We start from the raw sequence: 114,545 nt of genomic DNA, 5'->3' as shown, positions 1-114,545 counted from the left end.
GCCTCGAGCGGGAGCGCCGCGCCGTCGCCGCCGGCCTGGATCGCGACGCGCTCGAGCCATTCGGTGATCGCGTCGGCGGCCAGGTCGGCATCCAGCGTGAATCCGGCGCCCAGCGCGATGGCCGCGTCGGCCCGATGCACCGCCACCTCGTGCAGGCGGCGGCGGACCCACCAGTTCGCCGGCCGGGAGCCGAGAAAGGTCCACACCGGGGTTTCCACCCCCGTCAGCTCGACGGCGTCGACCAGCCGCTGCGCGCCGCCGTGTAGCCAGGAAATCGCGTCGGCGGGATCGGGTGGCGGCTTGCCGCCCTCGACGGATCGGGGGTCGAGGAACTCCTCGAGCCGGTCGCGCACGATCTGCGCCGCCCAGCGGTCGCCCCGGCCCACGTGGCGCAGGAGCTGGCCCAGGTTCCATCCCGGGCAGGTCGGCACGGGCCCGGACTGGTCGGCATCGCGGAAAAGCTCCGAAAATGCGCGGTTCTCTTCCAGGAATGCACCGGCATAGTCCACGCGGGTCAGGCTACTCGCCGGCGTTTCGCGCCGAGCGTCACGCTGGCGTGGCGTTCGCCGGTCACTGTCACGCTGGCGTGACAGTCGGGGCAATTGGCCTCAGGGCCGTGGCGCGCCCAGCCTGAACAACCGCCAGCCCGCCTGCTTCCAGCGGGCGGCATCGAGGCAATTGCGGCCGTCGACGATGACCCGGGAGCGCACGCGGTCGGCCAGGTCGTCGGGGTCGAGGTCGATGAATTGGCGCCACTCGGTGAGGACGAGCACCGCGTCGGCGCGATCACACGCCTCCTCAACCGAGACCGCGTAATTCAGCGTCGGGAACAGCCGCTGCGCGTTGTCCAGCGCCTTGGGGTCGTACACGTTGACCGCGGCGCCGTTGAGCTGCAGCTGGCCCGCGACGTTGAGCGCGGGCGAGTCGCGCACGTCGTCGGATTCGGGCTTGAACGCCGCGCCGAGCACGGCGATGTTCGCGCCCAGCAGCGAACCACCGCAGGCCGCGCTGGCGAGTTCCACCATCCGGGTGCGCCGCCGCATGTTGATGCTGTCGACCTCGCGCAGGAAGGTCAGCGCCTGGTCGGCTCCCAGTTCGCCGGCGCGGGCCATGAAGGCGCGGATGTCTTTGGGCAGGCAGCCGCCGCCGAAACCCAAACCGGCGTTGAGGAATTGGCGGCCGATGCGGGGATCGTAACCGAGCGCGTCGGCCAGCACGCTGACGTCGGCGCCGGCGGCCTCGCATACCTCGGAGATGGCGTTGATGAACGAAATCTTCGTCGCCAGAAAGGCGTTGGCGGAAACCTTGACCAGCTCCGCGGTCTGCAGGTCCGTCAGCAGGAAAGGCACGCCCTCGGCGAGCAGGGGGCCGTAGAGTTCGCGGACCGCCGTCTCGGCCCGTGTCGAATCCTGTTGTACCCCAAGGACGATGCGGTCCGGATGCAGGGTGTCGTGCACCGCGTAGCCCTCGCGCAGAAACTCGGGGTTCCAGGCGATCTCGACGTCGACCCCGCGTGGCGCCAACGCGGCGGCCCGGTTGTCCAGCTCGGCCGCGGTTCCCACCGGAACGGTCGATTTCCCAACGAGCACCGACGATTTCGTCAGCCGCGGCACCAGCGCGTCGATGACGGCGTAGACGTGGCGCAGGTCGGCCCCGTACTCGCCCTTCTTCTGTGGCGTGCCCACCCCGAGGAAATGCACGTCGGCGAACTCGGCCGCCATGTCGTAGTCGGTGGTGAACCGCAGTCGCCCCGTTGCCAGGTTCTTCGTCAGCAGCTTGCGCAGGCCGGGCTCGTAGAAGGGAATGTCACCGCCGGCGAGCTTGGCGACCTTGCCCGGGTCGATGTCGACCCCGACGACCTCGTGTCCCAGTTCCGCCATTCCGACCGCGTGGGTGGCACCCAGGTAACCGGTGCCGAAGACGGTGCATCGCATATAACCGGTGTAGGTCGTCGCCATGAGCTAATTGCATCGCCCCGCTGAGCGGGAGGCAAACGACAGATGACAGGTGGCCCCGAACAGACTAGTGACGGCCGAACCCGCCGTGACCGCCGCCGAAACCGCCGTGGCCGCCGCCGAAGCCCGGAATGCCGGGGATCCCGCCGCCACCGCCACCGCGCGGCCCTTCCTCACCGCCGCCATGACCGCCGCCGAAGCCGCCGCCGGGCGGCCCGCCGATGATTGGTCCACCGATGCCCGGGATCGGCAGCGGGATCGGCACCGGAACCACCGCGGGTGGCGGTGCGGGGGCCGGAGCCGCCGGAATCGGGGCAGGCGCCGGGGCCTCGGGAACCGGAACGGGCGCGGGCGCCGCCGGGGCAGGGGCCGGGGCGGGCACCTGGGCCTCGGGAGCGGGCACCTGGGCCTCGGGAGCGGGCGCCGGGGCCGCCGGAGCTGGGGCCGGAGCCGCCGGCGCCGGGGCCTCGGCAGGCGCGGGGGCCGCGGGGGCCGGCGCCGGCCGGGTGGGCGCAACGACGACGTTCTGGTTCGGACTGGGCCGCACGTTGGCCGTGGGCCGGATGGCGATCGCCAGCGAGACGACCAGCGCCACCACACCGATGACGAAGACGCCCGCCACGATGCTTCCCACCAGCCGGAACGAGCGGCGCTCGGGATAGCCCGCGTCGACGAGCGCGGTGGCGCCGGTATGCGCGCCGGTGTAGAGGTCGTCGACGTCATCAGGAACGGCGCTGTAGGCGAGCGCATCCCTGCCCAAGGTTCCCGGGGTGTCGAAGTAGCCCGGCGCGATCGCGAAGGGGTTGATGGCGCCGGTGCCCGGGTCTTGGGCGTAGGCCAGCGCCGCGGTGGAAGACGAGAACAGCGGGGCGTGCGCCGAGGCCAGTGCCGCGCCTCGGGCCAGCGCCGTCTCGGGCTCCTCGGGAGCCGACAGCGGCAGCGAGGTCGCCGCCTCGAGCGCGGGCTTGATCAGGGGGATGTCGATGCCGGAGCCGACGACGAACACGCCGTCCGGGCGGGTCTCCATCGTCTCGGCATGCGAAACCATCGTGGCCAGCTGGGCCACCGCGGCCTCGTCGTCGGCCGGCAGCGGCTCCCGGCGGACGTCGGCGATCGACCCGTCGGCGCTGTTGACGACCGCGAGGGTCGCGGTTTCGGGCTCGATGTAGAGCAGCGCCGTTTGCGCATAGTTGGTCTGGCTGCCGACCGCTTGCGCCAGGGCGGCCGCGGCCAGGAAGGACGAGACCAACATCACGTTCTCGACCTTGTGGGCGGCCAGCGCATCGCGGAGCGCGGCGGCCTCGATCGGGTCGGTGAAGGTGACCCCTGTCGAGGCAAGTTGGTAGCCGCCCTCGGCCGCGCCCTGACGCGTACCCAGGATCGCGGAGACTACCTGGTTGGCCGCGCTGAGCGTTGCGGCGTCATCTTCGGGCGGAACGTCAAAGTTGTCTTCGTCGACGGTGGCGCCTTCGCCATTCTGGCCTTCGACCAGCACCATTCGGACGGCCGTCGGCGCCATTGACACCCCAAGTACGGTGTCCAAAGCTCCTCCAAGGTTCGATTGCTAGTCCTGATGTGAGGACGTGGCCGCCGCACCCCGCGAAAACGCCAGAGGTCACTGAGTCCCCACCCTATGTTCCCCTAGTCCCACGATTTTACGCGCTCGCGGCACATTCCGGTTGGGGCCGGGACGCGGCTACGGGATCGGTAGACCGTGTCCCAGGTGTCGATGGAGCCAGTCGTCCCACTGTTCGCCATGGGAGGGGCCGGGCCCCGGTTGCGGAGAGACCGGCGCGGCGGGCGGCGCAGGCGGGGCGGACGCCGGAGGCGGCGAAATTGCGGCCGGCGGCGGGGGCGCCTGGTTGGCCGGGCCGACGACGTTTTGGGTGATGTCGGGGCGCTGCGGCGCGTGCGGCCGGATGTCGACGGCCAGCGCCACCGCGAGGGCCACGACGCCGCCCACGAATATCAGCGTCACCGCGGCGACGGCCAGCACCGGTTTGCGGCTGCGGCGCTCGCCTGAGTGGGCGGCCGACTCGCGGTCGGCGGCGGTCGCCCGCGACTTCCCGGTAGTCGACTCGGCGCTGTAGGCCAGCTCGCGCCCGTCGGCCGTGGGGTCCCCCGCGTAGGGCATCGCGATCGTCGACGGCGCGCCCAACTGCGCGTTGGCCGCCGCCAGTGATGCGCCGCGCGCCAGCGCCATCTCGGGCTCCTCGGGCGTGGTCACCGACAGCGACGTCACCGCTTCCAGCGCGGGCTTGATGTACGGGATGTCGACGTCCGAGCCCACCAGGAACAACCCGTCCGGGCGAGCCCTCATCGATTCGGCGCCCGAGACCATCGCGGCCAGCTTCGCCAGCGCGGCCTCGTCGCTGCTCGGCAGCGGATGCCGGCGCACATCGGCCACCGATCCGTCAGCGGTGTCGACGACGGCCAGCGTCGCGGTGCTGGGCTCGACCAGCAACAGCGCGGTACGCGCGCAATTGGTCGCGCTGCCCGCCGCCTGAGCCAGTGCTGCCGCGGCCATGACCGTCGACACCAGCATGACGTTCTCGATTTCGCGTGCCGCCAACGCATTTCGCAGCGCGGCCGCCTCGGCCGCGTCGGTCCAGGTCACTCCGCTCGATTTCAGCTGATAACCGCCCTGGGCGGCGCTCTCTCGCGTGCCGAGAATCGCGGCGACCACGCGGTCCGCCGCCGCGGCCGCTGTCGTCTGATCGGTGAGGCGGAAGTCGTCCTGGTCGACGGTCACCCCACCGGCAGCCTCGCCTTCGACGAGCACCATGCGGACCGTCTCAGGCGCCATGGACACGCCAAGTACGACGTCCACCGCTCCTCCAAATCAATTGCCGTGCCCGTGCGACGACACCTGCGTTGCCGGGGCTTCGTCACTTCGAGAATCGGCCGGATGACTTTCGCAGCTCGGCCGCGCCACCCCCAAGTCGCCACCCTAGCGCGCGAAGATGGGTGCGCTCGGGCCTCGCGAGGGGGCTACTTGTGTCCCCCGCCGCCACCGCCGCTGTGGCCACCGCCCCCGCCACCGCCGCCGAATCCGCCACTGCTGTGGCCGCCGCCGCCACCCAGGCCGCCGCCTCCACCGAGGCCGCCGCCACCACCCAGGCCGCCGCCACCACCCAGGCCGCCGCCGCTGTGGCCACCGCCGAAGCCGCCAGCGCCGGGAGCACCGATACCACCGCCCGGTCCGCCGACCACGGGCCCACCGCCATGGCCGCCGCCGCCGAACAGGCCACCAGGTCCGGAGGGTGCACCGCCGCCAGAACCCGGGGTCGGAACGTGTCCGCCACCCAATCCGCCCGGCCCACCGGCCGGGGGCGAAACGTGTCCGCCACCCAATCCACCCGGCCCACCGGCCGGGGGTGGGACGTGTCCGCCACCCAGGCCACTGTCACCTGGGGGTGGGACGTGTCCGCCACCGAGGCCACCGGGGCCCGAACCGGGGGGTGGCACGTGCCCGCCGGTGGAACCGCCCGGGCCCGAACCGGGCGGCGGTACATGCCCACCAGTCGAACCGCCCGGGCCCGAGCCGGGCGGCGGAACATGCCCACCAGTCGAACCGCCCGGGCCCGAGCCGGGCGGCGGAACATGCCCACCGGTGGTACCACCGGAGCCCTCGGGGACCGGAGACGTGCCTTGCCCCGGAGGCGTCTGGTGAGGCGGCGACTGCGGTGGCGGAACATGCACCGGCGGCTGGGGCAATACCGGTTGTGGGGGCGACACGCGCGGCGGAACCTGGATGACCGGCGGGCTTATTACGACCGGGTTGGGCACGCGCAGCGGCGGCACGATAACCGGCACCAGCGGCGGAATCACGACGGGGACCGGCGCCGGAGCGGGGGCCGCGGGCATGGGAGGCGCCGCGGGCGGCGGTGGCGCGGCGGGCGGCGGCGCCGCCGGCAGCGGCGCGGCAAACTGCGGAGTCATCGGCTTGGGCGCCGCCACGGGCTCCGGCAGGCTGAGCTTCTGCGCCGGGGCCGACGCCTCAACGGGGGCGGGCGGCTCCTGCGTCGGGACGATGAGGTGTTGGCCGGGCGTGGGCTGCAAAGCGACGGTCCCCGTCGCGCGGATGCCGATCGCCAACGCGATCTCGAGCGCCAGCACCGCGCTGATGCCGGCAACCGCCAACCCGCTACCGACCAGCAGGGCCGGCCTGCGCCGCGGTTGGCTCTCTGCCGGCATGAACAGCTTTTCGATGACGACGGTCGGCGAGTCAGCGTCCTCGTCCGGCACCGCGCTGTAGGCGAGCTCGTCGTCGCCGGAGTCCGGCCCAAATGGCGCGTAGAGGTATTCCGGCAGCGAGTGCTGGTCGACGGCACCTGTGCCGGGGTCCTGCGCGTAGGCCAGCGCGGCGGTCGACGAGGCGAACAGCGGCGCGTTGGCCGACGCCAGGGCGGCGCCGCGGGCCAGCGCCGTCTCCGGCTCCTCCGGCACGCTGACCGCCAGGGAGGTCGCCGTCTGTAGCGCCGGCTTCAGCGGGCCGATGTCCACGCCGGAGCCCACCACCAGCACGCCGTCCGGCGCCGCTTCCAGCTTCTCCAGCCCGGCGATCATGCCGCCGAGTTGCGCGGCCGCCTGGTCATACGACTCGGCGTAGAGCGGTTGCTTGTAGACGTCGGGGATGGACCCGTCGGAGGTCTCGACGACCGCCAGCGTAGCGGTGTCGGGCTCCACGAACATCACCGCGGTTCGCTCGTAACCCATTGCCCCGCCGACATTTTGGGCGAGCGCAGTCGCGGCCAGGAAGGCCGACACCAGCATGACGTGCTCGACGCGGTGGGCGGCCAGGGCGTCGTGCAGTGTCGCCGCTTCGAGCTGGTCGGTCCATGTCACGCCGATGGACGACACCTCGAGGCCGGCTTCGGCCGCGCCCTCGCGGGTGCCCAGGATGGCGGCGAGCACTTGATCCGGCGCGCTGGCGGTGGCCGCTTCGTCGGCGGCGGCGACGTCGAAAACGTCCTCTTCCACCGTGGCACCGTCGGCGTATTCGCCTTCGAGGACAACCATTTGGATTGATGCCGGTGCCATCGACACCCCGAGCACGATATCCAAGACAACCCCTCCAAAGGTATTGCGAGACGAACCATGGTCAGGCGGAGGAAAAAACCACGGCTATCTAAGTATCGCGCAGAAAGCAGGCGCGGGAGCGCCTCAGAACCTATGTAGTCCTTATGAAGTTCTGATAGGAGCGCGACGGCGTGGGTCCTCGCTGGCCCTGGTACTTCGAACCTACTTGGGAACTGCCGTAAGGGTGTTCGGCCGGACTGGTCAACCGCAGGATGCACAGCTGGCCGATCTTCATCCCCGGCCACAGCGTGATCGGCAGGTTGGCGACGTTGGACAGCTCCAGCGTGATGTGACCGCTGAAGCCGGGATCGATGAAACCCGCGGTCGAGTGCGTCAGCAGGCCCAGCCGGCCCAGCGACGACTTGCCTTCCAGCCGGCCCGCGAGGTCCTCGGGCAGGGTGAACAACTCCAGCGTGGACCCGAGCACGAACTCCCCGGGGTGCAGCACGAACGGCTCCCCCTCCACGGGTTCGACCAACGTCGTCAGCTCGTCCTGCTGCTTGGCGGGGTCGATGTGGGTGTACCGGGTGTTGTTGAACACCCGGAACATGCAGTCCAGGCGGACGTCGATGCTGGACGGCTGCACCAAGGCGTCGTCGTAGGGGTCGATGCCCAACCGGCCGGCGGTGATTTCGGCCCTGAGATCACGATCGGAGAGCAGCACGCGACGAGCCTATCCGCTGCTTGCCGTCGGCCGTTCAGTCGGCGAGGTACATCTCCCCGCCCTTGGGATATCCGCCGCCCGTGGTCGTGACGTGGACGTGGTCATAGTGACCGAGCCTGCTGGCTTGCGCCCCGCCGGGCGTGTAGTAGACGCCGCGCCAGATCGCGTCCTGGATCCCGAAGCGGCGCGCGTTCTTCATCACGTACGCGACGATCTCGTCGCCCAGCGCGATGCCCTCGGCGCTCTGCGGGTTGGGGATCATCACGTCGAGGGCCAGACCGAGCGGATGCCAGGGCAGCGGATCGGGCCGCACACCGCCGATCTCGTGGATCTCGGGGAACGTCGCGCTGATGCTGCGGGAGACCTGGATCGTTCTCACTTGCAGGCCCTGTTCCGGGGCGAGCCCGGCGGGCAGGAAGCGCGATCTCGTGTGGTATCTCGACGCCGCGACGGGCTCGGCCATGCCGTCACCGCGCGACACATCCGACGCGAGCACAATCGCGGTCGGCTTCGCCGCGACGATTTCTAAGCAGCACGGACCGGTGTCACCAATAACGGGGATGGGGTCGTGCCGAGGGACAAATGGGCCGCCATCTCCCGCCGCCGCGAAGAACGCCGCAGCGGGGGCCAGCAGCCCTGCCAGCAGCAGCGGTGATTTACGCCGCTTCTTGGCTAATCGGTGCCGACCCACCCAAGGCACATTACGACAAGATCACGAAAGAATAAACATCGGTTCTGGAATTCGCGGGTCGGCGGCCATTCCCCGCCGGGCACATTTCCCCACCGGGATGGGCGGCGACGCCTTGGCCGCATCCCGACGGACTACTCGCCCAACGGATCTGCCGCCGGGTGCTAGCCTTCGTTGTCGACAGCGCCGATGTAGTTCAATGGCAGAACATCAGCTTCCCAAGCTGAATACGCGGGTTCGATTCCCGTCATCGGCTCCATACCTGAGCTGGGGCATACTGCCGGCAGTTCATAGTCCAGGGGGTGAGCAGCTGGGCCGCAGTGCGTAGTTGCGGCGCCCCTCTAGGAGTCCTGCCGCGAACCCCTTATCCGCTAGTCCCAGATGCAGTGGACGCCGTCGAAAGTCGACCCGCCCGCGGCGGCCCGTGCTTTTGCATTCGCGATAGCGTCATCGGCGTTGCCAGCGATTCCCCAGTGATAGTCTTCGGCGTCCTCTACCAGCGCCAAGCATGGCGTACCGGAGGCGATGACATGACAGTTTGGCCCGTACGTGTCTCTGCAGGCGGCTAAGGCCTGAGCTTCCGCTGCGCCTCGGCTTCCTGGACCCCAGCTCCAGTGGGTGTGGTTCTCAGAATCGGAGGCCGCAACGGCCACCCATCCCGGGTCGGAATGAGCCGCCGGGGCGGCAACGACGGCCACGCCCGCTAGTAGTGCACCGACACCTGCGATCAACCTGTTCATCGGCATCGCCCCTTCACGTTGAGCGGATACCGTGAGCCTGAAGACACGGCGGCCTATCGACTAGGGACCTTGGCCACCGAAACGAGGAGTCCGTGGTCACTGAGCCGATAGGCGTCGAGCACTGCTGCGACGAGGCTCCGCTTGCCGCGGCGATGCGCGACTCCTCTTCGGCCGGTCGCCACACGACTTCCAGGTCGTCGGCGAACAGCATGACCACGGCCTGGGTGATGCCGTCGGCATCTGAGAACTCCACTTCGTAAGCGGCGCAGCCGTTTTGGTCCGAGAGCTTCGCGTAGTCCATGACGACGGTCCCGCACGAATTCTTGAGGCCTCGACCCTGCTCCGCTCGTCAGGCCAGCGCCTTGCGCCCGCGACGCTGAACCCCCAGCGCACGGCCACATTCTCGAACTAAACCGCCGTGGCCGAAACGTGACCGAGGCTTGACCAAATGCAAACGCGCCCTTGCGCTTCCGCTGGTCATCACCCGTTTACGATCCCTATTACAACTCTGTCAGTTAAAAGGAATCGGAGCCATGCGGGCGGACGTTCGGTGTGTTCTTGCGGTGGTTGGGGTCGCTGCGGGTGTGGTTGCGGGGCCGACTGGCACCAGCATGGCGGCGGCGAACCAGCCGCACGACTTCACCGTCGCGTCGGTCCTGCCGGCGCGGGACGCGACGGTGGGCGTGGCGCACCCCGTGGTGGTGTCGTTCGACGCACCGGTCGCCAACCGGCACGCCGCCGAACGCGCCATCGCAGTCAAGTCGACGCCCGCGATGACCGGCAAATTCGAATGGCTCGACAACAAGGTCGTGCAGTGGACTCCGGACCACTACTGGCCGGCGCACAGCACGGTGGCGCTGGCGGTCGACGGCCGGTCCACGGAATTCAAAACCGGACCGAAGGTCGTCGGCGTCGCCAACATCACCGACCACACTTTCAAGGTGAGCGTCGACGGAGTCGACGCGACCCCACCGCCCACTCCGCACCACCGACCCCACTTCGGCGAAGAGGGCATGCTGCCCGCGTCGATGGGCAGGCCCGAGTTTCCGACACCGGTCGGCAACTACACCGTCTTGTCGAAAGACCGCTCGGTGCTTATGGATTCGAGCAGTGTCGGCATTCCCGTCGACGACCCCAACGGTTACATGCTCAATGTCGATTACGCCGTCCGGATCACCAACCGCGGCCTGTTCGTGCACTCCGCTCCATGGGCTGTCCAGTCACTGGGGCTGGAGAATGTCAGCCACGGCTGCATCAGCCTCAGCCCCGAAGACGCCGAGTGGTACTACAACACGGTCAATGTCGGCGACCCGGTGATCGTCAAGCAGGACCTCTGGGAGCGGCCTCCTTCCTGAGGAGGGCCCCACTCAATCACCCTGAGCGCAAGGCCTTTTCGCTGGGCTCGGCCCCTCTGCGCTCGGCCCCTCTGCGCTCGGCCCCTCGCCCGAGTGTGAAGTTAGTTTCACGCTCACGGTCGACCGTAAAACTAGCTTCACGCTCGACGACTGAAGCACCCATACGAAAGGACCCGCTGGCGGCGGCCAGCGGGTCCTTGTCGGTCGAGAGGGTGATCAGTGCGCGCCCGAAGGACCGGGGGCGACGGGCTGACCGGGTTGGGGTCCGCCGCTCGGCGCCGGCCCCGTGGGAGCGTCCTTGACCCCGGACATGTCGATGAGTGGGGCACCGGCGGCCGCGTCGAGGGGGGCACCGGCCGCCAGCCCACCGAGGGCCACCAGCGGAGCGCCGGCGGGAACCACCGGAGCGATCGGCAACGGCGCACCGAGCGGCAGGGGCGCACCCAGCGGCAACGGCAACGGTCCGCCCAACGGCACCGGCAGCGGAGCACCCACCGGCAGCGGCCCCGGCACGGCCAGGGGGACGCCCGCCATGTCGGTCAGTGGCGCGCTGGCCGTGCAGACCTCCGCGGTCGGCGCGCCGCCCGCGGCCGCGGCCCCACCGGCACCGACGGCACCGGGTCCGCCGGCCAACGGCGCGCCGGCCTCGCCGGCCTGCCCCTGGATGCAGGCGTAGCCCCCGGTCTTCAGGGGAGCGGCCGCCGCATCCGGGCTCAGTGCAAGTGCGGCTCCGCACAACCCAAGGCTGGCAACTACTTTGATGTTGAACCGATCGACGATCGCCATCAGCGTCGACTCTCCTTTATTCGCGCTCACATAACCATCTGGTGCAGCAGAACCGCATAGCCGTCTTTCGACGACGAGCCAATTGTCGTCACGCGTCATGAAACGCCGGACGCGCCGCACCGCGCCGTTTCCAAATGGTGACGTCACAAGGGCGTCACGAGTGAGGGGCCGTTGCCGAGACGAGCGGCGGTAGCGCTGAGCCAAATTTTGCGCAGCTCATTCACAGGGAATTTTCGGTGACACGAGATGTACTGGAGGTTCTATAAAGGTGAACAATAGGCAACTAAGGGGTTAACACACACAGGGAGAAGGAGCCATGACTGCACAGCGGCTCTGCGGCCGATTCATGAGCACAGCGCTGGTGGGGGGCTCACTCTTGGTCGCCGGGGTGATGTCGGCCGGCCCGGCACGGGCTGACACCACCACTTTCGTCAACGACCTGCACAAAGCCGGCATCCACGCGGTCAGCGGCGGTGACCCGGCACTGGTCCAGATGGGCCTGAGCGTCTGCCAGCAACTGTCGTGGGGCGCTCCACCGTCGCAGATCGAGGGCCTGGCGGTGCAACGCTCCGACAGCAGGCAGGGCGCCAACGGGATCACCCCGCAGCAGGCCGACGCCGTCATCGAGGCCGCCTTGCGGGATCTGTGCCCGGACGCCTAAGCGAAGTCCTGCCGGCCGGCCATCGGTCTTTGCCGACAATTCATCATCGGGATCCATCTTCCGCACCGTGTTTGGCGGTGTTTTCGTGTAAAAGTGCATCATCGGCGATCGGGCACGGCACGAAGGAGAAACACGGATGGCAGCACAGCGGCCCTATGGCCGGTTCATGGGCGCAGCCCTCGCAGGTGGCCCCCTTCTGGCCGCGGGGATCGGCTGGGCCAGCCCGGCGCGGGCCGACGGGGCTGCCTTCATCAATGACCTGCACAACGCCGGCATTCACGCCGTCAACGGCGGCGATGAAGCGCTGCTGCAGATGGGCGCGGACCTGTGCCAGCAGCTGTCCTGGGGCGCCTCCCCGCAACAGCTGGAGGGCCTGGCGATCCAACGTTCGGACGCCGATCAGGGCACCGGCGGGATCAACGGTCGCCAGGCCGCGGACGTCGTGATTTTTGCCTTGCGCGATCTGTGCCCTAACGCTTAGCGGTGAGCTAAGTTCCGGGAATGGAGCTGAGCGCGCGCAACCTGAGCGCCCTCAACATCCCCGTCCCGGCCTACGATCGCAGCCAAATCGGCGTCGGCATCGTGCATTTCGGCGTCGGCGGCTTCCACCGCTCCCACCAGGCCATGTACGTCGACAGGTTGCTCAGCGCTGGGCTGGCCCGGGACTGGGGAATCTGCGGCGTCGGCGTGCTGCCGGGCGACCGGCGCATGCGCGACGTGCTACGCGCCCAGGACTACCTATACACGTTGGTCCTCGAACATCCCGACGGCACCCGGCAGCCGCAGGTCATCGGCTCGATCGTCGACTTCCGTTACGCGCCAGAGGATCCCGAAGCCGTAATCGAACTGCTCGCCACCCCCGCGACCCGAATCGTCTCTCTCACCATCACCGAAGGCGGCTACCGCCCGCCGCTGAGCGACGTGTTCCCCCTGGTGGCCCAGGGACTGAACCGGCGGCGGAAACAGGGCCTGCCCTCCCCCACGATCGTCTCGTGCGACAACATCGTCGAGAACGGGAGCGTGGCCCGGCACGCGTTCATGTCAAGCGCCGAGCGGCTCGATCCCGCACTCGCGCAGTGGATGTGCGAGCACACCACGTTTCCCAACTCGATGGTGGACCGCATCACGCCGGTCACCACTCCCGACGTGATCGCCCGGCTGGACTCCGAATTCGGCGTGCAGGACGCGTGGCCGGTGGTCGCCGAGCCGTTCGCCATGTGGGTCCTCGAGGACCGTTTCGCCGACGGCCGGCCCCCGCTGGACCAGGCTGGCGTCCAACTGGTCGACGACGTGTCGCCGTACGAGGCGATGAAGCTGCGGCTGCTCAACGCCAGCCATCAGGGCCTGTGTTACTTCGCCTACCTGGCCGGCTATCGGCTGGTGCACGAGGCCGCCCAGGACCCACTGATCGCCGAATTCCTGGACCGCTACCTGGAATCCGAGGCGATGCCGACCTTGGTGCGCGTCCCGGGGCTGACCGACTTCAAAGCCGGGCTCATCCCCCGCTTCGCCAACGCCTACGTGCGCGACACCGTCGCCAGGTTGTGCGCCGACTCGTCCGACCGCATCCCGAAGTGGCTGCTGCCGGTGGTCGCCGACAATCTGCGGCGCGGCGGCCCGGTGCGGCTGGCCGCGGCGATCGTCGCCAGCTGGGCGCGCTACGCCGAGGGCGTCGACGAGGGCGGCCAGCCGATCAAGGTGGTGGACCGGCTCGCCGACACGCTCGTCCCGATCGCCCGCTCCCAGCGCGAGGATCCGGCCGCGTTTCTCGCCAACCGTGCGGTGTTCGGTGACCTCGTCGACCAACCCCGCTTCCTCGAGCCCTACCTGTGGGCGCTGGATTCGCTGCACCGGCACGGTGCGCGCGCCACGTTGCGGGCGCTCGTCGGGGCCGGCGAATGACGCTGGTCGCCGGCATCGACTCGTCGACGCAGTCCTGCAAGGTGCTGATCTGCGACGCCGGCACGGGCAGGGTGGTCCGCGAGGGCACCGCCGCGCATCCCGACGGCACCGAAATCGACCCGGCCGCATGGGAAGCCGCGGCCCGGGAGGCGATCGCCGCCGCGGGGGGACTGGACGGCGTCGAGGCCGTCGCCGTCGGCGCGCAGCAGCACGGCATGGTGTGCCTCGACGAGACGGGCGCGGTGGTGCGGCCCGCGCTGCTGTGGAACGACGTGCGTTCGGCCGACGCGGCGCGCGCGCTCGTCGACGAACTCGGCGGCCCACACGCATGGGCGCAAGCCGTCGGCGTCGTGCCGCTGGCCGCGATCACGGTGGCCAAGCTGCGCTGGCTCGCCGACCACGAGCCGCGGCACGCGGACCGCACGGCGGCCGTCTGCCTGCCGCACGACTGGTTGACGTGGCGATTGCGCGGTGACACCGACATCGCGGCGCTGACCACCGATCGCAGCGACGCCAGCGGCACCGGTTACTACGACGCCGCGAGCGGAGACTACCGCGTCGACCTGCTGGAGCTGGGCCTGCGCGGCCGCCGCCCGCGGCTCCCCACCGTGCTGGGCCCCTCTGGCGCAACCGTCAGTGGCACAACGACATTCGGTGCGGGCCTCGGGGACAACGCGGCCGCGGCGCTGGGCCTCGGCGCCGAAGAGGGGGACGTCATCGTCTCCGTCGGGACGTCGGGGGTGGTGGCCGCGGTCACCGCCGACCCGGTCCGCGACGACGCCGGCTTCGTCGCGGGATTCGCCGACGGCACCGGGCGCTACCTCCCGCTGGTGTGCACCCTCAACGGCGCGCGGGTGCTGGACGCGGCCGCCGCGATGCTGGGGGTCGATCACGACCAGCTGTCGGAGCTCGCGCTGGCGGCACCGCCCGGCAGCGCGGGGCTGGTCCTGGTGCCCTACCTGGCGGGTGAGCGAACGCCCAACCGCCCCAATGCCTCCGGCGCGATCCACGGCCTGCGGGTCGCGAACGCGACGCCGGCCAACCTGGCCAGGGCCGCCGTGGAGGGGCTGCTGTGCGCGCTGGCCGACGGCCTGGCCCACCTCGCCGCACACGGCGTCATCACGCGCCGCATCCTGCTGATCGGCGGCGGCGCCCGATCGCGGGCGCTGCGCGAGATCGCCCCCGCGGTGTTCGGCGTGCCCGTGCTGGCGCCGGCGCCCGCCGAGTACGTCGCGTTGGGCGCCGCGCGGCAGGCGGCGTGGGCGCTGAGCGGATCGCCACGACCGCCCGGGTGGAACCCGCCGCGGACCGACGAATACACCGCCGACCCCGCGCCCGAGGTGCTGGAGCGTTACGCGCAGGTGCGGGACTTGACCGAGGGGGCCTAGGCGCAGGGGCGAAACACCGGAAGCACCCGGTATTTGGCGGTGAAGCTGGCCTTGTCGTATTCGTCGCCGACCTCGCCGTCACACGCGATGACCGTCGGGCCGTCGACCGCGACGAAGCTGAATTCGGGCACCTGCAGCTCGTGATAGAGCGGGCTGCGCTCCAGCCGCCCCAGCGCGAGCGCGGTCAGGATCCTGGTCCGCGACCACCGCCGGCCCGCGTCGAGCATGCGGACATCGATCAGGCCGTCGTCCATCCGGGTCCGCCGCGACGGGGCGAACCCGGTCGGCAGGTACAGCGAGTTGCCGAGGAAGAACAGCGACGTCAGCAGCGTCTTGTTGTCGTACGAGATCCGGACGGGCTGGTCGTTACGCAGCGTGTGCACCATCGCGTACAGACCAGCCAGCGGCTTGCCGATGCGCTTCTCCAGCTTCTCGCGCTGCTGCACGAAAGTCGGATAGGCCCCAATGCTCGCCGTGTTGAGGACCATCTGGCTTTCGTTGAGGCACACCAGGTCCACGCACGACACGCTGCCGCGGCGGATCGCGTCGACCGTCTTGGCCACCGTGTCGCAGCCGATGTCCTTCGCGAAGTGGTTGAACGTGCCGGCGGGAAACACCGCCAGCGGCAGCCCGGCCTCGATGGCCACCCCCGCCGCGGCCGCCACCGTGCCGTCGCCGCCGCCGACCGCAAGCACCTCGGCGCTCGCGGCCGCGTCGCGCAAGACCTCTGCAGGGTCGTCGTCGGGGCCCAGTTCACGAATGTCCGCCTTCGGCAGCGCCTCGCGTACCTCGTCGACGACGCGGGCGCCGGTGCCGCTGCCCGATTCGGGATTGATCACCAGCACCACCCCGGAACCGTCGGGCCGTTCGGGCGTCTCGACCCGCAGCGGTTCGGTCTTGGGCAGGGCGGTCTCGACGATCGGCGGGACGAGCCGACCGCCCAGCACCGCCAGGCCCGCCCCGATGCCGAAGCCGGCGACGACGTCGCCCGGGTAGTGCGCGCCGGTCGCCACCCGCGACAGCCCGACCAGCCCCGCCAGCAGCGCCAGCCCGAAGCCCAGCATCGGATTCTCCAAACCGACCCCCACGGCGAACGCGGCCGCGCTGGCCGAGTGGCCCGACGGGAAGGAGTTCGACGTCGGCCGGCGGCGGACCTGCCTGACCAGCGGCACCAATTCGTACCCGGGACGCGGGCGGCGGCGGATGCGTTTGGCCACCTGGTTGGTGACCAGGCTGGTGGCCGCGAGGGTCACGACACCGCGCGTCGCTCCGCGCTGGACGCTCGGCTTGCCCGAGGCCATCATGGCGGCGGCGATGGCGAACCACAGCTTCGAGTTGTCGGCCGCCCGGGTCAGCGGCGGCATGACCATGTCCAGCAGCGGGGTGTCGGTCTCGGCGATCGCGTCGAAGATCTCCCGGTCAAGGGTGCCGAGCCCCTGGGTGATCTGTTCGATGCCGCGCGCGCGTCGCCTGGGCCGCCAGTTCATTCGCTACACCCTAAATTGGTTGGCGGACATGGACGCACCGGGCTACTTCGAGGCATGGCGGCACAACGCCGCGCGGCAGGGCGTGGCCCCGGACGTCGTCGCGGAGATCGCCCGGCGGCACGCCATCACCCCGGACACCTTTCGATCGCTCGGGCGGCTGGCCGAGATCAAGGATCCGGCCGGCAAAACCTTCTTCCTGCTGCCCCGGGGCACCAGCGGTGACGACGCCCGCGCGGCGGTGCTGAACACCTACATCCTCAACGCGGGCACCGGCTACGGCAGCAACCGGGCGTGGCGCACCGATTTCCGCCCGACACCCTACAGCGCGGCGGAAATCACCCGGATCATGTTGCGGCAGAAGGCAAATAGCTGGACCTACGCCCGCGACGTCGGGTTCGTCGACCGCAACGGCGGGCGCCTGGTGACGACGCCCAACGGCATCCTCATGGGCCTGGGTGGCAACTGGATCCAACGGCAGTTCTGCCGGCGGGCCGGCACCACGTGGGGCGACATCTTCATGGTCAACATGGGCGCCGTCACCGACCCCGCCGGGTGGCTTCGCCGCATCATCGAGTCCGGGCGCGCCTGGTACGTGCACGCCGACGGCGGGCCGGTGCAGAGCCGGCTCGACCTGGACCGGGTGCTGCACCACGAGGAGCGTCACTGCCGGCAGTGGGCGGCGAAGGGCTACGTGGGCATGCTGCGGGACTACGGCCGGGAGCTGGTCCGCGAATACGCCTTCGGCGCGATCAACCGGCTCGAGGAGGAGGCCGGCCTGACCGACGGCGGCTATAGGGCGTCGATTCCGTGGTAGAGCACCATCGCACCGATCAGGACCAGGACCGCCGCGAGCAGAGCGGCGTTGTTGCGGTCCATCCAGTCTTTGAGCTTTGCGAGCGTGTCGTCGAGACGGCTACCGGCCGCCGCGTAGGCCAGTATCGGGATCGCGACGCTTGACGCCGCGATGGCGACGAAGAACGCGGCGGCCACCCAGTCACCGACGAGGCCGAGCCCGGCGGTGCCGATGCCCAGGCCGGCCGGGATGCAGATGAGCACCACGTCCGGCCGCACCACGGCCAGCACCGCCCCCATGAGCCCGGCCCGGGCCGGGGTGATGGTCGCGAACGAGCGCATCCAGGCCGGCGATTCGGCGTGGCCGTGCCGCTTGAGCCATTTGTAGATGCCGTACACGATCAGCGCCGAACCCAGCACCACGCGCAGCCACGACGACCACCGCGGCGGCGACTTGTCCAGGCCGCCCAGCAGGTGGGAGGCGGCGACGGAAAGCGCCGTCAGCGCGGCGAGGGTCAGCGCCCAGCCGCTCAGAAACGCCAGGCCGCTGGGCCGCGGCCGCGGCGCCTGCAGCACCAGCACCGCCGGGATGACGGTGAGCGGCGACAGCGAGATGACCAGCCCAAGCGGAACGAGCCCCGTGAGCACGGTGCCCCAGCTACCTGCCATGGGCAGCAATCTACAGGGCGCGAATCCCGTTGTAGAGCACCATCAAACCGATCAGGACCAGGATGACGGCGAGCAGGGTGGCGTGGTTTTCCTCCATCCACCCTTTGAGGCGTTCCAGCGCATCGTCGAGCCGGTCGCCGGCGCCGACATAGGCCAGGATCGGGATGGCGACCGTGGACGCGGCGATGACGAGAAACAACGCCCCGGCGGCCAGCTCGCCGGGCGCGCTGAGGCTGCTGCTGCCGATGGCCAAGCCGGCCGCCGCGCACATGATCAGCACCTCGGGTCGCAGCACCACCAGCACCGCGCCGGTCAGCCCGGCGCGTGGCGGGCTGAGCGTGGAGAACGACCGCATCCAGCGCGGCATGCTGCCATGACGATGCCGGGTCAGCCACTGGTAGGCGCCCAACCCGATCAGCGCCGACCCCAGCGCCACCCGCACCCACGACGCCCACGTCGGTGGGGCCCTGTGCAGGCCGCCGAGCAGCGCCGAGCCGCTGACGAACACCGCGGTGAGGGCGGCCAGGCCCAGCACCCATCCGGCGAGGAAGGCCAGACTGGTCGGCCGCGGCCGGGGGGCGTGTAAGACCAGCACCGCCGGAACGACCGTGATCGGTGAGAGCGCGATGACGGCCGCCAGCGCGATGAGCTTGGTCAGTACCGAACCCCAACTTGCGTCCACGGGCAGCCATCATCGCATTGGCCCGACCCGGCCGCAGGGGTCCGGCGTAAGCGCCGCCCTCAGAACGCCTTTCGGCGCAACGTCCAGGCGGGCACCCAGTGCGTCACGGTTTTGCGCTGAGAGCCGTAGGCGACCGGGTAGGTCACCAGCCCCCACCAGTCGCCCTGCTCGCAGAGGCCCCAGCAGCTGAGCAGCCCCTCGACGACCTTGTGCAGCTGCAGCCCGTTGGGCTGATACCGGCCGGAGCGGTGTGGCTCGCGCGGGAAGAGCACCGTCAGGTCCACCAGGACCGTGATCGGGGGACGCACCACGCGGAACGGGCTCCGGACCGGTTGGCCGTTGTACCCGATGGACGCGAACTGCCCCATCGATCGATCATACGTTCGAATGGCGGACGTTTGCCGGATTCCCCATTTTCGATCCCTCACCCGGGCCGATCGATAGTCGGCTCAGCTACGAAGGGGAGGTCCAGATGAAGATGGCTTGCGCCGCCGGCCTATTGGCGTTTGCCGGGCTGCTCAACACCGGGGTGGGTGTGGCCAGTGCCGACGAAGTAGAGGTCGAAGGCAACTACTCGAGCCAGTCCGGTTGCGAGGCCGATGCCCCGCACGTGGAGATCACGCACAACGACCACCTCTACACCCATTGGGACTGCCGCCTGGGCTCCGACGGGTTCTGGCACGTCTGGTTGCTCAACTAGACCCGGAGGTAGTCGACCAGCGACGGTCCGGGGATCTGCTTCTGGCACCATAGCGACGTGCGGAACCCGCTTCGCCGCCCGCCGGCCGGGCTGGACCCGCTGCTGGTCGGGGTGCTCGCCGTCGCGCTGAGCATGGGCGGCGCGGGCCGCCCGTCTTTCTGGTACGACGAGGCCGCCACGATTTCGGCCGCATACAGTCGTTCCCTCGCCCAGTTGTGGCGGATGCTGGGCAACGTCGACGCCGTGCACGGCCTGTACTACCTGCTCATGCACGCCTGGTTTCAGGTTTTCCCGCCCACCGAGTTCTGGTCGCGCGCGCCGAGTGCGCTGGCCGTCGGGGGCGCCGCCGCGGGAATCGTGGTGCTCGGCAAGCAGCTCTCGTCGCGCACGGTCGCGGTGGCCTCGGGCGTCTTCTGTGCCGTCTTGCCGCGAACAACGTGGGCGGGCATCGAGGCGCGCCCCTACGCACTGTCGATGATGGTCGCCGTGTGGCTGACGGTGTTGCTCGTGCGCGCCGCACGCCGCGACTCCGGTTGGCTGTGGGCGGCCTACGGCGTCGCCCTGGTCTCGTCGATTGCGCTCGACGTGTACCTGGCACTGCTGGTCGGGGCGCACTTCACGCTGCTCCTCGTGTCCCGTTGTGCGCCAAGGGTTTTGCTGCGATTCACGATTGCGGCGACCACCGGGGTCTGCGCCATGGTGCCGTTCTTGGTGACGGTCGCCGGGCAGGCGCATCAAATCAGCTGGATCGCGCCGATCGGTCGCCGGACGCTGGAAGACGTCGTGGTGCAACAGTACTTCGAGCGCAGCCCCCCGTTCGCCGTGCTGGCGGCGCTGGTGATCGCGGGGGCTATTGCGTTGTGGCTCAGCAAGTCCGCGCGGCTGACGCGCGGCGATGGGCAGCTGCTGGCCCTCGCGGTGGCGTGGCTTGCCCTACCGACCGCGGCCATCCTGATCTACTCGGCGCTGATGCACTCGATCTACACCCCGCGCTACCTGACGTTCACGGCACCGGGGTTGGCGCTGATCCTGGGCGTCTGCGCCGCCGCGGTGGCCACCCGGCCCTGGCTGACGGCGGCCGTCGTCACCCTTTTCGCTGTCGCCGCCACCCCGAATTACCTTCTGGTGCAGCGAAACCCGTACGCCAAATACGGGATGGACTACAGCCAGGTGGCGGATCTGATCACCGCCCAGGCGGCACCGGGCGATTGCCTGCTGGTGAACGACACCGTGACATTCATGCCCGCCCCGATGCGCCCCCTGATGGCGGCGCGCCCCGATGCCTACCGCAAGCTGATCGACCTCACGCTGTGGCAGCGGGCGACCGACCGCAACGACGTCTTCGACACCAACCTGATCCCCGAGGTGGTCGCCGCGCCGCTCAGCCATTGCCGCGTGGTCTGGATCATCACGCAGGCCGACGAGTCGATGCCCGCCCACGATCGGGGGCCGGCGCTGCCGCCCGGCCCGCGCTACGGGGCGACCCCCGCCTTCGCGGTGCCGCACGATCTGGGCTTCCGGCTCGTCGAGCGCTGGCAGTTCAACCTGGTGCAGGTGTTCAAAGCGACGCGGTGATCACCAGATGCGGATGTAGTCGACGAGCATGGACGCCGGGAAGGTTCCCGCCGCCGGATCGCCGGCGCCCACCCCGCCGACCGCGAGGGTGAACATGGGCGTCATCCAGTAGCCGGGGATGTTGAACGGCCACCGGAAGTCGTCGGGGGCCCCGCCGGCCACGTGGATGGGCTTGTTGGGGACCTTGAAGTACTCTGCGCCGTCTCGCGAGAACTCGAAACCCTCTTCGCCCCAATGCATGCGCCAGGTGTGCCAGCCGCCGTCGACCAGACCGGGAATGGACTTACCCTCCCAGGTCTTGCCGTTGGACGCGGCGTGGACGGTGGTGCCCGGGGCCCACTGCCCGTTGCCGTACCACTCGAAGATGTCCACCTCGCCGTCGGGCAGCGGGTCCTCGTTGACGCCCCAGAACGAGGGCCACAGGCCGGGATACAGGCAGTCGAGCTTGATCCGCGCTTCCCACGTCTGATTGATCATGCTCCGGAAGTTGCCGCGCAGCTTGCCGCTGTAATAGGTGTTGCTCAGCAGGTCGTGGGTGGCGCACAGGACGAGGTTGGAGTGCCCGTCCTGGAACACGTTTTGGCGGTCGTCGCGATAGATGCCCTCGACCGGCGGGAAGACGTCGTCCTGCCAGGTCTGGATCGTCCACTTGCCGGGATCGGGAGCCGAGCCCGCCGGCCCGTCGAACTCATCGGCGAAGATGTAAGGGCCGCCGGGCCCGGCCGACGGGGGCGCCTCCGGCGCCGGCGGGGTGGCCCAGGCGCCCGGCAAGCGCATCGCAGCGCCCAGCATGCCGAGCCCCGAGATCAACATCATGCTGCGACGATCCATCTACAACCCACCAATCGTGAAAGCCGTGTTTCGACCCAAGCCCGCCACCCCAGGCAACTTTTGCAAACGGTGTTATGAAACCACGCGGCGGGGTGCCGCGCAGCCCACACCCGGCCCGTGGCGGCGAGTTTTTCCGTGCGGAGAAGGGTGCCGGCTCAGCGGGACGCCGGTTCGCTGAGCTTGACCAGCGTCTTGCCGATGTTGACTCCGGTGAACAGGCCGTTGAGGGCGTCGACGCACGATTCGATGCCGTCGAAGATGGTTTCCCGGTGCTTGAGCCGGCCCTCGGCCTCCCACTGCCGGAGCGCGGCGAACGCCTCGTCGAAGCGGCCCCACTGGTCCAGCGCGTTGAACCCCTGCATCAAGGCGGTCTTGGACAGCAGGTTCACGTAGTTGGCCGGCCCCGGGTGCTCGCCGGTGAGGTAGCTGGAGATGACGCCGCACAGGACGACGCGGGCTCGCGGGGCCAAGCGGCCCAGCACCGCGTCGAGGATCGGCCCGCCGACGTTGTCGAAGTACACATCGACGCGCCGCGGGCAGTGCTGCTTGAGCGCCGCCGCGAGGTCGTCGTTCTTGTAATCGATGCACGCGTCGAACCCGAAGTCCTCCACCACCGCCCGGCACTTCTCCGGCCCGCCCGCGATGCCCACCACCCGGGCGCCGGCGATCTTGGCGATCTGGCCCGCCACCGATCCGGTGGCGCCCGCCGCCGCCGAGACCACGACCGTTTCCCCGGCCTTGGGCCGGCCGATGTCGGTCATCCCGAAATAGGCGGTGGCGCCGGTCGGCCCGTACACCGACATGATCGCCAGCTGGTCGTCCTCGCCCGGGATGGGCGTGCTGAACACGTCGTCGCGGATGATCGCGTACTCCGAGAAGCCGGTCAGCGTGGTGACGACGTCGCCGACGGCGTAGGCATCGCAGCGCGACGTGACCACCTCGCCGATCCCGGCCGCGCGGATGACCTCGCCCAGCTGCACCGGCGGAAGGTAGCTCGGCTGGTCGTCGAGCCACGTGCGGGCGGCGGCGTCGATCCCTACGTAGGTGGTGCGCAGCAGCGCCTCCCCCTCCGCCGGTTCGGGCGCCGCGGTGGTGACCAGCTCGGTGTCGCCGGGCTGAACAAGCCCCGTGGGGCGGCGACGCAACAACACCTGACGGTTCGGCAACTCGGGCACGATGCAGAAACTACCGAACCGCCCGAAATCACCCGGGCGAATGGCATATTCAACCAATGGCCGCAGACGACGACCCGGAGGAGCGGATCCGGGAACTCGAGCGCCCGCTCGCCGACGCGGCGCGGGCATCCGAAGCGGGTAGCGCGCAGCCCGCCGCCCAGGCTTATTCGCCCGGGCCGGCGGGCCCTCCGCCGACGCCCCCGTGGAGCTATGGCGGCCCGTTCCCGGGCCCGCCGCAACGCCCCTCGGGCAACCGCATGTGGTGGATCCTGGGCACGGTCATCGTCATCGGCATGCTGGCCCTCGCCGGCGGCATCGCCGCCTTCGCGGCACACCAGCTTTCCGGGGTCCGCTCGATCATCAGCTCCCCGCCGACCATCACCGACATCCCCCCGGGCGGCACCGCCCCGCCGACCACGCGGACCAAGACGCCCAGGCCGTCGACGTCACCGGCCCCGGCGCCCGGCGACACCATCAGCGTCTCCGGGGCCGGCGAGAACCGGACGATCGCCTGCAACGACAACGTCGTCATCGTCCTCGGGGTGTCGAACACGGTGGTGATCACCGGCCACTGCACGAGGCTCGCCGTGTCGGGCATGCAGAATCAGGTCACAGTCGACGCCGTCGACAGCATCGAAGCCTCCGGCCTCAACAACAAGGTCACCTACCACTCGGGCACGCCGAAGGTCAGCAACGCCGGAAATTCGAACGTCGTCCAGCAGGGCTGAGACTCAGGAAGGCTCGCCGGGTTCCTCGCCGGGTTCCTCGTCGGGGGAATCGTCGTCGAGAACGCTGACCGCGATGCCGTACGGCAGGAACCGCACCTTGCGCTTGGGGTCGACGTTGTTCTTGTTGGCCCGCAGCGCGTCCAGCTCGGTCGCATAAACCTGTTCGACGTGAGCGCCGCCGTTGGCGTCCACCGTGTAGATGGCCCAGACACCGTCGCCGGCCTCGCCAGTGGTTTCGGGCTGCTGGCGGGGGCGCCGCGATAGGTCTTCGAAGAACGACGACCACCCGGTCCGGGCTCCTGGCGCCGCGACAAACTTGCTGACCCGCTCGAACATGTCGCGCAGCCCCTCGCTGCCCTCGCGGATCACTCGATCGAACTCGTCGGGATCAAATCCGAACGCACCGTATTCGCCCACACGACCTCCTCGCCGCTCATGCCGTCTCCGACCAGTGTGCGCGCACTCGCGGTCGTGCGCCACGCCCTCATGGCGCGGGCGGAGGCGGTGCCGGCGGGGTGATGGGAATCGGCACCGTGACGAACGGGAAATGCAAGTACATCGTGACCGGGGGCTGCGCGGGCGGGGCGGGCGCGGCGGGCGGCGGAGGCGGCGGGGCCGCCGGGGCCGGCGCGGGAGCCGGCCGCTGGACCGGCGGGGGCGTGTACTGCGGGGCGGGCCGGCTCGGGGCGCGGTAGACCGGTGCCGCCGGCGGCGGCTTCTGCGGTTGGGGCGCCGGCTGCTCGGCCACCGGCGGGGCCGGCTGCGGGGCGGCCACCGCGGTCGGGCCAGGGGGCGGCGGCGCGGGGGCGGGCGGTTGCGCCGCCGGCGGCGCGCTCGGCGGTGCGGCCGGCACCTGCTTGGCCGGGGTGGCGGCGCTGACCCGCGGGTTCTGCGGCGCGGTGGCTCCCGGCCGATCGGAGCCCAGCGAAAACAGCACCACGCCGGCCACCACGGCGGCGATCCCGGCCAGCGCGCTGCCGGCGAGGAACATGGGTCTGCGCCTGCGCGGGGTCACGTCGTCCTCGTCGGCGACGGCGCTGTAGGCCAGCGCGTCGGCGGTCGTGTTGCCCCAGACGTCCAGGTAGGTCGGGCCGATCGGTCGGGGACTCACTTCCCCGGTGCCCGGGTCGAGCGCGTATGCCAGGGCCGCCGTGGACGAGGCGAACAGCGGCGCGTTCGCCGACGCCAGCGCCGCTCCGCGGGCCAGCGCCATCTCCGGCTCCTCCGGGGCCGTCACCTCGAGCGGGGTCGCCGCCTCGAGCGCGGGCTTGACCGCCACGATGTCCGCACCGCAGCCCACCAGGAAGACGCCGTCCGCCCGGGCCCCCCGCGCACCCAGACCGGCGACCATCGTCGCCAACTCGGCGGCGAGCGGCTCTTGCCGGCCATGCGCCAGCTGCTGGCGGTGCAGGTCGACGATCGAACCGTCGGTGACGTCGACGACCGCCAGGGTCGCGGTCCCGGGCTCGACGAACAGCATCGCGATGTGCGCGTAGTCCAGGGCGGACCCGACCGTCTGGGCCAGTGCGGCCGCGGCCAGCAATGGGGACACCAGCATGACGTTGCCCATGCCGTGGCGGCCCATCGCATCCCGCAGCGCGCCGACGCCGGCGGGGTCCGTCCATGTCACTCCGGTCGACATCAATTGATAGCCGCCCGCGAGCGCGCCTTCCCGGGTGCCGTCGATCGCGGCAAGCACTTGGTCGACCGCCCCGGCAGCCACCGAATTCCCGCCGCCGGCGACCTCGAACTCGTCCTGTTCGACGGTGACACCGTCGGCGTTCTGGCCCTCGATGACCACCAGGCGGACCGTCTCGGGAGCCATCGAGACCCCCAGCACGATGTCCACGTACGCCTCCACAGTCCGCTGATTTGCTCCGGGATCCTCCATGAGGACACCACCGGATAGACCCCGCCCGACCGGGTGACACCAAACTACCCGCGCGGGCGCGGGCGCGCTCCTGGAGCGCGCTCAGCAGGGACGCTTCTGGCGGCTGGGCGGCTAGTAGCCCGGGCTCAGGAAGGGATTCTGGGAGTTCCCGGGGTACTGCGGGTACTGCTGCGGATATTGCGGATATGGCGTGTACTGCGGCGCCTGCGTCTGCGGGGCCTGCGTCTGCGGAACCTGGATCGGAATCGGCACCGGCAGCAGCGGAACGTGGATCCACTCGGTGGTCATCGGCACCGTCGTCGTGGGGGTCGTGGTGGTCGACGGCGGGGGCGGCTCTTCGCTCGTGGTCGACGGTGGCGGCGGGGGCGTCGTCATGGCCGTCGTGGTCGGCGCCTGAGTCGACGGCGGGGCGGTGTGCCGCGGGGTCCAGACCGGTGGCGCCTGAGTGGTGACCACCACCGGCGGGGGCGGCGGCGGTGAGGGTGGCGGTTCGGGCGGTGGCGGCGCGGGACTGGGCACCGGCGCGGCGCTGGGCGGAGGCGGGACGGCCGTGGGAGGTGGCGGCGCGACGGGGCGCGGGACCAGGGGGCTGGCCGGGGGCGCCGGCAGCGGCGCGACGCTGGGCGCGGGCGGGGCCTGGCGGTTTTCGAGGCCGGTCAGCGTGTAGGCCACGCCGCCGATGGCCGTCATGGCCACCAGGGCGGACATGCCGATGATCAACTGCGACAACCGAAGGCGGCGCCAAGGCCGGTCCGGGGGCGGGTCGATCACGTTCAGGCGCATCGACCAACCGGACGGGCCGTCTTCGTCGTAGGTTTCGCCGCCGAACCGCAACCGCACGTCGCCGGGGTATTCGGTCTGCGACCACGCCAATTCGCGATCCGTCAACGCCTCGTCGTCGATCACCAACACGTCGCCGGCACCGAGGTCGACGACCTCATTGGTGGCGTTGGCGGACGCGAGCAGGCCAATCGACGTCCGCGTGCGCAGGCTCAGCTCGTCACCGCGGGACGCCAGCAGCAGCGCGCCGCACGCCGCGGCGAGTGCGGGCTGCGACGGCGTCAGCACCGGGATGCGTCCGTGCACCGAAAGCCGTTCAGCGACAAGCGGAATGTGTGCGCCCCCGCCGACGGTCACCACCGCAGCCAGGTCCGCCCAGTTCTTGCGGTAGCGCACCAGCATGTCGTCGAAGGCGTAGATGAAGCCGGTCAGCCGATCGGCCATCAGGTCTTCGAGATCGTCGCGCTTGAGCGTGAAGCTGCAGCTGCGTTCACCGAGCTGGGCCGCGATTTCGGTGACCACGTCGATGGACAGCCGCTCCTTGGCCAGCCGGCACTGTTCCCTGAGGTCACCGAGTTGCCCCACGGCGGCCGTGCTGCCCGGGTCGATACCGCTGCCGCGACCCAGTTCCTCGAAGACCCGCAGCAGCAGCTCCTGGTCGATTTCGTTGCCGGACAGGGCCGCGTAACGCATTGTCGCGGTGACGAGTTCGAAATCCCCCGCGACATTAACCAGCGTGGCCGACGTACCGCCGCCACCGAAGTCCAGCAGCCCCACCACACCTTCGTCGGGGAGGCCGAGCTCGGACTTCACCGCGGTCAACGACGCGATCGCGTCCGAGACGAGCCGGGGCGCCATGCCACTGCGAACGAATCCCAGATGCGTCCGCAGACCGTCGCGCAACGCCTGCACCGTAACGGGTTTCCAGTACGCGGGCACGGCAATGGAGATCTCCGAGCACGACGCGTCCGCGCCGGCGGCGCGCACCATCGCGTCCAGGGCCTCCACCGTCAGCAGTTCCGGGTCGTGCGCGGACCCGTCAGCGGACACCAGCGCCACCGATTCACCGATGCGCTCGACGAAGCCCTTCATCATCACGCCGGGCTCGGCGAGATACGAATTCTCCTCGGACACACCGATTTCCGGCGCGCAGTGCGGGTAAAGCGTCAGCACCGAACGCCGGGTGACCGGTGGACTTTCGTTGCGCGCAGCGACCAGGTTCGTGGTCCCGATCGACAACCCAAGTGGGTCGTACATAGAGCGAAAACTTTCGTCTATAGGGGTCGGTGGCCAGCGTTAACCATATCCGCGGACACGCCCAAAACCGATGGCTTGCAACATCATCGGTATCCGTTCGATGCCACCTCGTCACCGAAGTGGTACCGCTGACCCCTTGACAAATTGACGCGGTTGCTTACACCACGGTCAGCGGCAGCGATCGTCTCGGCTCAAACTGGAATGTCGCTCCGCCGCTCACCTTTGTTACCGACACCTCGGGCAGTTCGGCGGCCGCGGCGTCGGTTTCGACCAGTTCCGCAGTCCAGTCGGTGTTCGTGCCGCTGACCCGGACCTCGATGTGCGGGTCGACGGCGGTGGCGATCGCCTGCAGCGGTTGCACCGATTCGGGTGAGCACAGCGCGATCCACGCGGCGTCGTCGTGGGCCGGCGAGCGGTGCACCACGAGCCGGTTGGCCGTCTCCGCGCAGACATAGCCGGCGGGGTTCAGCAGGGGGTGCAGTTCGAGCACCTGCAACACGCCCTCGGTGCCGCCCGGCAGCCCCAGCGCGCGGTGAATGCGCTCGGCGGCCACGCCCGCTATGCCGGTCAGGCCTTGCGTGCATACCGACACGGCCTGGGCGTCGTCGGCGGCGCGGGCGGTCACCGCGATGGCGAACGACAGGTAGAGCAGGTGCATCTGTAGACAGACCTCGTCGGCCATTCGGACCAGGGCCGAATGCGAGAAGCCGGCGAAGTCGAAGTCGGACAGCAACGGGCCGGAGTAATCCGCTTTGCCCTCGCCGGAGCGGTCGATCGGATCGAGTTCCCATGTGGCGGCTCGGGTTTGGCGCACGATGTCCAACGCGGGAATGCTCTGGGCCTCGGGGTAGGACTCGTCGATGATGACGGTCCACGCGCAGTGCGGCTGGCGGTCCTTCGGTGTCCGCGGTGGCCGGTGGATGGGGCGCACCTGGGCGCGGGCGTTGGTCGCCACCGCGGTGGCGTCGAAGGTCGGGTCCTCGATGGTGTGACACATCCCGAACACGTACTTCTCACCCATCGGCTCCACGTCGAGCAGCGCGCCGCAGTGGTCGAGCTGGAATTCGCCGTGCCAGCGGTCGTGCAAGGTGTAGCGGAAGTCCATGAATTGCGGTGGCGCGCCGATGTCGAGCTGCAACCCCTTGAAGATGGTCGGCACGTCGTTTCCCTCGAAGTTGAGGGCCCGCTGCATGCGCCGGGTGTAGATGGGGCTGGCGCCCGCCCACTCCTCGATGGCGATCTGCACCATCTCGTCGCGACCGAACGCGCTGATGCACCAGGCCATGCCCGAGCGGTCGATCAGTTGCCCGATCAAGAGCAGTTCGGGAACCAGGGCGGCCAGCTGCTCGCGGGTCAACCGCGCGTAACGGGATCGGCTCACGGCCCAAAAATAGACTTGGCTATGTTATAAAGTCAACAATGTCGATTGCTGCAGGTCAGGCCGGGGGTTCGGTTGGCCCCACCCGGCGCACCACGGCGCCGCGCAAGCGCGGCGACGACACGCGCGCGAAGATCATCGACGAGACGGTCCGCTGCATCACGGAGGAGGGCTTCGCCGCCGCGACCGCCAAGCACGTCGCCGAACGCGCGGGTGTGACGTGGGGCGTCATCCAGTATCACTTCGGGGATCGCAATGGCCTGTTGATGGCCGTCGTGGACGACGGGGTGGACCGGCTGATCGAGAGCCTGTCGGCGGCCGATGTCAGCGAGTTGCCGCTGCGCAAGCGCATCGAGGTGGTCGTCGACACCGCGTGGAGCTGCTACAGCAGCGCGACGTCGATGGCGGCGTTCGAGATCCTGCGGGCGACCCGCGGCGGGCCGGGCGAGTCCCCCCGGCGCCATCTGCTGGAGATGAACGCGGCCATCGGGCAGCTCGGCCGGCTGATCACCGACGATCCGGCGAATGCCGGTGTGGCCGAAGTCATCTGGGCCACGCTGCGGGGCGTGGTGCTGGCGCAGATGGTCACCGGGACCGCCATCGACTGGAGCCTGGAACGGCGCGCCCTGATCGACATGGTCACCCACTACCTGTCCGACGGTCGGGGCCACCGGGACACTTGAACCACGCACGAGACACGCCGCACGAGGTGACCGTGGCTCAGGTCTCGGCGACGGCTCTTCGATGCGAGCGCAGGCGGCTCATCGCCGTGTGCTGCAATGACCGGATGAGCACCCTCACCCTCGACGAACTGGCCGATATCGAGGCCATCAAGCACGTCAAGTACCGGTATCTGCGCGCGCTGGACACCAAGCACTGGGACGACTTCGCCGACACGCTGGCCGAGGACATCAAGGCCGACTACGGGCCGTCGATCGGCAACGAGTTGCACTTCACCAACCGCGACGACCTGGTCGAGTACATGCGTACGTCGCTGCCCGCCAACGTCATCACCGAGCACCGGGTGACCCATCCGGACATCGTCGTCGACGGCGATACGGCAACGGGCAGTTGGTATCTGCAGGACCGGGTGATCGTCGCCGACTTGAACTTCATGCTGATCGGTGCGGCCTTCTACCGCGACACCTACCGGCGCACCGACGCCGGCTGGAAGATCAGCGGCACCGGCTACGACCGAACCTACGACGCCACAATGTCGTTGGAGGGCATGAACTTCACGCTCAAGCCCGGTCGCGCGCTGGCCACCGACGCCTGACCCCCGCTACTTGGTGATGGCGATCACCGCGCCGGGCCGCAGCCATTTCATGATCGACACCAGCTGAGCGTCGTCGACGGCCACGCACCCCTCGGTGGGTTTCCCGTCGGTGGTGTGGAAGAAGAACGCCGAGCCGCCGCCCGGGGTCTTGTTCTTGTTGACTCCCATCACGACCGCGTGCTTGTACTGCGGGATTTGCAGATTCTCGCTTTCGGCGGTGTTGAACGGGCACTGCGCCTTCTGGCACACCTGCATGGAGTTGAAGGTGGGGCTGTGGTCGTCGCCGCTCCACCAGTGATTGGCGCCCACCTGGGTATACGGCAGTCCGGTACCGGGGTTCGGCGCGGTGCCGAAGGCGGAATCCAGGGTGTACACGCCCATCGGAGTGGCCGGCACCCCGCTCTTGGCCTGGGGTGCCATCCCCTCCGAACCGACATGGGTGGGAATCCCGGTGCGCAGCGCCTGCCACCCGGCGGCGGAGCGCTGATAGATGTCCATGGTCGCGTTCGACCCGCCGGTGCTCATCACCGAAACCACCTGTGTGGCATTGCCGACGGCGTCCGCGAACCAGGGGGCACCCGCCGCGGCACTCATCGGCGCCAGCGCCAGCGACGCGAAAATTGCGCACGCCGAAGCGGACAGCGAAGCGAGCAGTCGGCGCATGACCTCTATCGTCAAGCCCCCGCAGCGCGGGGTCAAGTAAAGCTTTAGACCCGGTTAGGTCACCGCGCCGTGACCAAATCCCCCGCGCCGCATGGTTTTCGGGAGGAGGCCGGGCTCGGTGGCCGAATCACCGTGAAACACAGCAGGAAATACAGGTAGCCCAGCGACCAGCCCGCCAACACATCGGACGGGTAGTGCACGTTCAGCGCCACCCGCGAGACCCCCACCGCCAGCGCACTCAGCGCGACCAACGCGACCGCACCGCGGCGCACCGCCCGGTTCATCGCCGGCAACACCAGGGACAGCGCCGCGAGGAGCGCGGCCGTCGCCTCCAGCGCGTGCCCGGACGGAAACGACGTCTCGGCCGCGGCCACCAGCATGGTCGGCGGACGCGGCCGGTCCACCAGCGTCTTGGCTCCCAGTGTGACCAGCCCGCTCAGCGGCGCACACGCCAACAGCAGCAGCCCCGCCCGCACCTTGCGCATGACCAGGGCGGAGACCGCCGCCACCGTGCCCAGCACCCGCAGCGGGACCGGGCCCAGCGCAAAGGAAACGTCCGCCCAGAACCGCACCCAGAACGGGTGTTTGACCGCGGTGTCGCGCGCGGCGTCCAACAGTGACCAGTCCATGCGCTGCTGCCAGTGCCAGTCCTGCGAGTAACCCACCCACATAAGCGCGTACACCGCCGCGGCGGCCAGGGCGACGGACAAGGCCGGCATGGTCCGCGCTCGAGTCATACCCCCACGGATACCAGCTGCGCTCCGCGCAGCGTCCGGCGGCCTGACCACGGCCCCGCCCGACCCGGGCCATACTGGCGTCATGGCCGTATTTGTCCGTAGGTTGTTCGGAATCGGCAAGCTGCCCGACGACGTGTACGCGCAGGTCGAGGCGGAAGGCCTTATTTACCTTGCCGACTACGTCCCGGTGACCCGGCGATTCCGCGGCGCCATCCCCGGCGTGCGATTGCCGCACAGCGTCGCCGGCTACACGGGTTCGCTGGTGTTCAGCTCCGAGCGGGTGCTCGCCACGTTGTCCATGTTGCCCAGGCTGGCCGGCCCGACCGTCGACGTCCGCTGGGACGCGGACCACAACGGTTCGGCGCAGGTCGAAATATCGTCGACCGGTCTGCAGGTCGACGTCGACGTCAATCGGGTCGACCCGAAGTTCAGCGGCGAACTGTCGCTGCACTACAAGGTCGCGATTCCGGCCGACGTGCTCAGCGCCCTTCCGCGGCGGTCGCTGGCCTTCGACATGCCGCCCGACTACGTCTTTCGCGCGGTCGGCGTTACTTATAGTCCGTGACGGTCATCCGCGGCCAGGGCGGCTGCCGCAGCACCGCGAGGCTGCCGATCACCGCCGCCAGTAGGCCGGTCATCACTCCGATCAGCGCGATTCGATTCCCGTCCACGGCGGGCGTCCAGGACGCCTCGCCGTTGCGGACGACGAAGACGCCGCGGGGTTTGACGACGGGGATCACGGTGGTGCCGTCCGGTGTCTGATAGGGCTCGCCGTACACGCGGCCGGCGGCGCGGTCGCTGGGCAGCTGGTCAAGTGCGTCCAAGGGCTTCACGGCACACTCCTTTCTCGGGTGTTCGCCGGGTCCGCGCTGCGGACAGGGTTCACGCTAACTCGGATTTCCTACGATGACTCCCGTGAGCGAGCAGGGCTTCAGCCCGCAGGAGCGACGGGCCGTCTATCGGGTGATCTCCGAACGACGGGACATGCGCCGGTTCTCACCCGGCGTGGTGGCCGAGGACGTGCTGTCCCGCCTGCTGCAGGCGGCCCACGCGGCGCCCAGCGTCGGCCTGATGCAGCCGTGGCGTTTCATCCGGATCACCGATGACGGGCTGCGGCGGCGCATCCACGCGCTCGTCGACGAAGAGCGCCCGCTCACCGCCGCGGCCCTGGGCGAGCGGGGCGAGGAGTTTTTGGCGCTGAAAGTCGAAGGCATCCTGGAATGCGCCGAGCTTCTGGTGGTGGCGCTGGGCGACGACCGGGAGCGGCACGTGTTCGGCCGGCGGACGCTACCGCAGATGGACCTCGCCTCGGTGTCGTGCGCGATCCAGAATCTGTGGCTGGCTGCGCGCTCCGAAGGCCTTGGCATGGGCTGGGTTTCGCTGTTCGACCCGCACCGGTTGGGGGCCCTGCTCGAGATGCCCGCCGGGGCGGAGCCGGTGGCCATTCTGTGCCTGGGACCGGTGCCCGAATTCCCCGACCGCCCCGCGTTGGAACTGGACGGCTGGGCCGTCGCCCGCCCGCTCTCGGAGTTCGTCTGCGAGAACCGCTGGAGTCGGCGCGCCGAGGGTCCTCCCAAGTAGCTGCGGTATCGTCGCCGGTCGCGGGCAAATTGGAGAGGGTGACGCAATTGGCGCCGGGCGAAGCAGCCGACCGACAGGACAACGTGCTGATCGTGCACTGGCACGACCTGGGGCGTTATCTGGGCGTCTACGGCCACCCGGACGTCTCCAGCCCCCGGCTGGACCGCCTTGCCGCCGAGGGCATCCTGTTCACCAGGGCGCACGCCACCGCGCCGCTGTGCTCGCCGTCGCGCGGATCGCTGTTCACCGGCCGCTACCCGCAGACCAACGGCCTCATCGGGCTGGCGCACCACGGCTGGGAATACCGCAGCGGCGTGCGCACCCTCCCCCAGATATTGACCGACGCGGGTTGGTACTCGGCGCTTTTCGGCATGCAGCACGAGACGTCCTACCCGCAGCGGCTGGGCTTCGACGAGTTCGACGTGTCGAACTCGTACTGCGAGTACGTGGTGGACAAGGCGGGCGATTGGTTGCGTGACGGCACCGAGGATCTCGGGGCCCAGCCGTTCCTGTTGACCGCCGGCTTCTTCGAGACACACCGGCCCTATCCGCGGGACCGCTACCAGCCGGCGGACACCGCGGAGGTCGACCCGCCCGACTACCTACCCGACACCCCCGAGGTGCGCGGCGACCTCGCCAGCTTCTACGGGGCGATCGAGACGGCCGACGCCGCGGTCGGCCGGCTGCTGGACACGCTGGCCGAAACCGGGCTGGACGCCACCACCTGGGTGGTGTTCTTCACCGATCACGGTCCGGCGTTCCCCCGGGCGAAATCCACGCTGTACGACGCGGGAACCGGCATCGGCATGATCATCCGGCCGCCCACCGGCCGGGCCGTGACCCCGCACGTGTACGACGAACTGTTCAGCGGCGTGGACCTGCTGCCGACGCTGCTGGGCCTGCTGGGCCTCGACGTTCCCGACGATGTCGACGGGGTGTCGCACGCGCGCGCCCTGGTCGCCCCGGACCCGCACACCGTCCCGGTCCGGGACCACGTGTACACGACGAAGACCTATCACGACTCCTTCGATCCCATCCGCGCGATTCGCACCAAGGAATACAGCTACATCGAGAACTACGTGCCCCGGCCGCTGCTCGACCTACCGTTGGATATCGAGGAGAGCCCGTCCGGCGTGGCGGTGGCACCGTTCGTCACCGGCCCTCGCCCGGAGCGCGAACTCTACGATCTGCGCACCGATCCCACCGAGACCACCAACCTGCTGGCCGGTGACGTCGCGGGTGCGGACGAGATCGCGGCGGATTTGGCTGTCCAGCTTCATGATTGGCGCCAGCGCACCGGTGACGTCATCCCGTCGGAGTTCGCCGGCACCCGCATCTCGGCGCGTTATACCGAGACGTATCTGCAGATTCATCGGATGAAGCCGACCTCCCGTTCGGCGATAGCTGCCGAACGGGGCATCGAGAAGGAAGCGAGCCGTTAGCCGGCGGAGCGCCGCGAGCCGCCGACCTCGGCGACGATGAACACCCGCCGGAACGGGAAGATCGTCGTGCCGTCGGCGCGGGGCGGGTAGGCGTCGTCGAGCAGCGGGATGAGTTCCTCGCGGAATCGCTCCCAGTCTTCGGCGCTCAGCCGCTCTCGCACCGGAACCAGCGCCGTCCCGGTGATCCATTCCAGCACCGGATTGTCACCGGACAACTGGTGCAGGTAGGTGGTCTCCCAGACGTCGACCCTGCATCCGGCGTCCAGCAGCAGGTTGGCGTACTGAATCGGCGGTTGCACCACGGCACCGACACGAAATGGTATGTCACGCATCACTTTTGCGTAGGGCTCACGCCGGGCCAATGTCCGCACCGTGGCGTGTGACGGCGTCTCGAAGTTGCCGGGAATCTGGACGGCGATCCACGAGCCGGCGGGCAGCTCGTCCACCCAGCGGACCAGCAGATCGGCGTGCTCGGGCACCCAATGCAGGGCGGCGTTGCTGACCACGACGTCGGTATCGGGCTTGGGTTTCCAGTCCCGCAAGTCGCCGACGACGGCGTCGATGCCGCGTTCCTTTGCCGCGGCGACCATCTCCGGCGAGGTATCCATCGCCTCGATCACCGCTTCCGGCCAGCGCCGCGACAGGTACTTGGTCAGGTGGCCGGGCCCGCAACCGAGATCGACGACCCGCCGGGCCCGCTCGGCCCCCACCCGTGACAGCAGGTCGTAGAAGGGCCGGCTGCGATGATCCGCAAAGGCCAGGTAGACATCTGGATCCCACATGTCGGTCCTCCTGATCAACGCGCCGTCACTAGTCGGCAGATAGACCAACCGTATTACCGCATGGCGCCCCGGCGCCGCCCAAGTGGCCCGGGAGCGGCGCCGGCCGGTTAGCATCGGCGTTCGTGGCGCCCGACACTTCGATTGATCCGCCCATTCCCGTTCCGGACATTCCCGGTGCATTCAAGGGCGCTGACGTACCACTCGACGTCGGCGGATTGCCCCCGAATTCCGCGTTGTCCCCCCGCCAGCGAATGGTAGTCGAGGGCTCCGCCGTCGGCGACCTCGCCCTGCGCACCTGGGTGTCGTCGCTGCTTACCGCGACGGTGGCGCCGGCCGTACTCGCCGCTTCCCTGCGCCACACCGATGCCGGCGCCGAGCGCGCGAACCTGAACTTCTACGCCGAGCTGGGCGCGCAGCGCGACCCGGTGAAGTCGTTTCCCGCACCGACCGAACCGCCGCGGGTCACGTCACGACCGGCCAGCCCGCTGACCGAGTGGGTCGCCGGCGGCACGGTGGAAAACATCGCGTTCGACAGCAGCTTCACGGCCATCAACCCCGCGATGCGCGAGCAATGGGGCGCTTGGAAGTCCAACAACACCGTGCGCGCGCAGCACTGGCGCCACGCCGACGGGCCGCGTCCCACACTGTGTGTCATCCACGGCTTCATGGGGTCGTCGTATCTGGCCAACGGGCGGTTCTTCGCGCTGCCGTGGTACTACCGGTCCGGTTACGACGTCCTGATGTACACCCTGCCGTTTCACGGCAAGCGCGCCGAAAGGCTTTCGCCGTTCAGCGGTTTCGGCTATTTCGCCGGCGGCCTCAGCGGTTTCGCGGAGGCGATGGCCCAGGCCGTGCACGACTTCCGGTCCATCGTCGATTACCTGCGCGGCACCGGCGTCGACCGTATCGCGCTGACCGGGATATCGCTGGGTGGTTACACCTCGGCGCTGGTGGCCTCGGTCGACGACCGGCTCGAGGCCGTCATCCCGAACTGTCCCGTCGTCACCCCGGCGACTCTGTTCGACGAATGGTTTCCGGCCAACAAACTCGTGCGGCTGGGGCTGCGGTTGTCGCACATCAGCCGCGCGGAGTTATGGGACGGCCTGTCCTACCATTGCCCGCTGACCTATCGGCCGCTGCTCGACAAGGACAGGCGGATGATCATCACCGGGCTCGGCGATCGGATGGCGCCGCCCGATCATGCCGTCAAGCTGTGGGAGCATTGGGATCATTGTGCGCTGCACTGGTTTCCGGGGAGCCACGTGTTGCATGTCAGCCAGCTGGACTATCTGCGCCGGATGACCGCGTTCCTGCAGACCGTTATGTTCTGACGGTTTCGGTCGACGGCGCCTCGCCCGCCAGCGTCGGCCAGTCCAGCCCCGCCAGCAGGGCCGCCGGGGCATCGGTGTGCCCGTCGAGCCGCCGCGTGGACAACAGATCCAGCGCCTCGAGCGCCGGCCGGTGATTGCCGCGCTGCGGGATCAGCCCGGCAACCGGCACGGTCCGCTCCGGTGGCGTGTCAGTGAGGAAGGCGCACGCGGCCGCAACGGTGTTGTGGATCCCGTCGCCGGCGATCTCCAGCGCCATGCAAGTCTCCCGCGCCGGATTCGCCCGAATCGACTCCAGCGTCTCGGCCAACTCACCGTTGACCTGAACCTGGTATGCCGCAAGGTAATCCGATGCACCGCGCTGCACCGCGGACCACGTCTCCCGGGCGTTGGAGGTGAGCAACCGCGGGACGTCGTCGGGCGCGACGCTGCTGACTTCCCAGCCGAGCTCCCGCAGGTGGTCAGCCAGTCGGCGCGCCGCCACCTGTGCGGTCTCATCCAACGGGATGCGCGCGGAGCGGGCGCGCAGCGCGGCCAGGTTGTCGGTGGCCGATATCGTGAGCCCGATCCACGTCTCACGCCTGGACGCATCGGATGCGTTGTCGCGACTGGTGATCCGGATCTTGTCCGCACGGATGCCGTAACGGTCCAGGTAGCGGGCGACCAAGGGCAGCGGCAGCGCATCGGCCGCGTCGCCACCCGGCGCCCCGACCCGCAGCAGCGCGGTTCTCGTTGTGGCAGAAGCGGATTCGGGTGCGGTCACCTCGCCGCGCCCCATGATCGCCAGCCGGCGGCGCAGCAGCGTGGTGAAATACAAACCGCGCCAGCAGCCGAACAGCACGAGCACGACGACCGCGGCGATGCCGAGCAGCCAGTAATCGCGCGGCGACCGCCAAGGATAGGCCATCACCGCCGGGACGACGGCCAGCAACGCCAGCGTGATTCGGCCGGGTCCGGGGATGGGTGTCCAGCGCTGCAGGCTCACGGGGTGGGGTCCTTTCTTCGGCGGGTGGCGGTGGCGGCGACCGCGCCCGCGACTGCGACAAGCACAGCGAGCGCGGCGGTTCCGGCCAGCGCGACGGTCCGCGGGGTGGTGTCCTTGGGCGCGGGTGCCGGCGGGACGGCGACCGGCTTGACTGGCGCCGCTGGAGCCGGATTGCCTACGGGCAGTTGCCAGGTCAAGGCCGCCACCGGGTCGACGCTGCCGGTACCGACAACGTTGGACGGCGCCCGCGCGCCGTTGTGCGCGGTCGCGGTGATGCGATGCACGATCTGTGTGGCGTTGAGGTCGGGGTACTTGCTGCGGACCAGCGCCGCGACGCCGGCCACATACCCGGCCGCATAGCTGGTGCCGCTCAGGGCCACCTGTTGCTGATGCTCATCGGGCAGCCCGTTGGCCAGGCCGCCGCCGTCGGCGTTGCTGATCGACACGATCCGTTCGCCCGGCGCCGCGATGCCCACCCACGGCCCGGCCATGGTGAACTTCGACGGCTGCCCGTCCGGTGTCAGGGAGGCCACCGACAGCACATACGGCTGCCACACGGACGGGATGGAGATCGAGGTGACACCGGCCCAGTTGCGCGGATCGTCCGGGTGGCTCAGGTCGGTGAGCGGGTTGGACTCGCAGGACGTGCCGCCGGCGACCGATCCGGTCGGACCGGTGTTGCCGGCGGCGGCCACGATCACCGCGTCCTTCTCCACCGCGGCGTAGCGAATCGCCGCGCCGAGGGCGGCCTGGTCGACGGGCCGGTCGGCGGGCAGGCAAGTGAGCGTGGAGATGTCGATCACCCGGGCGCCGAGGTCGGCCGCGTGCACGATCGCGCGGCTCAGCGTGGCGATGTCCGACGACGCCCGCGCCATCAGCGGGTCGCCACCGGGGGTGCGGGGGGAATACTTGGCCGACGTCGTCCTGATCGACACCACGCGCGCCGCGGGCGCCACACCGGCAAAACCGTCGTCGCCGGGCTGGCCGGCGATGAGGCCGGCCACCAGGGTGCCGTGGCCGTCACAGTCGGTCAGGCCGTCGGTCGTCTCGACGAAGTCACCACCCGGATCGACGTTGGGCAGCCGCGGACCCGGCCGCACCCCCGTGTCGAGCACCGCCACCACCTGGCCGTCACCACGCGAGAATTGCCATGCCCCAGACAGATTCAGCGTCACCTGGCTGGGCGTGACGGCCGCGGGATCGCTGCCGGGGATGACCCCGGAGACGCTGCACGGGCCGCGCTGCTCCATCGGCTGCACGGGGCCGGGGGCCCCGCTCGGCGGCGGGACGCCCGGATCGACCTTCGGCTGATCGATGGCCAACGCCGACGGACACGTCCACAGCACGGCCGCCAAAGCCGCTGCGAAGCAGGCCGATCCGGACCGGATCATCGATTGAGTATCCAGGTGAAGATGCCGACCAGGTAGGCCATGACGGGGATGAGTGACGCATCGAGCCCGGCCGCGACGAAGCCCACCAGCCGGCGCACCGGAAGCGAATAGCTCTCCGGCTCGGCGATGCGGGGGTTGAGGGCCACCACTATCCACAGCGCGGCCAGCACGACGAGCACCAGCGCCGCACCAAGGGCGGCGCCGAAGCGCCCGCTCGCGGTGTAGAGCACCAGCAGGACGCCCCCGACCAGGTAGGGCTGCGCGAGCAGCCACGCCTTGCACGCGGCCGAATCCCATACCCGGGCGCGCAGGACGGACGTCGCCGCCGTGGCGCCCACGATGTACCAGCCCGCACCGCTCAGCGCCTCGGGGCGCAACGCGATCGCCACCGAGCCCAGGACACTGAGCAGCACTGCGGCAGCGATGAACCCGTTCTGATGGGCATCGCTGATCCGCACCCGCCGCGGCAGATCCTCGAGCACCCGCAACGAGGGGGCCGAGGGGGTGGGGTCGCCGGGCGCCGGGATGACCGGCAACGGGAAGCGCGCCCACAGCGCCGAGAGCTGAGCCGCCTCGACGGTGACCAGCAGCGCCGCGACGATCAGCCCGCAGCCGATGGCGAGCGGCCGCAGGTGCCAGAGCACCCCGGCGCCCGCGGCCAGCAGCACCCCCGCGCCCAGCACCGCGGTCGCGGTGAAGAATCCGACGATCCGCTCCCGCTCCGCGCTGGGCACCATCAATGCGATCAGCGACCATGCGGTGACGCCGGCCGCGGCGAGCATGACGTGCGCCGGGCCGAACCGTCCGGGCACCGCCAATGCCAGCGCGGCACCGATCGGCACCAGCGCGGCGATCGCGCACGCCGTCCCCGTGCGCGGCGACCGCGCCGCGACCAGCAAGCCGACGATCGCGGTCACCGCCGCGACCGCGCTGACCGCGACCAGCCCGGCCAGCGCGCCGGTGGCGACGCGATATGTGACCGAGAGCCCGGTGGCCAGGAACGCGACGGCGATCACCGCCGCCAGCGCGCCACGCTGGATATGCGTTGCGCCCCAGGGCTTCAGCCGCGAGGTCGAGAAGATCATGGCGGCGTCGGCAATGTCCTCGACGATGCCGGGAGCCGCCTGCCCGACGGGCACGGGCTGCAGCGCCAGCAGGTCACCGTCCACGACCCCGACGGTGTCCAGGCTGGCGTCCAGGCTGAACGGCGCGCCGCCGATCGGGGCGAGACTCAGTTGGGTCGCCGCGCCGAGGTCGGCCGTCCCTCGGGCAGTGTCGTCGGAGTCGCCGTTCGATGTCGCGGGAACCACCAGACGCTGGACGGCGGGCAGGATTTCCCGCAGCGGCAGCTCGGCGGGCAACGCCATTTCCGTCAGCCGGCTGTCCGCGAGGATTGCCACGCGGACGATCGGCATCACGGCGCCGGACGTCACCGGACCCTCGAAACACGCTGGGGCCATACCTGAAACATCGTTGCTCTCTTCTCTAGTGGAATTTCGTCAATTGCGGTTATGCGTGTTGCGCAGTGAAATCTCTGGCCAACCTGTGGCCGGAGAACCATTCGGAGTCCGGGAGTAAGGCGGTCAGCTGTTCAAGCGCGACGGCGATCGCGAAGGGTGTGCCGGGGGCGAAGGTCGACACCCACTCGCCGTCGAATGCGCGGGACGGGCTGACCAGGACCCGCCCCGCGGCCGCGTCGACGATGCTCATCCCCACCTCGGTGGTGGCGTGCCGCCCGTCGCGGTGGCAGCCGGCGACGATTTCGACGTAGCTGCGCGGCCCGTTGAACACCGACTCCACCACCCGTCGCGCCGACTGCGGAATACCCAGGTAGTCAACGACTTCGGCCAGGGAGGCGCCCGAACGCAGCCGCTCGTCGGCCCGCGCGCCGACCCGAGTCGGCATGCTGAACTCCTCGAATCGGGCCGGCGGTTGCTGCGCGAGCCCGACGCCGAGGACCGGAACCAACGCACGCGGGTCGTCGATGTCCATGGCGGTGAAGGTGATCAGCTGCGCGCTGCGCAGCGCCACGATCGTCCTGGCGGTCGTTGCAGAGCGCTGCGCCACGATGCCGCGCAGCAGTTCCCCGGTGCCGGTGTCCTTGGCGGGGCCCACGAAGCGCAGGTCGAGCCATCGCTCCGGGAAGCACACCACTCTGATCCAGTCGGCCACCGCCGGGTGGACGACCCCACCCTGCGAAACCAGACCCAACCGGGTCAGCTCGGCCTTCTGACGCTCGAGAAACGCGTGGCGTTGCGCGGCATCGCTATAGGGCGAGGTGATCGCGAGCACCCACGGGAAGCTACCCGCCCCAATGGTTTCCGCTATGAACCACGCGTGATCGACCGTCAGCTCGACGGCGTTCGGCTCAGTGTTCATGAAACAAGAATTAACCGCCCCACTTGGCGGCTTCGGCCTGGTCCCGGGCGAGCATGGACATGGTGTTGGATTCGTGGGTGCTGGCCATCGCCTGGTAGGCCCGCACCAGACTCTCCATGGCCTGGTTCCACTGGGCCTGCCAGGCCTGGTAGGTCATACCGGTGTCGCCCTGCCAGGCGTTCGACAGCGTTGCCTGCTCGCTGGCGATGTCCGAACCCAGCCCCTGCAGGGTGCCGGCGTAGCCGGACATGTCGGCGGCGTGGCTCAACATCGCCGGGTAGTTGTACATGATCTGGGACATGACAAGTCCTTTCGCGGTTGGTGGCGTCTGAAGCGGCTGGATCAGAAGGCGGTGTAGCCGGAAGCGGCGGCTGCGTCGGCGGCCACGTAGGTGCCCGCGGCGTCGCCGAGGTTGGCCTGCGCGATGTCCAGCAGGGTGTTGACCCGGGCGGCGGCTTCGACGAAGCGGGCGTGCGCGGCCTGGAACGCGGCCGAGGACTCGCCCTGGTGGAACGCCTGCGCCGACATCGCTTCCTGCTCGGCCTGGCTGATGGTGCTGCGCATCAGGGCCGCCTTGGCGCTGAATGCCGATTGCGCGGCCACCAACTGCGGAATATGAGCGTCCAACATACTCATGTTGATTCCTTTCTGTTCGTTCTAAAGGGGTTTCGCTGACTGACGAGCATGGTGCTGACTGCGTTAGCCCCCTTCCCTCGGCTCGGTCGGATGCGCCGGGTCTCGGCCCGCGTCGTGGTCCCAGGTTCCGGGCATCATCGGTGTCCTTGGGCCGCCGCCGAATTCGCCGTCGGTGAGCTTGGTCAATCCGCCCGCGCGGAAGGTGTTCTCCCTGCGCGCGGTTCCCGCGAAGCCCAGCGTTCCGGCCCCCGCGCCGGATGCCACCGCCGCGGCCAGTCGCTCCTCGTCGCCGTAGTCCGGTGGTATGCCGATGTCGGACTCCATATCCAGGTATTCGTCGCTGTGGTCGCGCATTGCGGCGCGCCGGCGACGCCGCGCACGCGCCTCGCCCCGGGTGGCCGCCGCCGCACCGGCCGCCGGGATGGTCGCCGCCGGCGCCTTGGCGCCACCGCGGCCGCCCACCGTCGGGCCGATGCCGGGGTCCGGGTCGCCGCCGTAGGCGACCAGGTAAGCGAGCGTGCTCGGTGCCGGCGCCGCGGCGGGTGCGGGTGCCGCACCGGAACCCGCGGCGACCGAAGTGGCCGGGGCCCCAGTGGGACTCGCCACCGTCGGGGCCAGCGCGACCGCCGGCAGCGACGACGCCGGCCGGGTCGACGTCACGAGCGGTGTCGCGGCGGCGCCGGCCGCCACCGGCGCGATTTCGGCGGGCGCGGAGAGCAAGGAACTCAGACCGATTCCGAGCAGCAACGGGATGAGGAAGGGCGCGGTCAGGATCGCACCCCAGGTGGGCCAGCCGACGGCGTTGAAGAACACCTGGTAGGCAACGAAGAACAACAGTGGACCGTTGGCGGCCAGAAACGCCGGCAGGTTCGAGAAGAAGTTCTGCAGCATCTGCTGAATGTTCTGGAAGAAGTCCTGCAGGAACTTGGACACCTGCTGGATGAGGTTCTGCCACCAATCCCCGGGCGTGTTCTGCGAGGCATTGGCCGCGAGACTGTTGGCCTCACCGCCCGGACGCACGATCGAGGGCGCCGGGGCGCTGCGCGGCGCGGCGGCGAGCGCCGCCCCCGAGGTGGCCTGATAACCGCCCATCACGGTGGCGGCCTGGACCCACATCCGCGCATAGTCGGCCTCGTTGAGAGCGATTGGAATCGTGTTGACACCAAAGAAGTTCGTCGCCACCAACACCCCGTGAACGGCGTGGTTGGCGGCCAGTTCCCCCAGCGTCGGCATCGCCGTCAGGGCGGCCGTATAAGCCGCCGCCGCGATCTCGTGCTGCGCGGCCACGCCCGCGCTGTCGGCGCTGGCCTGCTGCAGCCACGCCAGATACGGCGCGTGCGCGGCGGCGTACTGCTCTGCACTGGGCCCCTCCCACGCCCCCGCCTGGGTCTCCCCCAGCACTCCGGTGAGTTCGGCGGCCGCCGTTGCGTATTCGGTGCTCAGCGCGGTCCACGCGCCCGCAGCCGCCAGCAGCGGCCCCGGTCCCGGACCGGCGCTCAGCAACGTCGAATGCACCTCGGGCGGCGAGGCCATCCAAACGGGGGCAACGGGCAACGTCATTCTCAGGCGCCCGCGAACCCGTACGTCGCGGCGGCCGAGGTGTCTCCGGCGAGATAGCTGGCGCCGGCTTCGCCGACGCCCACGCCGGCGCGGCCGAGTTCTTCCACGCCCTGGGCGGCGACCGCGGCGTGCTCCTGGCCCTGCGCACTGAACCCGACGGCCGTCTGCAGCGACACCGGATCCACCGCCGGCGGCACCACCGCGGTGATGGCCGGAGCGGCCGCCGCATGGGCGGCCTCCAGCCGCGCCGTCAGCGCCTCCACCGCGGCGCTGGTCGCGGCCAGGCCCTCGGGAACCACTCGCAACGTCATGACTCTCCCCTTACTGTTGCGTTTCACCAAACATCGCGGCCTCACCCACCAACGGGTTGACCAACTGCACGTACGTCGGACTATCGCTGTCGCCCAACAAGATCGCCCGCCCGGCCGGCAACCGCCCGAATCGCTGACCCCGGATCTTGCCGCTGTCCTGCGGATTGCCCGCCAGCATCAGGGTGGTCGCCTGCAGGTCGTTGAAGCGGCGCAGCAGTGGGTTGGTCATCAGGGCGTGCCCGGATCCGGTGGCCCGCGCCGTGACGATCACCCGCAGGCCCAAATCGGCTGCCTGTGAAAGGATTCCGATCAGCGGGGACCACGGCCGCTGCCCGATGTAGGGGCCGCTCATCGCCGGCGAGTCCGGTATCTGGTCGACGTCGTCGATGATCAGGTAGTGGGTGTGCCCCGCGTACGTCCAGCGGGCCAGCTCACCGGGCGACAACCCCGCCGGAGGGCGGCGTGACTCGATGATGTTGGCCAACCCCAGCATCGCCGGGATGATCCGGTCGATGTTGGCGGTGTACTCGTTGTCGGCGAACAACGGCTCGTCGACCAGGTGCAGCCGCCGGTCCAGCACGGTGAACGCCACCTGGTCGGCCGTGGAGTTCTCGCGGATGGTGCGAATGATGTGGCGCAGCAACGTGGTCTTGCCCGACTTGCTGTCGCCGAACACCATCAGCAGCGGCTCGTCGGCGAAATCGACGACGACGGGTGCGAGATCGTCCTCGCGCTGGCCGATCACCACCTGCTCCGGGCCGCGGTAGAGCGCGCCGACCGCCTCGGGGGCGAGGTTGGTCGGGAGCAGTCGCACCGGCGGCGCGGCCACGCCCGGGTGGCGGGCGTTGAGCGCGGCTATCTGGTCCAGCTCCGGCGCGGCGAACAGGAAGTGCTCGGCGGCCATCGTCAAGCCGCGGCCCGGCTGGTCGTGCGGCACGGATTCCGCGGGGCGCCGCAGCGCGCCGACGAGCCGGACGTTGCTGTCCCGCGGATCGTGCAGCTTGAGCTCGAGGCGCAGCCCGAGGCCGTCGCGCATCGCCAGCGGCACCTCGAGCCAGCTCGGGGTGGTGATCACGACGTGGATGCCGTAGGCGAGCCCGACGTTGACCAACTCGCTCACCTTGGCCAGCAAGGGATTACGGGTGTTGAACTGATCGGTGTTGTCCCGGCCGAACGCGTACAGGTTATCGATGACCAGGAACACCTCGCCGTACCCGTCGTCGGGGGCGGCCCCGTGCCGGTCGCGGAACACCTCGCGCCGCTGCCGGGACAGCAGCAGCTGCTCGAGCTCGCCGAAGGTGCGCCGGATGCGCTCGGGTTCCAGTGCGGAGGCCACGCTGCCGACGTGCGCCAGGTCTTCCAGCGCCCGCAGCTTGCCGCCGCCGTAGTCCAGGCAGTAGAACGTGACGTCGCGTGGCGAGTGCAGGCTGGCCGCCGACAGGATGAACGTCTGCAGCGCAGTCGATTTCCCGGACTTCGGGCCGCCGTGGATCACCATGTTTGCCGCCGACGAGGTGGCGTCGAACATCAGCGGGTCGCGGCGCATCTCGAAGGGTTTGTCGATCTCACCGAGCGGCCACTGCCACTGGCGCTGTGGCACCCCGGCGCGCGCCAGCACGGCGGTCAGCGGGATCGGCTCGTCCAGCGGCGGCAGCCACAGCTGCGGCGCACGCGGGCCGTAGCGCGCCAACTGGTCGCCGATGGTGGCGATCAGCTTGCGGGGCGGTCCGGTGAATTCCTCGTCCTCGGCCGCCGAGATCACCGTGTCCTGATCCGGCTCGACCCGACCGGCCGTGAACAGCTTGGGCTCCGGGGTCGCGTGCACGACAAAGGCTTTGGCCTTCTGCGGCGGATCGTAGATGCCGTCGACGTAGGTGCTGCGGAACTTGATCGGGGTCGCGCCCGGGGCGGGCACCAGGAAGCCCATGCCCTTGTGCTCCTTGCCCGATTCGATGTGGTACGCGTCCTCCACGCCGATGATCTGGCGGGAAACGCTGGGACTGGCCACCTTCAACCCGATGCGGTAGGAGGTGTTCTTGTCGATGTCCTTGATCTTGCCCACGTCCAGCGTCTGCGACGCGAACAGGATGTGGATGCGGAACGAGCGGCCCTTGCGCGCCACGTAATCGAACAACTCCGCGTATTCCGGGTGATCGGCCAGCATCAAGGTGAACTCGTCGGCGACCACGAACAGCGTCGGGATCGGCGGAAGATCTTCGGCGCCCGGCGCACCCGAATTTTGCGCGTCCTCGTATTCCACCACCGAGTTGAACGCGCTGCCCTGCACGCGGCGTCCGGCCTCACGCAGCAGCGTTTCGCGGCGGGCCACCTCCCCGCGCAACGTGTCGGCGAACCGGTCGGCCAGCGACTTCTTCTCGGCCATGTTGGAGATCACCGCGACGACCTGCGGAAAATGGCGGAAACTGTCGGCACCGGCTTCGCCCTTGAAGTCCGCGTAGATCACGATCAGCCGGTCGGCCGAATGAGTTGTCAACAGCGACAACAGGATCGACATCAGGGTCTGGGACTTTCCGGAGCCCGTCATACCGATCATCAGTCCGTGCGGGCCCATCCCGCCCTCGGCTTCGTCCTTGAGGTCGAAGAACAGCGGCTCGCCCGTCGCGGTGACGCCGATGGGTACCCGCAACTCGTCTTCGCGGGGGCGCGGCGCCCAAAGTGTGGGCACGTCCAGCCGCGAGGCGTCCGGGATGCCCAGCAGCGTGGTGAAGGTCGCACCGCGGGTGGCCGCCGAGCGCAACCCGGTGTGGGTCGGGTTGGAGTCCCAGCGCGACAGTTGGCGCGCCAGGTGGGCGGCCTCGTCGGCGCCGAGCCGGTCGGCATCGTCGATATAGGGCTGCCAGCCGCCGGTCTGCCAGCGCACCAGGGCCCCCGCTCGGCTGCCATCGCCGATGACGCGCAGGATCGGCTTCTCCGGATCCGAATACTGTTCGCGGTGCGGTGGTGTCGCGGAGCGGTGCACGACGGTGACGCCCGCGCGGCCCAGCGCCAGCGTCGAAGTGTTCAGGTCGAAGTCGGGGTCGTCCACCACGATGAGCAGATGGCGCAGCGCGTCGGCGGGCTCCCCGGTGAACGCCGGGCGATCGACGAACGCGGGGCCCAGCAGCAGGACGAGCTCGTCGGGGTTGGTCGTCAGGAAACGAGCCGGCCCGACGCCGTCGAGCTCGCCCGGAACATCGGTGTGCGGAAGCCATTTCAGCCAGGACCAGTCCGGGCCCTCCAGGTCGCGGGTGACCAGCGCCACCCCCAGCACCGTCGGGTCGTGCCACGTCACGGCCTGGGCGATCCAGGCGCGCATCGCCGCCCGCGCGTCCTCCGCCTCACCCAGAACGGTGATCCGCGAGACCTTCGTCAGGTCGATTCCGGTCGGCACGTCCCGCACGATGCGGTGGGTGTCGAGCAGGCTGCGTAATGCGCTGTGCGACACCGGCTCCAGGTCGATCTCGTCCGCCGTGTCGTTCACTCGCAGCGCGGTGCTCAGCGGTACGTGGTGGCGGCCGGCCCGCAGCACCAGGAAGTCCGGGTCGTGCGGGTCGCGCTCCCACTGCCGGCGCGATCCGGGCACGCTCGCCAGGGCGGCCGGCTCGGGGTGCGACCACTCGGCCGCCGCCCGCTGCTGGGCGGCCTGGGTGCGGATGTTGTCGCGGACCACCGACAGGTAGCGCAGGTAGTCGGCGCGTTCGGCGTCGACCTCCTCGGTGCGCGTCTTGTTGTCGTTGCCGCGGTACATCGCGGTGGCCGCGAGCAGCAGCACGAACGGGAAGAACAGCGTCTGCGGGGAGATCAGCCGCATCCCGGTGGCGAACAGGGCGACGACCATGCCCACGATCAGGATCACCAGCACATAGGGCATCGCCCGGCGCAGGAACGACGGCGGGATCACCCGCGGCAGCTCGGGGGGCGCCTCGATGTTGATGGTGCCCTTGCGGGTAACCGGGGGCGCCAGCCGGCGGCGGGCTTCGAAGATGAGTCGGCTCATCGGGGCGCTCCCTCTGCTGATGCCACGCGGCCGGGCTTGTTGTCTGGTGCCAGCCCGTCGTGCGCCAGCAGCGCGTCCGCGCGCGACAGTGCCGGGCCGCTGGCGAACAGTGCCAGCACCGACCACGGGATGGGCACCGCCGGCTCCGTCAGGCCAAGGGCCTCAACCGTTTTGCCGCGCCCGGCGGCCGAGTTCTCCGCCTCGTTGTCGATGCCGTAGCGAACCCCGGTGTCGGACACCCAGAACAGCGACCCGGTGCCGGGCGCGCCTGCGCCGCCGGTGACGGTCTGGGCGAAGTAGCCGGTGCCCGGCGCCAGGGCGACGCGGGTGGCGGTTGCCGGGGAGGCGCCGACCAGGTCGACGGTGCGGATCGATTCGGGCACCGGCAGCGCGGAGCCGGACAACAGGCTCAGCGAGCTGGTGGCGGCACCGGCGGGCTTGCTCCAGTAGGCGCAGGTGACGGGGTCCTTGGCCGCGTCGACCAGGGTGACCTGCTGGTCGGGGTAGCGCGAGGTGTCCAGCATCCGGGACACCGGCAGCTTGGCGACCGCGTCGGCACCCAGCCGCGGCGGTTGGTCCAGGCCGTAGGAGTTGGTGTTGCGCAGGATCGCCGCGAGCACCGGGGAGATGGGCTGCAGGCCGTCCGGCAGCACCGCGTAGTAGCGCGCCGCGCCCGACGAATTCTGGTCCAGCGCATAGGAAACCACGACCGCCCCGATCGGCGCCGGCACGCTGAAGCCGGCCGGCGCACCGCCGTTCGGGATACCCGGTGCCGCAAGTGGCGGCGCTTCGGGGATCGCGTTGAACAGCCCCAGCGCGATGGGCCGCGGCGGGGGCACGTCGGAGTTGTTCAGGCCCAAGCCAAGTGCGTTGGTGACCGCGTGGTCGGCCAGGTTGATCTGGCTGCGCCTGCCGTCCCAGAGCAGCCAGGTGCTGTTCCCGCTGTCGACCAGGATCGCCTGTTTGGCATCGATTTTGGCCGCCCGCGCGCCGCCGCTGTCGGGGCGGCCCGCGATCACCGTGACACCCGTGCTGTGCACGGCGCGCGACGTGCCGCCGATGCCGTCACAAACGGTCCAGTTGGCGTCGCGAGTGGTGTTTTGCACCATGCGTTCTGGCGCGCCGGGAATGCCGATCAGGTTGCCACGCGGAAAGCGATCCAGCTCAGTGCTTTTCACAGTCGCGGGATTCACCGGCTTCCCGACGATCAGGCGGGCCGACGTCAGGTTGAGCACCGGGTGCAGCTGGTCGCCCACCCGTACGTACAGCGCGGCGGTCGATCGATCGGCGAGCACCGCGTTGGTCCCCGCGGTCCCGTTGGGCCGAATGAGCGAGAACACGAAGCAGCCCGCCAAGCCGGTGGCGAGCAGGACCACGCCCATCAGCACCGCGCGCGACTGGGTGCGCAGCGGGTCGACGAGCATCCTGGTGTCGTGCAAGGCGATGCCGGAAGCGATGCGCCGCATCACGAAGCGCCAACCGGTGACCTGGTGACGGGTGACGAAGCCGCGCCGATACTCGACCTGGTCGGGATTGTCGTTGACCGGGGTCCGCGAGGCGAACGAACGCCGGTCGTCGGCTTCAGGATTCGTCATGCCGGCACCGACAGCCCGAGACCACGCAACAACGGCTCCACCGAGTTCTCGACGTCTTGGTCGGTTATCGTCATCAGCTCCTCGTCACTGAACTCCCCGGTCCCGGCGTGGTCCGAATGGTCGAGCCGGAATTCTCGTTCTTCCTCGGAGCGTTCGACGATGTTGCGGACGAATCGGCCGTTGCCGGCGATGTCCAAGTTGCGCCGCGAGATTCCGTTGGCGTCCGGCGTCGACTCGGTGGCCAGCCGGGTGAACAACGCCTCCATGTGGTCGAGTGCGGCCTGTTCGAAGACGCTGTCGCGCTGTTCGGCCATCTTGGTCGCGATCTCGACGAGCTCCGACGGTGCGTAGGAAGGGAAGTCGATGTTGCGGGTGAATCGGGAACGCAAGCCCTCGTTGGTGTCCAGGAACTTGTCGAGGTCGGCCCGGTATCCGGCGATGATGACCACCAGCCGGTCGCGGTCGTTCTCCATCCGCGCCAGCAGGGTATCGATGGCGACCAGCCCGAAGTCGTTCTTCGCGCCCGTGGCCACCAGGGCGTAGGCCTCGTCGAGGAAGAGCACCCCGTCCAGCGCGCTGTCGATGATCGCGTTGGTCTTGGCCTCGGTCTCACCGATGTGCTGGCCGATCAGGTCGGCACGGTGTACCTCTCGGATATTCTCGCGCTTCAAAAGCCCAAGGCCGCAATAGATCTTGGCGACCACACGGGCGATGGTGGTCTTGCCGGTGCCGGGCGGCCCGGCGAAGACGAGGTGGTGGGCACGCTGTGCGACGGCCAGCCCACGATGCTTGCGCACTAGCTCCATGGCGACCGAGCTCTTCAGCCGGGACACCTGGTTCTTGACCTCGTCCAGGCCGATGAATTCGGCGAGCTGGAGTTCGGCCTCGTGCAGCAGGACGGACTTGCGCTCGTGGGCCGCCGGGTCGACGAAGTCCTCCGCGCTTGGCTCGGTGTCCGGATCCCAGGGGTCGGTGCGCGCCTCGATCCGGGCCGCGGTGGTGGTCACGATCCCAAAGCTGGTGTCGGAGAGGGCCTGTTCGATCTGTTCGTTTTCCGGATGGGCCGCGTAGAGGTCCTGCAGCACTTCACTCGCCGACTCCTCGTCGACGTGCGCGCGCAGCACGAGCGCCTTGGCGAGTGCCCCGTCGACCGCCGCGACCGCGACGGGACCGTCGGGCTCCTCGAGGTACGACAGCGCCGGGGCGAACATGCCCAGCCGCGCCAGCGCGGTGCCCAGCGCGATCTTGGCCGCGTGGGAGAACGCCTCGTCGAGCTCGGCGTCGTTGACGACCGGGGTCAACAACTTGACGACGTCCGACCACCGCTCGGCGCGGTAGTTGATGACGACGGTGACCCATCGGGCTTCGCGCCAATTGGGGCGGCGCGCGGTCAGGGCGGAGACGATCTGGTCGGCCTCGGCGAACCGGCCGGCCTCCCCGGTCGAAGCCAGGGCCGCCGCGTAGGCGAGGTGGAAGTCGTCGGGGGTGGCGGCACGGAACTGCAGATACAGCCCGGTGTCGTAGCGGAACCCGAGCGCCCCGGGCGTCAGGTCCACCTTGCGCTGCAAGGTGCCCGCCGTGGCCGAGGTCTGCGACACCGCCTCCAGCACCCGCAGGGACACATCGCCGGCGGCCGCCAGCCCGGTCCAGGCGTCGCACTGGTCGTGGGCGATGCGGGTCAGCGCGGTGAAGCCGGAGCGTGCGGCGGTGAGGTCGGCCGGGCGCTGGCGTTGGTAGACCGAGATGCCGAGCGCGCGGCAGCAGGTGGCGAAGCGGCTGACGACGTCGCCGTCAACCCTGACGTCCGCTCGGGAATTGACGGGTTGAGCGGCTAGCACGCCGGTGTCACCGAGTTCCACGGCCACGTCTCTCCATTTGTGTAGCCTCCCCTAACTTGACCCGCCTGAAGTTAGCATTGCATAAGCTAAGTGTCGAGGCGCGCGCACCCGTCCGACTCACCACACCACTCCCAGCTCAATGCCGCTAATGAGGATGCTAACCAGCAAGATCAGCCGCATCTTCGGTCTATCTACCGCCGCAGCAGGTTGGCAGGCCGTTGTCAGCGCCTTCTAAGCGCCCGAGCTTATCGAAAATCATTTTCACTATCAATCCGAAGGTCCCCCGCCGCGCCGGTCGCCGGACAAGGCAATAGTCGTACGCGGTAGGTGAAAAGTTCCGGTCCCGAGCAAGCCGATCCGGGCCCCGCTAGTCCGGCTCCCAGGAGCCCGGCAACATGGGCAGCGTCGGGCCGCCCCCGAACTCGTCGCCGGCCAGCGTCGCCAGGCCCGCCGCGTCGGCGCCGCCCTTGCGCGCCGTCCCCGCGAAACCCAGAGGCCCGGCGCCGCGATCCGATGCGACCGACCACCCGGCGTCGTCAAACGGATCGCCCGCTGAGTCGGTATCCGGTTCCAGGTCCACGAACTCGTAGCCGCGGTAGCGATCTTTCATCGGCGCCCGCCGGCGCCGGCGGGCCCGCTGCGCTTCCCGTGCCGATGCCGACGCCGCCGCCGCGGCCGCGGCCGAATCGGGCTCCGGTGCCTTGCGTTGCGCGCGGGCGCTCGTGCCCGTGCCGGAGCCCACGGTCGGACCGCCGACGATGTACGGGTAGGCGGCACCCTCGGCGCCGGTGGACGGCGGCGGTGGGGCTGCGGTTGCCGGCGCCGAGGCAGGCGCGGGTGACGGGGCTGGCGACGTCGGGGGAGAAGTCGGCGCCGGCACCGTGGCCGGGGCAGCGCTCACGACAACCGGAGCGCCGCCGACCACAGGCGCGTTGGGCGCCGGGGCCAACGCTGCCGGCGCGGCGACAGGAGCCTGCGCCGGCTGGATTCCGGCCATCAGGCTTAAGCCTGCTATGCCCCCCGCAAACCCGCCCGGCACGATGAACGGAATCGCAGCAAGCTGGGGGAACGCCTGAAGGGCCTCGCCCAGGTGGGTGAACTCGTCGGCGATGAGTCCGGCGGGCCCGAAAATGTCCTGTATCAAGTCCTCGAGTGCGTCGGCCGGGTCCGTGGGAAACTCCGCCAAATCTCGTTCGATGGTCTGGAAAATCTCCGTGAATCGGTTGATCCACCAGCTCAACTGGTACGGGTTACCGCCGTCATTGTCGACGATTCCGTCGTCGTCACTGTCTTGGCCGCTGTCGGTGGCCTGCACGATTTGTGGCGCGGGTCCGGTCTGCGGTGTCGACGCCACCGCGGCGGTGGAGACCGCCTGGTACGTGGACATCGTGGTGGCCGCCTGGACCCACATCCGCGCGTAGTCCGCCTCGTTGACCGCGATCGGAATGGTGTTGACGCCGAAGAAGTTCGTCGCCACCAACGCACCGTGAATCGTGTGGTTGGCGGCCAGCTCGGGCACCGTCGGCATGGCGGCCACCGCCGCCGTGTAGGCCGTGGCCGCGGTCTCATGCCGGGCGGCGGCCGCCGCGCTGTCGGTGCTGGCCCGCATCAGCCAGGCCAGGTAGGGCGCGTGGGCGGCCGCGTACTGCTCGGCGGTGGGCCCCTCCCACGCCCCGGCCTGCGTCGCGGCCAGGGTCGCGGACAGCTCGTCCGCCGCCGACGCGTAGGTCGTGCTCAGCGAACTCCACGCCGCCGAGGCGGCCAGTAGGCCCGCCGGGCCGGGACCGCTGCTCAGCTGAGCCGAATGGACCTCCGGGGGGAAAGCCATCCAGACCGGCGCGGTCATCCTCGGCTACCAGCCGAGCTATCGATCAATGCACGTAGCGCCATGCCGGACTCCTCGCCGGGCTGAGAGCGACGTCGTCCGGGCTGTGGGCGACGCACGGATGAGCCCGGTAGTAGTCGGGGGGCGCCGCGCAAAAGTTCCGGCGCGCACCCAACTCATGGAAAAGTCATGGAAAGCACGGCCGCTTCGGGCTGCCGGCGTTCAGCGTTTGACTGCGCTCACCAGGGTGTTGCGCGCCACCATCGACCCGGCTTCGGCGTCAGCCCCGGGCACCGGCCGGCCGTTTTCCCGAAGGTAGTCGGCCAGCGGGGTGCCGACCGCGTTCCAGCCCCGCTCGCCGAACCATTCGGTGGCGGGCGCGATCCGCTCGTTGTACACCAGCTGATAGAAAGACCGTTCCGCGCCGGCGGCCATCGCGGCCCGTTCCTCCTCGCTTTTCGCCTCGAAGTCGTCCTGGTCGAGCGGGGCGCCGTCCTCGACGGCGACGTGGCTGCCCGGGGCGGCCAGGCCGTCGATGCCGGTGAACAGCTGCTCCTGCGCGCTGGCGGGGAGGTAGATGAGCAGGCCTTCGGCGATCCAGGCCGACGGCTTGGTGGCGTCAAAACCGCTGTCGCGCAGCGCCTTCGGCCAGTCGTCCCGCAGGTCCACCGCGATCTCCCGGCGCTGGGTCTTCGGTTCCGCGCCGTGGTCGGCGAGCACCTGACGCTTGAAATCGAGGACCTGCGGCTGGTCCAATTCGAAGATGGTGGTCCCGGCCGGCCAGTCCAGGCGGTAGGCGCGGGAGTCCAGCCCCGCCGCCAGGATGACTACCTGGCGAACACCCGCGTCCGCGGCCCGGCGGAAGTACGCGTCGAAATATTTGGTGCGGGCACCCTGGAAGTTGACGAAGTTCTCGCCCCAGTCCGGGGTCTTCAGTTGGTGGTCGGGCAGCTTGCCGTCCAGGACGTCGGCCGCCCACCCGCCCACGGCCCGGCAGAACACCTCCGCGTATGGGTCCACGACCAGGGGGTCCGGCTTCTGCGCCTCCAGCGCTCGGGCGGTCGCCACGAATAACGCCGTCGAACCGACACTTGTTGTGATGTCCCAGGTATCGCCTTCGCTACGCACAAAGTCGACATTACCGGCGGCCGGCGACGGGCGACGTGCCGCTTCAGCGGATCTGGTTGCTGAGCTTGGTGACCAGCGCGGTGTTGAGGTAGCTGGTGGCCGCGGGCCCACCGGCGTTCAGCGCGGCGATGGTGGCGGGGTCGTCCACGATGACGAGAGTGCCGCCGAAACTGCCGTATCTGGCGGGCAGGCCGGCGTAACCTCCGCCGCCGGCAGCGGGGTCGGTGCGCAACAAGAGCATGACGTCGCTGCGTTGAGCGGCATAGTCGACGTCGTTGATGTCGAACGGGACTTGCGGGGGGCCGCCCGGGCTGCGCTTGTAGTGCGTGTTGTAGGTGAAGCCGATGCCCTCCAGGTAGCCGCTCGGCGGCGACGGGGTCGCGGCGGCGGTCGCGCCGGTGCCGGTGTAGTTGACCACGACGACGGATTTGCCGGCAAAGGCTCGATGCTCGGAACGGATCGTGTTCTGCTCGGATTGCGCCTTGTCGATTAGGTCTTTGGCGGCCTCGGTGCGACCGAGGGCGGTGGCGATCCAATCCACTTGCGTCTGCCAGGTCCAGCCTGGGGGGTTGTCGGCGGGTTGGGTGAGGGTCGGAGCGATTGCCGCCAGGGAGTTATAGGTGGGCTGGTCGATATCGCCGGTGTTGATGATGAGGTCGGGTTTCGCGGCGGTGATGGCGGCGGTGTCGGCCGCGACGAACACCGGTGGGGATGAATGGATTAACGGCTGTAACCAGCTCGGCACGGTCGCGTTGGCGGCGTTCATCAGCACGGGTTGGGCGCCCAGCGAAAGGACCGCGTCGGGATCGCCGGGGCCCAGTGCGGCGATAGCCACCGGCCGGTGCTGCAGTTTGATGGTGCCGAACTTCGTGTTGAGGGTTTGTGGCTGGTAAGGACCGGGGCCGCCGCTGGTGCGGCCGAACAGGTGAATTCCCAACACAATTGCCGCGACCAGTACCGCAACGAGAGCTGTCGCGGTCACGATGAGGCGAGCACGTTTGCGGCGCTTGGGTGGCGAGGGGGGAGCGCTTGCGAAGTGCTGGCGCACAGCATGGTTCGGGTCCCACACCGGGCCGAAGGCCGCCGGGGTGGGCGGCATGGTCGGTGGATAGGTCACGGTGGGATTGGTCGGGTCGCTTGCCGGCAGCCCGCTGGGCGCGGCGGGCGGCGCCGGCGCGGGACCGTCGGTCAGCGCGGCCGCGGTGGCGGCGGCCAGCGCGCCCGCGGTCTGGAAGCGTTGGGCGGGATCTTTGGCCAGCGCGCGGGCGATCACGTCGTCGATCGCGGGCGGCAGGGTGGAATTGATTTCGGTGGGGCGCGGGACGGGCCGCATCAGGTGTCCGGCCAACATCGCCGACAAGGAGTCGTCCTCGTAGGGGGTGCGGCTGGTCAGCAGCCGAAACAGAGCGCAACCCAACGAGTAGATGTCACTGCGGTGGTCGGCCGGGCGGCCCTCGATGGTCTCCGGCGCGGCGTAGGCAGCGGTGCCGACCATGGAGCCCGTCGCGGTCAAGCTTGTGGCGTCATCGAGGGCGCGGGCAATGCCGAAGTCGGCCAACAACACCCGTTCATGGTCGCTGCCTGGCGCGAAGACCAAGAAGTTGCCGGGCTTGATGTCCCGGTGCAACACCCGCCGCGAGTGGGCGTAGTCGAGTGCGGCGGCCACGTCGGTGATGATGCGCACGATGCGGGCCGGAGTGAGATTGGCGCGGTCCAAATCGTTGGCGGCGGTGCCTTCGACGTACTCCATGGCAATCCACAGCTGGCCGTCGTCCGTTTCGCCGCGGTTGTACACGCGCACGATGTTGGGGTGGTTCAGCGTGGCGGCCAGGTCAGCTTCGCGGGTGAACCGGACCCGGAATTGGCGGTCCACCGACAGCTCGGCGGACAGGATCTTCAGCGCGTCATTGCGGGGCAGCGTGGGGTGACGGGCCAGATACACCGTGCCCATGCCGCCGGAGCCCAGCACTCCTTCGATGCGGTATCCGGCGATAATGGTTCCGACAGCAAGAGGCATTGGGGGCTCATTTCCCGGTCAGCATGCGATATTGGGCGGCCATCAGCTGATGCAGCGCGTTCTCTTGCTCGCTTTGCATCTCGTAGGCGTAGCGATCCGCGCGGGCCACGCACCAGTAGCCCAGCGTTTCGTTGAAGCATTTCGCCTTGGGCATGCCGCTGATTCCGCCCACCTGATGCGGCCCGGTCATATCGGCGACGATGCGCGCCGCCGCCCCGGCGTCGGGGGTTTGATAGACCCTGGTTTCGAGAACGTACGCGACCTGCTGCACATTGGCGGATTTGAACAAGGCCTGTAGGTGAACCGGGTCACCGGTCTCCAGGATGAGCGCTCCGTGCGCGTCATAGATGCCGTCGTTGATCGACTCGTTTTCTTGTCGGGGCGCCACGGTGCGTGACATCAGGCCGTCGGGATCCAACGGCAGGTGGGCTATCTGATCCGGCGGGGTGGGCCTGAAGCTGTCGACCAAGGGCTGCTGCAAATCCAGTGCCGTGGCGATCAATTGAGCTGCGGCATCTGCCCTGTCGGCCGATGTCGCCGTTTGTGCCAGGACGTACTGGCCGTGGGCGGTCAGGGCGGTCACCGAGAACCGTGGACCGCCGGGCTCCGGGTATTGCGCGGTCCACTGGTAGGTCAGCGCGGCCGTCGCCGGATGACGTGGAATCGAAATCGGTTGCGTGGGAATGGGTTTGGCTTCGAAGGGCATGGTCAAGGTGGCGCCCTTGGCGACCATGTCGGCGACCGCGGCCGCCGCGTCGGCCGGGCTGCCCAGTTCCAGCACGATATTGAGCAGACCCTTGTAGGCGCCTTTTTCGGTGTGACGCGAGCCGGAAAATCCAGCCACCATGTTGTGGCCGTTGAGTCCCTCACCCATCGGGCTGCCCAGCAGTGCGCTGACCGCGTCGGTATCTTTGACCACGCCGGAATCGGTTTGCGCATAGTCGATGAGGTCGGCGTCCACCTCCCAGGGGCCCACCACGGCGCCGGCCAGGCGGCGCCCTTCGGCCCACCCGCCGCGCAGCGCGTCGCCGGCGACGCCCAGCGGCGGGCGGGGGGTGGTGGGAAAGTTCCCGGCATCAAGCAGGGCGAGGTCGACGCCGTCGGAACTGTCCGCCCCGGGGGCTTTGACAGCGGTCCCCGGGATGGTCGTACTGCAAGCCACCGTCACCGCCGCGACCGCGGCGGCGAGGGCCCACAGGCGGACGCGGCGGGTCATGGCGCGGTCAACATCAGATATTGGGCGGCGATGATCTGGTGGGCCTCGACTTCTTGGGCGGCAGTGGCTTTGAACGCGTACCGGGCGGCGGTGGCGATGCACAGGAAGCGCACGGCGCCCAGCTCCGTGCTGTCGAGGCCGCGGTCAAAGCAACGCGCCGATGGCAGTCCGTTGATGCCGGGGGCGGAGTGGTAGCCCAGGAAGGGCACGTCCATCCGGGCGAGGCCGTCGGCGGCACGCTGGGCGCCGGTGGGATCGACCGCCTCGTAGACGGTGGTGCGGTCGGCGGCGACGTGGCCGATGCCCGCGTCGCTGTACATCGCTTGCGTCGCCACGGGATCAGACCGGAAATGCAGCGCGCCGTACGGTGGATAGACTGCGGCCTGGTTGACGCTGGGGTCGGTGGCCGGCACGGTGCGGGCCAGCAGTCCAGTTGGGTCGGCGGGCAGGGCGGCCAGCTGTTCTATCGGTGTGGCTTGGAAGTGGTCGGCCAGCGGGCCTTGCAGGTCCAGGGTCTTGGCAACCATGTCCGCGACCGCGCCGGCGCTCTCTTTGGAGCCGGCGAACTGGAAGAACACGTAAGGTCCGTGAGCGGTGAACGCTTCGGCTTCAAAGCCTCCGGACAGTGGCGCCACGTTGGCAACTGTGTTGGGGTAGTGCGGGATTGACAGCCGGGTGGCCGGGATGTCGCCCGGCCGGACGGTGGCCATGTCGGCGGCGGCCATGGCCGCGGCGGCGTCGGTGGCGTCCTGCGGGCTGGGGAAGCGGAACACCCCGTTGTCCAGGATCTTGGGTTTGTCAGTGGGCGGTTGGCCGCGTGGGGGCGGCGGCGTGACCCGCCCGCTGACGAAGCCGGCCACGAAGCGATGCGCGGCGGCGATCGAGGCGATCGAATCACCACGCACCAGCGCCGAGAGCCGCCCCGGCTCGGGAAGCGCGGTGGTGGGCGCGATTTCGGCGCTCAGTGGACTAATCAGCGCCGCGTCGACCTGCCAGGGGCCCGCCACCATGTCTGCCATCCGCTGGGCTTCGACGCGGCGACCGGCCGCGTCGTCGGCGACGGTGCCCAGCGGTGGCCGCGGTCGACGGGGGTAGTTACCGGGGTCGAGCAGCGCCACGTTGGCCGCCGCGGGCGCCGGGCCGCCGGACTTGACGGCGCTACCGGTGACCACCGTCGAGCAGCCGGTGCCCAGGGCGATCACCACGGCCGCCGTGGCGATCAGCAACCGGGCCGACGATGCCACGCGTGGCCGCGCACCAATTCGGTTATCCACCTCGCGGATTCGGTGCCAATCGGCTCCGACAGCGTCCAAGCGGGCCGTCCCGTGCGGATAGTCGATCGCGGCGTCGGTGGAATTCACTCTCCGGGCGCCCGCCTGGCTCACCAACGCGGCCACCAGCTCACGGGCCGATCCGTCGCGAGCGGTCGGGCTGCGCGTGCCCATCCCCCATCCCCTATCCCCTCATTCCGGCGCCCGCTGCCGGCCACCTGTGGCGATCCCGACCAGACCAGCAGAATGGTAGTTGCTGCCACCAGCGCATCAGATCCGTTCACCGATTTTGCTCACCACTGCCCTGGCGACATCACTCGCGTTCTTACCCGGAGCGGGCGCCGTGTCACGGAAGTAGGTGGCGGAGACGCCCACGATGCGTCGTTGGGCGCCAAACGTATCCAGCTCATCGCCCCCTCCATTTCTCACTGTCGCGGAAGTGTTCAGCGGGTGGTGACGCGCTCGGCCATCCTGGTGGCGATGGTGATCGCTTGATCGGTGCGGTTCACACCGCAGCTGCGCACGTCGATCACGATGTTGTTGCGCGCGGTCAGGGCGCGTTGGCACTGCCACCCTGCACCGCCTTCCTGGGTGTTGGTGATGCTGAGCATGCCGTCATGGTTGGTGGTGGTGCCCGCAGTCCAAATGCTGCTTGGGTGGCCCCGCTCCGTGAGGTGCAAGGTGGCGCCATTGCATTTGGGCCAGGCCTGGGCTTGTTTGGCCGCGAAGTCGTTGGCCGCCTTGGCCGTGGCGAAGTAGATCGCGGCGCTGTGATTGCGGTGCCGAGCGCCGTCGCGGTCCTGCAGGGACTGCGTTCGCACCCCGATCCAGCCGCTGTTGTCGAGCTCTGAATCCAGCGCGGGGGTGTGGACCTCGCTGCACTCGGGGCGGTCGGTGCTCACCCCGCTGTACGCGTAGTCGTCCTTGCCGTTGTCGCCCGGTGGAGGCCCGATGTCGGTTGTGCCCTCAATGGTGTTGATGCTCGCCACATCCAACATCAGCCCGGGCAGCGCCGACAACGGCACCGTTGGCGCCTGCGGCGCTGGACCTGGGTCGACCGGCGCCGCGGATGTGGCCGGCGCGGGCATCAGCGTCGAACTGTCATCGGGGCTGCTGGCGACGTTGATCATCAGGCCGGCACCCACCACGGCGACCACGACCGCGGCCCCGACGGCGATCCGGGCCCAGGTGGACTGGCGCCGCCGGCGCTCCGGGGCAAGTGCGGGTCGGTAGCCGGGGCGCGGCCCCCAGGTGGGCATCCCAGGCGGCGCGGGTGGCGCGCCGGGCGGGCCCGCGTACGCGAACGGCCGGCGGGGCAAGACGGTAGTGACCTGTTCTCCGGGCCCGGCGGCGACCGGTGCCGTCCGGGCGGGCCGGTGGGCGCTGGGCGGTACCGGCGGGGCGCTTCCCGGTGCAGGGTGCGTGGTGTTGGCCGTAGGCGGGTGCGGGTGGTGGGGCATCGAGTGTCCTTCGGAAAGGGGGAACGGCGGGGAAAGCGGGACCGGCCCGCAGTGGTGATCGGGGCCGCCCGACGCGGCAAGGTCGCGCTGCATGCTCCAAATTGAAACATAGCGCTCGGCGCTGCGCAACGTTTCAAACCGTTGCACCGCTGCGTTTTTATTGCTAGCGTTTGCCCCATACCCGAATGAGCTGGCAGGAGGACCCGACATGAGCGCCGTTTCGCTGCGACACCAAGCTGGACCGATAAGCGGCGCCGCCGATCAGGGCCCCGCCGGGCGCCGTCCCGGCGTCGTCCGCGTGGTGCGCTGGGTAATCCTGGCCGCGGTCACCTTGACGCTGTTGGTGAGCGGATGCACCGCCACCAGCACCGGGCACCCCGCGGCCGCCCCGGACCTGGGCCGCTGGCAACCGCCCGTGATCCTGCCCCAGCACCTCGCCGATCTGCTGCTGAAGGAAGACGACGTCAACACGATCGCCCACACGACCGGCATGGCCGTACGCAAGCCGGTGACGCGGATGTGGCACGACGAGGAGATGGTCACCAACCCCGGTTGCGTGGACACCTACTCACCCGCCGAGGCCACCGCCTACCAAGGAACCAACTGGACGGCGCTGCAAGGGCAGATACTGGATGACGCCACACCTGCCGCACGCGAGCATGCGCTGATGCAGGTCCTGGTCGGCTTCCGGGACGCCGATTCGGCCCAGCAATTCTTCAGCAAGTCCAAGGCACGCTGGTCCGGCTGCGCCAACCGCTCCATCACCATCACCCCGCCCGGTCACACCCCCACCACCTGGGACCTCGGCGAGCTGCAGGCCACCGACACCTCCTTGGCCATCCTGCAAACCCAGCCCAGTGGCCGCGGCCCGATCTGCCAACGCGCCATGGGGCTGGTCAACAACGTCGTCATCGACACCCTGTGGTGCGGGTTCGACACCACCAGCCAAGCAAGCGACATCGTCTCCAAAACCACAGCCACGATCTCACAGGCCTGATCGACCCGTCGCAGCATCCTTATCTCAAACCGCCGCGAAAAACCCACTACACCAACCTTTTACGGAGTAACAATGACTCAGCCACACCCCCACTACCGACAGCCCTACGGGTATCCCCAGGCCTATCCCCGGGCGGCCCGGCCAGTCCACGGACCCGCACACGCACCCGCGCACCGGGTGCCGCAGGCCGGCTACCCACCCCAGCCCCCTACGGGCAACCAACCGCGCTTCCAGGTACGGATCAGAAAACACACCGGCGCGATCATCCTGATGTTCAACCAGACCTACACCGTCACAGGAACTTTCGCCCAATGCGAAGCCGCACTGCAAGACGCTCTGTTGCACAATCTGCTCGCCGGTTGGTGGAGTATGGCTTCCATCTTGGGCTGGAACTGGTTTGCCTTACTCGAAAACCACAATGCGCGAAAGAATCTGCGACGCCAGGCCGCCCAGGCCTACGCCGCCGCGCGCCCGGCCCCCTGGACGCAGTCGGCGGCGCCGCCCCGCGCGACACACGGATGATCCGCGCCTCAGCGCGTCAACCGATCGCCAGCTGCGCGATAAGGTTTTCGATGGCCCGGGCGGCCTCGGGGGTGATGGTGCGCTCCGCTTCGGCATCTTCGAGTACGGACGCCGGCAGTCCCGCGCCATTGGCCGCTTCCTCGAGGCTCAGTTCCGCCCGGTGACGGGCTCCATAGAGCCGCTGGCCCAAGGTGGCCGCCGGCGAGCGTGCCGCACGCATCATCAAGTCGTTATAGCTGCGCCGCACACTGCTCAACGCCAGGATGACTGACGGACTGCCTTTGGCGTTGCGCGCCGCGCTCGATGCCAGCCTCTCGAGCTTGCGCAGATCGGCCAGGATATTGGTGGCCCTGGGAGTGAAATCGGGATCGGCCGGCTCGGGCAATCCAGAGACGGCGGCGGTCAGGGTGTGCATGGCCAGTTCCACCGTCTCGGCCATCAGCGGCGCCTGAATCGAGTCGGTTAATACCTCGGTGGCCTCGTCGCGGGGAGCCCCGGTGGGCCCCCCGGGCTGGCCGGCGCCGGTGGGCGCCGGAACCGCCCCGCGCCGGATGCGCGTGATGTGGCCCGTCGGCCATTCCAGCACCTTCTCCAGCCTCTCCAGCGTCGAGCGACGCGGCCAGCTGCGGCCCTTCTCGAAGTTGATGAGGGCGCCCGCGTTGATGATTCCGTCGCGGTCCAGGCTGCGCTGGGAGATCCCCAGCTGCTGGCGGCGCTCAGCGACCGCGCTGCCGGCGCGTACGACGCCGGGGTCGCTTTGGCCGTCCCACCACTGTTCGTCCTCGGCTTCGAACGGGCGCACCACCTGGGTCGACTCCTCGAGCGTCACTTCCGACCGGCGCTGCGGGATGAGGGTCACGGCTGTCCCGTCAGGCGCCCCCAGACAGATGGTGGTGACGCCGGTGAGCAATACCGAGTTGCGGCGAATCCCGTCGACGAACATCCCGTTGCCACTGGTGTCGAAGGCGTGCCAACCGTCGCCGTGCGGTTCGAGCCGGACGTGCCACCGCGAGACCCTCTCGTCGTCCACCTGAACCGCGGCCCCGGCGTCCCTACCGATGACGGCGACGCCGGCCGCAGGGTGCAGCGTGTGCGTCGCATGCCCGACCCGTACGGTCAGCGCGGTCGTCGGTTGGCCGGATGTCACTTGTCGCTCCTCGCTCCGGATGGGCTCACTGCTGCTGCGGTAAGACCCAATGCATTGCTGATGATGCTACATCCGCTTTGCCTGCAGTCCCGTGGAAGAAATGCCGCGGCCCGCCTAGGGATGCGGGCTCCCCGCGGCGCCACGGCTGGGTGACGGCGCACTTTTGCCGCAGCTCAACACGGTATTCCGCTCGAACCCACACGGCCTGGACGGCTGGCCCATTTCGCGCCGGCTCGTCTTGTGCCGGCCACAGACGTGGCGTGCGGCTCGCAGCGCACCGTTTTTAACCGTTGCGCCTCGCTAGCGCTTCGGTTACAGTCCAAGCAGAACCCGGCCTACGCCGCATAACCAATAGCAGAGAGGTGTCCGATGCAGCCACAGCCGCCCCCGGCGCCAGGGCAATACGCCCAGCGCCCCGGCATGTCACCGGTCCCGGCCGGGCGCTTCTGCGATCCGCCCACCGAGCCTCTGCCCCGCCCGCACCCGTTTCCGGCCCAACACGGGCCATTTCCCTACCCGCATCACCAACGACCCGCGGGTGGGGGCTTCTGGGCGCCGGCGACCCCCGCTCCACGCGGCAGACGTCGGCCGCTTTACCTGGGCGCAGCGATCATGGCGGGCGCCGTGGCCGTGCTCATCGCGGGATTCTGGGGGCCGGGCTTCTTCGTCACCACGCAGCTCGACGTCACCGCCGTGCAGGCCGGCGTCGCGCACGTCTTGTCCGACCCCGCGGGTTACGGGGGTAAGAACGTCAGCGACGTCACCTGCAACGACGGACAAAACCCCACCGTCACCAAGGGGGGCACCTTCACCTGCCAGGCAACCATCGACCACCTCAAACACCAGTTCCTGGTGACCTTCACCGACGACACGGGCAGCTATGAAGTCAGTGCCCCGAAGGGAACGCAGGTCTGAGATGCGCCTCGAAGGCCGAACGTCGGGTACCACCCAACCGGTTCGGAGCCAGTAGGGCGTTCGGCGCGAGTCGCCGCCGGCGCTACCGCGTATCGCCGCCGGCTTCGGCTTCCCAGGTGCCCGGGATCATGGGAACCCCTGGGCCGCCGCCGAACTCGTCTCCGGCGAGCGTGGCCAAACCCGCCGCATCGCCGGCCGCTTCCCGGTGCGCCGTCCCGGCAAACCCGAGCCTCCCGGCCCCGCGGTCCGACGCGAACGAGGGCATCTCGTCGCCCGGCGTGCCCCAATCCGGATCGACGTCGACGTTCATGTCGGCGAACTCGTCCCCGTGGTCGCGCCGGACCGCCCGCCTGCGCCGGCGCGCCCTGGCCTGTCCCCGTGCCACCGCGGTCGCGGCGGCGGCGGCGCTATCGGGTTCCGGCGCTTTTCTTTTGGCGCTCGAGCTGGCCCCGGCACCCATCCCCGCGCCGGATCCGATGCCCGGCGGAGCGACCACATAAGGCGGCGCGAAACCGGCCGCGTGCGGGGGTGGCGGGGTGGGCGGCGCGGGGCTGGTAACGGTGGTCGCCGTCGGAGCGGGCGCGGTCGCCGGCGCCGAGGCGGGAGCCACGGCCGGCGCGGCGGTGGGCGGCGCCGTTGCGACGGCCGGCATCGGGCTCGGTGGAGGGGCGGGCGCCGACGCGGGCGCCGGCACCACAGCGGGCTGCGGCGGTATCGCGGCCAGGCCGGCCAACCCCGCGAAGCCGCCCACGGCGCCGAACGGCGCGGCGGCCAGGAGCACCGCGGGGGCCAGCAATTCCGGCTGACTGGTGAAGATCTCGAGGATGTGCGTCGGCCAGTCGAACAGCATCAGTTGAACGATGTACTGGAACGCCAGCGCAGGGTTGTGCACCAGGTAATAGCCGAACTGCTGGAAATCCTCGAGCAGTTCCAGGGCTCGAACCACCCAGAAGATCGGTTCTCCCGCATTGGTGTACGCGTCGTAGGGCAGCCCGTTGACGGTGCCCTCGACCGGATCCCAGTTGATGCCGAGGTTCCTCAGGATGTTCGCGATGAACTCGTCGAGCGGGTTGTCGATCGTGGGGTCGTGCACATCGCCACCCGAGTCATGGCTCGGGGCAACGGATTTCACTATCTGCGGCGCGGGGTCGGTCTGCGGCGTCGACGCCACCGCCGCGGTGGAGACCGCTTGGTAGGTGGTCATGGTGCCGGCCGCCTGCACCCACATCCGCGCGTAATCCGCCTCGTTGAGCGCGATGGGAACCGTGTTGATGCCAAAGAAGTTCGTCGCCACCAACGCCCCGTGCACGGCATGGTTGGTGGCAAGTTCGGGCAGCGTCGGCATGGCCGCCAGCGCCGCGGTGTAGGCGACGGCGGCGGTTTCGTGTTGAGCGGCCGCCGTAGCGCTATGCGCGCTGGCCTGCGTCAGCCACGCGAGGTATGGCGCATGGGCGGCCACATACGACTCCGCGCTCGGCCCCTCCCAGGAGCCCGCCTGCGCAGCGGCCAAGACGCCGCTGAGTTGCGTTGCGGCCGAGGCGTATTCGGTGCTCAGTTCGGACCACGCCCCGGCCGCCGCGAGCAGCGACGCCGGACCGGGGCCGCTACTGAGCAACGCGGAGTGCACCTCCGGTGGCGAGGCCATCCAGATCGGCGCCGTCATGGGTCTCCTCGGGCTGGAAGGGTTGCCAGGCAGAGGAGAGCTTAATGAAAATGATTTCCGTTATCAACTCGGCGGGGTAGTCCCGCGCCCTAGACCAACGGGCGCCCGGTCCTGATCCGGCGGTCGACGTCGGCCAGCAGGACGTTGAAGGGGAATCGCCGTACGAAGCGCGGCACGCACCGATTCACCACGGCCAACGTCGCGATGAGCCGGTCGAAGCGGCGTTGCCTGGTGGCGTCCCAGGGCAGCCGCATCTCGTCGCGGAACCGCTGCGGCAGAAAGCCCGTGGTGATCAACAACGGAAGCCTGTCGGCGAGGCGCTGCAGTGAGCCGGGCAGAGCAAGTCCCGGAACGCGGGACGCGGCGATCGGATACAGATACTCACGGACGGCGTCGTCGATGCGGACCTTGGCCAGCGACTCGTGCCAGTAGCGGTCGAACGCCGCCCGGTCCGGCGGCCACATCTCGGGCGGCACCTGCAGCGTGGTGGCCAGCGCCATGCCTTCGCGGTAGTGCCGGTCGGCCTCCGCCCCGTCCAGCTCGCCGATGAACATGCGGTAGATGTCGACCCCGCCCTTGTACAGGCAGGCCCCCACCCACAGCTGCAGGTCGGGGTCGAAGGCGTTGTACTGCACCGGGCTTTCGGGGGTGGAGTAGACCTGCGCGTGAGCCCGGTTCACCGCGCGGCGGAAGGCCTCCTTCTGGGCCTCGCTGCCGTTGGTCGCCACCGCCAGGTAGGTGAACGTGGTGCGGGCACGCTTGATCGGATGCAGGTCGACGCGGCCACTTTCGACGCGGCTCTCCATGACGCCGTATCCGACGCCGGGACGCGCCAACTGCATGATCACGTTCGCCGGGCCGGCCAAGAGCGCGACGCCCATCAATCCCTCGTCGATCCCGAGCGACCGCCGGCGGCGACGCCGCCGTGCGGGCACTGGCCGCGGCTCGTCGGAGACGCCGCGCTCGACATGTCGAGCCGGTTCGTGAACAACCCCGTGTATTGCCATGGTCAGAACCTCCCGCGGCGGAGCACTTTAATGTGCGAACGCCTGTTTCCTGATATTGTCGCGGCGTTGCGTTGGTGTCAAGATGGTTCGCATGAAAACCTCGAGCGCGCGGCCGTACCGCGGCGTCGAGGCCACCCAGCGGCTGGCGACGCGCCGCAACCGGCTCCTGTCCGCGGGTCTGGAGCTACTCGGCGCGGAGCAACAGAGCATCTCCGCGGTCACCGTCCGCGGCGTCTGCCGCCAGGCCGGCCTGGCGGCGCGGTACTTCTACGAAAGTTTCGCCGACAAGGACGAATTCGTCGCCTCCGTGTTCGACTGGGTGATCGCCCAACTGGCCGCCACCACACAGGCCGCGGTGGCGGCGGTGCCTCCGCCCGAGCAGACCCGCGCCGGTATGACCAACATCGTGCGCACCATCGCCGACGACGCCCGCATCGGTCGCCTGCTGTTCAGCACGCAGCTGGCCGATCCCGTGATCGTGCGCAAGCGCGCCGAATCCAGCGCAATGTTCGCGATGCTGTCCGGCCAGCACGCTGGAGACGCGCTGCGCGTTCCCGCAAACGACCGCATCAAGGCCGCGGCGCACTTCGTGGTCGGTGGCGTCGGGCAAACCATCAGCGCCTGGCTCGCCGGCGATGTCCGACTCGAGCCGGACGAGCTCGTCGATCACCTGGCGGCACTGCTCGACGAGCTCGCCGAGCCCAACCTGTACCGACTCACGGAGCCGCGGGCGGAATCGTGACGCGGGGTCTCACACCGGGCAGGCGGTGTGCCACCCAGTCGTGGCGGTGAGTGAGAAGTCGCTCACCGCCCTCGAAACGTGTTGCCGCAACTCGGCGTTCGAGTTGGGGCGGCCCGGCTCGTAGGCAAGGAACGAAACGAAGACCCGTCCGTGCACCCTGCCCGACAGCAACGCCAACACTCCGTTGGTGCGGTGCATGGTCGCGGCGGTCACGCCCGGGTACAGCGACTTCATGGCGAAGTAGTCGGCGTCCGTTCCGTCCGGCCGGTTGGCCGCCGGGTCGACCGCACCGAGGTTGGACGACACCACAGCGGCTCCACCGCCGGTGGCCACGCTGATCAGTCGCCGGAAGACGCGTTTCGGAATCAGGGGAACCAGCGGCAGCAATGCCCATCGTTCGTCGGGCACATCCTGATGGTGCGCGAGCGCTTGCTTGATCCGCGCGCGGATCTCACGCAGGTCCGTCGTTGCGGGCGCGGGGTCGACCGTGATGTCGACGTTGCTGACCGCGTTGGCGCGGGTATCACCGGGGGCGCGCTCGTTGACCGGCATCCCCACGGCGACCGTGCCGTCCGCCGCGACGCGCCCCACGCGCCGGGCGACGTGAGCCGCCAGGCCGACGAGCAGCGCGCTCCCGGTGCCCCCGAGCGCGTTCGCGCGGGCGTCCCATTCGCCGGCCTCGATGAAGACGGTTGTCGCCGGAAGAGCCACGGGTTCGTCGGGTCCGGTGAATGGCCGCTTCTCGGGTGGCGGGGCGGTATCGCCGCGGCGGCGCCGGGCCATTCGTGCCGCCGCCACGACGGCGCGGCCCATGTCCGGTGCGTCGCGGACGGTTTGGCGAGCGTCTTCACGCAGCGCCGCCCAGCGGCGCCGCGACACCGCAGCCGGCCAGCCGATCGGGTCGTCACGGCCTGAAGCCGCGTCCGCCAACGCCTCGCACAGCCCGAGGCCGTCGGTGAGGCAATGGGTGACCACCAAGCTCACCACCGCGCCGCCGTCGGTGAGCGGCAGCGCGGCTAGGTGCCATCCGGGGCCATGCTCGGCATCGGGCCGCGCGTTCGCTTGCTCGCCACACCACGCGTCGACCTCATCGCGAGGTCGGGGCGTCGCGACGACCTCCAGTCGCGACTCAGCGCTGGACGCCACCCAGCGATGCCGCCCGAACGGCAAGGGGGACCGCTCGATGCGGCGGCACAACCGTCCCCGCCCAAGACGGGCATGGAACTCTTGCAGACCGTCGATGTCAACGGCGCGACCGTAGACCCAAATACATTGCACCACTCTGGTGGTGGCTGTGGCCCGCTCGCCGAGGAAGAGGGTCTGGTCGGCCAGATCCAGCACATTGCTCATTCCTAGGCCGCCTCGTCGTCGTCTTCCTCTGGCACAGGAGGGCCCGCCTCATCCGGATTACCCTGGCCCGCAACCACATCGGGATCGCGCGAGGCGCTGGCGGCGACGCGTGTGAACACATCGATCAACGTCGCGATGTAGCGGTCCACCGATTCGCGCGCCACCGCGTTGTCCGGAAACGAGATCGTCACTGTGGTACTTGCCACCTGCCGGTTGATCCACATATTGATGCCGCCGGCGGACAGGTTGTCGCCATAAGTACCGAAATTCGTCTCCGTCCAGAGCCCGGCGAGCGGTATCTTCCGAAAATCCAGGAATGACAACATCATCGGCAGCCGCGTCGGAGGCTTGATTTCCAGCCCATCTGCGGTGGCCGCCAACTCCAAGACCCGCTCGATTGGCACGTCGGCGAGTTCCTTGGCCGCGTCGAACGACTTCTGCGCTGCCCGGGCCGCCTCGGGGAACGTGGTCCCGGCGGTAGGCACCGCGACCGGAACCAGGCTGGCAAACCAACCCACCGTCATCGTGTCGATGCCCGCCGTCCGGGTGTCCCTGGCTGTGAACCCATGGTAAGTCGCACTGCCCGTCAATTCGTGCTCGACCAAAGCGGTACAGGCCAGCACTCCCCCGATGAACCGGGCCCCGGCCGCACCGCACATGGCGTCAAAAGACTCCGTGCCGGCGGCGTCCAGCAGCTGCACGGTCAACAAGTCGCCTTTGCTGCTTGCCCACGTATCACCCAGGGGCAAGGGAAAACTCGGCCAGTTGCCATCGGTGTCGTGGGCGAAGGCGATCCATTCCTTGATCGCGGGAGACGCCATGGTCAAGCTCGCCGCCTTCGCACGCTGTCGCGTGGCGTAGTCCCGGTAACTGCCGACCTCGGGCAGGGCCGCGGACTGGTGCCCCTGCGCCAGCTCCTGATACGCCAGGTGGATGTCGACGAAGGTCACGCCGGCCGACAGGCCGTCGATGTGGAGATGGTCCACGCTCGCGTAGAACGTGAAATAGTCCGCGTGCTGGATGATCCCGAATGTGAAACATCCCCATTCGAGTGTTCCCGGGGTCGTCGTCAGGACGTGGGCACGCACTTGGTCGGCGGCCATTCGGCCCAACTCCACCGGAGCGAGCTCGACTGCGTCGGGGTTGTCGATCACGCGACGCACGATGACGCCGTTCTCGAATTCGAACCAACTGTGGTAAGTATCGTGGCGGCGGACATGCGTGTTGATCGCCGCCGTCATCGCCGGAATGTCACACGCGCCGGGAACGTCCCACGCCACGATCATCAGGCGGGGTAGCTCCCTGCTCAGGGCCCTACCGTGGTGGGCGGCCCAAAGATGCTGGGCCTGCTGGTAACTCGGAGGACAGTCACTTCGTCGCGCGGTTCGAGCCGCTGCACGTCCAGAAGGTGCGGCCATCCACACGGTCACCGGACCATGTGGCGGTTGCCATTCGTTGATGTTGCCGAGCGAGACCATTTTCTTAAGTCCTCGTTCTTCCGATGCCGACGTACCTTGCACGGACAGGGAGGCAGAAAGAGTTCTCGCGCACGGCTTTTCGCGCAGCACGAAGTTCCCGTTGGGCTGAAATCTTGCGACGGGCTTCCCGATATCGGGACCCCCACTTGCGGCGTCCCTATGCACCCCCTGTGTCGCCGCTGTGGACGGTAGCGCACGAATGGGACGGAGGCAACAATTGCATGACCGTGTGATCGATCGCACTGTCGCGCGTCCCCACTCACGATGCCGCAGCCGTGTTTGCCGGAGCGGTCGTCCGCGCGACGCACAGAATACTAGGAAACGGGTGCGCATTTGAGCCGTTTGCCGAATGGGCGTCCGCGCCGGCGCAACTCGGGATGAGCTTTACGACCGGTTGGTGCCGTTTCCGGTCGCCGAACTGGCGGACGGCTGCTGACGGGGGCGTGTCACACCGGGCAGGCGGTGCGCCAGCCCATGGTGGCGGTGAGCGAAAAGTCGCTCAGCGCGGCCGAGGCGTGTTGCTCTAGGTCGGCTTTCGAAGTCGGGCGGCCCAGCTCGTAGGCAAGGAACGAGATAAAGACCCGGCCGTGCGCCCTGCCCGACAACAACGCCAGCGCCCCGTTGGTGCGGTACATGGTCGCGGTGGTCACCCCCGGGTACGCAGTCCTCATGGCGAAGTGATCGGCGTCGGTGCCGTCCGGGCGGCTGACGGCCGGGTCCACCGATCCGAGGTTGGACGACACGACGGTGATCGCGCTCCCGGTGACCACGCCAATCAGTCGCCGCATGACGCGTTTGGGAATCAGGGGGACCAGCGGAAGCAGCGCCCAGCGCTCGTCGGGCTCATTCTGGTGGCGGGACAGCGCTTCTTTGATCCTCGCCCGGATTTCGCGCAGGTCACTGGTCGCGGGCACCGGGTCGACCGTGATATCCACGTTGACGACCGCGTTGGCGCGGGTGTCGCCGGGGGCGCGCTCGTTGACCGGCATTCCCACGTTGACCGTCCCGTCCGCGGCGACCCGTCCCACTCGCCGGGCGAGGTGGGCGGCCAATCCCGCAAGCAGAGCGTTGCTCGTTCCGCCGAGGGTGGTTGCGCGCGCGTCCCACTCGGCGGCGTCGATGAAGACGGTTGCCATGGGCAGCGTGATGCGTTCGTCCGGTCCGGCGGGCGGAACGGGACGCTTGGCGGCGGCGACGGGGCGGCTGCGCGTCCGGCCCGGGCCATGCGTGCACCCGCGACGAGGGCCCGGCCCACATCCGGTGTGTCCCGCGCGGTTTGGCGCGCGTCCTCGCGCAACGCCCGCCACCGCCGCCGTGATGCCGCCGCGGGCCAGGCGGTGGCGTCGTCGCGGCGGCACGCTGCGTCGGCCAACGACTCGCACAGCCCGACGCCGTCGGTGAGGCAATGGGTGACCACCAGGCTCACCGCCGCGCCACCATCGGTCAACGGCAACAGGGCAAGGTGCCAGCCAGGGCCGTGCTCGGCATCCGGCCGCTTAGCCGCCTCCTCGTTCAGCCAGTCGTCGATCTCGTCGCGCGGCCGCGGCGACGCGACGAGGTCCAGGCCCGGCTGAAGCGCGGGCGCCACCCAGCGATGCCGGCCGAACGGCAAGGGGGATCGTTCGATGCGGCGACGCAACCGGCCGCGGCCCAGATGGCGATGGAAAGTTCGCAGCCCGTTCATGTCGATCGCGCGGTCATACACCCAAATGCATTGGACCACACTGGTGGTCGCTGTCGCTCGCTCCCCGAGGAAGAGGGTCTGGTCGGCCAGGTCCAGCAGGTTGCTCATCGCTAGGCCGCCTCGTGGTCGTTCTCCGTCGGCGCAGTCACCCCCGGAACATCGGCGGCGTCGATGACGCGAGCAAACATCTCACCCAGCGTCGCGATGTAGCGATCGACCGACTCGCGCGCAATCGCGTTGTCCGGGAAGGACATCGTCACCGTGGTTCGTTCGACGTGCCGGTTGATCCACATGTTGATCCCACCGGCGGAGAGGTTGTCGCCGTAGGTCCCGAAGTTCATCTCCGCCCACATCCCGACAAGGGGAATTTTCCGGAAGTCCAGGAAAGAGACCATCATCGGCAGTTTTGTCGGCAACTTGATGGCCAGGCCATCCAGCGTCGCCAACTCCAAGACCCGCTCGACCGGTACGGCGGCAAGGTCCTTGGCGGCATCGAAAGATTTCTGTGCCGCCCGCGCCGCCTCGGGGAACGAGCCGCCGGTCGTCGGCACGGAGACCGGGATCAGGCTGGCGAACCACCCCACCGTCATCGTGTCGATGCCCGGTGTCCGGGTGTCCCTGGCCGTAAATCCGTAATAGCTTTCTTGCCGGTCAATGCGCGCTCCGCCAACGCCGTGCACGCCAAGACTCCCCCGATGAACCGGGCACCGGCCGCGCAGCAGGCGGCATCGAAAGACGCGGTTCCCGCGGCATCCAGCAACTCGACCGTCAACAAGTCACCCTTGCAGCTGGCCCACGTGTCTCCCAGGGGCAGCGGAAAGCTCGGCCAGTCACCGTCGGCCTCGCTCGCGAACGCGATCCAGTCCTTGATCTCCGGGGATGACATGGTCAAGCTCGCCGCGTTCTCGCGCTGCCGCGCCGCATACTCGCGATAACTTCTGACCTCGGGTGGCTTGCCGGCCTCGTGGACTTGCGGGCTCACCGCCAGTTCCTGGTACGTCAGGTGGATGTCGAGGAAGATCAGCGCGGCGGACAAGCCGTCGATGTGCAGGTGGTCGACGCTGGCGTAGAACGTGAAGTCGCCGGCCCCCTGGACGACTCCGTATGTGAAGCAACCCCATCCGAGCGTTTCGGGCGTCGTGGTCAGCACGTGCATGCGCGCTTGGTCGGGGCTGATCGGTCCGAACGCCGCGGGAGCGAATTCGATGACCTCGGGGTCGTCGATCACCCGGCGGACGATGACGCCCTCCCCGAATTCGAACCAGCTGTGGTAGGTGTCCTGTCTACGGGCATGGGCATTGATCGCCGCCGTCATCGCCGGCATGTCGCATACGCCGGGAATGTCCCACCCCACGACCATCAGCCGAGGTAGTTGCCGGTTGAGCGCCTTACCGTGGTAAGCGGTCCAGAGGTGTTGGTTTTGTTGATAACTCGGGGCCGAATCGCTTCGCCGCGCGGCGCGAGCCGCTTCGCGCGACGCGGGTGTGGCCATCCAGGTGGTCAGTGGGCCGTGCGGTGGCTGCCATTCGCTGATGCTTCCGAGTGCGACCATTTCTTGATCCTCGTCCTTCGCGATGCCGATTCTGTTGTGCGGCAAGGGGGTAGCGGAAGAGCGGTCCATAATGGCTCTTCTGCGCAGCATGAATTCATTTTCGTATCGGGGATCTTTGCGACCGAATTCCGTATGTTGGCCCGAACTTACGGTGTCGCTCGTCCCCCCCTGTCGCTGTTATTGGACGGTAGTACAGGAAGGCGAGGATTGGCCAGTTTTAGGAAGATTCGCAATTTTCGGCATTTACGCCGGGAGGCCGGTAATCTTCTTTACCTTCGCCGGGCCTGAGCACAGGTCCGGCGCTTCAGGCTGACGTGCCGAGCCAAATCATTGCCAGCTCAGGGAAACAGCGGCAGCTGCCACAGCCGCATCCCGGGGTCCAGGAGCCACAACCGCATCATCGTGAGCCGTATCAGCCGTTGCGCACTGAAGATCAGGAATACGGCCAGCGGCACCTCGACCAGCAGCGCGCTGATCACCGACAGCCAGACATCCTTGGGGCCGGCCGTCATCAGGTCGAACCAGGCGTCGCAGATCAGCAGCACGCCGGTGGTGAACGCGGCCGGCACCAGCAGCTGGCGGCGCAGATACCCGAGCAACGCTGTCGCCAGCATGAATCCGACCAGGAGAATGTCGAAGCCCACCCACGTCACGGGCCAGTTGTGGGCAACGTAGTTCTCCGGCAACGTGACCGAGAGGTACCCCAGCCAGGGAACCATTGCCATCGAGCCACCGACCATCAGACTCAACCGGATGCGGCGCACCCTGGCCAGCAGTGCCGGGTCGATCAATTCGCCCACGGGCCGCTCGAGCCGGGAAATGAGCTGCCGTCGCTCCTGGGGCGTGAGCGCCGCGATCTGAGCGTCGGACAGAATGCCGTCGGTCACGGCAGGCCGGCGACCACCGGAGGTCGGCGGTCCGCCGCGGTCTTGGGCACGGCCTGAGCATCGGCGGCATCGAATTCCTTGACCCAGCATGCGAATTCGAGGGTGATGCCATCGGGGTCCTGAAAGTAGAATGACCGCACGTACACCCCGGGATGCACCGTCGCGGACACTTGCATCGGGCTCTCGTCATGGTTGAGCACCGGGCCGACGCGCACCCCTTTGTCCTTGAGCCGCCGGCGGTAGGCGTCGAACTTTTCGGCCGGCACGTGGAATGCGAGATGGTTCATGGTGCTGACCGCGCTGGTGATGTCGCCGATACCGGGGATGGCGCCCGGCGACGAGATGCCCGGCACCCGGTCGGGGGCATCGGCGAACCAGAAGAATGCGACGCAGTCGCCGTTGCCGGCGTCGAAGAAGAAGTGCTGGCCCGCACCCCCGGGCAGGTCGAGCGACTTGATCAACGGCATGCCGAGGATGTTGGTGTAGAAGTCCACGGTCCGAGCCATATCCGAGCAGACCAGCGCGACGTGGTTGATCCCGCCGAGTTCGAATTCCGTGTTGGTGTTGTGCGGCTTGATCATCGCGCGGCTCCCCTCGGTCCCCGGCTTGAAGTCCTGGCCAAGTTGTAATTCTGAATCTAACATCGGCCTGGAGTTTCAACGAGACCTCCAATGCCGACAGGGCCGGTAAATGACTCCTAACACCGCCGCCGCCGGGGTTATCCGCGAGTTTGTCGGCCTGCCCTCGCCGACCGCCGGCCGCGCCGGCGCGGGTGGGCATCCCTGCCAGGGGCTGTACCACCGCGGGGTGGGACGCAAGCCCAAGGTGGCGATGATCGCCACGCACTACCAGATCGACTTTTCCGAGCACTACCTCGCCGACTACATGGCCACCCGCGGTGTCGGCTTTCTGGGCTGGAACACCAGGTTTCGCGGCTTCGAAAGCAGCTTCCTGCTCGACCACGCGCTGGTCGACATCGGCGTCGGAGTGCGCTGGCTGCGCGAGGTGCAGGGAGTGGAATCCGTTGTGCTGCTCGGTAATTCAGGGGGCGGCTCGTTGATCGCGGCATATCAGTCGCAGGCCGTGGAGCCGAACGTGACCCCGCTGGACGGGATGCGTCCGGCCGCGGGCCTGACCGAGTTGCCGGCCGCCGACGGCTACGTGGCCACCGCTGCCCATCCCGGGCGACCCGACGTGTTGACGGCCTGGATGGATGGTGCCGTCGTCGACGAGAACGACCCCGTCGCCACCGATGCCGACCTCGACCTGTTCAACGAGCGAAACGGGCCGCCGTATTCACCGGAGTTCCTCAGCCGCTATCGCCGGGCCCAGACCGCGCGCAACCACGCCATCACCGACTGGGCGGAGCAGGAGCTCAAACGCGTTCGTGCAGCGGGGTTTTCCGACCGCCCGTTCAGCGTCATGCGCACCTGGGCCGATCCCCGCATGGTCGACGCCGGCATCGAGCCGACCAGGCGTCAACCGAACATGTGTTATGCCGGCGTTCCGGCCAAGGCGAACCGGTCGGCGCACGGCATCGCCGCGGCCTGCACCCTGCGCAACTGGCTGGGCATGTGGAGCCTGCGGGTGGCGCAGACCAGGGCCGAACCGCATCTGGCCCGGATCAGCTGCCCCGCCCTGGTGATCAACGCCGAGGCCGATACCGGCGTCTTTCCGTCCGACGCCCAACGGATTTTCGTCGCGCTGGCCGGCCCCGACAAGACACTATCGTCGATCGACACCGACCACTACTTCACCACCCCGGGCGCTCGCGGGGAGCAGGCCGACATCATCGCGAAGTGGATCGCCAAGCGGTTTCACTGAAGCGCTCACCGCGGACACCGAGGTGCGCTGGCGGCCCGGTAACCCCTGTGGTCAACCAACCGACCGGTTGTTAGTTTGGAGGGTGCCTGGCCAAGGCGGGAACCCTAAAGCATGGGAAGGCGACCAATGCCGATCGCTATCACTGCTGAGCATCAAGACCTGGCCGATTCGGTGCGGTCGTTGGTGGCGCGCATCGCGCCGTCCGAGACGTTGCACGCGGCAATGGAGACACCGATCGACAACCCCCCGCCGTACTGGCGGGCCGCGGCCGAACAAGGCCTGCAGGGTCTGCATCTGGCCGAATCCGTGGGCGGGCAGGGTTTCGGCATCCTCGAGTTGGCCGTCGTGCTGGCCGAGTTCGGCTACGGCGCGGTGCCCGGCCCCTTCGTGCCGTCGGCGATCGCCAGCGCACTGATTTCCGCCAACGACCCGCACGCGAAGGTGCTCTCCGAGCTGGCGTCCGGCGCCGCCATCGCCGCCTACGCGATGGACTGTTGCGGGTTGACCGCCACCCGCCAGGGCCCGAATGATGACGTGCTCGTGCTCCGCGGTGAGGTTCGCGCGGTTCCGGCGGCGGCGCAGGCCTCCGTGCTGGTGCTCCCGGTCGCGATCGACAGCGGCGAGGAATGGGTGGTGCTGCGCGCGGAGGAGCTCGAGATCGAGCCCGTGAAAAGCCTTGACCCGCTGCGGCCCGTCGCCCATGTTCGGGCCAACGCCGTCGAGGTCGGGGCCGACGCCGCGTTGTGCAACCTGAGCATGGCGACAGCGCACGCGCTGATGACGACGCTGCTGTCCGCGGAGGCGATCGGGGTGGCGCGCTGGGCGACCGACACCGCGTCCCAGTACGCCAAGATCCGTGAGCAGTTCGGCAGGCCGATCGGCCAGTTCCAGGCCATCAAGCACAAGTGCGCCGAAATGATCGCCGACACCGAGCGGGCAACCGCGGCGGTGTGGGATGCCGCCCGGGCTATCGATGAGGCGCGCGAAAACGATTGGGATATCACGGGTTCCAAGGTCGAGTTTGCCGCCGCCGTCGCGGCGACGCTCGCGCCGGCGGCCGCTCAACGGTGCGCTCAGGACTGCATCCAGGTGCACGGCGGGATCGGCTTCACCTGGGAGCACGACACGAACGTGTACTACCGCCGGGCGCTGATGCTGGCCGCCTCGTTCGGCCGCAATTCGGAGTACCCGCAGAAGGTGGTGCACACCGCGACCAGCACCGGGGTGCGGGCGGTCGACATCGACCTCGACCCCGACACCGAGAAGCTGCGGGACGAGATCCGGGCCGAAGTCGCCGCGCTCAAGGCGATGGATCGCGCCGAGCGCAAGGTCGCCATCGCCGAGGGCGGCTGGACCCTGCCGCACCTGCCGAAACCGTGGGGTCGCGCGGCCAGCCCGGTCGAGCAGATCATCATCGCCCAGGAGTTCACCGCCGGCCGGGTCAAGCGCCCACAGATGGGCATCGCGACGTGGATCATTCCGTCGATCGTCGCCTTCGGGACCGAAGAGCAGAAACAGCGGTTTCTGCCGCCGACCTTCCGCGGGGACATGATCTGGTGTCAGCTGTTCTCCGAGCCGGGCGCCGGATCGGACCTGGCCGGGCTGAGCACCAAGGCCACCCGAACGGACGGCGGCTGGCGCATCACCGGCCAGAAGATCTGGACCACGGCTGCGCAGCTCTCCCAGTGGGGCGCGCTGTTGGCGAGAACCGACCCGAGCGCTCCAAAGCACAACGGGATCACCTACTTCCTGCTGGACATGCACAGCGAAGGCGTCGAGGTGAAGCCGTTGCGCGAGCTGACCGGGAACGCGATGTTCAACACCGTCTACATCGACGACGTGTTCGTGCCGGACGACTGCGTGCTGGGCGACGTGAACCGGGGGTGGGAGGTCAGCCGCAACACCCTTACCGCCGAACGGGTTTCCATCGGCAGCAGCGAGGCGAACTTCCTGGCCACTCTGGGCCAGTTCGTCGAGTTCGTTCGTGACGGGCAGTTCGACCCGGTCGCACAACACCGAGCGGGTCAGTTGATCGCCGAGGGCCACGCCGCCAAGGTGCTGAACCTGCGCTCCACTCTGTTGACTCTGGCCGGCGGGGATGCCATGCCGTCCGCGGCCATCTCCAAGCTGCTCTCGATGCGCACCGGTCAGGGGTACGCGGAGTTCGCGGTGTCCTCGTTCGGCACCGACGCCGCCATCGGCGACACCAGCGAGCTACCCGGCAAATGGGGCGAATACCTGTTGGCGAGCCGGGCGACGACCATCTACGGCGGCACCTCCGAGGTGCAGCTGAACATCATCGCCGAGCGGCTGCTCGGTCTCCCCCGCGATCCCTAACTGCCACTTCCGGTTTGGCCCGGAGACAGGGCCATGCCGACCTGAGGGGTGGTCAGGCCGGCATGGTTCCCCCCCATCCCGTGGGCCGGTCAGCCTATAAGTGGATCGGCACGTCGAGGCTGATCGACTACCACGGGGAGGTAGTTCACCACCACCAGTTCCACCAGTGCCCGGGGGCCCAGAATCCGCGGTTGCCCGAACCCCAACCGGGGTGGCCTCCGCCGCCCCATCCGTGGCCGCCCCATCCATGACCGCCATGACCCCCACCTGGACGGTCGGGAATGATGCCGGGTCCGCCGGGCATGCCGTGCGGACCGGTGGTGGTGAAGCTGGTGTCGGGACCTGGTACCGGGGCCGCCTGGGCGGCGGGGCCGGCGCCAAACAGCAGCGCTCCCGCCACCGCCGAGGCACCCGCCGCACCCACGGCGGCGCCACGTAACGATCGTGCAGAAATCGTCATCGCAACCCTCCTTCCAGGTCCTGATGCCGACAAACAAACGTTAGCCAGCACTTTCCCGGCAAACAACGTTGCTACACAAAAATAGCCCTGTGAATTATGTAACAAATAACTTAAGGGCATTTATGCGAGCCGGCTTCGTCGGAATTAATGATCTCCACAAATCAGGATATGGGCAACTACTGAGTTGCGCAGCCTCAGCATCAGTGCTGGTTAGAGGCAATCTACTGAGATACTGGTTTGCAGACTTCCGCATCAGCGGACCCGCTGAATTACGGCAATAAACCACGCCGTTCCCGATCTTTTGATCGAAATGACAGACGTCCGCCGGCGCGACAGTGAGCTATCTTCGAAAATTTGCTGCGAGAAACCGCTGCTCCGGCGCTTACCGCGGGCGCGGGCGGCCCGCGGCCCGGCGACGCGACTTACGCCGTCGTCGGTGGAAGAATCAGCACTGTCAGACGCAATGCTGATTTACTGATTGCCACTCACCGGAGGACGACCGCCGCAGTGAACTTCAACCCCAGCCACATCGGACCCGGCGCCGGAACGTTCCGGGGCCCCGGGCCGTCGGCCACACCGGCAGGAGACGCCGCGCCGACCGAGCGCATCGGGCTTGGGCAGCAGGGCGCCCGCCGGATCGTCAGCCAGCCGGCGGTCAACCAGGCGAGCCGGGGTCAGCGGACACGCCGCACCGTGGACCTCCCGGCGGCCACCCACCGCGCCCTCGACATCTGGCAGCGCGAGGCCGCCGATCGCCTGGGTGTCGCCCGGGTGACCGGACAAGAGGTCCTCACCGCGCTCATCGACCAGCTTCTGGTCGACCCCAAACTCGCGGCGCAGATCACCCGCGCCATCAAAGACCGGCGCTGACCCCGACGGGGACAGCGGCTAGTCGACCTCCATCTCGCGCAACTCGCGCTTGAGGATCTTGCCCGTCGGGTTACGTGGCAACTCGTCCAGGAAGACCACCTCACGCGGCACCTTGTAGCGGGCCAGGTGGTCGCGAACGTAGTGCTTGATGGTGTCCTCGTCGACGTCGGAACCGTCCTTCTTCACGACGAAGGCGCGCAGCCGGTGGCCCCATTCCTTGTCCTCGACGCCGATGGCCGTCGCCTCCACCACCTCGGGGTGCCCGCTGATCAGGTCCTCGACCTCGGCCGGGAAAACGTTCTCTCCGCCGGAGACGATCATCTCGTCGTCCCGGCCGCTGACGTAAAGCAGGCCGTGCTCGTCAAAATAGCCGACGTCACCTGATGACATGAGGCCGTCGATGATCTGCTTGTGGCCGCCGCCGGTGTAGCCCTCGAAGGGGAACGCGTTGCCGACGAAGATCCGGCCGACCTCGCCCTGTGGCTTCTCCTTGCCGTTGTCGTCGAGGATCTTGACCTTCACGCCCTTGACCACCGGGCCGACGGTCGCCGCGTTGCGCTCCAGGTCCTGCGGTCCGGCGATGGTGGCGAACGCGATCTCGGTCGAGCCGTACATGTTGTAGATGACCGGGCCGAGATCCTTGAGCGCGCGGCTGGTCAGGTCGGCGCCCAGCTGCGACCCGGAGATGAACACGATCCTCAGGCTGGACAGGTCGGGTTTCTTGTCCATCTTCTCGACCGCGTCGAGGATTCGCGACAGCATCACCGGCACCACCACCATGGCGGTGACCTTGTACTTCTCGATGTCCTCGAGCACATGCTGCGGCTTGAACTTCCGGCGCAGCACCAGCGTCGAGCCCAGGAACATCGCGATGGTGGAGAGCAGAAAGCCCAGCGCGTGGAACATCGGCGCCGGCAGCGACGTCACCTCGTTGGCCTTGAACGGAACATGCGACAGGATGCCCCCGACCGGTGCCAGGGTGGGCGGCGTGCTGCGGTTGGCGCCCTTCGGGGTGCCGGTGGTGCCGCTGGTCAGGATGATGATCGACGCGTGCTTCGTCGCCTTGGGGGCGGGCGACTTGCTGCTGCGCTCGATCAGGTCGGCCAGCGTCTCGTCGGTGCTGCCCGACGGCTCGTCCGCGTCGGGGTTGGTGCCCAGCGCGCGCAGGAAGCCAAGCTCCGGTTGGGCCTTGCTGACGGCCTTGGTGTACTCGTCGTCGTAGATGATCAGCTTCGCGCGCTCGCGCTCCGAGACCTCCTTGATCTGCGGGCCGGAGAACTCGCTGTTGAGCAGGATGATGCGGGCGCCGACCCGGGCGGCGCCATAATAGGCGACGAGGAACCAGCGGCTGTTGCGAGCCAGGATCGCGACCCCGTCGCCGCCCTTGACGCCCATCCCGCGCAGGCCGTTCGCCACCGCGTGGGCGGCGTCGTCGAGCTCCTTGAACGTGAACTCGCCCTCTTCGTCGATGCACGCGGCGCGGTTCGGATGGCGTCGGGCGTTGAGCGACGGGAGCATGCCGAACTCGCCCCACTTGTAGATGTCGTTGGCCATCGCGACGTAGTTCAGCGGCGGCTCGAGCCGGAAGGCGCCCGCTTCGAAGATCTTTCGCACGTAGTGCAATTCGGCCGAGCCGCGTTCCAGGTACTGCTGAACCTTGGCAACCGCCTGCCCAGGCAGGCCAATCAGATTAGGCATGCATCCACCCTATGTGACGTCCGTCGCATTCCGAGGGGTAAGTACCCATCGACTTACGATGATGAACATGGGTCCGGTTTCGCTGGAGGTGGCCGGGCGCCAGGTCTCCATCACCCACCCGGACAGGGTGGTGTTCGAAGCCCACGGCGGCACGGGACCGCACACCAAGCTCGACCTGGTCCGCTACTACCTGTCGGTGGCCGAGGGGGCGCTGCGCGGCGTTGCCGGCCGGCCGATGATCCTCAAGCGCTTCGTCAAGGGCATCGCGCAAGAGGCGGTGTTCCAGAAGCGCGCGCCGAAGAACCGCCCCGACTGGGTGGACGTCGCCGAACTGCGCTACGCGCGGGGCACTTCGGCCGCGGAGGCCGTCATCCACGACGCCGCCGGCCTGGCGTGGGCGGTCAACCTGGGCTGCATCGACCTCAACCCGCACCCGGTACTGGCCGGCGACCTCGACCATCCGGACGAATTGCGGGTCGACCTGGATCCGATGCCCGGGGTGTCCTGGCGGCGGATCGTCGACGTCGCGCTGGTGGCCCGCGAGGTGCTGGAGGACTACGGCCTGACCGCGTGGCCGAAGACCTCCGGGAGCCGCGGTTTTCACATCTACGCGCGGATCGCCCCGCGCTGGGAGTTCCGGCAGGTGCGGCTGGCCGCCCAGACCGTGGCCCGCGAGGTCGAGCGGCGCGTGCCCGACGCGGCGACCAGCCGATGGTGGAAGGAGGAACGCGAGGGGGTGTTCGTCGACTTCAACCAGAACGCCAAGGACCGCACGGTCGCGTCGGCGTACTCGGTTCGGGCGACGCCGGACGCCCGGGTTTCGACGCCGCTGCTGTGGGACGAAGTCACCGAGCGCCATCCCGAGGAGTTCACCATCGACACCGTGCCCGGCCGGTTCGCCGCGATGGGTGACCCGTGGGAGGGGATGGACGACGCGGTCGGTGAGCTCGACCGGCTGCTGGTGCTCGCCGAGGAGATGGGGCCCCCGGAACGCGCGCCGAAGGGATCCGGGACGGCCGACGGCCGGCGCCGGTCGGTGATGCCGCTCATCGAGATCGCCCGCACCAAGACCAAGGACGAGGCGCTGGCCGCGCTGGACACCTGGCGCGGCCGCCACCCGGACGCATCTCGCCTGCTGCAACCGGTCGACGTCCTGGTCGACGGCATGCGCGGGCCGAGTTCGATCTGGTACCGCATCCGGATCAACCTGCAGCATGTGCCGGTCGACCAGCGACCTCCGCAGGAGGAGCTGATCGCCGACTACAGCCCCTGGGACGGTTACGGGGGCAAGCAAAAACCGTCGAGCTGAGCGGCGGGCGGCTACACCCCGGCCCGCGCTTGCGCGTTGTAGGCGTTGCCCTTGCGCAGGTAGCAGTACCAGGTGACCACCAGCAGGGCCAGGAAGAAGCCCACGTAGAACCGCAGTGCGGGTTCGATGCTGCCGAAGTGCGATTTCGACCAGGCGTACGCCAGCGGCACGACGAACCCGCCGAAGGCACCGATCGACGAGATGACGCCCAGGGCGCCGGCGGCCTGGCGGCGCATGTGCGCCATGGTGTCGGGGTCGCCGCCGGCGAGCTGCCCCTTGATCACGAAGATCCTCGAGATCATCCGGTAGGTCGAGCCGTTGCCGATGCCGGTCGCGACGAACAAGAACATGAAGCTGGCGAAGAACAGCGGCAGATTCTTGGCGTTGACCGACCACAGCGCCGCCGAGGCGCCCGCGGCGAGCATGACGAAGCTGACCGCGGTGATCCGCGCGCCACCGATCCGGTCGGCCAGCTTGCCGCCCAGGGGCCGGATGACCGAGCCGATCGCCGCACCGAGGAATGCCCAGGTCAACGCGATGTCGCCGCGGCCGAACACCGTCTTGAGCAGGGTCGGAAAGGCCGCCGAGTAGCCGATGAACGATCCGAATGTGCCGATGTAGAGCAGCGACATGACCCAGGTGTCGGGATGCCGCAGCGACTGCCACACGGGCCGCACGTCGGCCTTCGCCTCGGACAGGTTGTTCATGAATGCGAACGCGCACACCGCGGCCACCACGGCCAGCGGCACGTAGAACAGGCCGGCGCGCGCCAGCGCCACCCCGCCGCCGGCGACGACGATGGGCGGGATGATCTTCTGCACCACCGCGACGCCGACGTTGCCGCCGGCCGCGTTGAGGCCCAGCGCCCAGCCCTTGTCCTTCTCCGGGTAGAAGAACGAGATGTTGGCCATCGACGAGGCGAAGTTGCCGCCACCGAAGCCGGCGGTCGCGGCGACCGCCACCAGGACGGCGAACGAGAGGCCGGGATGGCTGACCGCCCAGGCCAGCAGCAGGCACGGGATCAGCAACAACGCCGCCGAGATGGTCGTCCAGTTGCGGCCGCCGAACAGCGGAACCGCGAAGGTGTAGGGCAGGCGCAGGAAGGCGCCGACCCCGCTCGGGACGGCGACCAGGCACAGCGCCTGGCTGGCGGTCAGCGCCCAGCCGGACGCGGACGGATGCCCGTGGGGGCCCGCGGTCATCTGGACCACCACGATGCTCCACAACATCCACACGCTGAAGCCGACGTGCTCGGCGAAGATCGAGAAGATCAGGTTGCGGCGGGCGATCGGCTTGCCGGTGGTCTCCCAGAACGCGGGGTCTTCGGGCCGCCAGTCGTCGATCCAGTGCCTGCCCCGGTGAGACGGGCGCCCGGGCGCGGGCGCAAGGACCGGAGCGATCGGCTCTGCAGAGGTCGTCGTAGTCACGCCCCGACGTTAGGAAAGGACTGTTACCGGGCCGCGTGGCCACAGTTACGCCGGAGATACGTGGATCTCGCAGTGGCCTTCGAGCCACTGTCAGAACTTTTCGCGCCCAGAATGCGGGAGAATCGCCCCATGCCGGCGACTGACCAGCCCCTGGGGCTGCGGGAACGCAAGAAGATCAAGACCCGCCATGCCCTCCGCCGCGAGGCGTTCCGGCTGTTCGACGCCAACGGCTACGGCGCCACCACCGTAGAACAGATCGCCGAAGCCGCCGAGGTTTCCCCCAGCACCTTCTTCCGCTATTTCGGATCCAAGGAGTCGCTGCTGCTGGTCGACGACCTCGATCCGCTGATCCTGGCCGCGTTCGAAGCCCAGCCCCCCGAGCTGTCGCCGAGCCAAGCCATCCGCCGCGCCTACGCCACGACGATGGCCGGCCTGTCACCCGAGCAATTGGAGTTCGAGAACACCCGGCAGCGGCTGATCTTCTCGATACCCGAGCTCAAGGCCGCCCTCTACGACGAGTACTACCGCACCGTGAACGTCATGGCGGAGGCCATCGGTCGCCGGATCGGCCGTGACGCAACCGATTTCGAAGTCCGCGTGTATGTCGGCGCGATGGTCGGGGCCATGATGGCGGCGTTCGACAGCGCGCCCAAAACGGCCGACACCATCTATCGGGCGCTGGACTTCCTGGACGCCGGCATGCCGCTGGACTGAGCGCGCAACCGCGCGGCGATGCCCTGGCGGGCAGGGAACGCGATAATCTCACGCGATGCGACAGGGTTGGAATCGACGGGGATTCTTGCAGCTCGCAGGGGCTGCGACGGTCGCCACGGTCGCCGGGGCTCCGGCGGCGTGCTCGTCGGGCAAACCGTCGTCGGATACCTCCGGCGGCAAATCCGTGACCATCAACCACCTGTTCGGTCAGACCGTCATCAAGGAACCACCCAAGCGCGTGGTCAGTGCCGGCTACACCGAGCAGGACGACCTGCTCGCGGTCGGCGTGGTGCCGATCGCGGTGACCTACTGGTTCGGTGATCAGCCGTTCGCGGTGTGGCCGTGGGCCCAGCCCAGGCTCGGCGGCGCGCAGCCGGTGGTGCTGAACCTCGACAACGGGATCCCGGTCGACCAGATCGCGGGCCTCAAGCCGGATTTGATCGTGGCCACCAACGCGGGCGTGGACGCCGACACCTATCAGAAGCTCGCCGCGATCGCCCCGACCGTGCCGCAGTCGGACGGCGACGCCTTCTTCGAGCCATGGAAGGAGCAGGCCACCGCCATCGGACAGGCGGTGTTCCAGGCCGACCAGATGAAGTCGCTGGTCGACGCCGTCGACCAGAAATTCACCGCCGTCGCCAAGGAGCATCCGGCCTGGACGGGCAAGAAGGCGTTGCTGATGCAGGGCACGCTCTGGCAGGGGACCGTCGTCGCGACCATGGCCGGCTGGCGCACCGACTTCCTGAACCAGATGGGGTTGGTGATCGCCGACAGCATCAAGCCTTTCGGCACCGATCACCGCGCCGTCATCCCCCGCGATCACATCAGGGCGGTGCTCGATTCCGCCGACGTGGTCATCTGGACGACCGAGAACCCCGACGACCAAAAGGCATTGCTCGCCGACCCCGATGTAGCGGCCTCCCTGGCCACCGCGCAGAACCGGCACATCTTCACCACCAAGGAGCAGGCCGGCGCGATCGCCTTTTCCTCGCCGCTGAGCTACCCGTTGGTCGCCGATCAACTCCCCCCGCAAATCGGCAAAATCCTCGGTTAGACCCGGCCGCGCCTGCGGCGTTTGAGCGTTTGCTAAGGCAGCTCTGGCAGTGTTCGAAAATCCGTCGCTTGCCCCTCGCCCGGTCGGTGTTGGGGAGGTTACCGTCGAGTAATGAGCGTGACGGACCTTACCGACAACGTGTCCAAGGACCTGCCGACGGAACTGGTCGGCAACACGGTTCTGGATTTCGGCGACAACGCGCTTCTGCTGCAATGCGGCAGCACCGCCGAGGTATTGGCGTGGGCGGCGCACCTGCGCGCCGCCGCGTTGCCGGGCGTGGTCGACATCGTCCCGGCCGCCCGCACGGTTCTGGTGAAGCTGGACGGCCCCCGCTGCCAAGGGGTGATCCGTCAGCGACTGCGCAAGATGCGGGTCACCGCCGAGGAGCTCGCCGCCCCGGAACGCCGTGCCGATGTGGTCATCGACGTCGTATACGACGGCCCGGACCTGGCGGAGGTCGCCGGCCATACCGGGCTGACCATCGCGCAGGTGATCGACGCGCACACCGGTTCGCTGTGGCGGGTCGGGTTCAGCGGGTTCGCCCCGGGTTTCGCGTACCTGGTCGACGGCGACGCGCGCCTTCGGGTGCCGCGCCGTACCGAGCCACGCACCTCGGTGCCCGCCGGCTCGGTCGGCCTGGCCGGTGAATTCAGCGCGATATACCCGCGCCAGTCGCCCGGCGGCTGGCAACTGATCGGCCGCACCGACGCGGTCCTGTGGGACCTCGAACGGCCCGAGCCGGCTTTGCTGACGCAGGGCATGTGGGTTCGGTTCCGGGCCGTCTGAGGTAAGGAGATCACCGTGAGCACCCTGGAGATTCTTCGCACCGGACCGCTCGCCGTCGTCCAGGACCTCGGCCGGCCGGGACTCGCCCATCTCGGCGTGAGCCGGTCCGGGGCCGCCGACCGTCGCGCACACCAGTTGGCCAACCGCCTGGTGGCCAACCCCGATGACCGCGCCACGGTCGAAGTGACGCTCGGCGGTTTCGCCGCCAGGGTCCGGGGCGGTGATATCGACATCGCCGTGACGGGGGCCGATACCAACCCGACAGTCAATGGGATTGAGTTCGGCACCAACAGCATTCAGCACGTTCGCGACGGCCAAACGATCGCCCTGGGGACGCCGACCGCCGGGCTGCGCACGTATCTGGCGGTGCGGGGCGGCATCGCCGTGGAGCCCGTGCTCGGCTCGCGCAGCTACGACGTGATGTCGGCCATCGGCCCGTCGCCACTGCGGGCGGGAGATCAGCTCCCGGTCGGTGAGCACACCCTCGACTACCCCGAACTCGATCAGGCCCCGGTGGCGGCGATCACCGGCAACATGGTCGAGTTGTCGGTGGTGCCCGGGCCGCGCGACGATTGGTTCGTCGACCCCGATGCCCTGGTGCACAACGATTGGGTGGCATCCGATCGCAGCGATCGCGTGGGAATGCGATTGGTCGGCCGCCCTCTGCAGTACTGCTACCCGGACCGCCAGCTGCCCAGCGAGGGCACCACCCGCGGCGCGATTCAGGTGCCGCCCAACGGTTTACCGGTGATCCTCGGGCCCGACCACCCGGTGACCGGCGGCTACCCGGTGGTGGGCGTGGTGGTCGACGAGGACATCGACAAAATCGCCCAGGTACGCCCCGGACAGTCGGTGCGCCTGCACTGGTCACGCCCGAGGATTCTGGTGGGCGCCCAACCACAGTCCGGTGTCGCGGTCTTACCGATTTCCTAGCCGGAATGTATTCCAGTTCACATGAAATCGCCCGGCCGGGCCGAATCACTTGAAATGGGCCGCTATTTCGGCGATCGGGGCCTACAGGGATTTACCAGATAACTGGTAATCAACTTACANGCGATTCGGGCCGAATTGAGTTGACCCGACGCCCTCTCGAATGTGAGCATCGAAATGCACGGCGGGGCATCCCTCTTCATTCGAGGCGCCCACTTTCTTCCCGTTGTGCGGCTGAATGGGTCCTGACGAGAGGGAGTCTTGTGCACGCCTCCTTGCCCAGTGGCATGCCCCCGCTATCCCAAGGCGCACAATCGGATTCACCGAGAGCCGAGCGGAAATGAGCACCGCCTCGTGCCCTTCTGAGAAACCATCGCAGTCGAGGAGAGGTGACAACCGGATGGCCCGCAATCACCACATCGCGGACTGGAATCCAGAAGACACGGCGGCCTGGGAGGCCGGCAACAAGGAGATCGCGCGCCGCAATCTGTTATGCACCATCGCGGGCGACCACGTCGCCTTCTCGATCTGGACGCTGTGGCCCGTCATGGCGTTGTTCATGCCTACACACATCTACGGCTTCTCCGCCGGCGACAAGCTGCTGCTGGGCGCCGTCGCCACCCTGGTCGGCGGGCTGGCCCGGATTCCCTACACCCTGGGCATCGCGACCTTCGGTGGTCGCAACTGGACCGCCTTCTCGGCGTTCGTGCTGCTGATCCCGACGACCGGCACCATCGTGTTGCTCGCCAACCCCGGATTGCCGCTGTGGCCCTTCGTGGTGTGCGCCGCGCTGACCGGGCTGGGCGGGGGCAACTACGCGGCTTCGCTGGCCAACGTGAACGCCTTCTACCCGCAGCGGCTCAAGGGCTCGGCGCTGGCCGTCAACGCCGGCGTCGGCAACCTCGGCGTGGCGGTGATCCAGCTGGTTGGGCTACTGGTGCTCGCCACGGCCGGACACGAGGCGCCGTATTGGGTGTGCGCGGTGTACCTGGTGGTGTTGGCGATCGTGGGCATCGCGGCCGTGCTGTTCATGGACAACGTCGGCCACGGCACGCAGCTGAACACGATGCGCTCGATCCTGGTCGAGCGCGACACCTACGTGATCTCCCTGCTCTACATCTGCACGTTCGGCTCCTGGATCGGGTTCTCATTCGCCTTCGGTCAGGTGATGCAGGTCAACTTCCTGGCCAACGGCGAGAGCGCCAAACACGCGGCGCTGCACGCCGCGCAGGTGGCCTTCATCGGACCGCTGCTGGGCTCGCTGGCGCGTATCTACGGCGGCCGGCTGGCCGACCGCAAGGGCGGCAGCCGCGTGACCCTCGGCGTGCTCGCCGGGATGACCCTGGGCGCTGGATTGCTGGTCTTCATAAGCACTTTCGACGATCACAATGCCGGGGCCCGCTCGACCAGCATGATCGGCTATGTCGTCGGCTTCATGGTGCTGTTCATTCTGTCCGGGATGGGCAACGGTTCGGTGTTCAAGCTCATCCCCTCGGTGTATGAGGCGCGCAGCCGCGCACTGAAGACGGGCGAGGACGAACGGCGCCACTGGGCGCGCGCCAAGTCCGGATCGCTGATCGGCGTCTGCTCCGCGGTCGGCGCGCTCGGCGGCGTGGGCATCAACCTCGCGCTGCGCCAGTCCTACCTGGCCACCGGGACGGAGACGTCGGCATACGTGGCGTTCCTCGCCTCCTACGTCGTGGCAGCGATCATCACGTGGATGGTGTACGTGCGGCGGCCGGCGCTGCCCGCCGAGGCGGCGAACGGTGAGGCGGCAGGCGCGCTGGCCCGCGTGTGAGGCTGGCCTCACTATGGGCAATGCGTAAGCAATTGCCAGGTAACGCAACCGAAATCTGACAGGCATACACAGGTGATATGGCCCGGCCCGACTCCCCGCCGCTGACGGGTTACCGCATCGCGGTGACCTCTGCCCGGCGCTCCGAGGAGCTGTGCGCGCTGCTCAGCCGACAGGGCGCCGAGGTGTGCAGCGCACCCGCGATCAACATGATCGCGCTGCCCGACGACGACGAACTGCACCGTAACACCGAGGCGTTGATCGCCGAGCCACCCGACATCCTGGTCGCGCACACCGGAATCGGGTTCCGCGGCTGGCTGGCCGCCGCCGAGGGATGGGGGCTGGTCAACCCGCTCATCACCGCCCTGTCGTCGGCCCGGATCGTCTCGCGCGGGCCCAAGGCGACGGGCGCGCTGCGCGCCGCCGGTCTGCACGAGGAGTGGTCGCCGGACTCCGAATCCTCGCAGGAGGTGCTGGAATACCTGCTCAACTCGGGGGTGGCCGGACTGCGGGTGGCGGTCCAGCTGCATGGCGCCGCCGACGCGTGGGATCCCTTCCCGGAATTCCTCGGCGGGTTGCGCCTGGGGGGCGCCGAGGTGGTGCCCGTCCGGGTGTACCGGTGGAAGCCAACGCCGTTGGGCGGCACGTTCGATCAGCTGGTGACCGGGATCGCGGGACGGCAGTTCGACGCGGTCACCTTCACGTCGGCGCCCGCGGCCGCGGCGGTGCTGGAGCGCAGCCGCGAGCTGGACGTCGAAGACCAGGTGCTGGGCGCCCTGCGCAGCGACGTGCACGCGATGTGCGTTGGCCCGGTGACCTCCAAGCCGTTGATCCGCAAGGGCGTGCCGACGTCATCCCCGGAACGAATGCGGTTGGGCGCCTTGGCCCGTCACGTCGCCGAAGAGCTACCGCTGCTGGGTTCGTGCACGGTGACCGCCGCCGGCCACACGGTCGATATCCGTGGCACTTGCGTGCTGGTGGACGGCTCGATCAAGGTGCTGTCGCCGTCCGGCATGGGGATACTGCGCGCGCTGGCGAAACGTCCGGGCGACGTCGTCGCCCGCGGCGACCTGCTACGCGCGTTGCCCGGCAACAGCAATGACCCGCACGCCGTCGACACGGCCGTGCTGCGGCTGCGAACGGCCTTGGGCGACAAGAACATCATCGCGACGGTGGTCAAGCGTGGGTACCGGCTCGCGACCGAGCAGCGGGCGGGCTCCCCATGGCCCTGATCCTGGTCGCGCACGGCACTCGAAGGCCGGAGGGTGTGGCGATGGTCGAAGAGCTTGCCGCGCAAGCAAGCTCGTTGACCGGCCGGCCGGTGGAGGTCGCGTTCGTCGACGTGCTGGGCCCCACCCCCAGCGAGGTGCTGTCGCGGGCGAAGGCCACCGGCCGCCCCGCCATCGTGCTGCCGGCGTTCTTGTCGCGCGGCTATCACGTCCGCGCCGACCTACCGGCCCACGTCGAGCTGAGCGGCCACCCGAACGCGATCGTCACGCCGGCCCTGGGCCCGAGTGGCCAGGTCGCCCGGATCGCCGGCGACCAGTTGGTGAAATGTGGTTGGCGCCCTGGTGATTCCGTGATTCTCGCGGCGGCGGGAACATCGGATGCCAGGGCTCGCGCCGACCTGCACACCACCGCGACGCTGGTGTCGGCGCTGACCGGGTCGCGTGTCAGCCTGGGCTTCGCGGCCACCGGGGATCCGCAACTGCCGGAAGCGGTGGACGAGGCCAGGCGCCATGCGCCCAACGCGCGAGTCGTGGTCGCCTCCTACCTGCTGGCCGACGGCCTGTTCCAGGAACGGCTGCACGACTGCGGCGCCGACCTGGTCAGCCGGCCGCTGGGCACCCATCCCGGCCTGGCCCGCCTGATCGCCAATAGGTTCCGCCGGGCCATGCCGCCGGTCCTCGCCCCCACCACCCGGCACGCTTCGCGGCGACCGACCGCACAGCGGCTGGTCCACGACCGGATCGTGCGGCCGAATTCGGTGGCTTGACAGCACTGGCCGGTTAGGCGCGCCGACGGCCCCCGACGCTTGCTCTTTACTCCGATACGGACGATCCTGGCAGCATGCCCCGTCACGAGGAACCGTCGCGCGGGCTTCTGGACCCGGTCGCCAAGATGCTGCGGTTGCCGTTCGGCACACCGGAATTCATCGACCGGATCGTCACCGGCGGGGTCAACCAGGTCGGCCGTCAGACGCTACGCATGCTGATCACCACGTGGGACGCCGCCGGCGGTGGCCCCTTCGCCGCCAGCGCGATAGCTTCCACCGGGATGGCCAAAACCGCCGAAACGGTGCAAAGCATGTTCATCGGCCCGGTTTTCGGCCCACTGCTGAAGGTCCTGGGGGCCGACAAGGCCGCCACCCGAGCGTCGCTGTGCGCCTCGCAACTGGTCGGCCTTGGCATCATGCGCTACGGCATCCGCTCCGAGCCGCTGCATTCGATGTCGGTCGACGCGATCGTCGATGCCATCGGCCCGACGATGCAGCGCTACCTCGTCGGTGATATCACCCGCTAGGCGGCGATCCGACCGACCTGGACGAAGCCGTCGGCGGTGACGCGCGCCGGGTACACCGGCACCGAGAAGTTCGGATCGTCCAGGCATTCACCGTCTTCCAGCGAGAAGGCCTGCTTGAGGATCGGCGACTGAACCGCCACCCGGCCCCCGCGGTCGCCCACGATCCCGCGCGAGAGCACGGCCGCGCCGGAGAACGGATCGACGTTACCCACCGCGTACACCGAGCCGTCGTCCAGCCGGAACAGCGCCGCCTGGGAACCGTCGTCGAGCAGCACGCCGACCCCGCGACCCGGGATGAGCCGGTCGTACTCGCAGGCCGTCGTCCACACCTGAATGTCGTTGAGAAGTGTCATGATTCCTCTCCAGCTCCCGTACGGATCTTCGGCATGCCAATGGACACCGGGATTTTGCGCCCGGCGTGCTCGGTGAACTCCACCGTCGAGTCGACGGCGTCCGGGGCGTTGACGAACGACACGAACCGCGACATCTTGTCCGGGTCGTCGAGCACGCCCTTCCATTCACACTTGTAGTTCTCCACGTGCCGCTCCATTGCGGCCTCGAATTCGTCGGCCAGGCCCAGCGAGTCCTCGCAGACGACCTCGCGCACGTGATCGAGCCCGCCCTCGAGCGAATCCACCCAGGGGGCGGTGCGCTGCAGCCGGTCTGCGGTCCGGATGTAGTACATGACGAACCGGTCGACGTAGCGGACCAGCGTCTGGGTGTCCAGGTCGCTGGCCAACAGCTGGGCGTGCTTTGGCGTCATGCCGCCGTTGCCGCCGACGTAGAGGTTCCAGCCCTTTTCGGTGGCGATGACGCCGACGTCCTTGGAGCGCGCTTCGGCGCACTCCCGCGCGCAACCCGAGACACCCATCTTGATCTTGTGTGGCGCCCGCAGGCCTCGGTAGCGCAGCTCCAGGTCGATCGCCAGCTGCACCGAATCCTGCTGGCCGTACCGGCACCAGTCGGTGCCGACGCAGCTCTTCACGGTGCGCAGCGCCTTGCCGTAGGCGTGGCCGGATTCCATGCCGCCGTCGACCAGCCGTCGCCAGATCTCCGGCAACTGGTCCACCCGGGCGCCGAACATGTCGATCCGCTGGCCGCCGGTGATCTTGGTGTAGAGGCCGAAGTCCTGCGCGATCTGCCCGATCAGGATCAGGTGCTCGGGCTTGATGTCACCGCCCGGCACCCGCGGCACCACCGAGTAGCTGCCGTTCTTCTGGATGTTGGCCAGAAAGTGGTCGTTGGAATCCTGTAGCGAGGCTTGTTCGCCTTCGAGGATGTGGTCCGAGCCGGTCGAGGCCAGGATGGACGCGACCACGGGTTTGCAGATGTCGCAACCCTTTCCGCGACCGAAGCGCTCCAGCAGGCCGGAGAAGGTCCGGATCTCGGTGGCCGAGATGATCTCGAAGAGCTCCGCCCGCGACTGGCTGAAGTGCTCGCACAGCGCCTTGGACTGTTCGACGCCCTCGGCTTCCAGCAGCTGCTTGAGCAGGGGCACGCACGAGCCGCACGACGTACCGGCCGCGGTGCACGACTTGAGCGAGGGCACGTCGGCGCAGCCGTCGGCGATGGCGCACTTCAAATCGCCCTTGGTGACGTTGTTGCACGAGCAGATCTGCGCGGAATCCGGCAGCGCGCCGACTCCCAACGCCGGAGCCTCACCGGAAGCCGGGGCGATCAGCGCGAGCGGGTCGCCCGGCAGCTCGCTGCCGACCATCGGCCGCAGCACCCCGTACGACGAGGCGTCGCCCACCAGAACTCCGCCGAGCAGGGTCTTCGCGTCGTCGGACAGCACCAGCTTGGCGTAGGTCTTCTTGACCGCGTCGTTGATGGCGACTTCGAGGCAGTTCTCGGTCACGCCCATCGCATCACCGAAGCTGGCCACGTCGACACCGAGCAGCTTGAGCTTGGTCGACAGGTCCGCTTCGCCGAACTCCGCGGCGCCGTTCAGCAGACGGTCGGCCACCACCTCGGCGGAGGTGTATCCCGGTCCCACCAGGCCGTAGCACCGGCCCTGGATCGCAGCGACCTCGCCGACCGCGTAGATGTCCGGATCGCTTGTGCGGCATGCTAAGTCGGTGAGCACGCCGCCCCGCGCGGCGAGTTCCAGACCCGCGGCCCTGGCCAGCTCGTCGCGCGGCCGGATGCCGGCCGCAAAGATGACCAGCCCGGCGTCGATGACCTCGCCATCGGTCAGGCGCACCCGCACCGACGACACACCGTCCGAATGATCGATCGCCTCGATCGACTCCGTGCCCGTGCCCACGTGCACCGCGATGCCCAGGTCGCTGACCATCCTGGCCAGCAGGGCGCCGCCCCCCTCGTCGATCTGCTGGGCCATCAGGCGCGGCATCATCTCGACGACGTGCGTCTGTAACCCGAACTGGCGCAACGCGTTAGCGGCTTCCAGGCCCAACAGGCCACCGCCGATCACCACGCCCGCCGGGGTGCGACCGGCTTCCACCGTGCGCTGGGCGTCGGCCCGGATGGCGTCGAGGTCGTCGAGCGTGCGATACACGTGGCACGCCGCCAGGTCGTGCCCGGGCACCGGCGGAACGAACGCGTAGGACCCGGTGGCCAGCACCAGCGTGTCGTAGCCGTGCCGTTGCCCGTCGGCCGTGACCACAGACTTCGCTTCCCGGTCGATCTCGGTGACGCGAGCGTTCAGCACCAATCGAACCCGTTCGTCACCCGCGTAGTCGTTGCCCGGCAGTGCCAGCAGCTTGCGATCCCAGCTCTCGGTGTACGAGGTGAGGCCAACGCGGTCGTAAGCCGCGTCGGCCTCCTCGGCCAAAACCGTGATGCGCCACAGGCCCTCGGCGTCACGCGCCCGGAGCGCCTCGACGAGCCGGTGCCCCACCATGCCGTGCCCGACTACGACGATGTGACCGCCCGCACACTGAGCGCGCGAAATCCCGTCTGCAGCCATGGCTTTGAGGTTAACGGCCGGAAATTACCGCGATTTCGCCCAATGTGACGGTCCTATGACGAGGATCTCACAACTCACAGGGAGCCCTGTGAATATTCGTTCGCCCAAGGCGAACGCCTAGGTGGAACTTAAGCGTTGTCGACTCATGTTTTCCCTTATAGCCGGCCGGAAGAGCGCCGGACACAGCAAATCCACAACAAAGCTCAAGGAAGTACAAGGAGATCCCCATGAGTAACCTCGCACTGTGGTCGCGACCGGCCTGGGACACCGACCGGTGGTTGCGTGACTTCTTCGGCCCCGCCGCCGCTTCAGACTGGTACAAGCCGGTGACCAGCGGTTTCAGCCCCGCCGCCGAGATCGTCAAGGACGGCGAGGACGCGATCGTGCGCATCGAGCTTCCCGGCGTCGACGTCGAGAAGGACGTCAATGTAGAGGTCGACCGCGGCCGACTCGTGATCCACGGCGAACGCCGCGACGAGCACGCCGAAGAGAAAGAGGGGCGCACCCTGCGCGAGGTCCGCTATGGATCCTTCCGCCGGTCGTTCCAGCTGCCGGCCCACGTCACCGGCGACGCCATCACGGCCTCGTACGACGCCGGCGTGCTGACCGTGCGGGTAACCGGCGCCTATGCAGGGAACCAGGCGCGGCGCATCGAGATCACCAAGTAAGAGGTGAGCAACGATCCGGCGGGGTCACCGGCCCCGCCGGATTCCTCTGTCGCGCAATCGTTTCCGTCGTGGATCAGCGCCAGCGCGCCAGCAATTCCCTGGCCCGGGTCGCCAGCGCGGCCTGGAAGAAGGGACCGAAGCTGATGCGTGCGACGCCCAGCGGCCCGAAGGACGCCGCGTCGTCCTGATCGGGCAGCGCGATCGCGTTGACCGGCAACGGCAGGTCTGCGGCCAAGCGGCGCAACGTCTCCGGGTCGTGCCGACCCACCGGGTACAGCACATCGGCGCCCGCGCCCGCGGCCTCGGTCAGCCGCGCCACCGCCCGCTCGACGCGGTCCGCATCGTCTCCGTCCTTGCGCAGGAACAGATCGGTGCGGGCGTTGATCACGACGTGCACCCCGGCCGCATCGGCGGCTGCCCGCAGCGCGCCCACCAATTCGGCGTGCTCACCGGCGGACCTGAGCCGCTTGCCCTCGGAGTGCACGGTGTCTTCGATGTTCAGCCCGACGGCCCCGACGCTCAGCAGGCCCTCGATCAGGCGCTCCGCACCCAACCCGTAACCGGATTCGACGTCCACCGAGACCGGGACGTCGACCGCGGCCGTGATCTGGGCGACCCGGGCCAGCACGTCGTCGAACGACATGCCCTCCCCGTCGGGTTTGCCGACTGAATCCGCCAGCGGATGGCTGCCCACGGTGAGCGCGGCGAACCCGGCGTCCGCGGCGAGCCGGGCCGACCAGGCGTCCCACACCGTCGGCAGCACCACCGGGTCACCCGGTCGGTGCAGGTCGAGCAGCGCGGCGGCACGTTCGGCGGCGGTCTGACCAGGCATGGGCGTGTTTGCTCCGGGTTCGGCAGGGAAGTGAGTCGCCTGACGTCAGGCTGTGCCGTGGATATTATCGGGGGCGTACTGTGATCCGTAACACCGCCCGCGCAAGGAGATCCGTTGAGCACCACTACTGAACTCGCCGAACTGCACGACCTCATCGGCGGCCTGCGGCGGTGCGTGGACTCCCTGAAGAGTCGCTACGGTGACAGCCCGGCGATGCGGCGCATCGTCATCGACGCCGACCGGATCCTGTCCGACGTCGAACTGCTTGACACCGACGTGTCCGAGTTGGACCTGGCGCGCGCCACCGTGCAGCAGTCAAACGAGAAGATCGTCATTCCCGACACCCAGTACGACAGCGAATTCTGGCGCGATGTCGACGACGAGGGTGTCGGGGGTCACAGCAGGTCCTGACAACCCAAGCCCCCCGGAAATGAGGGGGTGCTCTCTGTGTACCCTTCGACCAACAGCCCGTTCGAAGAGGAACACTAGATGAGCGCACCCACGGCGAACCGTCCTGCGTCAGGTGTCTTTTCACCCACGCGCGCCCGCATCCCGCAACGGACCCTACGTACCGACCGGTGGTGGATGTCGCCGCTGCGGATCGACTTGGGCTTTGCCGCTTTCGTCATCTACGCGACTCTGCGGGCGTTCCAACGCGATTACTTCTTCGTCCCGCAATATCACTACCTGACGCCGTTCTACTCCCCATGCGTGAGCACGGCCTGCGGGGCCGCCGGCGACTTCTGGCCGCAGATCCTGCCCGACGTCTGGTGGCTGCCCTACGCGGCGCTGACGCTGCCGTTCCTGCTGCTGTTCCGGTTGACCTGTTATTACTACCGCGGCGCCTACTACCGCACGGTGTGGCAGTCGCCCAGCGCCTGCGCGGTGGCCGAGCCCCGCGTGCACTACACCGGCGAGACCAGGTTCCCGCTCATCATCCAGAACAGCCACCGGTACTTCTTCTACATCGCCGGCATCATCTCGGTGATCAACACCTACGACGCGATCATCGCGTTCCACTCCGACACCGGTCCGGGTGGCTTCGGCTTCGGACTGGGCAACCTGATCATGGTCGGCAACGTCGTCATGCTGTGGATCTACACGCTGTCCTGCCATTCGTGCCGGCACGTGACCGGCGGGCGGCTCAAGCACTTCTCCAAGCACCCTGTGCGGTACTGGATCTGGACCCAGGTCAGCAACATCAACACCCGGCACAAGATGTACGCCTGGATCACCCTGGGCACCCTGATGCTCACCGACTTCTACATCGCGCTGGTAGCCAGCGGCACTATCGGTGACCTGAGATTTGTTGGCTGAAACGCCATTTGAAGAATAATCAGAACTTAGCTAGCGAGGGTTTTCATGGTTGAGGTCGAGCGGCATGCCTACGACGTAGTCGTCATCGGCGCCGGCGGCGCGGGACTGCGAGCGGTCATCGAGGCGCGCGAACGCGGCCTCAAGGTCGCGGTGGTGTGTAAGTCCCTGTTCGGCAAGGCCCACACGGTCATGGCCGAGGGCGGCTGCGCGGCATCGATGGGCAACACCAACCCGAAAGACAACTGGAAGACCCACTTCGGCGACACGATGCGGGGTGGGAAGTTCCTCAACAACTGGCGGATGGCCGAACTGCACGCCAAGGAGGCACCGGACCGCGTCTGGGAGCTGGAAACCTATGGCGCGCTGTTCGATCGCCTCAAAGACGGCAAGATCAGCCAGCGCAACTTCGGCGGGCACACCTACCCGCGGCTGGCGCACGTCGGCGACCGCACCGGTCTGGAACTGATCCGCACGATGCAGCAGAAGATCGTTTCGCTGCAGCAGGAGGATTACGCCGAACTCGGCGACTACGACGCGCGCATCAAGGTGTTCGCCGAGTGCACCATCACCGAGCTACTCAAGGACGGCGACGCGATCGCCGGGGCCTTCGGCTACTGGCGCGAGACCGGTCAGTTCGTCCTGTTCGAGGCGCCCGCGGTGGTGCTCGCCACCGGCGGAATCGGCAAGTCGTTCAAGGTCACCTCGAACTCCTGGGAGTACACCGGCGACGGGCACGCGCTGGCCCTGCGGGCGGGCGCGTCGCTGATCAACATGGAGTTCGTTCAGTTCCACCCGACCGGCATGGTGTGGCCGCCCAGCGTGAAGGGGATTCTCGTCACCGAGGGTGTCCGCGGTGACGGCGGTGTGCTGAAGAACTCCGACAACAAGCGGTTCATGTTCGACTACATCCCGCCGGTGTTCAAAGGCCAGTACGCCGAGACCGAACAAGAGGCCGACCAGTGGCTCAAGGACAACGACTCGGCCCGCCGCACCCCCGACCTGCTGCCCCGCGATGAGGTCGCGCGCGCGATCAACTCCGAGGTCAAGGCCGGCCGGGGCAGCCCACACGGTGGCGTGTTCCTCGACATCGCGTCCCGGTTGACGCCCGAGGAGATCAAGCGGCGGCTGCCGTCGATGTACCACCAGTTCAAGGAGCTGGCCGGCGTCGACATCACCAAGGAGCCAATGGAAGTCGGACCCACCTGTCACTACGTGATGGGCGGTGTCGAAGTGGACGCCGACACCGGCGCGGCCACGGTCCCGGGCCTGTTCGCCGCGGGCGAGTGCTCGGGTGGCATGCACGGCTCCAACCGGCTCGGCGGCAACTCGCTGTCGGATCTGCTGGTGTTCGGCCGGCGGGCCGGACTGGGCGCCGCCGACTACGTGCGGGCGCTGAGCAGCCGTCCCACGGTCTCGGCGGAGGCCGTCGAGACCGCGTCGAAGCGGGCGCTGTCCCCCTTCGAGGGGCCGGCCAACGGCGCCCCGGCGGAGAACCCCTACACGCTGCAACTCGAGCTGCAGCAGTCGATGAACGACCTGGTGGGCATCATCCGCAAGGCGGACGAGGTCTCCGAGGCCCTCGCGCGGCTCGACAAGCTACGCGAGCGGTTCAAGAACATGCACGTGGAGGGCGGCCGCCAGTACAACCCGGGCTGGAACCTGGCGATCGACCTGCGCAACATGCTGCTGGTCAGCGAGTGCGTCGCCAAGGCCGCGCTGGAGCGCACCGAGAGCCGCGGCGGCCACACCCGCGACGACCACCCGGCGATGGACTCGGGGTGGCGCAAGGTGCTTCTGGTCTGTGAGGCCGCCGGTGGCGACGAGGTGATCCCCGACATCAGCATCACCCGCAAGGACCAGGTGCCGATGCGGTCCGATCTGCTGGAGCTCTTCGAGATCTCCGAGCTGGAGAAGTACTACACCGACGACGAGCTGGCCGAGCATCCAGGACGGAGAGGCTAATGACCTACGACGCGACCATGCGTGTGTGGCGCGGTGACGATGCCAGCGGCGCGCTGCAGGACTTCACGGTTGAGGTCAACGAGGGCGAGGTGGTGCTCGACATCATCCATCGCCTGCAACAGACCCAGACACCCGACCTCGCCGTGCGGTGGAACTGTAAGGCGGGCAAGTGCGGCTCCTGCTCGGCGGAGATCAACGGGGTGCCGCGGTTGCTGTGCATGACCCGGATGTCCACCTTCGCCGAGGACGAGGTGGTGACCGTGACGCCGCTGCGGACGTTCCCGGTGATCCGGGACCTGGTCACCGACGTTTCCTTCAACTACGAGAAGGCGCGCGAGATCCCCGCCTTCGCGCCGCCGAAGGACCTGCAGCCGGGCGAGTACCGGATGGCGCAGGCCGACGTGCAGCGCTCGCAGGAGTTCCGCAAGTGCATCGAGTGCTTCCTGTGCCAGAACGTGTGCCACGTGGTCCGCGACCACGAGGAGAACAAGAAGGCGTTCGCCGGACCGCGATTCCTGATGCGGATCGCCGAGCTCGAGATGCACCCGCTGGACACGCTGGACCGGCGCAACCAGGCTCAGGAGCAGCACGGGCTGGGCTACTGCAACATCACCAAGTGCTGCACCGAGGTCTGCCCGGAAAACATCAAGATCACCGACAACGCGCTGATCCCGATGAAAGAGCGGGTCGCCGACCGCAAGTACGACCCGGTGGTGTGGCTGGGCAACAAGTTGTTCCGGCGCTGACCCGAGCGTTAGCCCGCCCGGCGCGCCGGGTACCCGCATAGCACCCAACCTCCGAAAGGCAGCGTGGGAGACATGCGAGAAACCACCAGCATCAACGAAATCCGAACCGCCATCCGGGAGTTGTCCGCCCGAGCCGATCTTGCGCGTAAGGAAGGCCGCCCCGACGACGCCGCCGAGATCGAGCAGAGGATTGCGGGCTTCCGGGCGGAACTCGGCCGGCGCCCGTAGCCGCGTTCAGACGCCGAGGCGCCGGAACGCGCTGCGGTGAAACACGATCGGGGCGACGTCGGCGTCCACCGTCACTTCGTTGACCCGCAGCACCACGATCGTGTGATCCCCGGCCGGGATGAGCTGTTCGATCGCGCTTTCCAGCCAGAGACCGGTGCCCTTGATGAACACCGCGCCGCTCTCCCTGGACTCCGTCTCCAGACCGGCGAACCTGTCCCCGGTCTTGGCGGCCAGGGTGCGGGCGGCCTCGTCGTGGGCTTCGCCGAGGACGCTGATGCCCAGCATCGGCAAGTCTTTGAGCTTGGGCCACGTCGTCGAGGTGTTCTGCACACAGAACGACACGAGCGGCGGATCCAGGGAGACGGGGACAAAGGTGCTGGCGGCCAGGCCGTGCCGGGTTCCCTGGACTTCGGCGGCGATGGCGACCACCCCCGAGGGGAAGTGGCCGAAGGCCTCACGAAGTGTGGATGGTGTCAGGTTCTTGTTCGAGTTCACCGGAATTCATTCGCCCCTTGAGCCGAGAACGGGATTCTCATTCCCGACCCTACCTGCCGAATGTCCGTGCGCCGACGCCACATCGGGGTGTGCGCGCAACCTGCTCTTCCAGGCGTTGCGGCCGTAGACCGAGAAGATCGGATCCGCAGGGTCGGTCACCCGGCCGGCGCGCGCCCGCAGTTCGGGGGGCAGCGTCAACACCGGGATTCGGGCGTCCAGCCGGGGGTTGAAGAAGTACGGCACCGAGATCCGGTCCGCGGGCTGCTCCTCCAGGTTCACCCGGTGCTCGGTGGCGCGCAGGTAACCGCCCGTCGCCACCTCCAGCAGCTCGCCGATGTTGACGACGAAGGCGCCGTCGGCGGGCGGCACGTCGATCCATTCCCGGGTACCGGGCCGGCGCACCTGCAGGCCCCGGCTCCCCGGCTCGGCCAACAGCAGGGTGAGCACGCCGGAGTCTTTGTGTAGGCCGACGCCCTGCGGCGAGGCCGCGCTGCGCGGGTAGCGCACGATCTTGATCAGCGTGGCGGGCGTCTCGGCGAAGGCGGGGTCGAAGACGTCCGCTGGGCTGCCCAGCGATACCGCCCAGGTGCCGGAGCAGGGTGCGGGCTACCGCGGATAGCGCGGCGTCCCAACGATCGACGATCCCGGGCAGTTCGGGCAGCGCGGCCGGCCACTGGTTGGGCCCCTGCAGCCACAGGTAGTCGGGCTTGCCGGGCGCCCCGATCGGCGCACGTTCCGGCCCGATGTCGATCTGCTCGCGCCAGTCCACCTGGCCGCGGGTCAGCTCGCCGCCCATTCGGGTATAGCCGCGGAAATGCGGACTGTGCACCATCGCGACCGCGTCCTTCTCGGCCTGCGGCAGCTCGAACAGCCGGCGCGCCACCTCCAGCAGCCTGCCGGCGAGCTCGTCGGGCACGCCGTGCCCGGTCAGGTAGAAGAAGCCCACCTCGTGCGCGGCCTCGCGCAAACCCCGCCGCAATTGGGCCGCCGACGTGCGCAGATCCACTACGGGCAGGGTGGTGATGCATCCCATAGTTTGAGATCCGTTTCATTATCGCCGCAGGTCAGAGGCGCTCTAGCGGCTCCCCAACCGGTTGGTTAATTAGACGATGAAATCTAGCTCACATTGACTTGCGTTGAACTGTCTCGGAGCGATATTTTAGCGGTGTTACTGGTGGGTAACTTAGAAGTAGTACCCAACCACAAGTGGCATTCTCAACGAGGAGGAACCGTAGTGAGCCACTACAAGAGCAACGTCCGTGACCAGGTGTTCAACCTGTTCGAGGTCTTGGGCGTTGAGAAGGCTTTGGGCGCCGGCGACTACAGCGATCTGGACGTCGACACCGCGCGCGAAATGCTGTCAGAGATCAGCCGACTGGCCGAGGGCCCGGTGGCCGAGTCGTTCGTCGAGGGGGACCGCAACCCGCCGGTCTTCGACCCGAAGACCCACTCGGTAACGCTGCCGGAGTCGTTCAAGCAGTCGATCCGTGCCGTCCAAGAAGCCGGTTGGGACAAGGTAGGCCTCGAGGAGGCCATCGGTGGCATGCCGATGCCCAAGGCGCTGCTGTGGGCGTTGCACGAGCACCTGCTGGGTGCCAACCCGGCCGTGTGGATGTACGCCGGCGGCGCCGGCTTCGCCAACATCCTCTACCACCTCGGCACCGAGGAGCAGAAGAAGTGGGCCGTGATCTGCGCCGAGCGCGGGTGGGGCTCCACCATGGTGCTCACCGAGCCGGACGCCGGTTCCGACGTCGGCGCCGGGCGGACCAAAGCGGTTCAGCAAGAGGATGGTTCGTGGCACATCGACGGGGTCAAGCGCTTCATCACGTCAGGTGACTCCGGCGACATGTTCGAGAACATCTTCCACCTGGTGCTGGCCCGCCCCGAGGGAGCGGGCCCGGGCACCAAGGGCCTGTCGCTGTTCTTCGTTCCCAAGTTCCTGTTCGACTTCGAGACCGGTGAGCTGGGCGAGCGCAACGGCGTCTTCGTGACCAACGTCGAGCACAAGATGGGTCTGAAGGTTTCGGCCACCTGTGAGCTGTCCTTCGGCCAGCACGACGTGCCCGCCAAGGGCTGGCTGGTCGGCGAGGTGCACAACGGCATCGCGCAAATGTTCGACGTGATCGAGCAGGCCCGCATGATGGTGGGCACCAAGGCGATCGCGACCCTGTCGACCGGCTACCTGAACGCGCTGGAGTACGCCAAGTCCCGCGTGCAGGGCGCCGACATGACGCAGATGACCGACAAGACCGCTCCGCGGGTGACCATCACGCACCACCCCGACGTGCGCCGGTCGCTAATGACCCAGAAGGCCTACGCCGAGGGTCTGCGTGCGCTGTACCTCTACACCGCGACCTACCAGGACGCGGCGGTTGCCGAGGCCGTGCACGGTGTGGACGCCGAGCTGGCCGTCAAGGTCAACGACCTGATGTTGCCGGTGGTCAAGGGTGTCGGATCCGAGCAGGCCTACGCCAAGCTCACCGAGAGCCTGCAGACCTTCGGTGGGTCCGGCTTCCTGCAGGACTACCCGATCGAGCAGTACATCCGGGACGCCAAGATCGACTCCCTCTACGAGGGCACCACGGCCATCCAGGCGCAGGACTTCTTCTTCCGCAAGATCATCCGCGACAAGGGTGTGGCGCTGGCTCACGTGTCGGGCGAGATCCAGAAGTTCGTGGACAGCGAGTCCGGCAACGGCCGGCTGAAGTCCGAGCGCGAGCTGCTGGCGAAGGCCCTGGCCGACGTCCAGTCGATGGCGGCCACGCTGACCGGCTACCTGATGGCCGCCCAGGAGGACGTGACCAGCCTCTACAAGGTCGGCCTGGGATCGGTGCGCTTCCTGATGAGCGTCGGCGACCTGGTCATCGGCTGGTTGCTGCAGCAGCAGGCGGCGGTGGCCGTGCAGGCGCTGGACGCCGGCGCCAGCGGCGACGAGCGGTCCTTCTATGAAGGCAAGGTCGCGGTGGCCTCGTTCTTCGCGAAGAACTTCCTGCCGCTGTTGGCCAGCACCCGCGAGGTGATCGAGACGCTGGACAACGACATCATGGAGCTCGACGAAGCCGCCTTCTGACAGGCAAAAGCGAAGGCCCCGCTTCGGGATGGGAGCGGGGTCTTTGCTTTCACGGGCACAAACGGCACAAAAAGGCCGCCGCTGGATCCCCTCACTCCAGCGGCGGCCCTTTTCGTACGCCCGTCCGCGCTGACCGGCGGTCGTTTCAGGGATGCCCCGTATTGCCGTCGGGGTCGGGGGGTCAGACCACAACACGGGGTCATCCGGGCACTCGGATACCCCTCCGCCGTGATTACTAACCCGCTGTGACCGATCTCATGAATCGGCCGACCCCGGGGGCGGCTCAGGCCTCCAGGATCGCGGCCACGCCCTGACCACCCGCGGCGCAGATGGAGACCAGGGCCCGCAGCGGCTTGCCCGCGCCACCCTTTTGCTCCGCCCTCTTCTGGGCGAGCTGCTTGGCCGCCTGGGCGAGGATCCGCCCGCCGGTCGCGGCGAAGGGGTGGCCCGCGGCCAACGAAGAGCCGTTGACGTTCAGCTTGGAGCGGTCGATCGACCCGAGCGCGGCGTCCAGGCCCAGCCGCTCCTTGCAATAGTCCTCCGACTCCCACGCCTGCAGGTGCGCAAGCACCACCGAGGCGAATGCCTCATGGATCTCGTAGAAATCAAAATCTTGCAGTCCCAGTCCGTTTCTCGCCAGCAGCCGCGGCACCGCGTAGGTGGGTGCCATCAACAGGCCGTCGCGGCCGTTGACATAGTCCACGGCAGCGGTTTCCGCGTCCACCAGGAAGGCCAGCGGCGTCAGCGAGTGGGCTGCCGCCCACTCCTCGGAGGCCAGCAGCGCGACGGAGGCGCCGTCGGTCAGCGGGGTGGAGTTGCCGGCCGTCATCGTCGCGTCGCCCGACTTCACCCCGAACACCGGCTTGAGCTTGGCCAGCTTCTCCGCCGACGAGTCCGGGCGCAGGTTGTCGTCGCGGTACAGCCCGAGGAACGGGGTCACCAGGTCGTCGAAGAAGCCCCGATCGTAGGCGGCGGCCATGTTGCGGTGGCTGGCCGCGGCCAGCTCGTCCTGGTCGACGCGCTTGATGCCCATCTCCTTGGCGGTGATCGCCTGGTGCTCACCCATGGACAGCCCGGTGCGCGGCTCGCTGTTGACCGGAATCTGGATGCCCAGGGTCGCGGGCAGCGTGCCCACCAGCCTCAGCCGCTGCACGTTGGACTTGGACCGGCGCAACTTGAGCAGGGTGCGGCGCAGGTTGTCGCCCAGTGCGATCGGCGGGTCCGAAGTGGTGTCCACGCCGCCGGCGGCGGCCACGTCGTAGCGCCCGGCCGCGATGCCGTCGGCCGCGGCGATGGCCGCCTGCAGGCCGGTGCCGCACGCCTGTTGCAGGTCGAACGCCGGCGTGTACGACGACAACGCGGAGCCCAGCACGCATTCGCGGGTCAGGTTGAAGTCACGGCTGTGTTTGAGCACGGCGCCGCCGACCACCGCGCCCAGCCGTTCGCCGGCCAGCCCGAAGCGGTCCACCAGCCCGCCCAGCGCGGCGGTGAACATGTCCTGGTTGGACGCCTCGGCATAGGCGCCGTCGGACCGGGCGAACGGGATGCGGTTGCCGCCCAGCACGGCGACGCGTCGCCGTTGCGAGCTGCGCTGGTTGCTTGCCTCGGAACTTGCAGGGGCCACTGTCTTCTCCGTGTATCTGCCGTCTATCGGTTTTGGGATGCCCGTCTGGGGCCATACTACCCACTGTTCTTACTCTGAAGTAAGTTCGTCCCCGATACGGTGGGCAGTAGGCACACCCCGACTTCGCAAGCGCATGGAAGGTAGCTCCGGTGGCTCCCAAGGTCTCGTCCGATCTGTTTTCTCAGGTTGTCAATTCCGGTCCTGGATCGTTTCTCGCCAAGCAGCTCGGTGTCCCGCAGCCCGAGACGCTGCGCCGCTACCGGCCCGGTGACCCGCCCCTGGCGGGCTCCCTGCTGATCGGCGGCGAGGGGCGAATCGTCGAGCCGCTGCGCGCCGCGCTGGACAAGGACTACGACCTGGTGGGCAACAATCTCGGCGGGCGCTGGGCCGACCAGTTCGGCGGCCTGGTGTTCGACGCCACCGGAATCACGACCCCGGAGGGTCTCCGGGGGTTGTATGAGTTCTTCACGCCGCTCCTGCGCAACCTGGGCCATTCCGCGCGCGTCGCGGTGGTCGGCACCACGCCCGAGGCCGCCGCCAGCCCCTACGAGCGGATCGCGCAGCGCGCCTTGGAGGGCTTCACCCGCTCGCTGGGCAAGGAGCTGCGCAACGGCACCACGGTGGCGCTGGTGTACGTCTCACCCGATGCCAAACCCGCTGCGACGGGCCTGGAATCGACCATGCGGTTCATCCTGTCGGCCAAGTCCGCCTACGTCGACGGCCAGGTGTTCTACATCGGCGAGGCCGACTCCACGCCGCCGGCCGACTGGGAGCGGCCGCTGGACGGCAAGGTTGCCATCGTGACCGGCGCGGCCCGCGGGATCGGCGCGACGATCGCGGAGGTGTTCGCCCGCGACGGCGCCCGCGTCGTCGCGATCGACGTCGAGTCGGCCGCCGAGACGCTGGCCGAAACGGCCAGCCGGGTCGGGGGCACGGCGTTGTGGCTCGACGTCACCGCCGAGGACGCCGTCGACAAGATCACCGAGCACCTGCGCGAGCACCACGGCGGCCGCGCCGACGTGCTGGTCAACAACGCCGGCATCACCCGCGACAAGTTGTTGGCCAACATGGACGATGCTCGCTGGGACGCCGTCCTGGCCGTCAATCTCCTTGCCCCGCTGCGGCTTACCGAAGGACTGGTGGGCAACGGCAGCATCGGCGAGGGGGGCCGGATCGTCGGGCTGTCCTCGATGGCCGGCATCGCGGGCAACCGTGGGCAGACCAACTACGCCACCACCAAGGCCGGGATGATCGGCCTCACCCAGGCGCTGGCGCCGGAGCTGTACGCCAAGGGCATCACGATCAACGCCGTCGCGCCGGGTTTCATCGAGACCCAGATGACGGCGGCCATCCCCCTGGCCACCCGTGAGGTTGGCCGCCGGATGAACTCGCTGCTGCAGGGCGGCCAACCCGTCGATGTCGCGGAGACCATCGCCTACTTCGCCAGCCCGGCGTCAAACGCGGTGACGGGCAACGTCATCCGCGTCTGCGGCCAGGCCATGCTGGGCGCATAGCTGAGGAGAAGCGATGAATCAGCCAAGCGGCCTGAGGAACATGCTGCGCGCGGCGGCCGGGGCCCTGCCGGTGGTGTCCCGCGGCAACCAGCTGCCCACGCGCACGGTGGACATCGAGGAACTGCCCATCGACCGCACGAACGTGGCCGAGTACGCCGCGGTCACCGGCCTGCGCTACGGCAGCAACGTACCGCTGACCTATCCGTTCGCGTTGACCTTCCCCGCAATGATGTCGCTGGTGACTGGCTTCGACTTCCCTTTCGCCGCAATGGGTTCGGTGCACGTCGAGAATCACATCACGCAGTACCGGCCGATCGCGGTCACCGAGACCGTCGGCGTGCACGTGCATGCCGAGAACCTGCGTGAGCACCGCAAAGGTCTGCTGGTCGACCTGGTGACCGACGTGAGCGTCGGCAACGACACCGCGTGGCATCAGGTGACGACCTTCCTGCACCAGCAGCGCACCAGCCTGTCCGACGAGCCCAAGCCCCCACCGCAGAAGCAGCCCAAGTTGCCTCCGCCCAGCACCGTCCTGCGCATCAGCCCCGGCCTGATCCGGCGCTACGCCGTCGTCGGCGGCGATCACAACCCGATCCACACCAACCCCATCGCGGCCAAGCTGTTCGGCTTCCCCACCGTGATCGCGCATGGAATGTTCAGCGCGGCAGCGGTATTGGCCAACATCGAGGCCCGGTTCCCCGACGCTGTGAAGTATTCGGTGCGGTTCGGCAAACCGCTGGTGCTGCCCGGCACGGCGGGGCTCTACATCGACGAGGCCCATGACGGCTGGGACATCTCGCTGCGCAACATCGCCAAGGGCTACCCGTATCTGACCGGCACGGTCCGGGCGCTTTAGCGCTTTCGGTGGCGATCCGCTAGCCCGAGTGCGTCGGGCCGCGGCCCTTGGCAAGGACTTTCAGCCCGTGGGCGCCGGTCGCGGTCAGCAGAAAGAGCAGAAACAACCACAACGGCGGCCGGGCGAGCTCCCAGACGAAGATGGCCGCCCAGATCGGTGAGCCCTGCGTCACCGCGAGCACGCCGGCGGCGCCCGCGAGTGACACCGCCGGCACGTGCAGGTGAGTTCCGGTCGCCCAGTTGATCGTCAGCACCAGCGCCGCACCGGCGGCCGCGCCGGTGGCCAGCGAGGGTGTCAGCATCCCGCCGGCCCCGCCGGCGCGCAAGAACAACGCGGTGAGTAACGGTTTCAGGGCCAGAATCGCGAGCGCCGACAACGGCGTCATGCCGCTGGCCAAGCTGACGGTCAGGATGCTGCGGCCGTTGCCGGGCAACTCGGTCCACCAATGCGAACAGATGCCCATCACCAGCCCGGCCCCGGCGAGCGCGGGGACCAGCACCCAGGTCCGCATCTGCCTGGCCGGCCGCGCCGCCGCCATCAGCCGGTTGAACGCCAGCCCGACCGCGAGGGTCAGCGGCGCCAGCAGCAGCCCGTGCGCGGTCAGCAGGTACGTCGACTCCCCGATCGGCCACTGCAGGTTGGGTTCGTCGCGCGTGATTGCCGAACCGACGGCGACCGCCAGGCTCGAGGAAATGACCGCCGCGCCGACCGCCCGCGGGTGCCAGCTGTTGAGCAGGATCCGCACCGAGAACAGCGCACCGGCCAGTGGGACGGCGTACACCGCGCCCAGCCCGGCGCCGGCCGCGCACGCGAGCAACACCTCGCGATCGCGGGGCGATAGCCGCTTGAGCCAAGCCGTCCCGAAATCGCCTAGCGCCGCGGCGAATTGACGCGGCGCCCCCTCCCGCCCGAGGGATGCCCCGGACCCGACGAGCAGCACCTGCAGCATCGCGTCGACGCTCCAGGAAAACCGCGGTATCCGCTCGCGGCGCGCGATGGTCTCCGCCAGGGGCGGCACGTGCGTCCTGCTCCGCAGGATCCACCACCCGACCGCCGCCAACGCGGCGCCGATCATCGGCCCCACCACGCGGCGCACCGGGCTGCTGCCGGCAACGCCGACCAGCAGTGCGCCAAAGGTGTAGTTGTACGTGACGTGTTGGACGAAGCGCAGCACCAACGTCGTCGCCAGACCGGCCACCCCGGCCAGCAACCCGACGATCACTACGGCGCAGAAGAAGTCGACGGTGCGGGCGGGCGGTCGAGCCACATGACGAATGTAGGGGCTAGCGCCGGGCCGCGCCGCGGCCGCCCTTCTTGGGCAGCGCCGCGGCGGCGGCCTCCCGCTCCTCCGGCCCGCCCCGCAGGCCGTGCCAGAACAGGTTGATCATCAGCTCGGCCGCCTCGTCGGCGTCGATGTCGCCGATGCTGAGCTGGTTGGCCATCGCCTCGCCCGCCCCCACCAGCGCCACGGCCATCATCTCGTGCTCGCGGTCGGTCCGCCTGCTGCGGCTGCCGGCCCGCACCAGCCCGGCGACCAGCTCGATGATCTGTTCACGACCTTCGCGCACCAGGTGCGCGAACGCCTGCGAACTGGTGGCCTGGGTGTACATCACGATCCACGACGCCCGGTTCGCATCGATGTAGCGCATGAACGCCACGATGGTGTTGCGCAGCAAGTCTTTCGGGCTCTGGGTGAAGTCGATGTCGGCGCGAACCGCGTCGATGAACCGGCCCATCTCCCGGTTCAGGCAGGCGCCGAACAGGTCCTCCTTGGAGCCGTAGTACAGGTACAGCATCGGCTTGGAAATCTGCGCCTCGGCGGCGATGGCGTCCATCGAGGTCTCGTGGTAGCCGTTGACCGAGAACATCTGCACCGCGGCGTCGAGCATCTGTTGCTCGCGGACAGCGCGCGGTAACCGCTTGGTGCCACCCGCCATCGCTTGCCTCTCTAGCCCGTCTATCTGACTCCAGAGTAAGCAACGCGCCGGGTCGGCACACGCTTTAGTGGCCGCAGGCCGGACTGCGACCCTTCATCGTCGCCACCCGCGTCAGCGCGTCATCGACCCGCTGCGAAGGCAACTCACCGGCGGCCACGGCCTTCTGCAGCCGGTCCAGGACCGCGGGCACCTCCTCGGTGGTCACCCAGAGCGCGACGTCGGTGCCGGCCTGCAGCGTGCGCAGCACCGCCTCGGCAACCCCGTATCGGTCGGAGATGGCGCCCATGCTGGACAGGTCGTCGGTGAACACCGGGCCGTTGAACGGTGGAGCGCCGTAGCCGACGCCGTTGCGCAGCAGCTGCACCGCCGCGGGGCTCAGACTGGCCGGGTCGTCGCCGGTCAGCCCGGGGACCTGCAGGTGGCCCAGCATCACCGCGACCGGGGCCGCGGTGATCAGCGTCCGGTACGGCACCAGGTCAAGGTTCTGCAGGTCGCTCAGCGGCGGTGTCACCACGCCGCCGGTGTGCGAGTCGCCCGAGCCGTGCCCGTGTCCGGGAAAGTGCTTGAGCACCGGCAGCAGGCCGGCGTCGCGCAGGCCCTGTGCGTACGCCCCGGCGTAAGCGATGACGGTGTTGGGATCGCCGCCGAACGAGCGGTCGCCGATCACGCCGCTCGTGGCATCGGTGACGTCGACGACGGGCGCGAAGTCGATGGTGATGCCCAGCTCGCGCATCTTCTTCCCGCGCTCGGCCGCCAGGTCGTGGACTTGGGCGACGGTCTGGGTCTGGGCAAGCTGCCGGGGCGACGGTGCCTCCCCGATCAGCGACCGCAACCGCGACACCCGGCCGCCCTCCTCGTCGACGCTGACCGCCAAGGGCAGCGGTCCGGCCTTCGCCGCGATGTCGGCGAGCGGGCCTTTGAAGATCGACAGGTCGGTCCAGCTGCCGATGAAGATGCCGCCCACGTGGTAGCCGTCCACCACCGAGTGGGCGTCATCGGCGCTTTTCACACCCACCATCAGCAGCTGGGCCAGCTTGTCGCGGACGGGCAGCGTGGTGACGTCGCCGCAGGCCGGCGGCGCTGGGGCGGCCGCCGGCTTGCCGGCCGAGGTCGACGGGCCCGGTGGCCGCGCGGCGTGGTGAGCGCAGCCCGCCAGCAACACCGACACGGAGACGAGCACGGCCAAGGTCCGCGAAAATGACATCGGGCCATGTTTTCATGGCGCTATCCGGGCCTCCGGATCTGGGGAGCGACGAGGTTTCGTCGGGGGTTTTCTTCTTCGGCTGCGGGGGCACTCCTGGGCTGGTGCCAGCGGGGCTAGGGGGCCAAGATGCCAGCGTTGACCGGTTTCACCCTGGCCGCGGCGGCCAGCATCGCGGTGGGTCTGTCGGTGGGTGTCGCGACGACGGTCGGCGTCACGCTGGCCGCCGCCGAGCACGGCGGGGCGCCGGCGCGGGGCCGTCCGGCTTCGCTGAACCCGCTGGGGCCCCACCAGGTCCAATACGGCGACCGGTGCTTTCACGGTCACTGCCTGCCCTGACGAGCGCCCCGGGGCGCCGACCCCCTTCTGCTAGGTTGGCGCTAGGCCGACCACGTTTTCCCGATGCCGTTAGGAGCCGTCGATGAACCGGATCATTGCGCCCGCCGCCGCGAGCGTGGTGGTTGGTCTGTTGCTCGGCGCGGCAGCGATCTTCGGTATCACCTTGATGGTGCAGCAGGACACGAAACCGCCACTCCCCGGGGGCGATCCGCAGTCGTCAGTGCTCAACCGGGTCGAGTACGGCAACCGTAGCTAGCGGCGATCGCAAGCGCAGTGGGTCGCCGGCTGCGGACTCAGCGGCCATAGCGGCGGCCGGCCCGCCGGCCCCTGGCTTGCCTGCCGCGTCCGTTTCGCGCCGATGGCTGTGGCTGGTCGGTGCGCTCGCCTGCGCGCTGACGTTCGGCCAATCCCCCGGCCGGGTTTCCCCCGACACCAAACTCGACCTCACCGCCAACCCGCTGCGTTTCCTCGCCCGGGCCACCAACCTGTGGAACAGCGACCTACCGTTCGGGCAGGCGCAGAACCAGGCCTACGGCTACCTGTTCCCGCATGGCACCTTCTTCGCGATCGGCCATCTGCTCTCCGTGCCGGGGTGGATCACGCAACGGCTGTGGTGGGCGCTGCTGCTGACGATCGGCTTCTGGGGGCTGTTGCGGGTCGCCGAGGCGCTGGGCATCGGCAGCCCTGCGTCACGGGTGATCGGCGCCGCAGCGTTCGCGCTGGCGCCGCGGGTGCTGACCACGCTGGGGTCCATCTCGTCGGAAACCCTGCCGATGATGCTGGCGCCGTGGGTGTTGCTGCCCACGATCCTGGCCCTGCGCGGTTCCGCCAACCGGTCGGTGCGAGCGCTCGCGGCGCAGGCCGGTCTGGCCGTCGCGTTGATGGGCGCGGTCAACGCGATCGCCACGCTGGCCGGCTGCCTGCCCGCGGTGATCTGGTGGGCGTGCCACCGACCGAACCGGCTGTGGTGGCGCTACACCGGGTGGTGGCTGGTGGCGCTGTTCCTGGCGATGCTGTGGTGGGTGGTGGCGCTGGTGATGCTGCGGGCCATCAGCCCGCCCTTCCTGGACTTCATCGAATCCTCCGGTGTTACAACGCAATGGTCGTCGCTGACCGAGATGCTGCGCGGCACCGACAGCTGGACCCCGTACGTGGCGCCGACCGCCACCGCGGGCGCCCCGCTGGTGACCGGCTCGGCGGCCGTCCTGGCCACCTGCCTGGTCGCGGCGGCGGGGCTGGCCGGGCTGGCCAGCCCGCGAATGCCGGCGCGCGGACGGTTGGTGACGATGCTGCTGGCCGGCGTGGTGTTGATGGCCGCCGGTTACAGCGGCGGGCTGGGCTCGCCGGTGGCGCACGCCGTGCAGACGTTCCTGGACGCCGGCGGCGCGCCGCTGCGCAACGTGCACAAGCTGGGGTCGGTGATCCGGATCCCGATCGTGCTGGGCGTCGCCGGAGTGCTGGGCCGGATACCGCTGCCCGGCCGGGAGCCCGTCTCGGCCTGGCTGCGCGCGTTCGCCCACCCCGAGCGCGACCGGCGGGTGGCGGTGGCGATCGTCGTGCTGACGGCGCTGATGGTGAGCACCTCGCTGGCGTGGACCGGCCGGCTCACCCCACCCGGCACCTTCAGCGCGATTCCCCGCTACTGGCAGGAGACCGCCGCCTGGCTCAGCGAGCACAACACGGGCGCGCCGGTGCCCGGCCGGGTGCTGGTGGCCCCGGGGGCGCCGTTCGCCACGCAGGTGTGGGGCACCAGCCATGACGAGCCGCTGCAGGTGCTCGGCAACAGCGCGTGGGGCGTGCGCGACTCGATACCGTTGACCCCGCCGCAAACCATCCGGGCGCTGGACTCGGTGCAACGCCTGTTCGCCGCCGGTCGCCCCTCGGCTGGTCTGGCCGATACCCTTGCCCGCCAAGGTATTTCGTACCTGGTGGTGCGCAACGACCTGGACCCGGACACGTCGCGCTCGGCGCGGCCCATCCTGGTACACCGCGCTGTCGACGGGTCCCCGGGGCTGCGGAAGGTGGCGCAATTCGGCGAGCCGGTGGGTCCCGGCACCCTGGCGGGCTTCGTCGCCGACAGCGGACTGCGTCCGCGCTACCCGGCCGTGGAGATTTACCGGGTGGAGGTCGCCGGCGATCCGGGCGCCCCGTACTTCGCCGACGTCGACCGGCTGCCCCGGGTGGACGGCGGACCGGAGGCGCTGCTGCGCCTCGACGAGCGGCGCCGGCTGCAGGGCCGGCCGCCGCTGGGCCCCGCGCTGATGACCGCCGACGCGCGCGGCGCCGGATTGCCGGTGCCGACGGTGACCGTCACCGACACCCCGGCGGCCCGCGAGACCGATTACGGCCGGGTGGACCAACATTCGTCGGCCATCCGGGCCGCGGGCGACGCACGGCACACCTACAACCGGGTGCCCGACTACCCCGTCCCCGGCGCCGACCCGGTCGTCGGCGCCTGGAGCGGCGGCCGGATCACCGTGTCGAGCTCGTCGTCGGACTCCACCGCGATGCCCGACGTCGCGCCGGCGACCTCCCCCGTCGCCGCCATCGACGGCGACCCGGCTACGGCGTG

The 114,545-nt window shown here is 68.8% G+C and carries 101 protein-coding genes, 1 tRNA gene and 4 pseudogenes (2 of these 106 cut by a window edge); 44 read left to right on the top strand and 62 right to left on the bottom strand.

The genetic code is table 11. The features are described 5' to 3' along the window. The 7 genes from H7J89_RS13800 to H7J89_RS13770 all read right to left on the bottom strand — a co-directional run. Positions 1-509, bottom strand: partial view of a maleylpyruvate isomerase family mycothiol-dependent enzyme gene (locus H7J89_RS13800; RefSeq protein ID WP_264044238.1) — the 5' portion only. It extends 247 nt beyond the left edge of the window; 509 of the gene's 756 nt are visible here — the first part of the coding sequence; it begins with the start codon at positions 507-509; its stop codon lies beyond the left edge, outside the window. A 99-nt stretch (positions 510-608) separates the two neighbouring features. Then, positions 609-1,934 carry a UDP-glucose dehydrogenase family protein gene (locus tag H7J89_RS13795; protein ID WP_264044282.1) on the bottom strand — a complete coding sequence of 442 codons (1,326 nt, stop codon included), beginning with the start codon at positions 1,932-1,934 and terminating at the stop codon, positions 609-611. Positions 1,935-2,022: 88 nt separating this feature from the next. Beyond that, positions 2,023-3,498, bottom strand: coding sequence for a DUF7159 family protein (locus H7J89_RS13790; protein ID WP_425563452.1), 1,476 nt, complete (start codon positions 3,496-3,498; stop codon positions 2,023-2,025). Between the two features lie 153 nt (positions 3,499-3,651). Then, a complete protein-coding gene (locus tag H7J89_RS13785) occupies positions 3,652-4,785 on the bottom strand; it encodes a DUF7159 family protein (RefSeq protein ID WP_264044236.1) in 1,134 nt (377 codons plus the stop codon). 161 nt (positions 4,786-4,946) lie between these two features. Next, the gene (locus H7J89_RS13780; RefSeq protein WP_264044235.1) at positions 4,947-6,998 is read right to left on the bottom strand and encodes a DUF7159 family protein; all 2,052 of its coding nucleotides are present in this window, start codon (positions 6,996-6,998) and stop codon (positions 4,947-4,949) included. Between the two features lie 130 nt (positions 6,999-7,128). Then, positions 7,129-7,701, bottom strand: coding sequence for a dCTP deaminase (dcd, locus tag H7J89_RS13775; RefSeq protein WP_067745530.1), 573 nt, complete (start codon positions 7,699-7,701; stop codon positions 7,129-7,131). 34 nt (positions 7,702-7,735) lie between these two features. Beyond that, positions 7,736-8,392, bottom strand: coding sequence for a VldE C-terminal domain-containing protein (locus H7J89_RS13770; RefSeq protein ID WP_264044234.1), 657 nt, complete (start codon positions 8,390-8,392; stop codon positions 7,736-7,738). Between the two features lie 182 nt (positions 8,393-8,574). Between H7J89_RS13770 and H7J89_RS13765 the strand changes: the two genes are divergently transcribed. Further along, positions 8,575-8,648 (top strand) — tRNA-Gly (locus H7J89_RS13765). A 112-nt stretch (positions 8,649-8,760) separates the two neighbouring features. Here the strand turns inward: H7J89_RS13765 and H7J89_RS25915 are convergent. Together H7J89_RS25915 and H7J89_RS13760 are read right to left on the bottom strand one after the other, a co-directional pair. Further along, positions 8,761-9,129, bottom strand: a complete 369-nt coding sequence (locus H7J89_RS25915; protein WP_372513774.1) for a DUF4189 domain-containing protein — start codon at positions 9,127-9,129, stop codon at positions 8,761-8,763. Between the two features lie 13 nt (positions 9,130-9,142). After that, positions 9,143-9,436, bottom strand: a pseudogene (locus H7J89_RS13760) (hypothetical protein); the annotation flags it as partial. A gap of 226 nt (positions 9,437-9,662) precedes the next feature. On the opposite strand from H7J89_RS13760, the gene H7J89_RS13755 reads away from it, so the two are divergent. After that, a complete protein-coding gene (locus H7J89_RS13755; protein WP_264044231.1) occupies positions 9,663-10,484 on the top strand; it encodes a L,D-transpeptidase in 822 nt (273 codons plus the stop codon). Between the two features lie 216 nt (positions 10,485-10,700). Here the strand turns inward: H7J89_RS13755 and H7J89_RS13750 are convergent, their stop codons facing one another. Further along, positions 10,701-11,270, bottom strand: a complete 570-nt coding sequence (locus H7J89_RS13750) for a hypothetical protein (protein ID WP_264044230.1) — start codon at positions 11,268-11,270, stop codon at positions 10,701-10,703. A gap of 316 nt (positions 11,271-11,586) precedes the next feature. Between H7J89_RS13750 and H7J89_RS13745 the strand changes: the two genes are divergently transcribed. From H7J89_RS13745 to H7J89_RS13730, 4 genes are all read left to right on the top strand, one after another. Then, positions 11,587-11,931, top strand: a complete 345-nt coding sequence (locus tag H7J89_RS13745; protein WP_264044229.1) for a DUF732 domain-containing protein — start codon at positions 11,587-11,589, stop codon at positions 11,929-11,931. A 136-nt stretch (positions 11,932-12,067) separates the two neighbouring features. Next, complete coding sequence (locus H7J89_RS13740) at positions 12,068-12,412, top strand: DUF732 domain-containing protein (protein ID WP_425563455.1); 345 nt, start codon at positions 12,068-12,070, stop codon at positions 12,410-12,412. A 20-nt stretch (positions 12,413-12,432) separates the two neighbouring features. Continuing rightward, on the top strand, positions 12,433-13,833 hold the full coding sequence (locus tag H7J89_RS13735) for a mannitol dehydrogenase family protein (RefSeq protein ID WP_264044228.1): 1,401 nt from the start codon (positions 12,433-12,435) through the stop codon (positions 13,831-13,833). Next, a complete protein-coding gene (locus H7J89_RS13730) occupies positions 13,830-15,221 on the top strand; it encodes an FGGY family carbohydrate kinase (RefSeq protein WP_264044227.1) in 1,392 nt (463 codons plus the stop codon). The genes H7J89_RS13735 and H7J89_RS13730 overlap by 4 nt, the downstream gene beginning before the upstream one ends. Here the strand turns inward: H7J89_RS13730 and H7J89_RS13725 are convergent. Next, positions 15,218-16,708 carry a bifunctional phosphatase PAP2/diacylglycerol kinase family protein gene (locus H7J89_RS13725; protein ID WP_264044226.1) on the bottom strand — a complete coding sequence of 497 codons (1,491 nt, stop codon included), beginning with the start codon at positions 16,706-16,708 and terminating at the stop codon, positions 15,218-15,220. The genes H7J89_RS13730 and H7J89_RS13725 overlap by 4 nt on opposite strands. A gap of 28 nt (positions 16,709-16,736) precedes the next feature. Here H7J89_RS13725 and H7J89_RS13720 point away from each other — a divergent pair, with 28 nt between their 5' ends. Beyond that, positions 16,737-17,522: a hypothetical protein gene (locus H7J89_RS13720; RefSeq protein ID WP_264044279.1), complete on the top strand. Its 786-nt coding sequence runs from the start codon at positions 16,737-16,739 to the stop codon at positions 17,520-17,522. On the opposite strand, the gene H7J89_RS13715 is transcribed toward H7J89_RS13720, so the two are convergent. From H7J89_RS13715 to H7J89_RS13705, 3 genes are read right to left on the bottom strand one after another with little or no spacing between them, the layout of a single operon-like run. Further along, positions 17,498-18,169, bottom strand: coding sequence for a GAP family protein (locus H7J89_RS13715; protein ID WP_264044225.1), 672 nt, complete (start codon positions 18,167-18,169; stop codon positions 17,498-17,500). The genes H7J89_RS13720 and H7J89_RS13715 overlap by 25 nt on opposite strands. Before the next feature lie 10 nt (positions 18,170-18,179). Further along, positions 18,180-18,851 carry a GAP family protein gene (locus H7J89_RS13710; RefSeq protein WP_264044224.1) on the bottom strand — a complete coding sequence of 224 codons (672 nt, stop codon included), beginning with the start codon at positions 18,849-18,851 and terminating at the stop codon, positions 18,180-18,182. Positions 18,852-18,910: 59 nt separating this feature from the next. After that, positions 18,911-19,219, bottom strand: a complete 309-nt coding sequence (locus H7J89_RS13705; RefSeq protein ID WP_264044223.1) for a hypothetical protein — start codon at positions 19,217-19,219, stop codon at positions 18,911-18,913. Positions 19,220-19,323: 104 nt separating this feature from the next. Between H7J89_RS13705 and H7J89_RS13700 the strand changes: the two genes are divergently transcribed. Beyond that, complete coding sequence (locus tag H7J89_RS13700) at positions 19,324-19,551, top strand: hypothetical protein (protein ID WP_264044222.1); 228 nt, start codon at positions 19,324-19,326, stop codon at positions 19,549-19,551. 132 nt (positions 19,552-19,683) lie between these two features. Continuing rightward, entirely contained in the window at positions 19,684-21,126 is a 1,443-nt protein-coding gene (locus H7J89_RS13695; RefSeq protein ID WP_264044278.1) for a glycosyltransferase family 39 protein, read from the top strand. On the opposite strand, the gene H7J89_RS13690 is transcribed toward H7J89_RS13695, so the two are convergent. Together H7J89_RS13690 and H7J89_RS13685 are read right to left on the bottom strand one after the other, a co-directional pair. Beyond that, entirely contained in the window at positions 21,127-21,957 is an 831-nt protein-coding gene (locus tag H7J89_RS13690; RefSeq protein ID WP_067745461.1) for a glycoside hydrolase family 16 protein, read from the bottom strand. It lies immediately after the preceding gene. A gap of 155 nt (positions 21,958-22,112) precedes the next feature. Continuing rightward, positions 22,113-23,132, bottom strand: a complete 1,020-nt coding sequence (locus H7J89_RS13685) for an NADP-dependent oxidoreductase (protein WP_264044221.1) — start codon at positions 23,130-23,132, stop codon at positions 22,113-22,115. 56 nt (positions 23,133-23,188) lie between these two features. On the opposite strand from H7J89_RS13685, the gene H7J89_RS13680 reads away from it, so the two are divergent. Continuing rightward, positions 23,189-23,860 (top strand): DUF3060 domain-containing protein, encoded by a 672-nt coding sequence (locus H7J89_RS13680; protein ID WP_264044220.1) that lies wholly within the window; start codon positions 23,189-23,191, stop codon positions 23,858-23,860. Between the two features lie 3 nt (positions 23,861-23,863). Here the strand turns inward: H7J89_RS13680 and H7J89_RS13675 are convergent, their stop codons facing one another. The 4 genes from H7J89_RS13675 to H7J89_RS13660 all read right to left on the bottom strand — a co-directional run bounded on the left by H7J89_RS13675 (position 23,864) and on the right by H7J89_RS13660 (position 29,169). Then, positions 23,864-24,277 (bottom strand): Rv0313 family protein, encoded by a 414-nt coding sequence (locus H7J89_RS13675; protein ID WP_264044219.1) that lies wholly within the window; start codon positions 24,275-24,277, stop codon positions 23,864-23,866. A 67-nt stretch (positions 24,278-24,344) separates the two neighbouring features. Next, positions 24,345-25,709: a DUF7159 family protein gene (locus H7J89_RS13670; protein WP_264044277.1), complete on the bottom strand. Its 1,365-nt coding sequence runs from the start codon at positions 25,707-25,709 to the stop codon at positions 24,345-24,347. 153 nt (positions 25,710-25,862) lie between these two features. Beyond that, the gene (locus H7J89_RS13665; protein WP_264044218.1) at positions 25,863-27,788 is read right to left on the bottom strand and encodes an Hsp70 family protein; all 1,926 of its coding nucleotides are present in this window, start codon (positions 27,786-27,788) and stop codon (positions 25,863-25,865) included. A gap of 157 nt (positions 27,789-27,945) precedes the next feature. Further along, complete coding sequence (locus H7J89_RS13660; protein ID WP_264044217.1) at positions 27,946-29,169, bottom strand: hypothetical protein; 1,224 nt, start codon at positions 29,167-29,169, stop codon at positions 27,946-27,948. A gap of 38 nt (positions 29,170-29,207) precedes the next feature. On the opposite strand from H7J89_RS13660, the gene H7J89_RS13655 reads away from it, so the two are divergent. Then, positions 29,208-29,849 carry a TetR/AcrR family transcriptional regulator gene (locus H7J89_RS13655; protein WP_264044216.1) on the top strand — a complete coding sequence of 214 codons (642 nt, stop codon included), beginning with the start codon at positions 29,208-29,210 and terminating at the stop codon, positions 29,847-29,849. 104 nt (positions 29,850-29,953) lie between these two features. Then, positions 29,954-30,442: a nuclear transport factor 2 family protein gene (locus H7J89_RS13650; protein ID WP_264044215.1), complete on the top strand. Its 489-nt coding sequence runs from the start codon at positions 29,954-29,956 to the stop codon at positions 30,440-30,442. Positions 30,443-30,448: 6 nt separating this feature from the next. Here H7J89_RS13650 and H7J89_RS13645 read toward each other — a convergent pair whose 3' ends face one another. Together H7J89_RS13645 and H7J89_RS13640 are read right to left on the bottom strand one after the other, a co-directional pair. Beyond that, positions 30,449-31,105, bottom strand: a complete 657-nt coding sequence (locus tag H7J89_RS13645; RefSeq protein ID WP_264044214.1) for a L,D-transpeptidase family protein — start codon at positions 31,103-31,105, stop codon at positions 30,449-30,451. A 59-nt stretch (positions 31,106-31,164) separates the two neighbouring features. After that, positions 31,165-31,842, bottom strand: coding sequence for a phosphatase PAP2 family protein (locus H7J89_RS13640; protein WP_264044213.1), 678 nt, complete (start codon positions 31,840-31,842; stop codon positions 31,165-31,167). Between the two features lie 82 nt (positions 31,843-31,924). On the opposite strand from H7J89_RS13640, the gene H7J89_RS13635 reads away from it, so the two are divergent. Further along, entirely contained in the window at positions 31,925-32,407 is a 483-nt protein-coding gene (locus tag H7J89_RS13635) for a mitochondrial porin family protein (protein WP_264044212.1), read from the top strand. Here H7J89_RS13635 and H7J89_RS13630 read toward each other — a convergent pair. Next, on the bottom strand, positions 32,391-32,675 hold the full coding sequence (locus H7J89_RS13630; protein ID WP_264044211.1) for a hypothetical protein: 285 nt from the start codon (positions 32,673-32,675) through the stop codon (positions 32,391-32,393). The genes H7J89_RS13635 and H7J89_RS13630 overlap by 17 nt on opposite strands. A gap of 73 nt (positions 32,676-32,748) precedes the next feature. Between H7J89_RS13630 and bluB the strand changes: the two genes are divergently transcribed. Together bluB and H7J89_RS13620 are read left to right on the top strand one after the other, a co-directional pair. After that, positions 32,749-33,423 (top strand): 5,6-dimethylbenzimidazole synthase, encoded by a 675-nt coding sequence (gene bluB / locus H7J89_RS13625; protein ID WP_264044210.1) that lies wholly within the window; start codon positions 32,749-32,751, stop codon positions 33,421-33,423. 38 nt (positions 33,424-33,461) lie between these two features. Then, positions 33,462-34,865, top strand: coding sequence for a sulfatase family protein (locus H7J89_RS13620; RefSeq protein ID WP_264044209.1), 1,404 nt, complete (start codon positions 33,462-33,464; stop codon positions 34,863-34,865). On the opposite strand, the gene H7J89_RS13615 is transcribed toward H7J89_RS13620, so the two are convergent. Beyond that, positions 34,862-35,647, bottom strand: coding sequence for a trans-aconitate 2-methyltransferase (locus H7J89_RS13615; protein ID WP_264044208.1), 786 nt, complete (start codon positions 35,645-35,647; stop codon positions 34,862-34,864). The genes H7J89_RS13620 and H7J89_RS13615 overlap by 4 nt on opposite strands. Before the next feature lie 122 nt (positions 35,648-35,769). Here H7J89_RS13615 and H7J89_RS13610 point away from each other — a divergent pair, with 122 nt between their 5' ends. After that, positions 35,770-36,978 carry an alpha/beta hydrolase family protein gene (locus tag H7J89_RS13610; protein ID WP_264044207.1) on the top strand — a complete coding sequence of 403 codons (1,209 nt, stop codon included), beginning with the start codon at positions 35,770-35,772 and terminating at the stop codon, positions 36,976-36,978. On the opposite strand, the gene eccE is transcribed toward H7J89_RS13610, so the two are convergent. From eccE to H7J89_RS13525, 17 genes are all read right to left on the bottom strand, one after another. Further along, positions 36,968-37,960, bottom strand: coding sequence for a type VII secretion protein EccE (gene eccE, locus H7J89_RS13605; protein ID WP_308205119.1), 993 nt, complete (start codon positions 37,958-37,960; stop codon positions 36,968-36,970). The two genes, H7J89_RS13610 and eccE, sit on opposite strands and share 11 nt — an antisense overlap. Next, positions 37,957-39,351, bottom strand: coding sequence for a type VII secretion-associated serine protease mycosin (gene mycP / locus H7J89_RS13600; RefSeq protein WP_264044206.1), 1,395 nt, complete (start codon positions 39,349-39,351; stop codon positions 37,957-37,959). The genes eccE and mycP overlap by 4 nt, the downstream gene beginning before the upstream one ends. Continuing rightward, positions 39,348-40,811 (bottom strand): type VII secretion integral membrane protein EccD, encoded by a 1,464-nt coding sequence (eccD, locus tag H7J89_RS13595; RefSeq protein WP_264044205.1) that lies wholly within the window; start codon positions 40,809-40,811, stop codon positions 39,348-39,350. The genes mycP and eccD overlap by 4 nt, the downstream gene beginning before the upstream one ends. A 49-nt stretch (positions 40,812-40,860) precedes the next feature. Continuing rightward, positions 40,861-41,730: an ESX secretion-associated protein EspG gene (locus H7J89_RS13590; protein ID WP_264044204.1), complete on the bottom strand. Its 870-nt coding sequence runs from the start codon at positions 41,728-41,730 to the stop codon at positions 40,861-40,863. A 10-nt stretch (positions 41,731-41,740) separates the two neighbouring features. After that, entirely contained in the window at positions 41,741-42,031 is a 291-nt protein-coding gene (locus tag H7J89_RS13585) for a WXG100 family type VII secretion target (RefSeq protein ID WP_066947446.1), read from the bottom strand. A gap of 41 nt (positions 42,032-42,072) precedes the next feature. Beyond that, the gene (gene esxG / locus H7J89_RS13580) at positions 42,073-42,366 is read right to left on the bottom strand and encodes a type VII secretion system protein EsxG (protein WP_066947442.1); all 294 of its coding nucleotides are present in this window, start codon (positions 42,364-42,366) and stop codon (positions 42,073-42,075) included. Positions 42,367-42,429: 63 nt separating this feature from the next. Continuing rightward, positions 42,430-43,926, bottom strand: coding sequence for a PPE family protein (locus tag H7J89_RS13575; RefSeq protein WP_264044203.1), 1,497 nt, complete (start codon positions 43,924-43,926; stop codon positions 42,430-42,432). 2 nt (positions 43,927-43,928) lie between these two features. After that, positions 43,929-44,237, bottom strand: coding sequence for a PE family protein (locus H7J89_RS13570; RefSeq protein ID WP_264044202.1), 309 nt, complete (start codon positions 44,235-44,237; stop codon positions 43,929-43,931). A gap of 10 nt (positions 44,238-44,247) precedes the next feature. Beyond that, complete coding sequence (eccCa, locus tag H7J89_RS13565; RefSeq protein WP_264044201.1) at positions 44,248-48,234, bottom strand: type VII secretion protein EccCa; 3,987 nt, start codon at positions 48,232-48,234, stop codon at positions 44,248-44,250. Continuing rightward, positions 48,231-49,829, bottom strand: coding sequence for a type VII secretion protein EccB (gene eccB, locus H7J89_RS13560; protein WP_264044200.1), 1,599 nt, complete (start codon positions 49,827-49,829; stop codon positions 48,231-48,233). The genes eccCa and eccB overlap by 4 nt, the downstream gene beginning before the upstream one ends. Continuing rightward, on the bottom strand, positions 49,826-51,688 hold the full coding sequence (eccA, locus tag H7J89_RS13555; RefSeq protein ID WP_264044275.1) for a type VII secretion AAA-ATPase EccA: 1,863 nt from the start codon (positions 51,686-51,688) through the stop codon (positions 49,826-49,828). Before eccA ends, eccB begins: the two co-directional genes overlap by 4 nt. 346 nt (positions 51,689-52,034) lie before the next feature. Continuing rightward, the gene (locus H7J89_RS13550; protein WP_264044199.1) at positions 52,035-53,513 is read right to left on the bottom strand and encodes a PPE family protein; all 1,479 of its coding nucleotides are present in this window, start codon (positions 53,511-53,513) and stop codon (positions 52,035-52,037) included. Between the two features lie 201 nt (positions 53,514-53,714). Beyond that, on the bottom strand, positions 53,715-54,620 hold the full coding sequence (locus tag H7J89_RS13545) for a class I SAM-dependent methyltransferase (protein ID WP_264044198.1): 906 nt from the start codon (positions 54,618-54,620) through the stop codon (positions 53,715-53,717). A 43-nt stretch (positions 54,621-54,663) separates the two neighbouring features. Next, positions 54,664-56,637 (bottom strand): serine/threonine-protein kinase, encoded by a 1,974-nt coding sequence (locus H7J89_RS13540; protein ID WP_264044197.1) that lies wholly within the window; start codon positions 56,635-56,637, stop codon positions 54,664-54,666. A gap of 7 nt (positions 56,638-56,644) precedes the next feature. Further along, positions 56,645-57,853: a DUF7373 family lipoprotein gene (locus H7J89_RS13535; protein WP_264044196.1), complete on the bottom strand. Its 1,209-nt coding sequence runs from the start codon at positions 57,851-57,853 to the stop codon at positions 56,645-56,647. Then, a complete protein-coding gene (locus H7J89_RS13530) occupies positions 57,850-59,298 on the bottom strand; it encodes a DUF7373 family lipoprotein (RefSeq protein WP_264044195.1) in 1,449 nt (482 codons plus the stop codon). Before H7J89_RS13530 ends, H7J89_RS13535 begins: the two co-directional genes overlap by 4 nt. A gap of 269 nt (positions 59,299-59,567) precedes the next feature. Further along, entirely contained in the window at positions 59,568-60,677 is a 1,110-nt protein-coding gene (locus H7J89_RS13525; RefSeq protein ID WP_264044194.1) for a sensor domain-containing protein, read from the bottom strand. 115 nt (positions 60,678-60,792) lie between these two features. Between H7J89_RS13525 and H7J89_RS13520 the strand changes: the two genes are divergently transcribed. After that, on the top strand, positions 60,793-61,581 hold the full coding sequence (locus H7J89_RS13520; protein WP_264044193.1) for a sensor domain-containing protein: 789 nt from the start codon (positions 60,793-60,795) through the stop codon (positions 61,579-61,581). A 72-nt stretch (positions 61,582-61,653) separates the two neighbouring features. Then, complete coding sequence (locus tag H7J89_RS13515) at positions 61,654-62,103, top strand: hypothetical protein (protein ID WP_264044192.1); 450 nt, start codon at positions 61,654-61,656, stop codon at positions 62,101-62,103. A gap of 16 nt (positions 62,104-62,119) precedes the next feature. Here the strand turns inward: H7J89_RS13515 and H7J89_RS13510 are convergent, their stop codons facing one another. Next, positions 62,120-63,250 carry an FHA domain-containing protein gene (locus tag H7J89_RS13510; protein ID WP_264044191.1) on the bottom strand — a complete coding sequence of 377 codons (1,131 nt, stop codon included), beginning with the start codon at positions 63,248-63,250 and terminating at the stop codon, positions 62,120-62,122. Positions 63,251-63,862: 612 nt separating this feature from the next. On the opposite strand from H7J89_RS13510, the gene H7J89_RS13505 reads away from it, so the two are divergent. Next, positions 63,863-64,165, top strand: a complete 303-nt coding sequence (locus tag H7J89_RS13505; protein ID WP_264044190.1) for a DUF4333 domain-containing protein — start codon at positions 63,863-63,865, stop codon at positions 64,163-64,165. Positions 64,166-64,247: 82 nt separating this feature from the next. Here H7J89_RS13505 and H7J89_RS13500 read toward each other — a convergent pair whose 3' ends face one another. Both H7J89_RS13500 and H7J89_RS13495 read right to left on the bottom strand, forming a co-directional pair. Continuing rightward, complete coding sequence (locus H7J89_RS13500; protein WP_264044189.1) at positions 64,248-65,828, bottom strand: PPE family protein; 1,581 nt, start codon at positions 65,826-65,828, stop codon at positions 64,248-64,250. An 89-nt stretch (positions 65,829-65,917) separates the two neighbouring features. Next, complete coding sequence (locus tag H7J89_RS13495; RefSeq protein ID WP_264044188.1) at positions 65,918-66,835, bottom strand: oxygenase MpaB family protein; 918 nt, start codon at positions 66,833-66,835, stop codon at positions 65,918-65,920. An 82-nt stretch (positions 66,836-66,917) separates the two neighbouring features. Between H7J89_RS13495 and H7J89_RS13490 the strand changes: the two genes are divergently transcribed. Further along, positions 66,918-67,577 (top strand): TetR/AcrR family transcriptional regulator, encoded by a 660-nt coding sequence (locus tag H7J89_RS13490; protein WP_264044187.1) that lies wholly within the window; start codon positions 66,918-66,920, stop codon positions 67,575-67,577. Positions 67,578-67,586: 9 nt separating this feature from the next. Here H7J89_RS13490 and H7J89_RS13485 read toward each other — a convergent pair whose 3' ends face one another. The 6 genes and pseudogenes from H7J89_RS13485 to H7J89_RS13460 form a co-directional block, all read right to left on the bottom strand. Beyond that, positions 67,587-68,927 carry a hypothetical protein gene (locus tag H7J89_RS13485; RefSeq protein WP_264044186.1) on the bottom strand — a complete coding sequence of 447 codons (1,341 nt, stop codon included), beginning with the start codon at positions 68,925-68,927 and terminating at the stop codon, positions 67,587-67,589. 2 nt (positions 68,928-68,929) lie between these two features. Further along, complete coding sequence (locus H7J89_RS13480; protein ID WP_264044185.1) at positions 68,930-70,405, bottom strand: condensation domain-containing protein; 1,476 nt, start codon at positions 70,403-70,405, stop codon at positions 68,930-68,932. A gap of 446 nt (positions 70,406-70,851) precedes the next feature. Next, a pseudogene (locus tag H7J89_RS13475) lies at positions 70,852-72,197 on the bottom strand (hypothetical protein). A gap of 2 nt (positions 72,198-72,199) precedes the next feature. Beyond that, positions 72,200-73,641: pseudogene (locus H7J89_RS13470) on the bottom strand (condensation domain-containing protein). 338 nt (positions 73,642-73,979) lie between these two features. Beyond that, positions 73,980-74,528 carry a hypothetical protein gene (locus tag H7J89_RS13465; protein WP_264044184.1) on the bottom strand — a complete coding sequence of 183 codons (549 nt, stop codon included), beginning with the start codon at positions 74,526-74,528 and terminating at the stop codon, positions 73,980-73,982. Beyond that, complete coding sequence (locus H7J89_RS13460; RefSeq protein ID WP_264044183.1) at positions 74,525-75,109, bottom strand: VOC family protein; 585 nt, start codon at positions 75,107-75,109, stop codon at positions 74,525-74,527. The genes H7J89_RS13465 and H7J89_RS13460 overlap by 4 nt, the downstream gene beginning before the upstream one ends. A gap of 109 nt (positions 75,110-75,218) precedes the next feature. On the opposite strand from H7J89_RS13460, the gene H7J89_RS13455 reads away from it, so the two are divergent. After that, positions 75,219-76,352 carry an alpha/beta hydrolase gene (locus tag H7J89_RS13455; protein ID WP_264044182.1) on the top strand — a complete coding sequence of 378 codons (1,134 nt, stop codon included), beginning with the start codon at positions 75,219-75,221 and terminating at the stop codon, positions 76,350-76,352. A gap of 126 nt (positions 76,353-76,478) precedes the next feature. Then, on the top strand, positions 76,479-78,689 hold the full coding sequence (locus H7J89_RS13450) for an acyl-CoA dehydrogenase family protein (protein WP_264044181.1): 2,211 nt from the start codon (positions 76,479-76,481) through the stop codon (positions 78,687-78,689). A gap of 145 nt (positions 78,690-78,834) precedes the next feature. Here H7J89_RS13450 and H7J89_RS13445 read toward each other — a convergent pair whose 3' ends face one another. Further along, complete coding sequence (locus H7J89_RS13445; protein WP_264044180.1) at positions 78,835-79,149, bottom strand: hypothetical protein; 315 nt, start codon at positions 79,147-79,149, stop codon at positions 78,835-78,837. Between the two features lie 507 nt (positions 79,150-79,656). Between H7J89_RS13445 and H7J89_RS13440 the strand changes: the two genes are divergently transcribed. After that, positions 79,657-80,019, top strand: coding sequence for an ATPase (locus H7J89_RS13440; RefSeq protein ID WP_264044179.1), 363 nt, complete (start codon positions 79,657-79,659; stop codon positions 80,017-80,019). 18 nt (positions 80,020-80,037) lie between these two features. Here H7J89_RS13440 and fadD2 read toward each other — a convergent pair whose 3' ends face one another. Next, positions 80,038-81,717 carry a long-chain-fatty-acid--CoA ligase FadD2 gene (fadD2, locus tag H7J89_RS13435; protein ID WP_264044178.1) on the bottom strand — a complete coding sequence of 560 codons (1,680 nt, stop codon included), beginning with the start codon at positions 81,715-81,717 and terminating at the stop codon, positions 80,038-80,040. 58 nt (positions 81,718-81,775) lie between these two features. On the opposite strand from fadD2, the gene H7J89_RS13430 reads away from it, so the two are divergent. After that, positions 81,776-83,026, top strand: coding sequence for a DNA polymerase domain-containing protein (locus tag H7J89_RS13430; protein ID WP_372513773.1), 1,251 nt, complete (start codon positions 81,776-81,778; stop codon positions 83,024-83,026). A gap of 11 nt (positions 83,027-83,037) precedes the next feature. Here H7J89_RS13430 and H7J89_RS13425 read toward each other — a convergent pair whose 3' ends face one another. After that, on the bottom strand, positions 83,038-84,426 hold the full coding sequence (locus H7J89_RS13425; protein WP_264044274.1) for a NarK family nitrate/nitrite MFS transporter: 1,389 nt from the start codon (positions 84,424-84,426) through the stop codon (positions 83,038-83,040). 156 nt (positions 84,427-84,582) lie between these two features. Between H7J89_RS13425 and H7J89_RS13420 the strand changes: the two genes are divergently transcribed. The 8 genes from H7J89_RS13420 to H7J89_RS13385 all read left to right on the top strand — a co-directional run bounded on the left by H7J89_RS13420 (position 84,583) and on the right by H7J89_RS13385 (position 92,255). After that, positions 84,583-85,167, top strand: coding sequence for an acyl-CoA-like ligand-binding transcription factor (locus tag H7J89_RS13420; protein WP_264044176.1), 585 nt, complete (start codon positions 84,583-84,585; stop codon positions 85,165-85,167). Between the two features lie 55 nt (positions 85,168-85,222). Continuing rightward, entirely contained in the window at positions 85,223-86,221 is a 999-nt protein-coding gene (locus tag H7J89_RS13415) for an ABC transporter substrate-binding protein (RefSeq protein WP_264044175.1), read from the top strand. Positions 86,222-86,332: 111 nt separating this feature from the next. Next, positions 86,333-87,007 carry a 5-oxoprolinase subunit B family protein gene (locus tag H7J89_RS13410; RefSeq protein WP_264044174.1) on the top strand — a complete coding sequence of 225 codons (675 nt, stop codon included), beginning with the start codon at positions 86,333-86,335 and terminating at the stop codon, positions 87,005-87,007. Positions 87,008-87,022: 15 nt separating this feature from the next. Further along, positions 87,023-87,940 (top strand): 5-oxoprolinase/urea amidolyase family protein, encoded by a 918-nt coding sequence (locus H7J89_RS13405; protein WP_264044173.1) that lies wholly within the window; start codon positions 87,023-87,025, stop codon positions 87,938-87,940. Between the two features lie 397 nt (positions 87,941-88,337). After that, a complete protein-coding gene (locus tag H7J89_RS13400) occupies positions 88,338-89,735 on the top strand; it encodes an MFS transporter (protein WP_264044172.1) in 1,398 nt (465 codons plus the stop codon). Positions 89,736-89,812: 77 nt separating this feature from the next. Next, the gene (locus H7J89_RS13395) at positions 89,813-90,964 is read left to right on the top strand and encodes a uroporphyrinogen-III synthase (RefSeq protein ID WP_264044171.1); all 1,152 of its coding nucleotides are present in this window, start codon (positions 89,813-89,815) and stop codon (positions 90,962-90,964) included. Continuing rightward, complete coding sequence (locus H7J89_RS13390) at positions 90,955-91,728, top strand: sirohydrochlorin chelatase (protein WP_264044170.1); 774 nt, start codon at positions 90,955-90,957, stop codon at positions 91,726-91,728. Before H7J89_RS13395 ends, H7J89_RS13390 begins: the two co-directional genes overlap by 10 nt. A 74-nt stretch (positions 91,729-91,802) precedes the next feature. Beyond that, the gene (locus tag H7J89_RS13385) at positions 91,803-92,255 is read left to right on the top strand and encodes a TetR/AcrR family transcriptional regulator (protein ID WP_066947324.1); all 453 of its coding nucleotides are present in this window, start codon (positions 91,803-91,805) and stop codon (positions 92,253-92,255) included. Here the strand turns inward: H7J89_RS13385 and nirD are convergent. Together nirD and nirB are read right to left on the bottom strand one after the other, a co-directional pair. After that, positions 92,252-92,608, bottom strand: a complete 357-nt coding sequence (gene nirD, locus H7J89_RS13380) for a nitrite reductase small subunit NirD (protein WP_067200568.1) — start codon at positions 92,606-92,608, stop codon at positions 92,252-92,254. The two genes, H7J89_RS13385 and nirD, sit on opposite strands and share 4 nt — an antisense overlap. Continuing rightward, positions 92,605-95,184: a nitrite reductase large subunit NirB gene (gene nirB / locus H7J89_RS13375; protein ID WP_264044169.1), complete on the bottom strand. Its 2,580-nt coding sequence runs from the start codon at positions 95,182-95,184 to the stop codon at positions 92,605-92,607. Before nirB ends, nirD begins: the two co-directional genes overlap by 4 nt. Before the next feature lie 227 nt (positions 95,185-95,411). Here nirB and H7J89_RS13370 point away from each other — a divergent pair, with 227 nt between their 5' ends. Beyond that, positions 95,412-95,852 carry an Hsp20/alpha crystallin family protein gene (locus H7J89_RS13370; protein WP_264044168.1) on the top strand — a complete coding sequence of 147 codons (441 nt, stop codon included), beginning with the start codon at positions 95,412-95,414 and terminating at the stop codon, positions 95,850-95,852. A 73-nt stretch (positions 95,853-95,925) separates the two neighbouring features. Here H7J89_RS13370 and H7J89_RS13365 read toward each other — a convergent pair whose 3' ends face one another. Further along, complete coding sequence (locus tag H7J89_RS13365; RefSeq protein WP_264044167.1) at positions 95,926-96,684, bottom strand: isocitrate lyase/PEP mutase family protein; 759 nt, start codon at positions 96,682-96,684, stop codon at positions 95,926-95,928. 114 nt (positions 96,685-96,798) lie between these two features. Between H7J89_RS13365 and H7J89_RS13360 the strand changes: the two genes are divergently transcribed. From H7J89_RS13360 to H7J89_RS13340, 5 genes are all read left to right on the top strand, one after another. Then, positions 96,799-97,095, top strand: coding sequence for an Rv0250c family protein (locus tag H7J89_RS13360; RefSeq protein ID WP_264044166.1), 297 nt, complete (start codon positions 96,799-96,801; stop codon positions 97,093-97,095). Positions 97,096-97,173: 78 nt separating this feature from the next. Continuing rightward, on the top strand, positions 97,174-98,001 hold the full coding sequence (sdhC, locus tag H7J89_RS13355; protein WP_264044165.1) for a succinate dehydrogenase subunit SdhC: 828 nt from the start codon (positions 97,174-97,176) through the stop codon (positions 97,999-98,001). A 45-nt stretch (positions 98,002-98,046) separates the two neighbouring features. Then, positions 98,047-99,963 (top strand): fumarate reductase/succinate dehydrogenase flavoprotein subunit, encoded by a 1,917-nt coding sequence (locus H7J89_RS13350; RefSeq protein WP_264044164.1) that lies wholly within the window; start codon positions 98,047-98,049, stop codon positions 99,961-99,963. Beyond that, positions 99,963-100,709: a succinate dehydrogenase/fumarate reductase iron-sulfur subunit gene (locus H7J89_RS13345; protein WP_264044163.1), complete on the top strand. Its 747-nt coding sequence runs from the start codon at positions 99,963-99,965 to the stop codon at positions 100,707-100,709. Before H7J89_RS13350 ends, H7J89_RS13345 begins: the two co-directional genes overlap by 1 nt. A gap of 72 nt (positions 100,710-100,781) precedes the next feature. Beyond that, entirely contained in the window at positions 100,782-100,937 is a 156-nt protein-coding gene (locus H7J89_RS13340) for a hypothetical protein (RefSeq protein WP_197503656.1), read from the top strand. Positions 100,938-100,943: 6 nt separating this feature from the next. Here H7J89_RS13340 and H7J89_RS13335 read toward each other — a convergent pair whose 3' ends face one another. Together H7J89_RS13335 and H7J89_RS13330 are read right to left on the bottom strand one after the other, a co-directional pair. Next, positions 100,944-101,432 (bottom strand): flavin reductase family protein, encoded by a 489-nt coding sequence (locus tag H7J89_RS13335; RefSeq protein WP_264044162.1) that lies wholly within the window; start codon positions 101,430-101,432, stop codon positions 100,944-100,946. A gap of 6 nt (positions 101,433-101,438) precedes the next feature. Continuing rightward, positions 101,439-102,465: pseudogene (locus H7J89_RS13330) on the bottom strand (isopenicillin N synthase family dioxygenase). A 201-nt stretch (positions 102,466-102,666) separates the two neighbouring features. On the opposite strand from H7J89_RS13330, the gene H7J89_RS13325 reads away from it, so the two are divergent. Then, positions 102,667-104,502 (top strand): acyl-CoA dehydrogenase, encoded by a 1,836-nt coding sequence (locus H7J89_RS13325; RefSeq protein ID WP_264044161.1) that lies wholly within the window; start codon positions 102,667-102,669, stop codon positions 104,500-104,502. A gap of 283 nt (positions 104,503-104,785) precedes the next feature. Here the strand turns inward: H7J89_RS13325 and H7J89_RS13320 are convergent, their stop codons facing one another. Further along, positions 104,786-106,126 (bottom strand): acetyl-CoA C-acetyltransferase, encoded by a 1,341-nt coding sequence (locus tag H7J89_RS13320; protein WP_264044160.1) that lies wholly within the window; start codon positions 106,124-106,126, stop codon positions 104,786-104,788. Between the two features lie 149 nt (positions 106,127-106,275). Here H7J89_RS13320 and H7J89_RS13315 point away from each other — a divergent pair, with 149 nt between their 5' ends. Together H7J89_RS13315 and H7J89_RS13310 are read left to right on the top strand one after the other, a co-directional pair. After that, positions 106,276-107,640: a 3-oxoacyl-ACP reductase gene (locus tag H7J89_RS13315; RefSeq protein WP_264044159.1), complete on the top strand. Its 1,365-nt coding sequence runs from the start codon at positions 106,276-106,278 to the stop codon at positions 107,638-107,640. Positions 107,641-107,653: 13 nt separating this feature from the next. After that, positions 107,654-108,496, top strand: coding sequence for a MaoC/PaaZ C-terminal domain-containing protein (locus H7J89_RS13310; RefSeq protein ID WP_264044158.1), 843 nt, complete (start codon positions 107,654-107,656; stop codon positions 108,494-108,496). A 19-nt stretch (positions 108,497-108,515) separates the two neighbouring features. Here the strand turns inward: H7J89_RS13310 and H7J89_RS13305 are convergent, their stop codons facing one another. The 3 genes from H7J89_RS13305 to H7J89_RS13295 form a co-directional block, all read right to left on the bottom strand. Continuing rightward, on the bottom strand, positions 108,516-109,763 hold the full coding sequence (locus tag H7J89_RS13305; protein WP_264044157.1) for a chloride channel protein: 1,248 nt from the start codon (positions 109,761-109,763) through the stop codon (positions 108,516-108,518). Between the two features lie 16 nt (positions 109,764-109,779). After that, positions 109,780-110,433, bottom strand: coding sequence for a TetR/AcrR family transcriptional regulator (locus tag H7J89_RS13300; protein ID WP_264044156.1), 654 nt, complete (start codon positions 110,431-110,433; stop codon positions 109,780-109,782). A gap of 64 nt (positions 110,434-110,497) precedes the next feature. Then, the gene (locus H7J89_RS13295; RefSeq protein ID WP_264044155.1) at positions 110,498-111,637 is read right to left on the bottom strand and encodes a glycoside hydrolase family 3 N-terminal domain-containing protein; all 1,140 of its coding nucleotides are present in this window, start codon (positions 111,635-111,637) and stop codon (positions 110,498-110,500) included. Positions 111,638-111,772: 135 nt separating this feature from the next. Here H7J89_RS13295 and H7J89_RS13290 point away from each other — a divergent pair, with 135 nt between their 5' ends. The 3 genes from H7J89_RS13290 to H7J89_RS13280 all read left to right on the top strand — a co-directional run. Then, entirely contained in the window at positions 111,773-111,973 is a 201-nt protein-coding gene (locus H7J89_RS13290; protein WP_308205120.1) for a DUF2613 family protein, read from the top strand. Positions 111,974-112,055: 82 nt separating this feature from the next. After that, positions 112,056-112,229 carry a DUF2613 domain-containing protein gene (locus H7J89_RS13285; protein ID WP_065443914.1) on the top strand — a complete coding sequence of 58 codons (174 nt, stop codon included), beginning with the start codon at positions 112,056-112,058 and terminating at the stop codon, positions 112,227-112,229. Between the two features lie 76 nt (positions 112,230-112,305). Then, positions 112,306-114,545, top strand: partial view of an alpha-(1->3)-arabinofuranosyltransferase gene (locus H7J89_RS13280; RefSeq protein ID WP_264044153.1) — the 5' portion only. 1,966 nt of this gene lie beyond the right edge of the window; the window shows 2,240 of its 4,206 coding nt (coding positions 1-2,240); it begins with the start codon at positions 112,306-112,308; its stop codon lies off the right edge, out of view.

Origin of the sequence: Mycobacterium paraffinicum (assembly GCF_025822865.1) — a bacterium.
Classification (GTDB): Bacteria; Actinomycetota; Actinomycetes; order Mycobacteriales; family Mycobacteriaceae; genus Mycobacterium; species Mycobacterium paraffinicum.
The sequence above is the reverse complement of the archived record's forward strand: the minus strand, read 5'-3'. Positions and strand labels throughout refer to the sequence as shown.

What these genes read in the sequence shown, in the direction of transcription:
- H7J89_RS13795 (WP_264044282.1), bottom strand. Translation starts at nt 1,934, where the DNA reads ATGCGATGCACCGTCTTCGGCACCGGTTACCTGGGTGCCACCCACGCG.
- H7J89_RS13780 (WP_264044235.1), bottom strand. Translation starts at nt 6,998, where the DNA reads ATGGCACCGGCATCAATCCAAATGGTTGTCCTCGAAGGCGAATACGCC.
- H7J89_RS25915 (WP_372513774.1), bottom strand. Translation starts at nt 9,129, where the DNA reads ATGAACAGGTTGATCGCAGGTGTCGGTGCACTACTAGCGGGCGTGGCC.
- H7J89_RS13755 (WP_264044231.1), top strand. Translation starts at nt 9,663, where the DNA reads ATGCGGGCGGACGTTCGGTGTGTTCTTGCGGTGGTTGGGGTCGCTGCG.
- H7J89_RS13750 (WP_264044230.1), bottom strand. Translation starts at nt 11,270, where the DNA reads ATGGCGATCGTCGATCGGTTCAACATCAAAGTAGTTGCCAGCCTTGGG.
- H7J89_RS13745 (WP_264044229.1), top strand. Translation starts at nt 11,587, where the DNA reads ATGACTGCACAGCGGCTCTGCGGCCGATTCATGAGCACAGCGCTGGTG.
- H7J89_RS13740 (WP_425563455.1), top strand. Translation starts at nt 12,068, where the DNA reads ATGGCAGCACAGCGGCCCTATGGCCGGTTCATGGGCGCAGCCCTCGCA.
- H7J89_RS13735 (WP_264044228.1), top strand. Translation starts at nt 12,433, where the DNA reads ATGGAGCTGAGCGCGCGCAACCTGAGCGCCCTCAACATCCCCGTCCCG.
- H7J89_RS13730 (WP_264044227.1), top strand. Translation starts at nt 13,830, where the DNA reads ATGACGCTGGTCGCCGGCATCGACTCGTCGACGCAGTCCTGCAAGGTG.
- H7J89_RS13725 (WP_264044226.1), bottom strand. Translation starts at nt 16,708, where the DNA reads ATGAACTGGCGGCCCAGGCGACGCGCGCGCGGCATCGAACAGATCACC.
- H7J89_RS13720 (WP_264044279.1), top strand. Translation starts at nt 16,737, where the DNA reads ATGGACGCACCGGGCTACTTCGAGGCATGGCGGCACAACGCCGCGCGG.
- H7J89_RS13715 (WP_264044225.1), bottom strand. Translation starts at nt 18,169, where the DNA reads ATGGCAGGTAGCTGGGGCACCGTGCTCACGGGGCTCGTTCCGCTTGGG.
- H7J89_RS13705 (WP_264044223.1), bottom strand. Translation starts at nt 19,219, where the DNA reads ATGGGGCAGTTCGCGTCCATCGGGTACAACGGCCAACCGGTCCGGAGC.
- H7J89_RS13700 (WP_264044222.1), top strand. Translation starts at nt 19,324, where the DNA reads ATGAAGATGGCTTGCGCCGCCGGCCTATTGGCGTTTGCCGGGCTGCTC.
- H7J89_RS13695 (WP_264044278.1), top strand. Translation starts at nt 19,684, where the DNA reads ATGGGCGGCGCGGGCCGCCCGTCTTTCTGGTACGACGAGGCCGCCACG.
- H7J89_RS13690 (WP_067745461.1), bottom strand. Translation starts at nt 21,957, where the DNA reads ATGGATCGTCGCAGCATGATGTTGATCTCGGGGCTCGGCATGCTGGGC.
- H7J89_RS13680 (WP_264044220.1), top strand. Translation starts at nt 23,189, where the DNA reads ATGGCCGCAGACGACGACCCGGAGGAGCGGATCCGGGAACTCGAGCGC.
- H7J89_RS13665 (WP_264044218.1), bottom strand. Translation starts at nt 27,788, where the DNA reads ATGTACGACCCACTTGGGTTGTCGATCGGGACCACGAACCTGGTCGCT.
- H7J89_RS13655 (WP_264044216.1), top strand. Translation starts at nt 29,208, where the DNA reads ATGTCGATTGCTGCAGGTCAGGCCGGGGGTTCGGTTGGCCCCACCCGG.
- H7J89_RS13650 (WP_264044215.1), top strand. Translation starts at nt 29,954, where the DNA reads ATGAGCACCCTCACCCTCGACGAACTGGCCGATATCGAGGCCATCAAG.
- H7J89_RS13645 (WP_264044214.1), bottom strand. Translation starts at nt 31,105, where the DNA reads ATGCGCCGACTGCTCGCTTCGCTGTCCGCTTCGGCGTGCGCAATTTTC.
- H7J89_RS13640 (WP_264044213.1), bottom strand. Translation starts at nt 31,842, where the DNA reads ATGACTCGAGCGCGGACCATGCCGGCCTTGTCCGTCGCCCTGGCCGCC.
- H7J89_RS13635 (WP_264044212.1), top strand. Translation starts at nt 31,925, where the DNA reads ATGGCCGTATTTGTCCGTAGGTTGTTCGGAATCGGCAAGCTGCCCGAC.
- bluB (WP_264044210.1), top strand. Translation starts at nt 32,749, where the DNA reads ATGACTCCCGTGAGCGAGCAGGGCTTCAGCCCGCAGGAGCGACGGGCC.
- H7J89_RS13615 (WP_264044208.1), bottom strand. Translation starts at nt 35,647, where the DNA reads ATGTGGGATCCAGATGTCTACCTGGCCTTTGCGGATCATCGCAGCCGG.
- mycP (WP_264044206.1), bottom strand. Translation starts at nt 39,351, where the DNA reads ATGATCCGGTCCGGATCGGCCTGCTTCGCAGCGGCTTTGGCGGCCGTG.
- eccD (WP_264044205.1), bottom strand. Translation starts at nt 40,811, where the DNA reads ATGGCCCCAGCGTGTTTCGAGGGTCCGGTGACGTCCGGCGCCGTGATG.
- H7J89_RS13590 (WP_264044204.1), bottom strand. Translation starts at nt 41,730, where the DNA reads ATGAACACTGAGCCGAACGCCGTCGAGCTGACGGTCGATCACGCGTGG.
- H7J89_RS13585 (WP_066947446.1), bottom strand. Translation starts at nt 42,031, where the DNA reads ATGTCCCAGATCATGTACAACTACCCGGCGATGTTGAGCCACGCCGCC.
- esxG (WP_066947442.1), bottom strand. Translation starts at nt 42,366, where the DNA reads ATGAGTATGTTGGACGCTCATATTCCGCAGTTGGTGGCCGCGCAATCG.
- H7J89_RS13575 (WP_264044203.1), bottom strand. Translation starts at nt 43,926, where the DNA reads ATGACGTTGCCCGTTGCCCCCGTTTGGATGGCCTCGCCGCCCGAGGTG.
- H7J89_RS13570 (WP_264044202.1), bottom strand. Translation starts at nt 44,237, where the DNA reads ATGACGTTGCGAGTGGTTCCCGAGGGCCTGGCCGCGACCAGCGCCGCG.
- eccCa (WP_264044201.1), bottom strand. Translation starts at nt 48,234, where the DNA reads ATGAGCCGACTCATCTTCGAAGCCCGCCGCCGGCTGGCGCCCCCGGTT.
- eccB (WP_264044200.1), bottom strand. Translation starts at nt 49,829, where the DNA reads ATGACGAATCCTGAAGCCGACGACCGGCGTTCGTTCGCCTCGCGGACC.
- H7J89_RS13550 (WP_264044199.1), bottom strand. Translation starts at nt 53,513, where the DNA reads ATGACCGCGCCGGTCTGGATGGCTTTCCCCCCGGAGGTCCATTCGGCT.
- H7J89_RS13540 (WP_264044197.1), bottom strand. Translation starts at nt 56,637, where the DNA reads ATGCCTCTTGCTGTCGGAACCATTATCGCCGGATACCGCATCGAAGGA.
- H7J89_RS13535 (WP_264044196.1), bottom strand. Translation starts at nt 57,853, where the DNA reads ATGACCCGCCGCGTCCGCCTGTGGGCCCTCGCCGCCGCGGTCGCGGCG.
- H7J89_RS13530 (WP_264044195.1), bottom strand. Translation starts at nt 59,298, where the DNA reads ATGGGCACGCGCAGCCCGACCGCTCGCGACGGATCGGCCCGTGAGCTG.
- H7J89_RS13525 (WP_264044194.1), bottom strand. Translation starts at nt 60,677, where the DNA reads ATGCAGCGCGACCTTGCCGCGTCGGGCGGCCCCGATCACCACTGCGGG.
- H7J89_RS13520 (WP_264044193.1), top strand. Translation starts at nt 60,793, where the DNA reads ATGAGCGCCGTTTCGCTGCGACACCAAGCTGGACCGATAAGCGGCGCC.
- H7J89_RS13515 (WP_264044192.1), top strand. Translation starts at nt 61,654, where the DNA reads ATGACTCAGCCACACCCCCACTACCGACAGCCCTACGGGTATCCCCAG.
- H7J89_RS13505 (WP_264044190.1), top strand. Translation starts at nt 63,863, where the DNA reads ATGGCGGGCGCCGTGGCCGTGCTCATCGCGGGATTCTGGGGGCCGGGC.
- H7J89_RS13500 (WP_264044189.1), bottom strand. Translation starts at nt 65,828, where the DNA reads ATGACGGCGCCGATCTGGATGGCCTCGCCACCGGAGGTGCACTCCGCG.
- H7J89_RS13495 (WP_264044188.1), bottom strand. Translation starts at nt 66,835, where the DNA reads ATGGCAATACACGGGGTTGTTCACGAACCGGCTCGACATGTCGAGCGC.
- H7J89_RS13490 (WP_264044187.1), top strand. Translation starts at nt 66,918, where the DNA reads ATGGTTCGCATGAAAACCTCGAGCGCGCGGCCGTACCGCGGCGTCGAG.
- H7J89_RS13485 (WP_264044186.1), bottom strand. Translation starts at nt 68,927, where the DNA reads ATGAGCAATGTGCTGGATCTGGCCGACCAGACCCTCTTCCTCGGCGAG.
- H7J89_RS13480 (WP_264044185.1), bottom strand. Translation starts at nt 70,405, where the DNA reads ATGGTCTCGCTCGGCAACATCAACGAATGGCAACCGCCACATGGTCCG.
- H7J89_RS13460 (WP_264044183.1), bottom strand. Translation starts at nt 75,109, where the DNA reads ATGATCAAGCCGCACAACACCAACACGGAATTCGAACTCGGCGGGATC.
- H7J89_RS13455 (WP_264044182.1), top strand. Translation starts at nt 75,219, where the DNA reads ATGACTCCTAACACCGCCGCCGCCGGGGTTATCCGCGAGTTTGTCGGC.
- H7J89_RS13450 (WP_264044181.1), top strand. Translation starts at nt 76,479, where the DNA reads ATGCCGATCGCTATCACTGCTGAGCATCAAGACCTGGCCGATTCGGTG.
- H7J89_RS13445 (WP_264044180.1), bottom strand. Translation starts at nt 79,149, where the DNA reads ATGACGATTTCTGCACGATCGTTACGTGGCGCCGCCGTGGGTGCGGCG.
- fadD2 (WP_264044178.1), bottom strand. Translation starts at nt 81,717, where the DNA reads ATGCCTAATCTGATTGGCCTGCCTGGGCAGGCGGTTGCCAAGGTTCAG.
- H7J89_RS13430 (WP_372513773.1), top strand. Translation starts at nt 81,776, where the DNA reads ATGATGAACATGGGTCCGGTTTCGCTGGAGGTGGCCGGGCGCCAGGTC.
- H7J89_RS13420 (WP_264044176.1), top strand. Translation starts at nt 84,583, where the DNA reads ATGCCGGCGACTGACCAGCCCCTGGGGCTGCGGGAACGCAAGAAGATC.
- H7J89_RS13415 (WP_264044175.1), top strand. Translation starts at nt 85,223, where the DNA reads ATGCGACAGGGTTGGAATCGACGGGGATTCTTGCAGCTCGCAGGGGCT.
- H7J89_RS13410 (WP_264044174.1), top strand. Translation starts at nt 86,333, where the DNA reads ATGAGCGTGACGGACCTTACCGACAACGTGTCCAAGGACCTGCCGACG.
- H7J89_RS13400 (WP_264044172.1), top strand. Translation starts at nt 88,338, where the DNA reads ATGGCCCGCAATCACCACATCGCGGACTGGAATCCAGAAGACACGGCG.
- H7J89_RS13395 (WP_264044171.1), top strand. Translation starts at nt 89,813, where the DNA reads ATGGCCCGGCCCGACTCCCCGCCGCTGACGGGTTACCGCATCGCGGTG.
- H7J89_RS13390 (WP_264044170.1), top strand. Translation starts at nt 90,955, where the DNA reads ATGGCCCTGATCCTGGTCGCGCACGGCACTCGAAGGCCGGAGGGTGTG.
- H7J89_RS13385 (WP_066947324.1), top strand. Translation starts at nt 91,803, where the DNA reads ATGCCCCGTCACGAGGAACCGTCGCGCGGGCTTCTGGACCCGGTCGCC.
- nirD (WP_067200568.1), bottom strand. Translation starts at nt 92,608, where the DNA reads ATGACACTTCTCAACGACATTCAGGTGTGGACGACGGCCTGCGAGTAC.
- nirB (WP_264044169.1), bottom strand. Translation starts at nt 95,184, where the DNA reads ATGGCTGCAGACGGGATTTCGCGCGCTCAGTGTGCGGGCGGTCACATC.
- H7J89_RS13370 (WP_264044168.1), top strand. Translation starts at nt 95,412, where the DNA reads ATGAGTAACCTCGCACTGTGGTCGCGACCGGCCTGGGACACCGACCGG.
- H7J89_RS13365 (WP_264044167.1), bottom strand. Translation starts at nt 96,684, where the DNA reads ATGCCTGGTCAGACCGCCGCCGAACGTGCCGCCGCGCTGCTCGACCTG.
- sdhC (WP_264044165.1), top strand. Translation starts at nt 97,174, where the DNA reads ATGAGCGCACCCACGGCGAACCGTCCTGCGTCAGGTGTCTTTTCACCC.
- H7J89_RS13350 (WP_264044164.1), top strand. Translation starts at nt 98,047, where the DNA reads ATGGTTGAGGTCGAGCGGCATGCCTACGACGTAGTCGTCATCGGCGCC.
- H7J89_RS13345 (WP_264044163.1), top strand. Translation starts at nt 99,963, where the DNA reads ATGACCTACGACGCGACCATGCGTGTGTGGCGCGGTGACGATGCCAGC.
- H7J89_RS13340 (WP_197503656.1), top strand. Translation starts at nt 100,782, where the DNA reads ATGCGAGAAACCACCAGCATCAACGAAATCCGAACCGCCATCCGGGAG.
- H7J89_RS13310 (WP_264044158.1), top strand. Translation starts at nt 107,654, where the DNA reads ATGAATCAGCCAAGCGGCCTGAGGAACATGCTGCGCGCGGCGGCCGGG.
- H7J89_RS13300 (WP_264044156.1), bottom strand. Translation starts at nt 110,433, where the DNA reads ATGGCGGGTGGCACCAAGCGGTTACCGCGCGCTGTCCGCGAGCAACAG.
- H7J89_RS13295 (WP_264044155.1), bottom strand. Translation starts at nt 111,637, where the DNA reads ATGTCATTTTCGCGGACCTTGGCCGTGCTCGTCTCCGTGTCGGTGTTG.
- H7J89_RS13285 (WP_065443914.1), top strand. Translation starts at nt 112,056, where the DNA reads ATGAACCGGATCATTGCGCCCGCCGCCGCGAGCGTGGTGGTTGGTCTG.